Annotated in this window: 99 protein-coding genes, 5 tRNA genes, 1 rRNA gene, 2 riboswitches and 3 other annotated features (1 of these 110 running past the window's edge); of the genes, 31 read left to right on the top strand and 74 right to left on the bottom strand. The window is 44.9% G+C overall.

Translation table 11 applies throughout. From position 1 onward, the window contains the following. The 8 genes from BM243_RS07465 to BM243_RS07430 all read right to left on the bottom strand — a co-directional run. Nucleotides 1-174: ribosomal RNA gene (locus BM243_RS07465) — 16S ribosomal RNA — on the bottom strand; the annotation flags it as partial. Between the two features lie 421 nt (nt 175-595). Next, on the bottom strand, nt 596-3,094 hold the full coding sequence (locus tag BM243_RS07460) for an ATP-binding cassette domain-containing protein (RefSeq protein WP_242943525.1): 2,499 nt from the start codon (nt 3,092-3,094) through the stop codon (nt 596-598). 90 nt (nt 3,095-3,184) lie between these two features. Next, complete coding sequence (gene pulA / locus BM243_RS07455; protein ID WP_207646175.1) at nt 3,185-6,274, bottom strand: type I pullulanase; 3,090 nt, start codon at nt 6,272-6,274, stop codon at nt 3,185-3,187. A gap of 144 nt (nt 6,275-6,418) precedes the next feature. Continuing rightward, nucleotides 6,419-7,516 carry a 6-phosphofructokinase gene (locus BM243_RS07450; RefSeq protein WP_074911748.1) on the bottom strand — a complete coding sequence of 366 codons (1,098 nt, stop codon included), beginning with the start codon at nt 7,514-7,516 and terminating at the stop codon, nt 6,419-6,421. A 113-nt stretch (nt 7,517-7,629) separates the two neighbouring features. Continuing rightward, nucleotides 7,630-9,000 carry a UDP-N-acetylmuramoyl-L-alanine--D-glutamate ligase gene (gene murD / locus BM243_RS07445; protein WP_074911747.1) on the bottom strand — a complete coding sequence of 457 codons (1,371 nt, stop codon included), beginning with the start codon at nt 8,998-9,000 and terminating at the stop codon, nt 7,630-7,632. Nucleotides 9,001-9,002: 2 nt separating this feature from the next. Further along, on the bottom strand, nt 9,003-9,710 hold the full coding sequence (locus BM243_RS07440) for a DUF624 domain-containing protein (RefSeq protein ID WP_074911746.1): 708 nt from the start codon (nt 9,708-9,710) through the stop codon (nt 9,003-9,005). 119 nt (nt 9,711-9,829) lie between these two features. Next, nucleotides 9,830-11,221, bottom strand: a complete 1,392-nt coding sequence (locus tag BM243_RS07435; RefSeq protein WP_074911745.1) for a glycine--tRNA ligase — start codon at nt 11,219-11,221, stop codon at nt 9,830-9,832. A gap of 44 nt (nt 11,222-11,265) precedes the next feature. Beyond that, nucleotides 11,266-11,432 (bottom strand) — a binding site (T-box leader). Between the two features lie 14 nt (nt 11,433-11,446). Further along, nucleotides 11,447-11,521: transfer RNA gene (locus BM243_RS07430), tRNA-Asn, on the bottom strand. 220 nt (nt 11,522-11,741) lie between these two features. Further along, nucleotides 11,742-11,993: a binding site (T-box leader), on the top strand. Between the two features lie 44 nt (nt 11,994-12,037). Here BM243_RS07430 and asnA point away from each other — a divergent pair. Further along, nucleotides 12,038-13,021 (top strand): aspartate--ammonia ligase, encoded by a 984-nt coding sequence (gene asnA, locus BM243_RS07425; RefSeq protein ID WP_074911744.1) that lies wholly within the window; start codon nt 12,038-12,040, stop codon nt 13,019-13,021. 68 nt (nt 13,022-13,089) lie between these two features. Here the strand turns inward: asnA and lysS are convergent, their stop codons facing one another. The 13 genes from lysS to BM243_RS07365 all read right to left on the bottom strand — a co-directional run bounded on the left by lysS (nt 13,090) and on the right by BM243_RS07365 (nt 26,561). Beyond that, complete coding sequence (gene lysS, locus BM243_RS07420; RefSeq protein WP_074911743.1) at nt 13,090-14,598, bottom strand: lysine--tRNA ligase; 1,509 nt, start codon at nt 14,596-14,598, stop codon at nt 13,090-13,092. 4 nt (nt 14,599-14,602) lie between these two features. After that, the gene (gene greA / locus BM243_RS07415) at nt 14,603-15,091 is read right to left on the bottom strand and encodes a transcription elongation factor GreA (RefSeq protein WP_074911742.1); all 489 of its coding nucleotides are present in this window, start codon (nt 15,089-15,091) and stop codon (nt 14,603-14,605) included. A gap of 66 nt (nt 15,092-15,157) precedes the next feature. Further along, on the bottom strand, nt 15,158-16,129 hold the full coding sequence (gene dusB, locus BM243_RS07410) for a tRNA dihydrouridine synthase DusB (protein ID WP_074911765.1): 972 nt from the start codon (nt 16,127-16,129) through the stop codon (nt 15,158-15,160). After that, nucleotides 16,113-16,892 carry a type III pantothenate kinase gene (locus BM243_RS07405; RefSeq protein WP_031574747.1) on the bottom strand — a complete coding sequence of 260 codons (780 nt, stop codon included), beginning with the start codon at nt 16,890-16,892 and terminating at the stop codon, nt 16,113-16,115. The genes dusB and BM243_RS07405 overlap by 17 nt, the downstream gene beginning before the upstream one ends. A gap of 196 nt (nt 16,893-17,088) precedes the next feature. Beyond that, complete coding sequence (locus BM243_RS07400) at nt 17,089-17,574, bottom strand: YbjQ family protein (protein WP_177213481.1); 486 nt, start codon at nt 17,572-17,574, stop codon at nt 17,089-17,091. Between the two features lie 52 nt (nt 17,575-17,626). After that, nucleotides 17,627-18,808: a cation:proton antiporter gene (locus tag BM243_RS07395; protein ID WP_074911740.1), complete on the bottom strand. Its 1,182-nt coding sequence runs from the start codon at nt 18,806-18,808 to the stop codon at nt 17,627-17,629. A 55-nt stretch (nt 18,809-18,863) separates the two neighbouring features. Then, a riboswitch (Fluoride riboswitch) is annotated at nt 18,864-18,939 on the bottom strand. A 31-nt stretch (nt 18,940-18,970) separates the two neighbouring features. Further along, a complete protein-coding gene (locus tag BM243_RS07390; RefSeq protein ID WP_074911739.1) occupies nt 18,971-20,068 on the bottom strand; it encodes a phosphotransferase enzyme family protein in 1,098 nt (365 codons plus the stop codon). Then, nucleotides 20,065-20,988 carry a nucleotidyltransferase family protein gene (locus tag BM243_RS07385; RefSeq protein WP_074911738.1) on the bottom strand — a complete coding sequence of 308 codons (924 nt, stop codon included), beginning with the start codon at nt 20,986-20,988 and terminating at the stop codon, nt 20,065-20,067. Before BM243_RS07385 ends, BM243_RS07390 begins: the two co-directional genes overlap by 4 nt. Nucleotides 20,989-20,999: 11 nt before the next feature. Further along, nucleotides 21,000-21,161: a DUF6903 family protein gene (locus BM243_RS15245; RefSeq protein WP_177213480.1), complete on the bottom strand. Its 162-nt coding sequence runs from the start codon at nt 21,159-21,161 to the stop codon at nt 21,000-21,002. Beyond that, nucleotides 21,151-23,328, bottom strand: coding sequence for a 1,3-beta-galactosyl-N-acetylhexosamine phosphorylase (gene gnpA / locus BM243_RS07380; RefSeq protein WP_074911737.1), 2,178 nt, complete (start codon nt 23,326-23,328; stop codon nt 21,151-21,153). Before gnpA ends, BM243_RS15245 begins: the two co-directional genes overlap by 11 nt. A gap of 1 nt (nt 23,329) precedes the next feature. Beyond that, nucleotides 23,330-24,199 (bottom strand): carbohydrate ABC transporter permease, encoded by an 870-nt coding sequence (locus BM243_RS07375; RefSeq protein WP_074911736.1) that lies wholly within the window; start codon nt 24,197-24,199, stop codon nt 23,330-23,332. 13 nt (nt 24,200-24,212) lie between these two features. Then, complete coding sequence (locus BM243_RS07370) at nt 24,213-25,103, bottom strand: carbohydrate ABC transporter permease (protein WP_074911735.1); 891 nt, start codon at nt 25,101-25,103, stop codon at nt 24,213-24,215. Between the two features lie 72 nt (nt 25,104-25,175). Continuing rightward, nucleotides 25,176-26,561: a carbohydrate ABC transporter substrate-binding protein gene (locus tag BM243_RS07365; RefSeq protein ID WP_074911734.1), complete on the bottom strand. Its 1,386-nt coding sequence runs from the start codon at nt 26,559-26,561 to the stop codon at nt 25,176-25,178. A gap of 173 nt (nt 26,562-26,734) precedes the next feature. Between BM243_RS07365 and BM243_RS07360 the strand changes: the two genes are divergently transcribed. Continuing rightward, entirely contained in the window at nt 26,735-27,601 is an 867-nt protein-coding gene (locus BM243_RS07360) for an AraC family transcriptional regulator (RefSeq protein ID WP_074911733.1), read from the top strand. A gap of 34 nt (nt 27,602-27,635) precedes the next feature. Here BM243_RS07360 and BM243_RS07355 read toward each other — a convergent pair whose 3' ends face one another. The 9 genes from BM243_RS07355 to BM243_RS07315 form a co-directional block, all read right to left on the bottom strand. Further along, nucleotides 27,636-29,303, bottom strand: coding sequence for a formate--tetrahydrofolate ligase (locus tag BM243_RS07355; RefSeq protein WP_074911764.1), 1,668 nt, complete (start codon nt 29,301-29,303; stop codon nt 27,636-27,638). Between the two features lie 31 nt (nt 29,304-29,334). Continuing rightward, entirely contained in the window at nt 29,335-29,685 is a 351-nt protein-coding gene (locus BM243_RS07350; protein WP_431602442.1) for a thioesterase family protein, read from the bottom strand. A gap of 192 nt (nt 29,686-29,877) precedes the next feature. Next, nucleotides 29,878-31,818: an ATP-dependent zinc metalloprotease FtsH gene (gene ftsH, locus BM243_RS07345; RefSeq protein ID WP_074911731.1), complete on the bottom strand. Its 1,941-nt coding sequence runs from the start codon at nt 31,816-31,818 to the stop codon at nt 29,878-29,880. Between the two features lie 130 nt (nt 31,819-31,948). Continuing rightward, complete coding sequence (hpt, locus tag BM243_RS07340; protein ID WP_074911730.1) at nt 31,949-32,491, bottom strand: hypoxanthine phosphoribosyltransferase; 543 nt, start codon at nt 32,489-32,491, stop codon at nt 31,949-31,951. Further along, nucleotides 32,488-33,867 (bottom strand): tRNA lysidine(34) synthetase TilS, encoded by a 1,380-nt coding sequence (tilS, locus tag BM243_RS07335; protein WP_074911729.1) that lies wholly within the window; start codon nt 33,865-33,867, stop codon nt 32,488-32,490. Before tilS ends, hpt begins: the two co-directional genes overlap by 4 nt. Nucleotides 33,868-33,975: 108 nt before the next feature. Then, nucleotides 33,976-34,167 (bottom strand): hypothetical protein, encoded by a 192-nt coding sequence (locus tag BM243_RS07330; RefSeq protein ID WP_074911728.1) that lies wholly within the window; start codon nt 34,165-34,167, stop codon nt 33,976-33,978. 139 nt (nt 34,168-34,306) lie between these two features. After that, entirely contained in the window at nt 34,307-36,049 is a 1,743-nt protein-coding gene (arsA, locus tag BM243_RS07325) for an arsenical pump-driving ATPase (RefSeq protein ID WP_074911727.1), read from the bottom strand. Nucleotides 36,050-36,058: 9 nt separating this feature from the next. Further along, nucleotides 36,059-36,415, bottom strand: coding sequence for an arsenite efflux transporter metallochaperone ArsD (gene arsD, locus BM243_RS07320; protein ID WP_074911726.1), 357 nt, complete (start codon nt 36,413-36,415; stop codon nt 36,059-36,061). Between the two features lies 1 nt (nt 36,416). Then, complete coding sequence (locus BM243_RS07315; protein WP_431602441.1) at nt 36,417-36,794, bottom strand: ArsR/SmtB family transcription factor; 378 nt, start codon at nt 36,792-36,794, stop codon at nt 36,417-36,419. A 155-nt stretch (nt 36,795-36,949) separates the two neighbouring features. Here BM243_RS07315 and BM243_RS07310 point away from each other — a divergent pair. Further along, a tRNA-Pro gene (locus tag BM243_RS07310) sits at nt 36,950-37,025 on the top strand. A 125-nt stretch (nt 37,026-37,150) separates the two neighbouring features. Here BM243_RS07310 and zupT read toward each other — a convergent pair. Continuing rightward, the gene (gene zupT, locus BM243_RS07305) at nt 37,151-37,975 is read right to left on the bottom strand and encodes a zinc transporter ZupT (RefSeq protein WP_074911724.1); all 825 of its coding nucleotides are present in this window, start codon (nt 37,973-37,975) and stop codon (nt 37,151-37,153) included. Between the two features lie 143 nt (nt 37,976-38,118). Beyond that, nucleotides 38,119-39,033 (bottom strand): helix-turn-helix domain-containing protein, encoded by a 915-nt coding sequence (locus BM243_RS07300; RefSeq protein ID WP_177213479.1) that lies wholly within the window; start codon nt 39,031-39,033, stop codon nt 38,119-38,121. Between the two features lie 179 nt (nt 39,034-39,212). Here BM243_RS07300 and BM243_RS07295 point away from each other — a divergent pair, with 179 nt between their 5' ends. The 9 genes from BM243_RS07295 to BM243_RS07255 all read left to right on the top strand — a co-directional run bounded on the left by BM243_RS07295 (nt 39,213) and on the right by BM243_RS07255 (nt 47,657). After that, the gene (locus tag BM243_RS07295; RefSeq protein ID WP_074911722.1) at nt 39,213-39,863 is read left to right on the top strand and encodes a cobalamin B12-binding domain-containing protein; all 651 of its coding nucleotides are present in this window, start codon (nt 39,213-39,215) and stop codon (nt 39,861-39,863) included. Next, a complete protein-coding gene (locus tag BM243_RS07290; protein ID WP_074911721.1) occupies nt 39,860-41,020 on the top strand; it encodes an ABC transporter permease in 1,161 nt (386 codons plus the stop codon). Before BM243_RS07295 ends, BM243_RS07290 begins: the two co-directional genes overlap by 4 nt. Beyond that, nucleotides 41,013-41,696, top strand: a complete 684-nt coding sequence (locus BM243_RS07285) for an ABC transporter ATP-binding protein (RefSeq protein WP_074911720.1) — start codon at nt 41,013-41,015, stop codon at nt 41,694-41,696. Before BM243_RS07290 ends, BM243_RS07285 begins: the two co-directional genes overlap by 8 nt. A 26-nt stretch (nt 41,697-41,722) precedes the next feature. Beyond that, a complete protein-coding gene (locus BM243_RS07280; protein ID WP_074911719.1) occupies nt 41,723-43,102 on the top strand; it encodes a deoxyribodipyrimidine photo-lyase in 1,380 nt (459 codons plus the stop codon). Beyond that, nucleotides 43,095-43,763, top strand: coding sequence for a hypothetical protein (locus BM243_RS07275; protein WP_074911718.1), 669 nt, complete (start codon nt 43,095-43,097; stop codon nt 43,761-43,763). Before BM243_RS07280 ends, BM243_RS07275 begins: the two co-directional genes overlap by 8 nt. Nucleotides 43,764-43,856: 93 nt before the next feature. Then, nucleotides 43,857-44,261: a DUF2177 family protein gene (locus tag BM243_RS07270; protein WP_074911717.1), complete on the top strand. Its 405-nt coding sequence runs from the start codon at nt 43,857-43,859 to the stop codon at nt 44,259-44,261. 20 nt (nt 44,262-44,281) lie between these two features. After that, the gene (locus BM243_RS07265; protein ID WP_074911716.1) at nt 44,282-46,081 is read left to right on the top strand and encodes a DAK2 domain-containing protein; all 1,800 of its coding nucleotides are present in this window, start codon (nt 44,282-44,284) and stop codon (nt 46,079-46,081) included. After that, nucleotides 46,078-46,854: a DUF1295 domain-containing protein gene (locus BM243_RS07260; protein ID WP_074911715.1), complete on the top strand. Its 777-nt coding sequence runs from the start codon at nt 46,078-46,080 to the stop codon at nt 46,852-46,854. Before BM243_RS07265 ends, BM243_RS07260 begins: the two co-directional genes overlap by 4 nt. Nucleotides 46,855-46,985: 131 nt before the next feature. Beyond that, nucleotides 46,986-47,657 carry a TraX family protein gene (locus BM243_RS07255; RefSeq protein WP_242943524.1) on the top strand — a complete coding sequence of 224 codons (672 nt, stop codon included), beginning with the start codon at nt 46,986-46,988 and terminating at the stop codon, nt 47,655-47,657. 58 nt (nt 47,658-47,715) lie between these two features. On the opposite strand, the gene BM243_RS07250 is transcribed toward BM243_RS07255, so the two are convergent. From BM243_RS07250 to fabG, 10 genes are all read right to left on the bottom strand, one after another. Next, the gene (locus tag BM243_RS07250) at nt 47,716-48,333 is read right to left on the bottom strand and encodes a TetR/AcrR family transcriptional regulator (protein ID WP_031574823.1); all 618 of its coding nucleotides are present in this window, start codon (nt 48,331-48,333) and stop codon (nt 47,716-47,718) included. 115 nt (nt 48,334-48,448) lie between these two features. Then, complete coding sequence (locus BM243_RS07245) at nt 48,449-49,267, bottom strand: alpha/beta fold hydrolase (protein ID WP_074911713.1); 819 nt, start codon at nt 49,265-49,267, stop codon at nt 48,449-48,451. Between the two features lie 8 nt (nt 49,268-49,275). Beyond that, nucleotides 49,276-50,589 (bottom strand): acetyl-CoA hydrolase/transferase family protein, encoded by a 1,314-nt coding sequence (locus tag BM243_RS07240; RefSeq protein ID WP_074911712.1) that lies wholly within the window; start codon nt 50,587-50,589, stop codon nt 49,276-49,278. 184 nt (nt 50,590-50,773) lie between these two features. Continuing rightward, a complete protein-coding gene (locus BM243_RS07235) occupies nt 50,774-52,045 on the bottom strand; it encodes an ABC transporter substrate-binding protein (RefSeq protein ID WP_074911711.1) in 1,272 nt (423 codons plus the stop codon). Nucleotides 52,046-52,187: 142 nt separating this feature from the next. Beyond that, the gene (locus BM243_RS07230; RefSeq protein WP_074911710.1) at nt 52,188-52,913 is read right to left on the bottom strand and encodes an ABC transporter ATP-binding protein; all 726 of its coding nucleotides are present in this window, start codon (nt 52,911-52,913) and stop codon (nt 52,188-52,190) included. 1 nt (nt 52,914) lies between these two features. Next, complete coding sequence (locus BM243_RS07225) at nt 52,915-53,706, bottom strand: ABC transporter ATP-binding protein (protein WP_207646173.1); 792 nt, start codon at nt 53,704-53,706, stop codon at nt 52,915-52,917. Continuing rightward, on the bottom strand, nt 53,699-54,724 hold the full coding sequence (locus BM243_RS07220) for a branched-chain amino acid ABC transporter permease (RefSeq protein WP_074911763.1): 1,026 nt from the start codon (nt 54,722-54,724) through the stop codon (nt 53,699-53,701). The genes BM243_RS07225 and BM243_RS07220 overlap by 8 nt, the downstream gene beginning before the upstream one ends. A 10-nt stretch (nt 54,725-54,734) precedes the next feature. Further along, a complete protein-coding gene (locus tag BM243_RS07215) occupies nt 54,735-55,610 on the bottom strand; it encodes a branched-chain amino acid ABC transporter permease (protein WP_031574840.1) in 876 nt (291 codons plus the stop codon). Continuing rightward, nucleotides 55,611-56,630, bottom strand: coding sequence for a 3-oxoacyl-ACP synthase (locus BM243_RS07210; RefSeq protein ID WP_074911709.1), 1,020 nt, complete (start codon nt 56,628-56,630; stop codon nt 55,611-55,613). It lies immediately after the preceding gene. A gap of 11 nt (nt 56,631-56,641) precedes the next feature. Then, the gene (gene fabG / locus BM243_RS07205) at nt 56,642-57,361 is read right to left on the bottom strand and encodes a 3-oxoacyl-ACP reductase FabG (RefSeq protein ID WP_074911708.1); all 720 of its coding nucleotides are present in this window, start codon (nt 57,359-57,361) and stop codon (nt 56,642-56,644) included. Nucleotides 57,362-58,130: 769 nt separating this feature from the next. Between fabG and BM243_RS07200 the strand changes: the two genes are divergently transcribed. The 6 genes from BM243_RS07200 (at nt 58,131) to BM243_RS07175 (ending at nt 63,022) form a co-directional block, all read left to right on the top strand. Continuing rightward, entirely contained in the window at nt 58,131-58,547 is a 417-nt protein-coding gene (locus BM243_RS07200) for a MaoC family dehydratase (protein WP_031574846.1), read from the top strand. Between the two features lie 9 nt (nt 58,548-58,556). Further along, nucleotides 58,557-59,696 carry an acyl-CoA dehydrogenase gene (locus BM243_RS07195; protein ID WP_074911707.1) on the top strand — a complete coding sequence of 380 codons (1,140 nt, stop codon included), beginning with the start codon at nt 58,557-58,559 and terminating at the stop codon, nt 59,694-59,696. Nucleotides 59,697-59,708: 12 nt separating this feature from the next. Further along, complete coding sequence (locus BM243_RS07190) at nt 59,709-60,497, top strand: electron transfer flavoprotein subunit beta/FixA family protein (protein ID WP_074911706.1); 789 nt, start codon at nt 59,709-59,711, stop codon at nt 60,495-60,497. Between the two features lie 11 nt (nt 60,498-60,508). Continuing rightward, nucleotides 60,509-61,534, top strand: a complete 1,026-nt coding sequence (locus BM243_RS07185; protein WP_074911705.1) for an electron transfer flavoprotein subunit alpha/FixB family protein — start codon at nt 60,509-60,511, stop codon at nt 61,532-61,534. 122 nt (nt 61,535-61,656) lie between these two features. Continuing rightward, nucleotides 61,657-62,697 (top strand): alpha/beta hydrolase, encoded by a 1,041-nt coding sequence (locus BM243_RS07180; protein ID WP_074911704.1) that lies wholly within the window; start codon nt 61,657-61,659, stop codon nt 62,695-62,697. A gap of 103 nt (nt 62,698-62,800) precedes the next feature. Beyond that, nucleotides 62,801-63,022, top strand: a complete 222-nt coding sequence (locus BM243_RS07175) for a hypothetical protein (RefSeq protein ID WP_074911703.1) — start codon at nt 62,801-62,803, stop codon at nt 63,020-63,022. A gap of 60 nt (nt 63,023-63,082) precedes the next feature. Here BM243_RS07175 and BM243_RS07170 read toward each other — a convergent pair whose 3' ends face one another. The 18 genes from BM243_RS07170 to BM243_RS07085 all read right to left on the bottom strand — a co-directional run bounded on the left by BM243_RS07170 (nt 63,083) and on the right by BM243_RS07085 (nt 79,449). Further along, a complete protein-coding gene (locus BM243_RS07170) occupies nt 63,083-63,553 on the bottom strand; it encodes a GNAT family N-acetyltransferase (protein WP_074911702.1) in 471 nt (156 codons plus the stop codon). A 71-nt stretch (nt 63,554-63,624) separates the two neighbouring features. After that, the gene (locus BM243_RS07165; RefSeq protein ID WP_074911701.1) at nt 63,625-65,073 is read right to left on the bottom strand and encodes a TrkH family potassium uptake protein; all 1,449 of its coding nucleotides are present in this window, start codon (nt 65,071-65,073) and stop codon (nt 63,625-63,627) included. Next, entirely contained in the window at nt 65,024-66,430 is a 1,407-nt protein-coding gene (gene trkA, locus BM243_RS07160; RefSeq protein ID WP_074911700.1) for a Trk system potassium transporter TrkA, read from the bottom strand. Before trkA ends, BM243_RS07165 begins: the two co-directional genes overlap by 50 nt. Before the next feature lie 122 nt (nt 66,431-66,552). Continuing rightward, complete coding sequence (locus tag BM243_RS07155; protein WP_074911699.1) at nt 66,553-67,023, bottom strand: GyrI-like domain-containing protein; 471 nt, start codon at nt 67,021-67,023, stop codon at nt 66,553-66,555. 122 nt (nt 67,024-67,145) lie between these two features. After that, nucleotides 67,146-67,221 (bottom strand) — tRNA-Met (locus BM243_RS07150). Between the two features lie 13 nt (nt 67,222-67,234). Then, nucleotides 67,235-67,321: transfer RNA gene (locus BM243_RS07145), tRNA-Leu, on the bottom strand. Nucleotides 67,322-67,334: 13 nt separating this feature from the next. Beyond that, a tRNA-Met gene (locus BM243_RS07140) sits at nt 67,335-67,411 on the bottom strand. A gap of 139 nt (nt 67,412-67,550) precedes the next feature. Further along, complete coding sequence (locus BM243_RS07135; RefSeq protein WP_074911698.1) at nt 67,551-67,958, bottom strand: S1 domain-containing RNA-binding protein; 408 nt, start codon at nt 67,956-67,958, stop codon at nt 67,551-67,553. A 49-nt stretch (nt 67,959-68,007) separates the two neighbouring features. Then, complete coding sequence (locus BM243_RS07130) at nt 68,008-68,283, bottom strand: FtsB family cell division protein (RefSeq protein ID WP_074911697.1); 276 nt, start codon at nt 68,281-68,283, stop codon at nt 68,008-68,010. Nucleotides 68,284-68,312: 29 nt separating this feature from the next. After that, entirely contained in the window at nt 68,313-68,582 is a 270-nt protein-coding gene (locus BM243_RS07125) for an RNA-binding S4 domain-containing protein (protein WP_031574875.1), read from the bottom strand. 184 nt (nt 68,583-68,766) lie between these two features. Continuing rightward, entirely contained in the window at nt 68,767-69,081 is a 315-nt protein-coding gene (locus BM243_RS07120; RefSeq protein WP_031574878.1) for an HU family DNA-binding protein, read from the bottom strand. Nucleotides 69,082-69,172: 91 nt separating this feature from the next. Then, a complete protein-coding gene (gene mazG, locus BM243_RS07115; RefSeq protein ID WP_074911696.1) occupies nt 69,173-70,618 on the bottom strand; it encodes a bifunctional methyltransferase/pyrophosphohydrolase YabN in 1,446 nt (481 codons plus the stop codon). A 100-nt stretch (nt 70,619-70,718) separates the two neighbouring features. Further along, complete coding sequence (locus tag BM243_RS07110; RefSeq protein WP_074911761.1) at nt 70,719-71,735, bottom strand: peptidyl-prolyl cis-trans isomerase; 1,017 nt, start codon at nt 71,733-71,735, stop codon at nt 70,719-70,721. A 116-nt stretch (nt 71,736-71,851) separates the two neighbouring features. Continuing rightward, nucleotides 71,852-75,367: a transcription-repair coupling factor gene (mfd, locus tag BM243_RS07105; protein ID WP_074911760.1), complete on the bottom strand. Its 3,516-nt coding sequence runs from the start codon at nt 75,365-75,367 to the stop codon at nt 71,852-71,854. A 9-nt stretch (nt 75,368-75,376) separates the two neighbouring features. Continuing rightward, nucleotides 75,377-75,943 carry an aminoacyl-tRNA hydrolase gene (gene pth / locus BM243_RS07100; RefSeq protein ID WP_074911695.1) on the bottom strand — a complete coding sequence of 189 codons (567 nt, stop codon included), beginning with the start codon at nt 75,941-75,943 and terminating at the stop codon, nt 75,377-75,379. 171 nt (nt 75,944-76,114) lie between these two features. Beyond that, nucleotides 76,115-77,326, bottom strand: a complete 1,212-nt coding sequence (locus BM243_RS07095) for a S1C family serine protease (protein WP_074911694.1) — start codon at nt 77,324-77,326, stop codon at nt 76,115-76,117. A gap of 11 nt (nt 77,327-77,337) precedes the next feature. Further along, nucleotides 77,338-78,747: a sensor histidine kinase gene (locus tag BM243_RS07090; RefSeq protein ID WP_074911693.1), complete on the bottom strand. Its 1,410-nt coding sequence runs from the start codon at nt 78,745-78,747 to the stop codon at nt 77,338-77,340. Nucleotides 78,748-78,762: 15 nt separating this feature from the next. Then, nucleotides 78,763-79,449 (bottom strand): response regulator transcription factor, encoded by a 687-nt coding sequence (locus BM243_RS07085; protein ID WP_031574897.1) that lies wholly within the window; start codon nt 79,447-79,449, stop codon nt 78,763-78,765. Between the two features lie 300 nt (nt 79,450-79,749). Between BM243_RS07085 and BM243_RS07080 the strand changes: the two genes are divergently transcribed. The 3 genes from BM243_RS07080 to BM243_RS07070 are packed head-to-tail and all read left to right on the top strand — an operon-like array spanning nt 79,750 to nt 82,979. Continuing rightward, nucleotides 79,750-80,682 (top strand): ABC transporter ATP-binding protein, encoded by a 933-nt coding sequence (locus BM243_RS07080; RefSeq protein WP_177213478.1) that lies wholly within the window; start codon nt 79,750-79,752, stop codon nt 80,680-80,682. A 10-nt stretch (nt 80,683-80,692) separates the two neighbouring features. Continuing rightward, nucleotides 80,693-81,829 (top strand): ABC transporter permease, encoded by a 1,137-nt coding sequence (locus tag BM243_RS07075; protein WP_074911692.1) that lies wholly within the window; start codon nt 80,693-80,695, stop codon nt 81,827-81,829. Then, nucleotides 81,816-82,979: an ABC transporter permease gene (locus tag BM243_RS07070; RefSeq protein WP_074911691.1), complete on the top strand. Its 1,164-nt coding sequence runs from the start codon at nt 81,816-81,818 to the stop codon at nt 82,977-82,979. Before BM243_RS07075 ends, BM243_RS07070 begins: the two co-directional genes overlap by 14 nt. Before the next feature lie 457 nt (nt 82,980-83,436). Here BM243_RS07070 and BM243_RS15240 read toward each other — a convergent pair whose 3' ends face one another. The 3 genes from BM243_RS15240 to BM243_RS07050 all read right to left on the bottom strand — a co-directional run bounded on the left by BM243_RS15240 (nt 83,437) and on the right by BM243_RS07050 (nt 86,034). After that, complete coding sequence (locus BM243_RS15240) at nt 83,437-83,676, bottom strand: DUF6431 domain-containing protein (RefSeq protein WP_177213477.1); 240 nt, start codon at nt 83,674-83,676, stop codon at nt 83,437-83,439. A gap of 479 nt (nt 83,677-84,155) precedes the next feature. After that, complete coding sequence (locus BM243_RS07060; RefSeq protein WP_074911690.1) at nt 84,156-85,184, bottom strand: PIN domain-containing protein; 1,029 nt, start codon at nt 85,182-85,184, stop codon at nt 84,156-84,158. Between the two features lie 571 nt (nt 85,185-85,755). Further along, complete coding sequence (locus tag BM243_RS07050; RefSeq protein WP_074911688.1) at nt 85,756-86,034, bottom strand: thermonuclease family protein; 279 nt, start codon at nt 86,032-86,034, stop codon at nt 85,756-85,758. A 384-nt stretch (nt 86,035-86,418) separates the two neighbouring features. On the opposite strand from BM243_RS07050, the gene BM243_RS15040 reads away from it, so the two are divergent. Next, nucleotides 86,419-86,577: a helix-turn-helix domain-containing protein gene (locus BM243_RS15040; protein ID WP_083422675.1), complete on the top strand. Its 159-nt coding sequence runs from the start codon at nt 86,419-86,421 to the stop codon at nt 86,575-86,577. A gap of 151 nt (nt 86,578-86,728) precedes the next feature. Here the strand turns inward: BM243_RS15040 and BM243_RS07040 are convergent, their stop codons facing one another. The 3 genes from BM243_RS07040 to spoVG all read right to left on the bottom strand — a co-directional run bounded on the left by BM243_RS07040 (nt 86,729) and on the right by spoVG (nt 89,647). Next, complete coding sequence (locus BM243_RS07040; RefSeq protein ID WP_074911687.1) at nt 86,729-87,685, bottom strand: ribose-phosphate diphosphokinase; 957 nt, start codon at nt 87,683-87,685, stop codon at nt 86,729-86,731. Between the two features lie 12 nt (nt 87,686-87,697). Next, nucleotides 87,698-89,071 carry a bifunctional UDP-N-acetylglucosamine diphosphorylase/glucosamine-1-phosphate N-acetyltransferase GlmU gene (glmU, locus tag BM243_RS07035; RefSeq protein ID WP_074911686.1) on the bottom strand — a complete coding sequence of 458 codons (1,374 nt, stop codon included), beginning with the start codon at nt 89,069-89,071 and terminating at the stop codon, nt 87,698-87,700. 279 nt (nt 89,072-89,350) lie between these two features. After that, nucleotides 89,351-89,647, bottom strand: a complete 297-nt coding sequence (gene spoVG / locus BM243_RS07030) for a septation regulator SpoVG (protein ID WP_074911685.1) — start codon at nt 89,645-89,647, stop codon at nt 89,351-89,353. 348 nt (nt 89,648-89,995) lie between these two features. Here spoVG and BM243_RS07025 point away from each other — a divergent pair, with 348 nt between their 5' ends. Together BM243_RS07025 and BM243_RS07020 are read left to right on the top strand one after the other, a co-directional pair. Beyond that, complete coding sequence (locus BM243_RS07025; RefSeq protein WP_074911684.1) at nt 89,996-90,814, top strand: Cof-type HAD-IIB family hydrolase; 819 nt, start codon at nt 89,996-89,998, stop codon at nt 90,812-90,814. A 58-nt stretch (nt 90,815-90,872) separates the two neighbouring features. Then, complete coding sequence (locus BM243_RS07020) at nt 90,873-91,241, top strand: VOC family protein (RefSeq protein WP_074911683.1); 369 nt, start codon at nt 90,873-90,875, stop codon at nt 91,239-91,241. Nucleotides 91,242-91,320: 79 nt separating this feature from the next. On the opposite strand, the gene BM243_RS07015 is transcribed toward BM243_RS07020, so the two are convergent. Further along, the gene (locus BM243_RS07015; RefSeq protein ID WP_074911682.1) at nt 91,321-93,735 is read right to left on the bottom strand and encodes a glycoside hydrolase family 2 protein; all 2,415 of its coding nucleotides are present in this window, start codon (nt 93,733-93,735) and stop codon (nt 91,321-91,323) included. A gap of 95 nt (nt 93,736-93,830) precedes the next feature. Then, the gene (locus BM243_RS07010) at nt 93,831-94,826 is read right to left on the bottom strand and encodes an AraC family transcriptional regulator (RefSeq protein WP_242943523.1); all 996 of its coding nucleotides are present in this window, start codon (nt 94,824-94,826) and stop codon (nt 93,831-93,833) included. Between the two features lie 185 nt (nt 94,827-95,011). Here BM243_RS07010 and uxuA point away from each other — a divergent pair, with 185 nt between their 5' ends. Further along, on the top strand, nt 95,012-96,055 hold the full coding sequence (uxuA, locus tag BM243_RS07005; protein ID WP_074911681.1) for a mannonate dehydratase: 1,044 nt from the start codon (nt 95,012-95,014) through the stop codon (nt 96,053-96,055). 71 nt (nt 96,056-96,126) lie between these two features. Here uxuA and purR read toward each other — a convergent pair whose 3' ends face one another. Beyond that, nucleotides 96,127-96,939, bottom strand: a complete 813-nt coding sequence (gene purR / locus BM243_RS07000; RefSeq protein ID WP_074911680.1) for a pur operon repressor — start codon at nt 96,937-96,939, stop codon at nt 96,127-96,129. A gap of 193 nt (nt 96,940-97,132) precedes the next feature. Between purR and murC the strand changes: the two genes are divergently transcribed. The 4 genes from murC (at nt 97,133) to BM243_RS06975 (ending at nt 101,811) form a co-directional block, all read left to right on the top strand. Next, nucleotides 97,133-98,521 carry a UDP-N-acetylmuramate--L-alanine ligase gene (gene murC / locus BM243_RS06995; protein ID WP_074911679.1) on the top strand — a complete coding sequence of 463 codons (1,389 nt, stop codon included), beginning with the start codon at nt 97,133-97,135 and terminating at the stop codon, nt 98,519-98,521. A gap of 19 nt (nt 98,522-98,540) precedes the next feature. Then, on the top strand, nt 98,541-99,074 hold the full coding sequence (locus BM243_RS06990) for a GNAT family N-acetyltransferase (protein ID WP_074911678.1): 534 nt from the start codon (nt 98,541-98,543) through the stop codon (nt 99,072-99,074). A gap of 82 nt (nt 99,075-99,156) precedes the next feature. Continuing rightward, nucleotides 99,157-99,366: a binding site (T-box leader), on the top strand. Between the two features lie 63 nt (nt 99,367-99,429). Next, nucleotides 99,430-100,815, top strand: coding sequence for an asparagine--tRNA ligase (gene asnS, locus BM243_RS06980; RefSeq protein ID WP_074911676.1), 1,386 nt, complete (start codon nt 99,430-99,432; stop codon nt 100,813-100,815). Between the two features lie 123 nt (nt 100,816-100,938). Further along, nucleotides 100,939-101,811, top strand: coding sequence for a universal stress protein (locus BM243_RS06975; protein WP_074911675.1), 873 nt, complete (start codon nt 100,939-100,941; stop codon nt 101,809-101,811). Nucleotides 101,812-101,874: 63 nt separating this feature from the next. Here BM243_RS06975 and BM243_RS06970 read toward each other — a convergent pair whose 3' ends face one another. Beyond that, a complete protein-coding gene (locus tag BM243_RS06970; protein ID WP_074911674.1) occupies nt 101,875-102,948 on the bottom strand; it encodes a M24 family metallopeptidase in 1,074 nt (357 codons plus the stop codon). A 36-nt stretch (nt 102,949-102,984) separates the two neighbouring features. Continuing rightward, nucleotides 102,985-104,430 carry a leucyl aminopeptidase gene (locus BM243_RS06965; RefSeq protein WP_074911673.1) on the bottom strand — a complete coding sequence of 482 codons (1,446 nt, stop codon included), beginning with the start codon at nt 104,428-104,430 and terminating at the stop codon, nt 102,985-102,987. A 220-nt stretch (nt 104,431-104,650) separates the two neighbouring features. On the opposite strand from BM243_RS06965, the gene BM243_RS06960 reads away from it, so the two are divergent. Together BM243_RS06960 and thiT are read left to right on the top strand one after the other, a co-directional pair. Further along, on the top strand, nt 104,651-105,499 hold the full coding sequence (locus tag BM243_RS06960; RefSeq protein ID WP_074911672.1) for a DegV family protein: 849 nt from the start codon (nt 104,651-104,653) through the stop codon (nt 105,497-105,499). Nucleotides 105,500-105,538: 39 nt separating this feature from the next. Continuing rightward, a riboswitch (TPP riboswitch) is annotated at nt 105,539-105,642 on the top strand. A 74-nt stretch (nt 105,643-105,716) separates the two neighbouring features. After that, nucleotides 105,717-106,400, top strand: a complete 684-nt coding sequence (gene thiT / locus BM243_RS06955) for an energy-coupled thiamine transporter ThiT (RefSeq protein WP_074911671.1) — start codon at nt 105,717-105,719, stop codon at nt 106,398-106,400. Nucleotides 106,401-106,486: 86 nt separating this feature from the next. Here the strand turns inward: thiT and BM243_RS06950 are convergent, their stop codons facing one another. The 3 genes in view from BM243_RS06950 to rsmA are tightly spaced (at most 10 nt apart) and all read right to left on the bottom strand, a layout consistent with a single transcriptional unit that may run on beyond the window. Further along, nucleotides 106,487-107,377: an Mrp/NBP35 family ATP-binding protein gene (locus tag BM243_RS06950; RefSeq protein WP_074911670.1), complete on the bottom strand. Its 891-nt coding sequence runs from the start codon at nt 107,375-107,377 to the stop codon at nt 106,487-106,489. A gap of 10 nt (nt 107,378-107,387) precedes the next feature. Then, complete coding sequence (locus BM243_RS06945) at nt 107,388-108,212, bottom strand: YhfM domain-containing protein (protein WP_074911669.1); 825 nt, start codon at nt 108,210-108,212, stop codon at nt 107,388-107,390. Next, a protein-coding gene (rsmA, locus tag BM243_RS06940; RefSeq protein ID WP_074911668.1) for a 16S rRNA (adenine(1518)-N(6)/adenine(1519)-N(6))-dimethyltransferase RsmA crosses the window boundary here: on the bottom strand, nt 108,209-108,586 show its end. The gene runs 453 nt beyond the window's last position; 378 of the gene's 831 nt are visible here — the last part of the coding sequence; its start codon lies beyond the right edge, outside the window; the stop codon is at nt 108,209-108,211. Before rsmA ends, BM243_RS06945 begins: the two co-directional genes overlap by 4 nt.

Below are 108,586 nucleotides of genomic sequence, written 5' to 3'. Positions count from 1 at the left end.
TAATCTTCCTTTCGGAAGGCTATCCCCCACTTTGAGGCAGGTTACCCACGTGTTACTCACCCGTCCGCCGCTAAGAACGCTTCTATGTAAACATATCCGCATTCTCCGCTCGACTTGCATGTGTTAGGCACGCCGCCAGCGTTCGTCCTGAGCCAGGATCAAACTCTCAATTTAAAAGTTTGAACTAGCTATTCATTACACTAGCTTCTGAACTTCATTTTCATGAAGTTCGCACTTTCTTTTCAGAAAGTGGTTTTTTTTGATTTCTCAAAAAGAATTACTTTGGTTTTTTACCTATATTCTGTTTAATTTTCAAAGAACTGTTTCAGCTCCTCAAAGGCCTCTCAATAAAAGAAGCACTTGGAAAGCGCTGACTTAGATATATTACCATAAGTAAAAAATGATTACAATGGCAAATTCAATAATTTTCCACAAAAACGGGCTCGGTTTCTGATTTGTCCACAGCCTCAAGAGCAATATTCTGTGGATTTTCTTTTCTTCTTTGTGGATGATTTACTTTCCATAGAAGAAAAGTCCGGATATTCCTTGATTCTTCCACAAGGTTTCCCGGACTTTCCACAATGTTCTTTTGATGTTACAGATATTTCCCTGTGACAGATTTCGGGTTCACTTTGATTTCCTTTGGTGTTCCTTCTGCCAAAATGTTGCCGCCATTTATGCCACCTTCAGGTCCCAGATCAATGATCCAGTCACAAGCTTCCATCACTTGGGTATTGTGCTCTACAAGAACCACTGTATTTCCTGCATCCACCATTTTTTCCAGAAGAAGCAGAAAATGCTCCACATCTTTCATGTGCAGGCCCACGGTGGGTTCGTCGATGAGATAGAGATTGTTGGCGCTTTTCTGCTCTAAGAGCTCCTTCGCAAGTTTCAGTCTTTGACCCTCACCTCCGGACAATGTGGTGAGTGTCTGCCCCAGCTCCAGGTATCCAAGTCCCACATCTTCCAGAAGAGACAGAATCTTTTTCATGGGTCTGATTTTTTGAAAGAGGATGTAGGCTTCCTCCACAGGAAGCTTCAGCACATCGTGAATGCTTCGCCCTTCATACTCCACAGAGAGCACATGGTCCTGAAACTGCTTGCCGCCGCACTCAGGACATACAATCTCTATGTTTTCAAAAAACAGCATATTGCTTTCTATATAACCAAGCCCTTCACAGCGTTCACATCTGCCCCCCTTGGTATTGAATGAAAAATCATTGGCCTTCAGCCCTTTCTCCTTGGCATCCTGAAGACTCGAAAAGAGCTTGCGCACTTCGCTGAAGATGCCTGAAAAAGTCGCCACATTAGAGCGCTTCATTCTGGTGAGGGGAGACTGCTCCACTAAAATGATCCGATCCATTTCTTTCGTGCCACGGACGATGTTCTCCTTGGCATCCGAGGCAGAGTCCCCTTGCCCCAGGACTTCAAACACCAGAGTGGACTTCCCTGAACCTGAAACACCCGTGATGGCTGTCATGACTCCTTTCGGAATCTTCACATGGATGCCCTTCAAATTGAACTTGGTTGCGTTCTCTATTTCCAGGTAGCCCTTACTATGTTCTCTGTACCTTTTTTCTTTAAATCCACTGAGGTCTCTCAGATACCCCCCAGTTAAGGAATCTCTGTTTTCTTTCAGCTCCTCCACTGTACCTGCTGCCACAACTTCTCCGCCCTGATTTCCAGCAAGAGGACCCATGTCTACAATGTGTTCTGCTTCCCTCATCACATCCATATCATGTTCAATGGCAATGACTGTATTTCCATGGTCTCTCACACCTTTGAGAATATGGATGATTCCTTCTGTATCCTTTGGATGCAGACCCATGGTGGGTTCATCCATGAGATAGATGATTCCGCTGATGGTGGCATCCAGTATAGAGGCTAGTTTCATCCTCTGGGCTTCTCCGCCTGAAAGCGTCATGGTCTGACGTTCCATCTGGAGATACCCGATGCCCGCATGCAGAAGTCTTCTTATTTTTGTTTCCATATCCAAAAGAAATACTTCCACCATATTCTTCCTGGAATCCGCAATGGTTTCTTTGATCTTCGTTATCCACTGATAGAGCTCTTCCAGAGAATAGGAGGAGATCTCTGTGATGGTTTTCCCTTCCACAGTCACCGCAGATGAACGGGCATTCAGTTTGTTTCCATTACACAGTTCACACGTTCCCCGTTCAAAAAACTGTTCCAGCTGCGGGGTCACCGTTCCTTTATCCTGTAGTCTTCTCCAAAGGGTCGTCAGAATCCCCTCAAATCTTCCGTCGGCAACCTTCTTTGGCAGGGGAATGTCTTTATAGAACCCTTTGGCTTCTTCACTCTCTGCACCATGAAAGAGAAGGATCTTTTCCCCTTCGCTGTACTCAGACACAGGTCTGTTCCCTGTAGGCTGTTCTCCATAGTAACGGAAAGCGGCGTTGACCGAGTTCACCTGATACTCCTTATAGCCATGATCCCAGTAGGTGACGGCGCCTTCTTCCAGAGAAAGCTCCTCATGGATGACCCCTCGATGATGGATTTTCAGCACTTCCCCCAGCCCCTGGCATTTCGGGCAGGCTCCTTCCCTTGTATTATATGAGAAATGGCTCCTGGTGAACTTTTCCATTTTCTTTCCGCAAAGAGGACAGTCCATATAGACCGTAAATCCTCCAGATACCTTAACCAGCCTCTCCTCTGCTTCCGAAGAATCTATCTCACTTCCGCAGTGAGGACAGTTCCTCCTATGAAGCTTTTCGAAGATCATTCGAAGATCTGTATAGAGATTGGTCACAGTACCCACGGTGGATCTTGGATTTTTATGATAGGCATCTTGGGACACCCGAATGGCGGGAGAAGCGTTCAAGATCTCTTCCACCTTAGGTTTCTTGATTCCCTGATACCCCATGGCCTCCAGATATTGCCTCTGACATTCCTGGTAGATCACATCCATGGCCAGGGTGCTTTTCCCCGAACCTGAGACACCCGTGAACACAATCAGCTTATTCTTTGGAAGGTCCAGATGAATGCCCTTGAGATTTCCCTCTGTGGCATTTCGGATCTTCATTACATTTTGAGGTTCCACGCTGCTCTCCCCTTTACTTCTTATTTTTTCCATTGTACCGTCTTCTTTCCTCACTGAAAAGGAAAACTAGAGAAGGATCTGGTTCTTTTCCCCGATTCCTCTCTAGTCTTTCTCTCTGTTCTTCTATGCTGCCTTTTTCAGGTTTTTCTTTCTCTCCAGAAGCATCACTGCAATAAGTCCAGCACCTAGGAAAAGCGCTGCCCACAGATACATCGGATTACCTGATTCGTCCCCTTCGGGAACAGGGTTGCTGTTTCCCGCACTTTTTGAAAGCACAAGCAGTGTTCTGCCTGGAACTTCAACTTCTTCTTTTTCTGTCCGAAGCACCTCGGTGCCTGCATTCTCACCATCCACATAAACTTCGTAGGTTCCCTCAGGCAGAGCATAGTTTCTCACTTCCGCATTGGCGTTCATGAGCACCAGAATTTCACTGAAGGAATCCCCCACAGCTTCTCCTTCTATCTTGTATCCCACCATATTCCTGTCAGGCATTTCCAGGAAGGAAAGATTCGCTCTCACCATTTCTGCTTCAGCCATACGGAAGGCGGGGTGCTCTTTTCTGAATGCAATGAGACCCTTCATGTATTCCACATTCTCCTGATATTCCGCCTTTCTTGCCCAGACAAAGCGGTTGATCTCATCTGGTGCATTATAGCTGTTATGATTGCCATCCTTGGTTCTTAAAAACTCACTTCCTGCATGAAGGAAGGGGATTCCCTGAGAGGTCATAACCATGGCATTGGCCATGCGATGCATCTTCTGCCGCTCTTCTTCACTTTCGTCAGGATTGGAGATGGCCAGTTTGTCCCAAAGAGTCAGATTGTCATGGGCTTCCACGTAAGTGATGGTCTGACTGGGTTCCTTCGCCCAGAACCCTTTGGAGTACTTCACGTTCTGATAATCCACCCCAGGATGGTCAATGGAAGCCACAACACCAAACTTTATACTTTCTTCCAAAGCTTCCCCACCATTCACAAATCCTCGGTCTTCATCGGTGAATACATGGCCTTTGATCCCATCACGGATGTCATCAGAAAACGCCGCAATGCCCTCCATTCTCCAGGTGTTTCTCTTTAAAGCCTTTTCCTTGTCAGGTAGAGGGGAGTCCCCCCCAGTCCATCCTTCTCCATAAATGAGAATCGTCGGATCCACTTCGTTCAGGGCTTCTCTTACGGCTTTCATGGTTTCTATATCATGAAGCGCCATAAGATCAAACCGGAACCCATCCACTTTGTATTCCGTTGCCCAGTACACCACGGAGTCCACAATATACTTTCTCATCATGGACCGTTCGGATGCCGTCTCATTCCCAGTTCCGCTGCCGTTGGAAAAGCTTCCGTCCTCATTCATTCGGTAATAGTATCCAGGAACGATCTTTGAGAAGTCGGAATCCCCTGACGCTCCGGTGTGGTTGTAGACCACATCCATCACCACACGGATGTCCTTTTCATGGAGCGCTGCCACCATTTCTTTGAACTCCCTGATTCTCACTTCTCCCTCATAAGGGTTGGTGGAGTAGGATCCTTCTGGCACATTGAAATGCTGGGGGTCATATCCCCAGTTGAAGTTATTCTCCGCAAGCTTTGTCTCATCAATACTTCTGAAGTCAAAAGATGGCAGAAGATGAAGGTGGGTAATGCCCAGCTCCACCAGATGATCCAGCCCTGTTGATACGCCACCTGGTCCTTTGGTTCCGTTTTCCGTAAGGCCCAAGAACTTTCCTTTATGCTCGATACCCGAATCCTCCGAAATTGACAGGTCCCGGACATGAAGCTCGTAGATCACAGCATCTGTATACTCTTTATACTCCGGCTTTTCTGTCTCCTGAAATCCTTCCGGATTGGTACGGGCAAGGTCGATGACCATGGCTCTTTGGCCATTGACGCCCACGGCTCTTGCATAGGGATCCACCGCTTCCTGTGTGAGCCCAAGATTTTCAACAGAGTAGGTGTAATAAATGCCATCCAGGTCTCCGGAAACCACAGTTTCGTATACGCCCTGTTCTTTCTTCTCCATTGTTACCTGGTCAAAAGCCTCCACCGTATCCCCTTTCTGGAAGAGATTCAGTGTCACATTGGAAGCTGTTGGCGCCCAGAGCCTGAAGATGGTTTGTTCCTTCTCATGCAGCGCACCCAGTTCTCCATCATAATGATAGGCTTTTTCAAAGGCACTGGTAGAGAATACACCGCTCATAAGAATCTCTTTTTCTCCATAGCCTTCTTTCACCACCTGATAGGATTTACCTAGTTCCAGTGGCTCTTTCAGCAGAATCTCAAAGGAGCTCGACGTCTCCGGTCTGCCTCCTTCGCTGAAATAGATGGCTTCAATTTCCAGCTCTTCTTCTCCAGATACAATTTTGAGACCTTCCTCCCTGTCATGGAGAAGCGTCATAGGTACAGACAGGTTCACTTTGATCTTGTTTACCGTGGTAGGCTCTGATTTCAGGATTTTTGGGGAAAGATCCACCTCTTCCAATGCATAATAAAGGGTTGCGTCTTTCTCCAGAAGATACAGGTTAAGGACCCCTTCCTTTGCTTTTGAGAGCGGAATAAACCGGTCCATGTCCACATCCTTGGCTTCCCATTCCCCTTTACGGATAATGATGCCAAGCTCTTCTGCATCTCCAGAGACCACTGGAATCTCAGCTACAGCTCCATACTCATCCGTGGATGTAAATTCATAGGCTGCACCTTCTCCACCTTTTGGCCAGATCCATAGGTTCCAACCCTCATAGTTCTCATCAAACCTTCTGTAGTGAACCTTCAGGGTCAGTTCTCCTGGAAGGGCAGGAGTTTCAATTTCTTTCACAGGTTCTTCTGTATAAATCGTCTCGTCCCCTTCCACCAGCCAGATCTCAGCTTCATTCCCGGAGACTTCCATAAACCGGTCCTTGTCCACATCCTTCTCTTCCCAGTTCTCTTTTCGCACAATGAATCCGAAGGATCCGGAATCGCTGCTCTTTGTCACTTCTAGGATCTTTCCGAAGTCATCTTCCCCCGTGAAATCCAGCTGCTCTCCCTGCCCCCCTTGGGCCCACAGCCATAGATTCCAGCCCTCATAATCCTGGTTCTTTCTCTGATAGTGGACGGTAAGCTTCACTTCATTGTCCGCTCTTGTATCCATCACATCTCCCAGCGAAAGTATCGGGGACAGCAGCAGTAACATCAGAAGAAGCATGCTGGTCCTTCTGAGCATCTTATTTTTTCTCATCATTTTCCCTTCCTTTTCTTATGATTCTTTCTAAAACAGTTTAAAAAAATTATATCATGCAAACGTGTGCACAACAAGGAAACGTTTGCATGACGGCATTAAAAAGACTCCGCTGTAAAGCGAAGTCTTTTGCGTTCTATTATAAAATTAGTCTCCGAAAGCGATGCCGATGGCTTTTGCCATTTCAACCAGCTCACCGTTTGGATTCACATTCTTGGACTTTCTGCCAATAACATTCTCCAGGGAATCATAGGACATGGTGTCTCCCCTCAGGGTTACCATATTACCAAACTTTCCTTCCACTGCGAGTTTTACTGCAGCTACACCATAACGTGTGGAGAGGATTCTGTCAGAAGAAGATGGGCTTCCACCTCTTTGCAGATGTCCCAGAATGGTAGCTCTTGCTTCATTGCCACAGATTTTTTCTAGGTCATGAGCAACCTTCAGGCCAATACCACCCAGTCTGATTGGGTCTGGTGAGTCTGCAATGACTTCACGTACCACCACTTCGCCATCAATAGGCTTTGCTCCTTCTCCAACCACAATGACAGAGAAGTTCTTGCCCTGTTTCTTTCTTTCTTCAATCTTTTCAGCAACCTTATGGATATCATAAGGAATTTCAGGCAGAAGAATCGCATCTGCACCACCAGCAATACCTGCATGAAGCGCAATCCATCCAGCGTATCTTCCCATGACTTCCAGAACCATGATTCTGTGATGGGACATGGCTGTGGTATGGAGTCTGTCCAGTGCTTCTGTCGCTACACCCACCGCAGTATTGAAACCGAAGGTTGTGTCAGTGGATGCCAGGTCGTTGTCGATGGTCTTTGGAATGGCAATGACCTTCACACCTTTTCTTGCAAAATCTCTTGCAGAGGTCAGTGTACCGTCTCCACCTATGATAAACATCACATCGATATCCAGCTTCTTCAGGTTCTCAACCCCAACATCTGAAACATCCTTGTACACCATCTCACCATTCTCTTCCACCAGATAATGGAACAGATTGTCCTTATTGGAGCTGTAGAGCATGGTGCCGCCCTTGTGAAGAAGACCTGAAATGGAGTCCCCATCCAGTTTCACCCAGTCATTCTCATAAAGACCCTTATACCCGTTACGGATCCCGATGACTTCCCATCCATACTGGCTGATGGCTGTTTTGGTGACCGCTCTGATGACCGGATTCAGTCCTGGGCAGTCCCCACCACCCGTCATAATTCCAATTCTTTTAATGTTCGTTTTCATAAGATTTACCCTCCTGCTTGCCAAACGGCAAATTAGTACCCGATTCTTTTGTTGCTGTGTCCTTTACAATTCTACCCCAAAGTTGCCATTGTTACAATTATCACGACAGATTTTTAGAAATTGTTCACGAGTTCTACAAACCGGTCTCCGCGGACTTCAAAGTTCTTGAACGCATCAAAACTTGCACAAGCCGGAGAGAGCAGCGAAAAGTCCCCCGGTTCGCTGATTTCCTTCAGTTTCAGCACTGCATCCTCAAAGTTCTCCGCAAAGAACAGCGGGATCTTGACACCATTGTTCTTTTCAGCCTCCATAAATGCCTGATGGATTTTCTCTTTTGTGGCCCCCACCAGTACTGCCGCTTTCACATACAAAGGCGCTTTTTCTGCTAAGGGCGAAAAGTCCAGCTGTTTGTCGTAACCGCCCAAAATAAGATTCACTTTCTTTTCAAAAGATGAGATGGTGGCCAGAGTTCTTGTGGGGCTGGAGGCAATGGAGTCGTTGTAGTATCTGACACCATTCAGTTCCCTGATAAACTGGCATCGGTGTTTTACCCCTTCAAACCTTTCTGCCACTTCTTTCATCACTGGTACAGGCACCCATTTTTCCACCGCCAGGAATGCCGCCAGGAAATTCTCCGCATTATGGACGCCCTTCACCTTCATCTCGGAGAGGCTAACCACAGGCTCATGATGAAGATACAAAATGCCGTCTTCGAAATACGCATCCGTGTTCTTCTCTCTGCTGGAGAACGTCCTCATCTCCCCTGCTGCCAGTGGTTTAAAACTGCGGGTCACTTCATTGTCCTCATTGAGAATGAGCAGGTCTCCTTTTTTCTGGAATCTGAAGATGTTCTTCTTAGCTTCTGCATACTCTTCCATATCCTTATGGACATCCAGATGATTTGGCGTCAGGTTCGTGACAATGGCAGTTTCTGGAGAAACGCTCATGGTCATGAGCTGGAAGCTTGACAGCTCCAGCACCACAAAATCCTGTTCGGTGATTTCCTCCACCTTTGTGAAGAGAGGCGTTCCAATGTTCCCGCCTACATAAACGGAGTGCCCTGCGGCTTTTAAAAGCTCTCCCACTACAGTAGTCGTGGTGGTCTTCCCGTCACTTCCTGTGATGCCGATGGTTCTTCCTTTGGTGTATTTCAGAAATTCTTCCATTTCTGAGGTCACCACTGCTCCTTCTTTTTCTGCTTCCAGAAGGGCCGGATGGTCCGGTCTCATTCCGGGGGTTTTGAAGATCACATGAAGACCTGTGAGATGGTTAAGATAGTCCTCTCCCAGATGGAGCATCACCTGATCTTTCATTTCTCTCACAAGGGGTGACAGATTCTCCAATGGACTTCTATCAAATCCATAAACTCTGGCCCCCATCTTCAGGAGAAATTCCATGAGAGGGACATTACTGACCCCAAGACCTACAACCCCAACTTTTTTGTCTCTGATAAAGTTTTTGAATGCACTAAAATCCTTTTTCATAACTACTTCCTTGTTTTTTTATTCGCTTCCTGTTTCTCTGAAAAATCACGGTCTTTCTGATGTTTGTAAAGAACCCTTTGCGCATGAGCAGCTAGAGAGAACCCAATGATCAGAGGAAAAATAAGAAGCCTTCCAAAATAGATACTGACAAATAAGATGAGAAGCGCTGCCGCGCCTCTTAATGCGCTCTGAAAGAGCTTCTTGCTCATCTCCTTCAAATGATCCTTCAGTGTGCCCTTTTCCTCCGCTATGAGCGGTACCAGCCCAAGTAGAAACATCAGGACAAAAACCAACAGTATGTCCACAGCTCTTCTCATAGCGCTTTGGTCTATGATGCTGAAAAAGAGACTGTTGTAGAGCATGAACGCTGTGAAAAAAGAGCCCAGTGTTCCAAGCACCATGGTTTTTTTGAACTGCTTTCTATACCCTTCGAAAAACCGTTTATAAATGCTTCTCTTGTCTTCTCCTGTTCCTCTTAATGCCACATAAAGCGCCGTATAGGCAGGGTATAGCGGAATCATCACCACTGCCATGAGAAGATAGTAGACGGCCAGATTATCCGGTTCTGCAAACAAAAGAAAAACCAGTATATGGATATTCACAAGAATAAACAGCGCATTGCCCATGATGCCATCATAGACCTGATCCACAGATTTCTTCACCTGAGAAAGAGCAAGCTCCTGATCCCGTTCTTTTTTATTGTCCTTCATGTTTCCTCCTGTACTTCCTGTATTCAACTATTATTCTACAGTCTTTTACTGAAACTGCAAATTATTTCAGTCATGAAAAAAAGAAGAGGGCAGTGGTTGCCTTCTTCTCCTTTTTGCGGTTAAAATACCAGTTTCTTCTCAATATAGTCAATGAGATCAAAGACGGACAGACGGATCTGCTCCATGGTGTCTCTGTCTCTTACGGTCACGGTCTGATCTTCCAGAGTATCAAAGTCGATGGTGATGCAGTAGGGTGTACCGATCTCATCTTGTCTTCTGTATCTCTTTCCAATACTTCCCGCATCGTCATACTCACACTGGAAATGCTTGGACAGCTGTGCATAGACTTCCATGGCTTTCTCAGAAAGCTTCTTTGAAAGAGGCAGAATTGCTGCTTTTACCGGTGCGATGGCAGGATGGAACTTCAGAACGGTTCTTACATCTCCGCCTTCCAGCTCTTCCTCTTCATAAGCGTCGGACAAGAAGGAAAGGAACAGTCTGTCCACACCTACAGAGGGTTCTACACAGTAAGGCACATACTTTTCATTGGTCACAGGATCCATATACATCATATCGGTCTTTGCATGGGTGGCATGCTGCATGAGATCATAATCCGTTCTGTCTGCAATGCCCCAAAGCTCTCCCCATCCGAAGGGGAATCTGTATTCGATGTCTGCGGTGCCTACACTGTAGAAGGAAAGCTCCTCCGGTGCATGATCTCTCATTCTGAGGTTTTCTTCGGTGAGCCCCAGATCCGTCAAAAACTCCATGCAGTACTTCTTCCAGAATGCAAACCACTCCAGATCAGTACCAGGCTTACAGAAGAACTCCAGCTCCATCTGCTCGAACTCTCTGGTTCTGAAGATGAAGTTACCAGGGGTGATCTCATTTCTGAAGGACTTACCGATCTGTCCAATACCAAATGGCACTTTCTTACGGGTTGTTCTTGCGATGTTCTTGAAATTCACAAAAATACCTTGAGCTGTTTCAGGACGAAGATAAATTTCTGTCTTGGATTCATCGGTGATACCAAGATAGGTTTTGAACATCAGATTGAACTTTCTGATGTCTGTGAAGTTTTTCTTCCCGCACTTTGGACACACAATGCCGTGCTCGTCTATGTAAGCTTTCAGCTCCGCTTCTGTCTTTCCATCTGCAGAAGCATACTCTACGCCCTGCTCTGTCATGTGGTCTTCCACCAGCTTGTCTGCTCTAAAACGAGCCTTACACTCTTTACAGTCCATAAGCGGATCGGAGAAGCTGTCCACATGTCCAGAAGCTTTCCATACCTCAGGGTTCATGAGAATCGCTGAATCCAGTCCCACATTATAGGGGCTTTCCTGGATGAATCTCTTCCACCAGGCCTTCTTGATGTTGTTCTTCAGTTCTACCCCCAAAGGACCATAGTCCCAGGAGTTCGAAAGTCCTCCGTACAGTTCAGAGCCAGGGTAGACAAATCCTCTTCCCTTGCTGAGTGCTACAATTTTATCCATTGTTTTTTCCATGGTGATTCCTCCTTGAAATTAAATTTTGAAACCAAAAAGAGCTTATACCGTGAAGGGACGGATAATTCCGCGGTTCCACCCTTCTTGGCATAAGCCCTGCTCTTACAAACACATTCTGCTCCAAAGCGCCCTTCTTCCTTCTGACTTGAATCCTTGCACCCACCGGATTCTCTCTAAAAGTTCAGAAAGGAATACTCCTCTTTCTCATCACAGATATTTAGATAAAAAAAATGGCTCCGCGAAGAGGACTCGAACCTCCAACCTATCGGTTAACAGCCGAGTGCTCCACCATTGAGCTATCGCGGAACGTCATTACAAAGACTATTATACCAAGCCCAAAAAATAATGCAAGGCTTTATTTTAAAAATTTTCAAGGAGTTTCTTTCTCCAGATTTCCAGCCGAACTTTCCTTCAGGATGATTTTCTCTCCACAAAAGAAGTGCATTATACCCCATGAGAGAGGGTTGTGATTCCACAAAATGAAAATTATGCTTGACTCTTCTCTCAAAATTCCTATAATAAATATAAACAAGTGTTGATGAGACGAGTACACGATTGAAAAAGTTCAGAGAGCCGGGGAAAGGTGTGAGCCCGGTCTTCAGGAGATCAGTGGAAAAACAGCTCGGAGCTGCCGGAAGAAATCTTAGTAGACCCGGCCGGGACTTCCCGTTACAGAAGTCGGATATCGGCGTTTACCATGCCCGTATCTTAAAAGTGAGCTGAAGCAATTTAGCTAAACTGGGTGGTACCGCGGAAGACCTTTCCTTTCGTCCCAATTGTAGGGATGGAAAGGAATTTTTTATTTTACGGGAGGAAACCACCATGTACCAAAGCACACTGACCATCAAAGAAACCCAGAAAGCCATCAAGCTCATCAAGGTCTTTTTTGAGCGGGAGCTCTCAGAGCGTCTTCATCTGACTCGCGTCTCCGCACCACTGTTTATCGAAAAAGGGAACGGTCTGAATGACGATCTGAACGGCATCGAGCGCCCTGTCTCTTTTGATATCCTTCATACTGGAAAAGAAGTGGAGATTGTACAGTCCCTGGCCAAATGGAAAAGAAAAGCCCTCATGGACTATGAGTTCACTTTAGGAGAAGGCCTCTATACCAACATGAACGCCATCCGGCGCGATGAAACCTTAGACGCCATCCACAGCATCTATGTGGACCAGTGGGACTGGGAAAAAATCATCGGAGAAGGAGAGAGAACCCTGGATACCCTAAAAGATACGGTTTCCATCATCTACTCCATCTTTAAGGACGCAGAAATACTGCTCTACAAGACCTATCCCCATCTGAAGCCACAGCTGCCTGATTCTCTTTCCTTCATCACTTCAGAAGAGCTTCTGCAAAAATATCCAGATCTTACATCCAAGGAACGGGAGCGGGCTTACGCAAAAGAAACAGGAGCATTTTTTCTCATTGGCATTGGAGACCTTCTCTCCAGTGGAAAGCGTCATGACGGAAGAGCTCCGGACTATGATGACTGGTCTCTAAACGGAGATCTTATCTTCTACAACGAAGTGCATGACGATGCTCTGGAGCTGTCTTCCATGGGCATCCGTGTCGATAGAAAAGCCCTTCTTTATCAGCTGGAAGCAGCAAAAAAAGAAGACCGCAAAGAACTCACCTACCATAGTCTCCTTCTGGAAGGAAAACTTCCCCAGACCATCGGCGGTGGCATCGGGCAGTCTCGAATCTGTCAGTTCCTCTTAAGAAAATATCACATTGGTGAAGTGCAGAGCAGCATCTGGCCAGAGGATATGAGGCTGGATCTTATGAAACAGAACATCCATCTTCTATAAGTTTCAGTGCAAATCAAAACCGGAAGCCTTCCTTGTTAGGGAAATAAGCTTCCGGTTATTTTTAAATCCTAATCCTGTGGCTTCATGGTTGGGAAGAGTATGATGTCTCTGATGGAATGGGCATCCGTCAGGAACATGATGATTCTGTCCACACCGATTCCAAGTCCACCTGTTGGAGGCATACCTGTCTCTAGGGCGCTCATGAACTCTTCATCGATCATGTAAGCTTCATCGTCTCCCAGTTCTCTTTCCTTGGCCTGCTGGCTGAAACGCTCTCTCTGAACAATAGGGTCATTCAGCTCTGAGTAGGCATTACAGATCTCACGTCCAAAGATGAATCCTTCGAAACGTTCGGTATACTCTGCATTTCCTCTCTTCTTCTTGGTCAGCGGAGAAATCTCTACTGGATAGTCACAGATGAAGGTCGGCTGAATGAGCTTGTCCTCACAGAATCTTTCAAACATGGCATTTAAGACATCTCCCTTGGAGGTGTGCTTGATGTCATACTTGAAGTCATCCTGCATGTGGAACTTCTTCGCCGCCTCATGGGCTTCTTCTAAGGTAATGGTGTTGAAGTCAATACCGGTTTCTTCCTTGACAATGTCTGCCATGGTGACTCTTCTCCATGGTGGGGTCAGGTCGATTTCTGTTCCTTCATAGTTGACCTTCATGGAACCATTGACCTTCATGGCAACAGAAGACACCAGATCCTCTGTGAGATCCATCATATCATTATAATCGCTGTAAGCTTCATAAAGCTCAATCATGGTAAACTCTGGATTGTGCTTGTAGTCAATTCCTTCATTTCTGAAGTTCTTGCCCATATCATACACCTTCTCAAATCCACCGACGATGAGTCTCTTAAGATAAAGCTCTGTGGCGATTCTTAAGTACATGTCGATGTCCAGCGCATTGTGGTGGGTGACGAAAGGTCTTGCAGCAGCACCACCGGCGATGGGGGAGAGAATTGGTGTTTCCACCTCCAGATATCCTCGGTCATCCAGGTAATTTCTGATGGCAGAAATGATTCTGGTTCTCTTGATCATCTTTTCCTTCACATCAGGATTCACAATAAGATCCACTTCTCTTTGTCTGTATCTGATATCCGGATCCACAAGGCCATGCCACTTGTCTGGCAGCGGCTTCAGCGCCTTGGAAATGAGCTCAAAGCTCTTGACTTCCAGGGACACTTCTCCAGTCTTTGTGATAAATACATTTCCTTCTACACTGATCCAGTCCCCAAGATCAAGAGTCTTGAAGAACTTCAGCTTTTCTTCTCCCACGTTGTCCAGCTTCACATAAAGCTGCAGCTTTCCTTCACGGTCGTGGATATCGGAGAACCCTGCTTTTCCCTGTACTCTCTTTCTCATGAGTCTTCCGGCGGTCTTGATATGAACACCTTCCAGGGTCTCATGGTTTTCCTTGATTTCCTTGGAACTGTGGGTCACTTCCACCTTATACACATCAAAAGGATCTTTACCTTCCTCCTGTAGCGCCTTCAGCTTCTCGCGTCTTTGCAGCTCCTGCTCTGACAGCTTCTCTTCCTGTTCTATGATCTGGTTCTCTTCGTTTGTCAAAATTCTACACCTGCTCTCTTCCGATTTCTAAAATCTTAAACTTGCTCATGCCATTGGGCACCTGGACCACCACTTCATCATCCACTTTATGTCCAAGAAGGGCGCTGCCCACTGGAGACTCATTGGAAATTTTGAAGTTCATGGGATCTGCTTCTGTGGATCCAACAATGGAATAGGTCACTTCCTCTTCAAAGTCATAGTCATAAACAGTCACTCTTGAACCAATGCCCACCACATCAGAGGAGATATCGCTCTCATCGATGACTGATGCATTGCGGAGTGTATTTTCCAGCTGAACAATCTTTCCTTCCACGAAAGCCTGTTCATTCTTTGCTTCATCGTATTCGGAGTTTTCGCTGAGATCCCCATAACCCAGGGCTACCTTGATCTTTTCAGTGATTTCTTTACGTTTCACTGTCTTTAGATATTCCAGCTCGCTCTCAAGCTTTTTGACCCCTTCATAGGTCATGATAAATTTCTTTGCTTCGCTCATTTTAAATCCCCTTCTGTTATATTTGATTTTCTATTATAGTGACATTCCCCTTCCCTGTCAATGATTTTAGCCATTTTGGAGAAGCTCGTCTTTGTAGGTTGCAAGGAGTTCCAGCACCTTTATAGGGTCGGTCTCCTGATTGATAGCATTCTTCACTTCCGTATTTCTTGGCAGTCCTTTCACATACCATCCGATATGTTTTCTCATCTCACGGACTGCTTTGTGCTCCCCTTCATAGGATAAAGTATTTTTATAGTGGAGCATCAGAATATCCATTCTTTCTTTAAATCCTGGGCGTTCATAGGGCTTACCCTCTAGCGCAGCATTGATTTCCTCAAAAATCCATGGATTCCCCAAAGCTCCTCTGGCTACCATGATGCCGTCACATCCTGTTTCAAGGACTTCTAAGGCATCTTCTCCTGTGAAGATATCTCCATTGCCGATGACAGGAATGGTGAGTGCTTCCTTGATTTTCCGGATGATTTCACGGTCAGACTCGCCGGAGTAATACTGCTCCCTGAATCTTCCGTGGACTGTGACAAGATCTGCGCCTGCGTCTTCCATCCTTTTGGCAAAGTCCAACGCTGTCTCGTCCTCCATCTTAAACCCTCTTCTGAACTTGCAGGTGACGGGTTTTGAAGTGGCTTTCTTCACCTCACGGAGTATCCCCGCCGCTTTTTCCGGATCCAGCATAAGCGCGGAACCCTCCCCGTTTTTCACAAGCTTCGGTGCAGGACATCCCATGTTGATGTCAAGAAGGACGATGTCCTCATTTTCATCCAATACTCTGGCTGTCTCTGCCATGATGTCCTTCTCGCTGCCAAAAAGCTGCACTGCGATGGGTTTTTCCTTAGGTGAGATCCTCAGAAGCTCTTTTGTGTTCTGGCTTCCGTAATGAAGCGCTTTGGCACTGACCATCTCTGAGTATACCATAGAACAGCCCATGGATATGGCGATTTCCCGGAAAGAAATATCTGTGACGCCTGCCATAGGCGCCAGAAAGACTTTACTCTCAAGGATCTTATTTCTTATTTTTATCATAGATCAGTTTCAACCCTTCCAGGGTAAGATTAGGTTCCAGGGCATCGATACAGTCGGTGCTCTGTTTCATGAGTCTGGAGAATCCTCCGGTGGCCACCACAAATGGCTCCTCTTCTCCATCTTCCATCATTTCGATCTTCATGAGCTTTACCAGACGCTCCACAAGGCCGATATACCCGTGTACAAGACCGGACTGCATGGAAACCACAGTATTCTTTCCAATGACCTTTTCAGGCTTCAGAAGCTCAATACGGGGCAGCTTTGCTGCTTTCTCAAAGAGAGCATCTGCGGAAATCTTGATGCCTGGAGAGATAATTCCTCCTGCATAGGTTCCATCTTTTTTCACGGAGCAGAACGTGGTTGCTGTACCAAAATCAATGATGATGAGACTCTTTTTGTATTTTGCGGAAGCGGCTACAGCGTTTACTATTCTGTCTGCTCCTACTTCCTTCGGATTGTCTGTTTTCACATTGATGCCTGTTTTCACGCCAGCGCCCACCACAATCGGTGTCACTTTGAACACCTTGCGCACCATATTCTCTAACGAGTACATGACATTCGGCACAACAGAGGAGATGATGACTCCTTCTATGGCACTGGGTTCCAGATTGTTCAGCCGAAAAAGGCTGATGACATCAATGGAGATTTCATCGGATGTTTTCATGCTGTTGGTGGATAGTCTGAAATCAGAAATAATCTTTTTACCGTCATGGACACCCATGACGATGTTGGTATTTCCTACGTCAATTAACAGGATCATAAGACAACTCCCCATGTAATTTTAAAAGCAGCTGAAAAGCTGCTTTTCCCAAACTTGTTTATGGCAATAATATTTTTAACACTATAATTATAGTAAAAAACGCCTTTTTGTCAAGCTCATTTGCATCTTTTCTCTTGATTCACAAGGAGACACTCCTACGCAAAGCTCTATTTTTCAGAGGTTGAATCACAGCAAATCACAAGATTCTTTTACTATGTTTTGATACATACTCTTCTGTTGCAGGAACTAGATGCACAATCGTTCCATTGGCGATTACACCAACTCTGTTTCCCGAAAACTCTGTGTAGTCAAAATCTACTCCAATTACTGCATTGCCTCCACGAATCACCGCTTGCGCTTTCAGCTGCATAAATGCAGCTTTTTTGGCATCCTGAAGCTTTCTTTCGAATCCAGTTGACCTCAATCCAAAAAAGTCAGCAAAATCGCCACTGAACTCTGAGAAAAAACCCGTTCCCAAGACTACTTCAGATGTAACAATATCGACATACTCTTCCACTAAAAAGCCGTCAATATGATTTGTTGTTGTGAGAATAACTTGTTCAGCTTTCTCCATGATGATTTCTGTCGCACAGTGGCTACAGTACTCCTTATTTAATATAATCCTATAATCATCTGTCAGATCACTGATTTCTTTTTTGCAAGAACTACATATAATACTCAAACTATTCATCTCCAATGCGTTTATTACTATTATGTACTATAGTATCATATTTTCACTTAGATCTTACTAAGAGCCTTTTATAGCTCCGATCCACAAGAATCGCTCCTAAAGGTGCTGTGAGCACAATGGAGACCACAGCCACCGTCAGGATGATTTCACCCGATGGGAGCCCCATGGCAAGAGGCAGCCCTCCAATGGCTGCTTGAACTGTAGCCTTGGGAAGATACGCCATGGCCGAGAAGGCCCTTTCCTTCCTTGTGAGCGGTGTTTTCAGAAGACTGAGGAATACCCCTAGAATTCTAAAAAGAAGCGCCAGAAGGACCAGAAGGACCGCTGGCAGACCTGCAGTGAGCACAAGGCTCAAGTTGACAGAGGCGCCCACAAGGACAAAGAGCAGAAGCTCCGCTGCTACCCAAAGCTTGGAAAACTTCCCTGAAAGCCTCTTTGCCACCTCATACTTCTTTTCCTGAAGCAAGATCCCCATGGCCATGACAGCTAAAAGTCCCGAGAATCCAACGATTCCCTGGAGCATCTCTTCCAAAGAGACCAGAAGAAAGGCCATAGAAAGGATCACCAGAACCTTACCGGTATCTCTTATATGGAACCGCGTAAATACCCATGAAAGAAACAGTCCCACGAAACCTCCCGTAACGACACCTAAAACAATCGCCACCGGAATACTGAGAAACTCACCTAGATGCATTTCTCCCGTGAGGGCAAATCCAGTGAAAGCGGTGAAAAGAACAATGACAAAGACATCATCCACAGAGGCCCCCGCCATGATCATCTGAGGGATCTTCTGATCTCTTCCGTATCCGTTCTCCATCAGCTTCAGCATCCTTGGCACAATCACCGCCGGAGATACCGCAGCCACCACCGTGCCTAGGATCAGCGCATCCAGGATACCCAGCCCCAAAAACTTCGGTGCCAGAAGCGTCACGCCTAAGATTTCAAATACTGCAGGGACAAAGCAGAGAAGCATTGCGGGTCTTCCCACCTTTCTCAGATCCTTAAGATCCAAGTTGAGTCCTGCCCTAGTGAGTATGATGATGAGTGCGATCTTTCTCAGTTCAGAAGAAATTCCAAGGATGCTCCCATCAATGTAATTCAGCATATACGGTCCAAGAAGCACCCCTGTCAGCAACATGCCAAGGAGCTTCGGAAGACCAAGCTTCTCAAAAACATTACCAAGAAACATCCCCAGAAGAAAGATCAGCGCCAAAGAAAATAACATAATACACTCTCCATTCTTAAGTAAGGGCATAAAAAAAGCCAATGCCCCTACGATTTTCGTCGTAGAAGTCATCAGCATACTTGCGGTTTTGGCAGTTTTTGCCATGGAAGCACTTCATTTCCAGAAGTCTATCTTAGTACACTTCATTCCATAGAGTCAAGGCTATTTTCTGTATTTCCTTATTATTTCAATCATCTGCTGATACTCCCGCTCCATATCAGAAACAAGCTTCATCTGATTTCGGGCTCTGTGAAGATTATGCTCCGGATAGGAGATCTTATAGTAGATGTCTCCCTCCAGATAATCCTTCAGAAATCTCATGCCACATTCATAGGTCATGATTTTCGCTGCAAAAGGCAGATATTCAATCTCAAGGTCCGTCAGAAACTCTCCCTGGCTGAAGTAGCCACGTACATAGGCTTCAAAAAGCGACAGGTCAAAATGCACCTTGCTGAGATCTATCTCATCCTCCAAGGCTGTGGTGGCTCCAGACCGGATGGCATCTCCAAAATCATAAAGAGACACCCCTGGCATCACGGTATCAAGGTCCACAAGGCACACTGCTTCTCTGGTCTCATCATCAATCATGACATTGTTGTATTTCGTGTCATTATGGGTCACACGCACCGGAAGTCTTCCTTCCCGAAGAAGTCCGTTGATGATCTTCGTGTCCTTCTCTCTCTCCAGAAAAAACTCAATCTCCTCCGCACACTCTACTGCGCGGTTTACCGGATTCTCCAGCACGGTATGCTGGAAGTCCAAAAATCGCTTTTCTGTGTTGTGAAAATCTTTGATGGTCTCATGGAGTGTCTGTCCATCAAACTCCCCAAGAAGCTTCTGAAACTTTCCTAGGGCCTGACCGGATTTATAGAAATCCTCTGGCCCCCCCACAATTTCGTAGGACCTCGCTCCTTCAATGAAGCGATAACATCTGTAGAACTCTCCTTCATAAAATACATGGTGAGCTCCTTCTTTTGTATGGACCACTTGGAGCACTTCTTTATCCACATCTCCACCGGCTTTTTCCACACATTCTTTCAGATACTCTGTGACTTTTACAATATTGTCCATGAGCGCCACAGGATCCTTGAATATGGAGCGGTTGATCCTCTGGAGAATATAGCGTTTTTCCTGGTCTTTATCCATATGAACACTGACGCGATAGGTATCATTGATGTGCCCTTTTCCGTATCGGATGATTTCTTTGATTTCTCCTCCCTCCGAAAATGGAAGAAAAATCTTCTTTAGTTCCTCTCTCATACTTCCTCCCACAAATTTCGGGGATACTGCCCCTTTTGGACTTTCTCAAGAAGTCCTTCTGCTACATATTGTTTGTCTTCAGAGTAGGTCATCCCCAGCCAGGTCTCCTTGCTTTCTCTCACAAGAACCTCCAGCTCTTTCCCATTCACCAGGGCCTGTATGGCTTCCGGAAGAAGAAACTCTTTTTTCAGTTCTTGTCCTGAGGTTTTCAGAAACGCTGCGAACTCTTTCTCCAGCTGGCTGAAAATGGTCGGATGAAATCCCCATACATTCATGGAAACCGGCTGGCTGGGAAGCACTTTCAGATCCGCCCATTCCTGGGAACAGATTTCTTCTCCTTCATAGGAAAGATCCTTGATCTCCCGCACATGAAGAAGCATGCCGTCTTCTTTGGCAGTAACCAGTCCCCGGGATACACTGCCGAACCTGCTCATGGTTTTCTCCAGCTCATAAGCAACCAGCGCCCCTTGCTTCTCATTCAGGGTATCCAGAATCCTGGACATCTTCTCGAAGGTTTCTTCTCCGTAAAAATCATCCGCATTGATGACCATAAAGGGGCCGCTGATTTCGTGGCGTGCCGCATATACCGCCTGTCCTGTTCCCCAAGGTTTTTTTCGTTCTGAAGACAGAACAGCCCCATCGGTCCCCTCAGGCACATCTTCTTTCTCCTGATAGGCATAGGCAATCTTCCCATAAGGTTTCATTTTGTCCGCAAAAGCTTCTTCAAAGAGATGCTGATTCTCCTTGCGGATCATCAGCACAACTTTTGTGAATCCATGTCTGAACGCATCAAACATGGAGTACTCCAGAATGCACTCTCCGGACGGACCTACAGGAGTCAGCTGCTTCAGGCCGCCAAACCTTGAGCCCATGCCCGCAGCCATAACCAGCAGCGTTTTTTCTCTCTTTTGTCTGTTCATCCTTCTCCTCCTTAGCGTTGTGCCGCGTTATAAAGATAAAGATCGCCAAGAAGAAGGCCAAGGCCGAGGATCATGATCCCCAGACCTCCCGGCCCTTGTGTTCTATGACCTGCAAAGAGGAGTACCAGTCCTGCCAGGAAAACTCCTGTCATAAGAATCGTCTTACTCTTCATTTTTCTCCATCTCCATCCATCTGATTTCCTGAGGCGCTAAAACCGTCATGGTCTTTCTGCCCTTTTCATCATAGACTGCAGTTTTTTGCTCTGAATCTGTGTTGTTCACCAGAGCATATCTTCCAATCTCCGGATATCCATGCACTTCCACATAAATATTCTCGGCAAAAAGCTTATGGAGCTCTTCTTCCTTATGGGCCGCATAATACATGCACCTGTGAAGGAGCCTTGCATTCTCAAAATTGAAGGGAAGTCCTGCAATATAGATGCCTCTTCCTTTCCCGAAGTCATGGGCGGAAAGCTCCACCTGACCGTCATGGTAGCTGAGAATCTCGGTGTCTTTGCCTAAAGCATAAATATTTTTCATGCCTTCACCAAAGTCCAGTGGGGATTCTATCCCCTCTGTGATGAAATGCTTCTCCTTGGCTGTGTGGAAGTATTTGTCTGTGCTGAGACTGAAGCCCAGCTCTTTGTCCACGCCAAGAATGTCTGCCAGCTGGAAGTATCGGCCGCCATGATGCACCGCAGAAGGTTCTCCCACCCCGATGAATCCACCGCCTTCGTAGACCCATCTTCTGATGGTGGTGACAAGCTTCTCATCGAGCCACTCCTCTCCACCAGAAAATGCAGTCCCTGCATCCCCTGCATTGAGAAGCACATCCACATCCTGTGGCACGCCATTGGTTTTCACATCTTCGAAAGACAGGAAGGATACTTCCACGCTGTCTCCACTTAAGGCTTCCAAAATACCCAAGTAGGAATAGATCTGCTTGTACCACAGTGCATGGGCTACCATATGGGTCTGCCAGGACCTGAGGGTACCCCAGGAATTAAGCACCGCTACTTTGAGGCCTGTGTATGGTTTTTTTCCTTTAATGTTGTCGTAGATTTCTCTGAATTCATCTGTGACCTTTTCGATATAATCCACAAAGCTCGGGAACTGATAGGCAAGAGAAAGGTATCCGCCGTATCCGATCCGGTCCACAGGCTTTCTCATGATGGCACGTCTGGCCATTCTCCAGTTTTCTTTCGCCTCGATGGTAGGGTCATTGCCTTCTCTGAACGTATCCGGGAAGAAGTAAGGAAGGAATCTGCCCTCCGTATACTTTACCCCGGGAATTTCTGAAATCATCCGAAGGGTTGCGCCTCCACCTACGGAACCGACCACAGCATCCAAGCCAATTTCCGGGAAGTACTTGCCGTAGGGCTCTGTGCCGATCCAGTTGTCTCCCAGGAACATCATGGCTTCTTTTCCGTGCCTGTGCACCTCATCCACCAGTTTTTTCGCCTGCTTCGCCACATAAGCGCTCTGGAAGTCAATGAAATCCAGATACTCCTTTGTGGGCACACGGAAAGCTGTATTATAGTATCCCTTGTCCACAATATGCTCTGGGCGCAGTCTGTAGCCTTTTTCCTTGGCAAAGGCTTCTAAAGCATCTACAGAAACGCTGGCGCTGTATCCAAACCAGTCCACAAACTTCTCTTTTCCAAGATCATTGAACACCAAAGTGAAATGATAGAAGAAGGTGGTGAATCTTACAACGTCTGTCCTTGGATTCTCTTTCATCCACTGGCTCATATAGCTATGGATATATTCATTGGAGTGCTTCTTTCTCACATCAAAGGGAATATCATGCTCTTTGTCTCCCCAGTTGTTGGTGATATGGTTGTACATCTGGGTGGGATCCCAGATGGCTTTCACCAGGAAAGACACGGTGTACTCATGGTAAGGTGCGATGTCTTTTAACACCACTTCATCACTTTCAGTCCATACCTCCCAGTTCTCCACAGGCACCACGGTGCCCAGTGTCCGGTCCATGACCTCCCAGTAGATCTTTGGGTCATGATCGTAATCCGGCATCACCTGCTGGCGGAAATATCCGTCCATAAAAGAAATGCGGAGAGTGGTGTCCACCGCTAAAGTATGGCGGCTCATAAGATAAAGAGACTGGGTCTCCTCCATATGGTTTCTTGAAAAATCATTATGTCCTCTGCTGACAAAATAAGTGGTATAGATTTTGGCATCCAGGCTTTTCAGGTCTTCCGATAGCTTTGTGCCGTCACTGTCTCTGATGGCATCTGCGCCCCAGCGCTCCATCATTTCCTTGGTTTCTTCTAAAAACCCCGTTTCACTTGGCAAGGTCACGCGACCTTTAGTTTTACTCATATTATCCTTTCACTCCTCCAACAGTCATTCCTTCAGTTAGTTTCTTTTGTACAAGCACATAGAGAATCAAGGTCGGCAGCATCACCAGCACAAGACCGGCATACATTGGACCATAGTTAGCCGCGCCTCTTTGAGACTGCATCAGATTGATGAGCCCCACCGGCAGCGTTTTGGTGCTGCTGGGCATCAGCGTCAGGGCGATGATGTATTCATTCCAGAATGCCAGGAAGTTGAAGAGAATCACTGTGATGATGCTGGGTTTCGCCATGGGAATCATAATGGAAACCATAGTTTTGAAATGGCTGGCTCCATCCACACTGGCCGCTTCTTCAAACTCTTTGGGAATGGTTCTGAAATAATTGGACAGAAGATATACGGTAAAAGGGATGGCTGTGGCCGCATACACAAGGGCCAGCACAAACCTGTTGTCCAAAAAGAATCCTCTGTCAAAGCGTCCCCGAAGCGCGATGTCCCAGTCGAGGAGCATCAGAAAAATCGGTACGACGATGTAGTTCACGTTGACGAAAATTCCAGCCTGGAAAATACCCGAAAGAATTTTACGTCCTTTAAATTCAAATCTTGCGAGAGCATAGGCACAGGGAATAGAGACCAGAAGAAGAATTCCGATGGCCAGTGCCGTCACCACAATGGAGTTTGTGAAGTACTCTCCCATATTGGCAATCTCCACTGCTTCTTTAAAGTTCTCCCAGCGGATGGCCTTGGGCAAGCTCCAGGGATTTCCGTAAAACTCCTGATTGTCCTTGACGGAAGCCATAAAAACCCAGAGAACCGGAACGATGATGCTGACAGCAAGAGCAATCAGCGCACTATAGATGAAGAGCTTATACAGATTGATTTTGTTCTTTTTCATCCGATCCTCCTATTTAATACTGGTACTGTTCCCGTTTCGTCAGCTTGTTCACCAGCAGTGACAAGAGGAACGAAAAGAGGAAGATCACCACACCAATGGACATACCATATCCGTAACTGGAATTGGTATACGCCTGGTTGTACATATAATTTAAAATTACATTGGAAGCACCATCAGGTCCTCCGGAAGTCATCACCTTCACAAAGAGAAAACTCAGATTGATGGAGCTGATGACATAAAAAGTCAGGGTTGTCCTTACCGTATCCCACACAAGGGGCAAAGTGATACTGAAAAACTGCTTCACTTTTCCAGCACCTTCAATATCCGCTGCTTCGTAAAGATGGACCGGGATGCTGCTCATACTGGCCATGTACATGACCATGTAATAGCCCACTGCCTGCCAGATCATGGCCACAATGATGGCATAGAGCACAATTTTCTGATTGCCCAGCCACTGGATGTTCTGAAATCCCTCTCCCTGAATGCTTCTTAAAAGACCATTGAGAAGACCCATACTGGGGTCATAGATGGCTGAGAAGATGGAGGAAATCACCACCACGGACAGGATATTCGGTATATAGAACACGATTCTGAAGAAGTTCTGCCCTTTAATCTTTTCGCGCACAAGAATAGAGGCGAAGATCATGGCTACAGAAAGCGTCACCATAGTGACAAGGACAATGATCATCAGGGTGTTCTGCAGTGACCGTATAAAATTGGTGTCTTTTGTGAGAAGAAGAAAATTATTCAGTCCTACGAAGGTCTTGTTTCTCGAGAGACCTCCCCATTTGTATAAAGACATGATGAAGACATTCAGCGTAGGATACGCCATAAATACAAGAACAAGAATCAAGGCCGGCGCAATGCAGGCAGCGATGAATCTTTTCTTTGCTCTGTCTTTCATTCATATCACTCCTTTCAAAAATGAACGGTGGAAGAGTTTTCTTCCACCGTAATCATCCGTAAAATCAACTCATTAGTTGTTCATTGCAGCACTGATTTTGGTCACTGCATCCACAACTTCCTGATGCCATGTATCCACTGTCTTGTCTCCTGTGGCTACAGAATTGATGGTGCCAAAGAGAATTCCGGTGCTGCTTACAAGATCTACACCTTCCACTGCTGGTGCAGACTGGAACCCGCCCATGGCTGCCTTTGCTCCATCGTCATATACAGAATAGTAAAGCTTGTTTGGATCTTCATCCGTCATAAAGGAAGAAGCTGTCGTCACAGGCATAACTGCACCGGACTTCTCATAGATGATCTTTGCTGCTTCATCTGAGTACATATAAGCAATGAACTCTTTGGCAAGATCTGCTTCCTTGGCTCCTTCAGGAATGTACATCTGTTCAAAGAATGTATAGGAGTAACGGTCTCCGCCCTTTTCCACTGCTGGCAGTGCGGTGAATCCCCACTCGAAGCCTTCTGCTCTTGGTGCTTTTTCCATTTCTCCAGGCAGCCAGGTACCGTTTGGAATAAACAGAGCTTTGTTGTCAAGAATCAGCTGCTGGTTCTTGGTAAATCCTTCATTGTTTGCCTGAGCCACTGTGTCAGGATGATTGTAGGAAACAAGTTCACCAACGATGGCGAACACTTCTTTCATGGTATCGCTGTTCCAGGTCTCCACATCAAAGGTCATAGCCTTGTTGAAGAAGTCAGCACCACCTACCTCATTGACCAGTGCATAGAAGAAGGCATCAAAGTATCCTGTGGTAGGATAGGTGAACAGGGAGCTACCATTGGCTTTTGCAGTCTCATTCAGCGCAAAAAGCTCTTCAAAGGTTTCTGGAAGGTCATAGGTCTTTCCTTCGCCCACCAGGCCGCTGTTATAGAACAGTCCTGTTGGTCCATAGAAAAGCGGTGCCAGATAAGTCTTTCCATCCCCATAAGGATTGGTGATTAAAGTATCGGTAAAGCCTGGGATGATTTTTTCAGAAACGGTAACCTCTTCTCCAGGAACCTTCATGGAGAGCACATCTGTGATATCCATGACAGCATTCTCTTTGATGAGGGTTTCTGTCATCATGCCTTCACGGCCTACGGAGATATACATAAGGTCTGGCACATTCATGGCCTGGATCTGAGGTCTCAGAACATCTTCGATGTTCTTCTCCAGTGTCAGTTCTACGGTAACACCTGGATTGTTTTCTTCAAACTTCTCTGCAACGGCCATCCAATGCTCTTTTCCGTATCCTCCGTCAAGACCCGCAATTTTCAGGGTTCTTTCTTCTGTTTCCTCAGGAGTTTCTGCTGGTGTTTCTGGACCTCCTGGAGTGACAGGATCATCTTCAGCTTTCTGACCGCAGGCTGAAAGGCCAACGACCAGGGTAATGGACATAAGAAGTGCTAAAATTTTCTTCATGGGACCCTCCTAGTTAATCATTGCTCTACGCAACTTGTTATCTTTAGTATAAATTTCGGTAAACGTTTTTAGTATCATTATCTTGTGATGAATTGTCATTATATTGCTATATCAGAAAATTTGTTTATAATGAGGTAAAAGGATTACATTCTAAGTGGAAAGGAGCGCTCATCTTGTCCAATATCGTCTATAAAATCATCAACCACAACAATGAACGGATTTCCGCCAGCCTCATCTATGTCTCAAAGGCCCGTTATGAGAAAGACTGGCATTCCACCATGCACAGCCATCCTTTCACAGAGCTCTTTTATGTGGTGAAGGGATCCGGGAACTTTCTCATTGAAGACAAAACCTTCCACGTGGTGGAGGATGACCTGGTCATTGTCAATGCCAATGTGGTCCATACGGAGTCTTCCAAGGATGCAAACCCTCTGGAATATATCGTGCTGGGCATAGACGGACTTTCCTTGTCTCTTTACGAAACGGGGCGTCCACAGGAAGACAGCTTCTACAGTTTCCACAATTACCGAAAACACCGGGAAGAAATCCTCACTGTATTTCAATCCCTCATCAGTGAAGTGGAAAAGAAGGAAGACGCTTATGAAGTCATCTGTCAGAACTACCTGAATATCCTGCTCCTCAATCTGGTCCGAAGAACCAAATCCGCCTTGAGGCTGGCTCCTCAAAAGAATACCACCAAGGAATGCACCTATATCAAAAACTACATTGATATCCACTATTCAGAGCCCATCACCCTGGATACCTTAGCCAATGAAACCTATCTGGACAAGTATTATCTGGTCCATGTGTTCAAAAAACATTTCGATACCACACCCATCCATTATCTCATAGATAAAAGAATTGAGGAATCCAAACATCTCCTGGAAACCACCCATCATACGGTTTCCCAGATTTCAAACATTGTAGGTTTCAATTCCCAGTCCTATTTCACTCAAACCTTCCGGAAGAAGATGGGGTGCACTCCGGCTGAATACAGAAAAAGAGAGCGAAAATCTTCCTTCCATTCAAAAGAGCGGTGATTCCTAAAAATCACCGCTCTTACTGTCTTGCCGCTTAGAACAGACCTACAATATTTCCTTCTTCATCAATGTCCATGAGATTTGCCGCAGGTACCTTTGGCAGGCCCGGCATGGTCATGATGTCTCCGGTGAGGCATACGATAAAGCCCGCACCATTACTGAGCTTCACTTCATTCACCTTCACTTCGAAGTTCTTTGGTGCACCCAGAAGCTTCGGATTATCGGACAAAGAGTACTGGGTCTTGGCCATGCAGATGGGCTTCTTATGGAGTCCCATGGCTTCAATCTCTTTAATGGTTTTCTCAGCCTGTGCGCTGTACGCCACAGAGCTTCCACCATAAATCTCCTTGACGATGGTCTCTATTTTTTCTTTGATGGATTTGTCCACATCATACAGTGGTTTATAGGTTCCGGATTTCTCAGCAACTTCCACAACTTTATGCGCAAGAGCTTCTCCGCCTTCTCCACCCTTTTCCCACACTTCTGTAAGAGCCACATTCACGTGGATGTTGTTGAGGAACTCTTCAATGAACTGCAGCTCCTCTACGGAATCGGACATGAAGCGGTTGATGGCAACCACAGGCTCCAGATTGAACTTTCTGATGTTCTCGATCTGCTTCTCCAGGTTCACAATACCCTTTTTCAGCGCATCCACATTTGGTGTGGAAAGATCTGCTTTCAGAACACCTCCATGATGTTTCAGGGCTCTTACCGTGGCTACAATGACCACAGCACTTGGGTTCAGTCCGCCAAATCTGCACTTGATGTCCAGGAACTTCTCTGCACCAAGGTCCGCCCCAAATCCAGCTTCTGTTACCACATAGTCCCCAAGCTTCAATGCCGTCTGGGTAGCTAAGATGCTGTTGCAGCCATGAGCAATGTTTGCAAAAGGTCCGCCATGGATGATGGCCGGTGTGTTCTCAAGTGTCTGAACAAGGTTTGGCATGATGGCATCTTTCATGAGAAGCGCCATGGCTCCCTGAACCTTCAGGTCTTTGGCAAATACAGGTTCTCCCTGCAGATTGTATCCGATCATGATCTCGCCCATTCTTTCTTTCAGGTCTTCCAAAGAAGTGGCAAGACATAGAATGGCCATGACTTCAGAAGCAACGGTGATCATAAATCCGTCTTCTCTTGGGAATCCGTTTGGCTTTCCGCCAAGTCCTACATTCACCTGTCTTAAGGATCTGTCATTCATATCCATGACTCTCTTGAAGAGAATTCTTCGGATATCCAGATTCAGCGCATTTCCCTGATGAATATGGTTGTCGATGGCTGCTGCCAAGAGGTTGTTCGTTGTCGTAATGGCGTGCATGTCTCCTGTGAAATGAAGATTGATGTCTTCCATCGGAACAACCTGGCTGTATCCGCCACCTGCTGCTCCACCCTTTACGCCAAAAACAGGACCTAAAGATGGCTCACGCAGCGCAATGACTGTCTTCTTGCCGATTCTGTTCAGCGCCTGGCCAAGTCCTACGGTCACGGTAGATTTTCCTTCCCCTGCCGGAGTTGGATTGATGGCTGTGACAAGAATCAGCTTGGCATCTTCCTTGTCCTTGTTTCTCTTTAACACCTCAAGAGAAATCTTGGCTTTATACTTGCCATAAAAGTCCAGGTCATCCTCAGAAAGACCTATCTTCCCTGCCACATCTCTGATGTGGAGCATGGTGGATTCTTGAGCGATTTGAATATCGGTTTTCAACAATATGTACCTCCCAGTTCTATATATTAATTTAAGAGTTATGCAATTTATCCATGAACTTCTGCCGGTTCACAAGAACTCTCTCATGATGCGCTTCTCCCAGAAGATGTTCCTTTTCAAAAGCCAGGAGATGAAACTTCACTTTCTTCCCTGAAACCTCCGTGATCTTTACCTTCAGCAGCACTTCTGCACCAACAAGGCTTGCTCTCAAGTGTTTCATTTCCATGGAAATGCCCACCGTTGTCTCTTCCGAAGATAGATATGGAATGAGGGATTCCTTCGCCCCATACTCCATGAAAGCAATGAGTCCAGGTGTGCCGTATACAGGCAGATCTCCGGATCCTAACACCTCAGCGGTGTCTTTTTCTTCTACTGATCGTATGAATTCCTTTTCCAGTCCAATGAGTTTTTCGATGACAATTCCCCTCCAATCTATTTAATTATAGCATCCCTTCTCCATTCCCGAAACATGGAAAGGTGAAGTTTCTGTAATCATTTACATCTCTTCCCAAAAGAAAAGGCAGCTTCACTGCCTTTTCTAACTGTTCTGTTTCAGTTTGAACTACACCTGTTTCTAAGCCTCTGTCAGAGGATTGCCAGAAAAGTCATCTTCTTTGGCATCTTCTTTAGAGGTCTCTTTCTCAACTTTTTTTACAGAGTCATCCTTCTTCTCCAAAGGCAGCTCCGCATGGGTGCGTTTGGTGATGTTCCCTGTGGTGAAGAGTTCTTCAAATTCTTCTGCTTCAATCTTCTCAAATTCCAGAAGTTTTTCAGCAAGCAGATGGAGCTTGTCGATGTTCTCCTTCAGAATCTCTTCTGCTCTCTTATAAGCTGTATCCACCAGCTCTTTCACTTCGTCGTCAATGAGCTCTCCCATCTTCTCAGAGAAGTTCTTGGACTTGGAGAAATCACGTCCAAGGAACACTTCCTGATCCTCTCCAAAAGAAATGGTGCCCACCTTTTCACTCATACCATATTCAGTGACCATGGCTCTTGCGATTCTGGAAACGCGGTCGATGTCATTTTTGGCTCCTGTGGAAATATCCTTCAGAACCAGGGACTCCGCCACACGTCCACCCAAAAGCGCAACCATGCTGTCCAGCATTCTGGATTTACTCATATAAGAACGGTCTTCCGTCGGCATATGCATGGTGTATCCGCCTGCCATCCCTCTTGGAATGATGCTGATCTGATGCACTGGATCCATATTGGGAAGCACTCTGCCAATGATGGCATGTCCTGCCTCATGATACGCAGTGAGTCTTCTTTCGTGGTCTGAAACCACTCTGGATTTCTTTTCTGTTCCAGCGATGACCCTGGTGATGGCTTCATCCAGTTCACGCATGGTGATGAACTTTTTATTGGCACGCACAGCAAGAAGTGCCGCTTCATTGGTTAGATTCTCTAGATCCGCCCCTGTAAATCCGCTGGTCATTTTCGCCAGAACTTCCAGGTTCACATCTTCTCCAAGAGGCTTCTTGCGTACATGAACCTTGAGGATCTCTTCTCTGCCCTTGGCATCGGGATACCCAACCGCAATCTGTCTGTCAAAACGGCCTGGTCTAAGGAGGGCATTGTCAAGAATGTCCGGTCTGTTGGTGGCTGCCACCATGATGATGCCTTCATTGATACCAAAGCCATCCATCTCTACCAGAAGCTGGTTCAGCGTCTGTTCTCTTTCATCATGACCTCCGCCAAGACCTGCGCCTCTTTTTCTGCCCACAGCATCAATTTCATCGATGAAGATGATACAAGGTGCATTTTTCTTAGCCTGTTCAAACATGTCACGCACTCGGGAAGCACCGACACCCACAAACATTTCAACAAAGTCTGAACCTGAAATACTGAAGAACGGTACCCCAGCTTCTCCGGCTGCTGCCTTTGCAAGAAGGGTTTTACCGGTTCCAGGAGGTCCTACCAAAAGGATGCCTTTAGGAATTCTAGCGCCAACTTCAAGATACTTCTTAGGGTTTCTTAAAAACTCCACCACTTCCTGAAGCTCATATTTTTCTTCTTCTGCACCAGCCACATCTTTAAATGTGACGGTTTTATTGTCGGGGTTTGCCATTTTAGCTCTGCTCTTGCCAAAATTCATGGCATTCCGGTTGCTGGAGCCCATATTCTGGTTCTGCTTGTTCATAAAGAAGATGAAGAACACCACACCACCCAATAGAAGCAGCGGTGTAATCACCGTCCAGATGGAGAAATCAGATCTTGGGGCGTACCGTTCCACAACGGCCTCGTTATTGTTCTCATTTAAAAACTGAGCCAGTCTCTCTGGTGCGGCTACTGTTGTGAAAATGGTGTCATCGGTCATTACGCCACGGATGGTCATTCCATCAGAAGCGACATTGATCTCTTTTACCTTATTTTCAGAATAAGCCGTGGTGAACTCATTGAATGATATGGAATTTTTTTGCGCATCCAAATCGCTGAAATAGATCATAGCAATGACAAGCAGCATGATCACAGCGATGAAGCTGAAAAGATTTGGTCCTCTTTTAGTCGTATTCATCGTATTATCAGGTAAACTGAATTACCCGCTCCTTTCCTCTGTTACTTAGTATTATGAAGCAGAAGCCTCAATTAAATTGTATGCTACTTATTATACTCCATAAACCTTAAACTTAACATTATTTTTTTACCTATTTTTTGTAAACTTCATCCTTGAGAGAAGCTACATATGGAAGATTTCTGTACTTTTCCGCATAGTCGATGCCGTAGCCGATGATAAACTCATCGGGCACTTCAAATCCTACATAGGTCACAGGGATATCTCTTACTCTTCTTTCCTTTTTATTGAGCAGACACACGATGTCCGTTCCTGCTGCTTTTCTTGCTTTCAGATATTCTACAAGGTAGCTAAGGGTGAGCCCCGTATCTATGATATCTTCTACGATGAGGATGTGTTTTCCGGTGACATCTTCATCCAGATCCTTGATGATCTTCACGACACCTGAGCTTTCCGCACCAGAGCCATAGCTGGATACTTCCATGAACTCAATATTGCAGGGTATGGTGATTTCTTTCATAAGGTCTGTCATAAACACCACAGAGCCCTTGAGAATCCCCACAAGAACAAGTTCCTTGCCTTCATAGTCTTTACTGATTTTCGCCCCCAGTTCTTTACATTTTTCTGCCAGTTCTTCCCGGCTGATCAGAATATCCTTCACATCATTTGCAATCATTTCATTTCCTCCTCAAATATCCCGATTTCCAGGATTCTCTCTGTTTTCTCTCGTACTTTATAATCTTCGCTGATCATCATGTGACCGATGTAGATGATGTCTTTATCATACTGGAACACCAGAAGCTCTTCCCGGTCCTCCCTACTGACCTTTCTGTCAATGAGAATGTTCTTCAGCTTCCGGTATCCATTCATGCCGAAAGGCCTCATCCGGTCCCCTTCATCTCTGTGTCTCACAAGGATTTCTCCACGGATGAGATCTCCATTGAAGAACCGGAGCTGTTTGTCTTTTTTCATTTCTTCCCGTTCAATATAACGGAGTGTGATTTTTTGGCCTTTCACATGATAGGTTCCTGGTATACTCAGCACTTCGTGCAGCATAGTATTTTCCCTTTCTGTCTGTTCTTTTTTTATTTCAATCAGAAGGTCTCCATAGTCATTTCTTCCCTGTACTCCTTCTTTGATATCCAGTTTCTTTCCCGTCTCCTTCATAAACAGCTGAAGAAGATCTCTGATATGAACCTCTTCAATATCCCTGAGATTTCCTTTGACCTTTTGGACTGCGTCCATAAGAAGCCTGGAGGAAATAGCATAAGGAAGATCCTTCACCTCTTTAGAAAGCCGAACCTTCTCACCAGCTCCATGGAAGAAAAGCTCTTTTGCCTTCTCCACTTCCCCTTCGATGAACTTCAGATCTTCCACAAGAAGCCCTGTCATCCTGGAGATGCTTTCTGAAACGTCTGCATTGAAGTGCTTTTCAAGATAAGGCAGCACTTCATTTCTCATCCGGTTTCTCTGATACTCCACTTCATCATTGGTATGGTCATGACGGTATGAAATCTGATTCTTTTCAAGATACGCCAAAAGTTCGCTCTTCTTATAGGAAAGCAGTGGTCTCACATAACGGCCACGAAGGGAAGATATCCCCGTAAGGCCTTTTAATCCCGTGCCTCTCATAAGATTCAGAAGAACCGTCTCCACCTGATCATCCAGATGATGGGCCGTGGCACATTTTGAAAATCCCTCTTCCTTCATAACTTCCTCAAAGAAGGCATACCGGAGTGTTCTTCCGGCCATTTCAAAGGAAATTTTCTCCGCTTTCGCATAGGCGCCCACATCTACTTTTCTGGAGTAAAATGGAACTTTTTTTTCTTCGCAAAAACTTCTGCAGAAAGCCTCATCGGTATCCGCATTCTCTCTAAATCCATGATTGAGATGTACAGCTCCTAGGCTTAATCTAAAAGACTCTCTCAGTTCCAGAAGAAGGCTTAAAAGTGCGACAGAATCTATCCCACCCGAAAAGGCAACAAGTATCCTGTCTCCTTGTCCAATGATTTCTTCTTTCATGAGTGTATCCCGAAATTTATTTAACAGCATTTCATACTCCCAAGGACTTATTTTGCTACTCTTACTAGTTTACCTTCTTTTTTCTTTCATATCAATTGAAAAGGCAAGGATTTCTCCCTGCCTCTCTTTCTCAGTTCATCAAAAAATATCTTCCGGCAGATTGAGATCCACCACTGTGTCCGCTTTCTGGGACGGATCCTCGTGGATGTCTTTCATGCCCCGCATGGTGTTCAGAGATTTACAGCTCTGACATTCATAGCCTCCCTCTACAGGAATGAAATAAGTGATTTTTTCACAGTTCACGCAATATGCATCTTTTGCTTCCAACATGATCACCATCCCCTTTCCAGTCTATTTGTACCTCTATTATACAAACATCATCTGTGACTCACATGAAGACTTTAGAAAAAAACTGTGAACATTATGAATTCCGGGCACACCCTATCCTACATACCGTTTGCTGGAGCTGCTAAGAAATCAGACTTAAGAGCGATTCACCTTTTAGCTCCTCTTTACTCCAGGGTATCATGACAAAACGTCCTTTCATTTCCTCATAAACCAAGTTCGCCCATTTTCGTTCCTCTTTCTGTTTTTCTCTGACAAAAAGGGAAGGATCGGAAAGCTGCTGCAGCGTCTGATTGAGAATCCAGCTGTCCACATGGATTCCTGCTCTACTGAGGTCTTCTTTCAGCCTCTTCGCTTCATAGAAAGGAGTGGGTTCAGGAAGTGATACAATGAACACTTTGGTCTCTTCCTTATTCCTGAGTCTTGGCAGAAGTGTTCTCACCGCTTCCGGAATATCCCCTTGGCTTCTTTCCACTTCTTTATGGTAACTTTCTGTGCTGTCCAAAAGGAGCAAAGTATGCCCCGTTGGTGCAGTATCAATAATCAGAAGCTCTTCGCCGCTTCCATGAACGATCTCTGCAAACTTCCTGAAAATGGCAATCTCTTGCGTACAGGGACTTCGAAGGTCTTCTTCTATATATGCAAGATCTTCTTCAGAAGCACCTTCCGCTTTTTTCAGGACCTCTTCTTTATAGTGTCTAAGTTCCTGTTCCTCATCAATAAAGGATACTTTCAGATTTTCCGATTCATGAACCGTTTCCGTCAGATGGTTTGCTGGATCTGTTGTTGTCAGATGCACCTTCACTCCCTTTTCCGCAAAGAACATCGCCATGGCCGAGGCGATGGTGGTTTTTCCAACGCCTCCTTTCCCCATGGTAAAGAGAACTCTAGTACCGTCTTTCTGGATTTCTTCCAGCAACTGCTGGAAATCCATAGAAGAATGAGCTTCATATTCTTCGTTCACATATCTTCCTGAAGTGCTTGTAAGCATTCTTCTGATGTTTTCTACAGAATCCATGGCATACGACCTTAGGGGAATATAGAACGTCTCAATACTCTCAAGTTCTTCTGGTCTCTCATTCAAAGCTTTCTCCTGCTTGATCTTCATCATTTCCAGGACTCCTTGAGGATTTTCTTCTGTGATGATGCCATTGACGAGAAGAAGCTGATTTCTAACACCAAGCTCCTTCAGCTCTTTCGATGCTCGGGAAGCTTCTTGAAGAGGAGATCTGTCTGGCCTTGTCACCAGCACCATCCTCGTCTTTTTCTTGTCCTTTAATACTTCTACTGCTTCTTTATAGACCTCTCTGCTTTCTGTGAGCCCTGACAGCTGCCCCAGGCAGGAGGCTCCTGAGGTATTCTGATCCAGAAAACTGGTCCAGGCAGAGGGCAGTTCCAGCATTCTGAGTGTATGACCCGTGGGTGCTGTATCAAATAAAATATGATCAAACTCCTCCTGAATCATTTTATCTGCTAGTAGTGTAGTGAACTCATTAAAAGCTGCCACTTCCACGGTGCAGGATCCTGAAAGCTGCTCCTCCATATTCTGTATGGCTACCTCCGGTAAGATGCCCCGGTATGGAGCCACTACAGATTCCTTGTACTTTTCCGCAGAAACAATCGGATCGAGATTCATCAGGTACAGATTTTTCACACTCTCAACTTCTGTCTTCTCATTGGAAGCTTTCAGCTCAAAAAGGTCCTGAAGATTTGAAGCGGGATCCGTACTTACCAGAAGAACCTTCTTTCCCATCTCTGCCAAAGCCACCGCTGAAGCTGAAGCAGCCGAAGTTTTTCCCACTCCCCCCTTACCCGTGAAAAAAACATACTGATAAGACTGCAGATCTTTCGGATTGTATATGCTCATAACGTCACCCTACAGGGTCAGCAGCTTGTCATTGCTGCCTTCAAGTTCTTCTGTTTGAAGTCCGGTCCATGTGGAAAGCTCCTCTGTGCTTGGATACTCTCCTGTCTTCACAATCTTTCCATTCATGAGTGTAACGGGAAGCACGCTCATTCCTTTTTCCTTCATGAGCTCCGTCAAACCTGGATTCTTCGCAAACTCCATGGGATGCATAGAGAGATTGTAACGTCTTGCTCCAAATCCTTTTTTATTCAGGCCCCGGATCACGGTGGTGATTCTTAGAAGCTCCGGATCCACGGAGGGACCACAGACGCCAGATTCACAGCACAATGCTTTTTCATAGATTTTGATTTCGCAGTTTTCACTCATATTAAACAATCCTTTCTTCATTCATAAACAGCAGCACATTGTCTTTCAGAGACTCGCAATTATAGTTTTTCACTCTATATTCTTGAAGCCTCTTCCGATCCTCCTCATATATCTTCTCCCCTTTCAGAGATTCAATCATAGAGGAAATAAACGGGTAGGATTTCAAAGTCTCCTTCTTCAACCTGTAGTAACTGTACTTGGCGTCCTTCCTGTAATCTGTCACCAGAGCTTCATTCAGCTTAGCCAAGTGCCTCGAAACATTGGACTGGCTCATGGAAAGGATCCCTTCCAGTTCGCAGGCACACAGTTCTCCGTCTGACAAGAGATGTAATATTCTCAACCGGTTTTGGTCTCCCAAAGCTTTAGTGATCTTTAACACATCCAGATTCTTTCGCCTCCTTCATATTATCATATTCAAATATAATCATATGACAAAGCGCGTAGGATGGCAACCTTTCTTCAAAATTCTCGTGGAGATTCCTTCACAATCCCTTGAATGTTTTTATCCCTTAGGCTATAATTAGTAATGTTCATCGGGGTGTAGCGCAGATGGTAGCGTGCTAGACTGGGGGTCTAGAGGTCGCAAGTTCAAGTCTTGTCACTCCGACCATAAGAGCTTTTTCCATAATATTGGGAGAAAGCTCTTTTTTCTTGCGTTTCATTAGATTCATTGAATAAAAAAGAACCAGACGCCTTCATTTTGAAATGAAGAAATCCGGTTCTTTCTTTAAAAATCTAAGCGCCTCCAAACATCACAAGGCTTGCTGCCATGACCATCATGCCAGAGATAAGGCCATAAATGGCAATATGGTGTTCCCCATATTTCTCAGCTGTGGGCAGCAGCTCATCAAGAGAGATATAGACCATGATCCCTGCCACAATGGCAAAGACAATACCAAACATGGATTCCGAAAGATAATTCCTCAGCAGAAAATAACCGATGATGGCACCTACAGGCTCAGAAAGCCCTGACAGAAAAGAGTACTTGAATGCCCTTCTTCTGCTGCCAGTGGCATGATAAATGGGCACAGATACTGCAATCCCTTCTGGGATGTTATGGATGGCAATGGCCACGGCAATACTGATTCCCATGGCCGGGTCTTCCAGGGCACCAATAAAAGTGGCGAGCCCTTCCGGAAAATTATGGATGGCTATGGCCAGAGCCGAAAACATCCCCATTCTCATAAGACTATGGTTTTCTCTGGCTTTCTTTGCCTCTTCGAGATCTTCAATATCTCTCATTTCGTGAGGATTCTCGGCCTTTGGCACCAGTTTGTCGATGAGGGCGATGATAAAGATCCCTCCAAAAAATGCCAAGGTAGTATAAAGATACCCTTTCTCAGATCCGTGAACAGCCTGCAGAGAATCTTTTGCTTTTACGAAAATCTCAATCATAGAGACATAAATCATGACTCCTGCAGAAAAACCAAGAGCCGCGGACAAGAATTTTTTGTTGGTCTGTTTCGTATAAAAGGCCATAAGGCTTCCTACACCCGTTGCTAGACCTGCAAATACTGTGAGCATAAAAGCAAACAGTATACTGCTTACGTCATATTCCACATAGATCACCTCATTATTTAGATACTTTTCATCTAGTGTACCAAAAGTAGCTCTCCATTTATAGTCAAATGATGTAAAAAGGCAGATTCCTTCGCTGATGGAAGGAGTCTGCCTTTTAAACCTTTATTATAGAAGCTTTAGCCTTATATCCTCTTCAGATTCTTCTCCACTTCTTCCACGGTCTGGCAGTATAAATCTGCTCCCGTTTCTGTAGCCACATTCCCAATATTGAGAAAAGCTCTTCCGCCAATAATAATGGTGGGAGTCTTGGTCCCAAACTTCTGTTTAATGACATCGATCAGGAGCTTTGCCGAATCAATATGATAGGGCATGGTGACGGAAAGAATGATGGCATAAGGCTTTTTGTCCTTGATGGCCTGGACGATATTGTCCGTAGGAATCATATTACCAAGATACATGACATTGTGTCCATTGGACTCGAGAAGATCTCCTACCATTTTCAGACCGATATGATGCTGCTCCGCTCCTGGTGTCAGAAGAAGGATCGGTCTTTCTCCATCTCCTTCCTGAAACTTTCTTCTTTTCACCAGTGCCATATTCTCCAATGAGATCTCTGCTATAAAATGCTCTTTCCAGATGGGCATTTCACCTTTCTCCCAGAGTTCTCCTGTTTCTTTTAGAGAACGCTCAATGTAGTCATGATAGATAACTTTGGATGGGACGCCTTTTTTCAGCAGATGGAGAAGAATCTTCCGGACCATCTTCTTATCCCCTTCCATGAGACTTTTCATATAAAGCTCATAGGGATAATCTTTTGTATCCTCGGCTCCTTTGCTTTCCACTTCTTTTTTTACCAGCTGGTCATCCCTGCCTAGAAGATAATCCACCGATACTTTATAAAGGTCGGCAATTTCCGATACCTTACTGAGATCCGGAACTCTTGTGCCATTCTCGTAGTTCGCGATGGTGGTCTGTCCGATGCCCAAAGCAGCTGCGGCATCCTTCTGGGTCATGCCGTACTTTTTTCTTAGATCTTTAATACGAGATGAAAACTCTTTGCTCATGCTTTCTGGTACACCGAAACCCTTGTGTACCAACCCTCCTTTCTGTTTGTTCCAACACACAATACGTGTTAATTATTGCATTCTTTCTTATTTAATTACATTAAATCACGTTTTGTGATAGACTGCAAGTTATTCAATTCAATTGTTTGCAATATTTCATTACGTGGTATATTATTGTTGTAAGAAATAACTAATTGAACAAGAGGTGTGTTATGAATCAGCATTTAGAAGAATTTACCCATCTACTGGAACAAGAGAACAGAAATGAAGCCCTGCACTATATCCTAACCCTTCTAAAGCAGGGAACCTTCAGTCTTATGGAAGTTTATGAAGAGATCCTTGCTCCCTCCTTAAATACAATGAAGAGTACAGGAAACGAAGAGCAGGATATTTGGAAAGAACATGTCAGAACCTCCATCATCCGCACCATTGTAGAAAACTGCTTCCCCTATGTAATGAAAGAACGGGAAGAAAAATACGGTGTCACCAGTCATAAAACGGTAGCTGTGGTTTGTCCTCAGGACGAACATCACGAACTGGGTGCAAGAATGATCACAGACTACTTCACCATGCTTGGCTACAACGCAGTCTTTGTGGGCAGCAACACTCCGAAGGAAGTCTTTGTGGCTGGACTGAAATCCCAAAAACTGGACTACATCGCTTTAAGCATCACCAATCCCTATCACCTGGTTTCTGCAAGAAACACCATCGCAAAGATCCGGGAAGCAAGTAAAGAGACCAAAATCATCGCAGGAGGCTACGCCATCTCAAAACTTGGCGAGAAGAGAGAAAGCCTTGGTGCAGACTATTATATGACAACATTCCATGATATTATTTCCATCTCTGGAGGGGACATAAAATGAAACTAGCATTTCAAATCGCAACCCGATTTTTAAAATCCAGTAAAGGACAGACCATACTTATTGCCCTTGGCATCGCCATTGGTGTTTCCGTTCAGATTTTCATCGGATCCCTGATCCAGGGTCTTCAGAAATCTCTGGTGGATACCACCATCGGCAACCAGCCTCAAATCACCTTAACCTCGAATAATGAAGAAAAACTCATCGCAGATTATGATGAAATCGTCGAAAGAATTTCTGAGAATGAGGAAGAAGTCATCAATCTCTCCGTGGCTGCAGACGGTCCCGCACTGATTTCAAAAGATGACGAGACCTACAGCATCCTGCTTCGAGGTTTCAACATTGAAGATGCGGACAAAATCTTCAACATCAAAGAAAGCCTTGTGGATGGTACTCTCCCTGAAAATGAAGGCGAAGTGCTCATCGGTGTGGATCTTAAAGAAGAGGCCGGCATCTCCATCGGAGATGAGATTGAGCTTCTGGCAAACTTTGGCGATACAGCCACCGTTACCGTCACCGGATTCTTCAACTTAGGGGTCGCTTCCTTAAACAAGTCCTGGACCATTACAAATCTTGAAACGGCTCAGAATATCTTCTCCTATGACGATCAGGTCACCAGCATCAACATGCAGCTGAAAGATGTCTTTCTAGCAGATACGGTAGCTGATTCCATCAACGAGAGAGAAACCTCCGAGACCTTAGTAGTAGATAACTGGAAAGCTCAGAATGAAGAGCTTTTAAGCGGTCTCAACGGCCAAAGTGTATCCAGCATTATGATCCAAGTCTTCGTCATGATCTCTGTGCTTCTTGGTATTGCAAGTATCCTGGCCATCACTGTGGTGCAGAAATCCAAGCAGATCGGTATCCTGAAAGCCATGGGTATTAAAGATAAAGACTCCAGTCTCATTTTTCTCTTCCAGGGTCTCCTTCTGGGGGTACTTGGCGCAATACTGGGTGTAGCTCTGGGTCTTCTTCTGGCCTTCACCTTCACGAAGTTTGCTCTGAATCCTGATGGAACCCCTGTAGTTCCACTGTTTATCGACCCCATCTTCATTACATTCTCAGCAGTGATCGCTGTGGCAGCCTCTGTCATCGCCGCCCTTATCCCTGCAAGAACTTCCAGTAAATTAAGTCCAATTGAGGTGATCAGAAATGCTTAATAATGTGATTGAACTAAGAAATATCAACAAAATATACGGCGCTGCAGTGAAGACCCAGGTGCTCCATGATGTGAGCCTTGAGATCAGAGAAGGGACTTTCAACTCCATCATCGGACAATCCGGTTCTGGAAAAAGCACCTTGCTGAATATTGTCGGTACACTGGATAAACCCTCCAATGGAGAAGTGTACATCGGTGGAAAAAGGACAGACCAGATGAACAAGGAAGAGCTGGCGGTTCTTCGAAATGAGACCATGGGATTCATTTTCCAGTTCCACTACCTGCTCCCGGAATTCACTGCTTTTGAAAATGTGCTGATGCCCTATAAGATCCTGCATGGGAAAGTGACAAAGGAAGCGGAAGACCGAGCCAACGAACTGATGAACCTTGTAGGCCTTGAAAAAGTAAAGAACAACCTGGCCACCAACATGTCAGGTGGGCAGCAGCAGAGAACAGCCATTGCAAGGGCCCTCATGAACAATCCCAAGATCATTCTTGCAGATGAGCCCACAGGAAATCTTGATTCTGACACCACGGAAACCATCTATAATCTGTTAAGAGACATCAACAAGAAATTTAACACTACCTTTGTGATCATCACCCATGATCGAAGAATTGCAGAAAAAGCAGACCGTATCATCGAAATCAAAGACGGACGCATTGGTATGGACGTCTAACACAAAAAAGGAAAGGAAGAATGTTCATGATAGAAAAGGAGCGGATAAAACACCTCAATCACATCAAAGAATCAGAAGGTGACTATGTGCTGTACTGGATGCAGGCATCACAGAGGCTACATTACAACCACGCCTTCCAGTATGCTCTCTTGGAATCAGAGCGTCTTTCTCTTCCACTGGTGGTTTACTTTGGCCTCATGGACCATTTTCCCGATGCAGCCCTTCGCCACTATCAGTTCATGGTGGAAGGACTTCTGGAAGTGAAAAGTGCACTGTCCAAAAAAGGGATCCGCTTTGTGGTGGTCCATAACTCTCCTGAGATAGGTGCACGGAAGCTTTCTGAGAACGCTGCAGTTCTTGTGACAGACAGAGGATATCTTCGGATTGAGCGGGACTTTAGAAACCGGATCAAAGAGAAGGTTTCTTGTCCTTTCATTCAAGTGGAGACCAATGTGGTGGTACCTGTGGATACAGTTTCCCAGAAAGAAGAGTATGCCGCTGCAACCATTCGAAGAAAAATCGAGCGCCTGCTTCCAGAGTTCACACATCCCATGGAGCTTGGGCCTTATGAGGTTCCCATGTATTCGGATGCATTGCCCGTAGAGGAAATGCTCTTTGAGAATCTAGCCGAAATCCTGCATGATCTGGATCTGGACCGGGGAGTTTTGCCTGTCTCTCACTATTTTCGGGGTGGATACTCTGAAGCTAAGAAGCATCTCAAGAAATTCCTGGAGGAAAAATATTCTAATTTTGCTTCTTTAAGAAATGATCCTGCTGTCGATGTCGCATCGAACCTTTCTCCCTACCTTCACTTCGGTCAGATTTCTCCCCTGGAGATCTATCTTTCACTACCTCTGGATCTTTCAGAAAACAGAGCCTCTATGGTGGATGAACTCATTGTAAGGAGGGAGCTCGCCATGAATTTTGTGGAGCATAATCCCCAATATGACACCTTCGGGTCCATCTCTTCCTTTGCAAGGGACACGCTTCTCATCCACAAGAATGATCCTCGGTCTTATCTTTACACAAAGAAGGAGCTGGAAGAGTCTAAAACCCACGATCCTTACTGGAATGCAGCTCAAAGTGAACTGGTGTTAAAAGGAAAAATGCATGGCTATATGAGGATGTACTGGGGGAAAAAAGTAATCGAATGGACCGCATCTCCAGAAGAAGCCTATGACATTCTTGTATATCTCAACAACAGATACAGTCTGGATGGCCGGGACCCCAATGGCTATGCAGGAATCGCCTGGTGCTTTGGAAAACACGACCGTGCATGGAAAGAGCGTGAGATCTTTGGAAAGGTGCGGTATATGAACGACAAAGGCCTTGAGAGGAAATTCAGTATCGGTACGTATGTGAAAAATGTGGATGCGCTGAAACAGGGAGAGGATTCGAATGGATAAAATCAATGTCATCGTTCATGAAAAAGCGCTTCTCGGTATCACAGAGCGTGATTATGAACTTCATAAAACGAAACTTTCTTCGGAAGGATTAGAGGGCATCTCGATTCTTGTCCTGAAGAAAAGTGATAAAGCACTGCCCCCCTTTGTTCTGGGTGCCCCTCAGAACTTCAAAGATGTCTATTTTTCACCATTTACTGTGCTGGAGGATCCACTGAAGCTTTGGGACCTTAAAAGAAGGCTCCTTGCTTACCAGTGGATGAAAAGTGTTCCACTGCCCCACCGTCAGAGCCTTTTTGAAAGCTGGTACATCCTGAAGTTTCTTTGTCAGGAGCTTAAGAATGTAGACGCAAGGCAGCTGGGACGTGACATTGCCGCTCTTCAGTCTGACGCCGGAGTCGAGACTCTGGAAAGGTACCGTCTGAAGATCCTGTCCCTTCTCCAATATCCTTCCACTCCGGAGAAAATCCGTGGAAGTCTTTGGAAAAACTACACCAATCAGCTGAAGAAGACCCAACACCCTCTTCCTGAGATCAACGATCCTAAAGATGGTGTCTTTGAAGAAACCTTGGTCCATGAACTTCATCTTCTGGAAGAAGAAGCCATAAAAAAGCATATTTTCTTTGGCACATCTCCGGTCCTCTATGAGAAAAAAAGCTCGTAAAATCAGTCCAAGCTTGAAAATATAATAGATTGTTCAACCTTAGCGCCCATGAATCAAGTACAATAATAGTAACAATAGACAGGAGGTATCATCATGCAGTTTTTAAAAGTCTATGCCCTGACCTTAGTCATTTTCTTTCTAGTGGACATCGTCTGGCTGGGTGTCATTTCCAAAAAGCTCTATAAAGAGTATCTTGGTCATCTCATGGCACCAAATGTCAACTGGGCCGCAGCACTGGTCTTTTATTTTCTCTTCATTGCAGGACTTGTTTTCTTTGTCATTATGCCTGCCATCGAAAAAGGAGATCTCATGTACGCCATCACCGTTGGTGCCTTCTTTGGACTCATCACCTACGGCACTTATGATCTTACCAATCTAGCCACCTTAAGAGACTGGCCACTGAACATCACCATCATCGATCTTGTCTGGGGTACCTTCCTAAACGCTGCAACCTCAGGCATCACCTACTTTGTAGCCACCAGCCTTTTAAAAATGTAACAGTCAAAGGAGAAATCTTTATGAGTATTCAGTATCTGGACAGCGAAAAACTTTACTATTCTTTTCTCTCCGGGGCTCAGGAAGTCATCCGGAACAAAAGAATCCTAAATGAAATCAATGTGTTTCCCGTCTCTGATGGAGACACAGGAAGCAACCTCGCCCACACGATGCATTCTATTCTTCAGGAAGCCCAGATGAAACCCACTGTGAAAGACACCATGAACTCCATCGCGGATGCAGCCCTTACCGGTGCCCGTGGAAACTCTGGTATCATCATGGCTCAGTACATCAACGGGATTTTCATGAGCCTTCCCAAAGAAGAATCCATCACCATGTCCGGATTCTCAGAAATGGTCAACGGTGCCGTTCCTCATGCTTATCATGCCATTGCGAATCCCGTGGAAGGCACCATCATTACGGTGATCAAGGATTGGGCTTCGGCCATTCACCGGTACAAAGACCATGCAAAAGACTTTCATGAGCTCCTTTCTTCTTCCGTCAACGATGCCATGACTTCTCTAAAACATACACCGGAGAAACTGAAGGTATTAGAAGACGCAAAGGTCGTGGATTCAGGAGCCAAGGGATTTGTGTACTTTCTCGAAGGGTTTGCCTCTTTCTTAAGTACAGGACTCTTCAAATCCGATCAGAATCTTTCTCAGGAGACCATAGATTTCACAGAGTATCCTGGTCATGACCATGACGAGATCCACGAAAGATACTGCACGGAAGCGCTGATCTCTGGTGAAAATCTTGACTTGGATGCACTTCGGGAAGAGCTCTCTTTTCTTGGAGATTCTCTCATCGTTGCAGGGAATCCCAATAAAGTGAAGATCCACATTCACACCAATTCTCCAGTGGATTTCTTCCAAAAACTGAAAACAAAAGGGACCATACTGCAGCAGAAAGCCGATGATATGATCCGTCAGAATGAAGCGGCCTATAAGAGAAAATATCCCATCGCACTGGTCACCGACTCCATCGCGGATCTTCCTCTTTCCTATCTGGATGAGGAGCAGGTTCATATGCTGCCCCTGAACCTTGTGTTTGAAGGGACAACTTATCTGGACAAAGTCACCATGACACCAGATGTGTTCTATCCTCTGCTGGATGGAGCCACTGAATATCCAAAATCAGCTCAGCCCAATCCAAAGACTGTGGAAGCCTTTTTAGGCAGTATCGCCGCACATTATGACGAAATCCTTGTGATTACAGTGGCAAAAGTTCAGAGCGGCACCCACAATGTTTTTGAAAAGGCGGCCGAAAAACTGAAAAAAGAAGGCAAGAAAATCTATGTGGTGGATTCCAAGCAGAACTCCGCCGCCGAGGGTCTTCTTGTGATGAAAGCTTCAGAACTGATCAAAGAAGGAAAGCCCTTTGAAAAGATCGTCGAGACCATCGAAGCTTTACGGGATCAAACAAAAATCCTCGTCAGCGTCAACACCTTGAAGTATATGGTGCGATCCGGCAGACTCAGTAAAGTCACAGGATTTGCCGGAAAGATGATGAATCTTAAACCTGTGGTGTCTCTGGACGCGGAAGGAAAAGGTTCCATCGCCGCCAAGGCTTTCAGTGAAAAAGCAAACACACAGAAAATCATAGACATTATGAAAAATGATCATAAAGAAAGCGCAATCACACGCTACAGTATTGTCCACGCCAACGACGAAAAGCGGGCTTTGGCCATGAAGGCCAAATGTCAGGAGTATTTGGGATTTGAACCCCTATACATCATGAACATATCTACCATTGTAGGCATGAGTGCCGGTGTAGGTTCTGTAGCTTTATCATACATGCGCGAGAAAGGAGATCTTCTATGAATCCATATGTAGGCACAGCATTGATGCTGTTGGTATTTTTTACTTTACTCTTTATTCTTGCACAGTACCTGGAGAACAACGCCATCGTAGACAGTTTCTGGGGTCCTTCATTTCTTTTGATTGCACTTTTTACCCTGATCACCGCAGAAAATCCAGGACTTCGTCAGAATCTCTTAACCGCAGTCGTGGCCCTTTGGTCCCTTCGGCTCTTTTATTACATCACCCTCCGAAACTGGAACAAGCCTGAGGATTACCGCTATGTAAACATGAGAAAAAGATGGGGAACCAAACTGCCAAGGCTGAAGGCCTACGCCAATGTATTCCTTCTTCAGGGAGTCCTTTCCTACCTGGTAGGTCTTCCTCTTATCAGAGGAAACAGCTCTGATGTCTCTTCTCTGAGTCTTTTGAACTATGTAGGGATTGCCCTCTTCGCCATCGGATTTTTCTTCGAGGCCGTGGGGGATGCTCAGCTGAAAAACTTCAAAAAAGATCCTGGGAATAAAGGCAAACTCATGACCACCGGGCTCTGGTCTCTGACCAGACACCCGAATTATTTTGGGGAATCCGCCATGTGGTTCGGTTTCTACCTGATTTCCTACTCAGGTCTGAAAGATCTCCCCTTTGTCTTCAGCCCCGTCCTCATGACCCTTCTTCTCCTCTTTGTTTCTGGAGTTCCACTTCTGGAAAAGAAATATAAAGACAGAGAAGACTTTAAAGCCTATGCCAGAAGAACCAGCAAGTTCTTCCCTTTGCCCCCAAAAAAAGTGTCCTAAAGCTAACGACAGCCATAGGCTAGAAACCTATGGCTGTTTTATTATTTGCTTTCTGTTAGATTGCATTCATCACAAAGATTCTATTTCAGTAGGCGTAAGAAACCTCTATAATAAGAAGTGGAGGTGGAATGATGAAACTGCTAAATTCCATGCATTTGAAACTGATTGCCCTGATCACCATGATCATTGACCATACAGGCGCTATATTCTTTAGTGGACAAGACCTCTATCGGATCATCGGCCGTCTTGCATTTCCCATATACTGTTTTCTTCTGGTGGAGGGCTTCTTTCACACAAAGAGCAGAGAAAAGTATGCAGCAAGGCTTTTCATTTTCGCCCTGATCTCAGAGCTCCCCTTTGATTATGCGTTCTTCGGCGGTCTGAATGGCAGCCATCAGAATATATTCTTTACTCTGTTTCTTGGGCTTTCGGGAATTTGGATATCAGAAAATTTCCGTCATAAAAATCCTCTGGTTTCTATAGCGGGCTTTGTTGGGGCCGCAGCTTTGGCGTCACTTCTCAACACCGACTACACCATTCTCGGCATTCTCTATATTCTCATTTTCTACTTTGCAAGGAGCATGCCTCATGGTCTGAAAGAGCTCTATATACTGCTGGCAATCGGTACTGCAACCTCTTTCCTCTCAGGTTCTATTCAGATGTACGCCATTTTCGCTGTGATTCCAATCATGCTCTATAATGGTAAACCAGGCCTAAGAAGCAGACTGGTCCAATACGGATTCTATGCGGCTTATCCTGTACATCTTATGATTCTTTACCTGATACAAATTTCTATGAACTGAAATCTCTATAAAGAAAAGGAGAAGGATCCATTCTATTAATAAATCCTTCTCCTTATTTCTAATTCTTGGATTTCTTATTGAGGAACATGCCTGCTTCCAGGATATCCATGACTTTTTCTACTACTTCATCCAGATTGTCATCCTTGTCTTCATCGAACATGACATACTTCAGCCCAATGAAGTTTGAAACCCCCATGAGGAAATAGCTGAGGATTGTAGTGTCCACATCCACAACTTCTCCTTTTTCCTGGGCTTTCACAAGACCTGTGGCATATCGTCCCGCGAAGTCCTCATAGTACTCAATAAACAGTGTCTTATCGATATAGAGTGACTCCCAGATGATATTGTAGACATGTTTATGGTCTCTGATATACACCAAAAACGCCTTCAGACCTATTTTTTCCGCTTCGAATCTGGTATGGCTTGGCTTGATATCCAAAGCAATGGCTTTTCTGATATCATGGCTGTAACTTAAAAGCAGAAATTTATACAGACTGTACTTGTCCTTAAAATAAATATAGAAGGTGCCCAGAGCAATATTGGCTTCGTTGGTAATATCGATGATGGAAGTTGCATGATAGCCCTTCTCAAAAAACAGCTCCTCCGCCGCACGGACGATATTATCTAAAGTCTTCTGTCCTCTTTTGGTTTTTGGTAAATTTACAAACTCTTCCAATGTATCTCCTAACTGCCAGTCTTACTCTTCGGCTCTTTGACTGGTCTCTTCAAATTATATCATTTCGATTTTATCACAACAGGAACAATTATGAAACACTATCATTCTCAAAAGATTATAGTACTGTCATTTCTAAATCGGAAGCATTGATATAACCTAGAGTCAGTGCGGTAAAAAGTGCTGGTCTTTCATACATGGATCCGTGCCCTGTCTTTGGCAGCATCACATAATCAGAGTTCACAAGAAGCTTGTGAAGGGCTTCCTGTTCCTCTTTCGGTGTGATGAAGTCATTCTCGCTGCTCACAATGAGTGTTCTGGTTCTGACATCTTTCAGATCTTCCGTCACATCGTGGGTCTCTGCGCTTCTTGTCAGGCGCACCATGGAGTCCATGAAATTCTTGTCACTGAAGACTGTCGCCGTAAGAAGCTTTTTCCGGTTCTCCATCCATTCCCTGTTCCGGTTGTAGAATTCAGGGGAATAAATGACAGGAATGGTTGTGAGATAGTAATCCAGTGCATTGTCTCTGCTTAAGTTCCACGCATCTCCGATGTCCTTCAGCCAAGGGCTGGTTCTGTGGGAAGTGTTGAACAGCACAAGTCTGTCTACCAATGACTCATATTTTGTGATGAACCTTAAAGCAACTTCCCCGCCATAGGAGATTCCTAAGAGGTTCACTCTTTCATAGTTCAGCTCTTTTATGAGTGCATGAAGCACTTCCACTTGAAGATCCTGGGTGTACTCTTCTACTACTTTATCGGACTGTCCCTGATCCAGAAAATCCAAAAGGATCAATCTGTTGTTTGCGCTGAAGGCTTCTTTGAAGATGCCCCAGCTTTTTGTGGACATCATGATGCCATTAAGGAGAATCAGGGGTTTTCCTTCACCATGGGTTTCATAATATACGTTTTTCCCCTGAAATTCAAAATATGCCATTTTTTCACCTACTTATCAAAAATCAGGCCCAGCTCATGTGCTTCCTTGAGGATTTCGTCTCTGAAATCAGGGTGTGCAATGGCAATGAGTCTTTCGATTCTTTCGCGGACATTGGTACCACGCAGATGAGCGATGCCATATTCTGTGACGACCATATCCACATCGTTTCTGGAAAGGGTCACAATGGCTCCTGGCTTCAGGAATGGCACGATCTTGGACTTCTCTTCTCTTTCACCAGTTACTGGATTTTTCACCATGGCTGTGGAATAAAGGGCAATGAAGCTTCGGCCATTCTTGGCATTCTGAGCCCCTACGGCAGTGTCCGACTGTCCACCTGTACCAGAAAACTGGATATGTCCAATGGACTCCGAGCACACTTGGCCGGTGAGATCCACTTCCAAGGCGGTGTTGATGGAAACCATGTTGTCATTGAGTCCAATGACGGCAGGATCATTGACATACTTTCCGTTGAGGATCATGACAGAAGGATTGTTGTTGATGAAGTCGTACAGCTTCTGATTGCCCAGGGCAAAGGTTGCCACATGCTTGCCTTTATGAAGGGTCTTCTTCTTCCCTGTCACCGCACCACATTCAATAAGATCCACCATCCCAGAAGTCATCATCTCCGTATGGATTCCAAGATCTTTCTTTCCCTTCAGGGCAGATGCCACAGCGTTGGGGATACCGCCGATGCCCAGCTGCAGCGTATCACCATCGTGGATGAGATCTGCAATATAAGCACCGATTTTCAGATCTTTCTCATTGGGTATTGTATCTGGCAGTGAAGGCACTTTATAATCCGCTTCAATGAAATAATCGATATCTGTATAATGAATCTCCACATCTCCAAAGGTTCTTGGATAATTGGGGTTGATCTCCAGAATCACAATGCCTGCATTCTCAATCATCTGGGACTCATAGGTGTTGGAAGTGGATAGAGAGATGAATCCATGCTCATCGGGCATGGAAGCGGTACCGACAAAAATATCAGGCTTCACATGGTCCAGTCTCTTCCATCCCGCCAGATGAAGATGATTTGGAATAAAAGATACATTTCCATTTTTGAATGCTCTACGTAGAGGTGGAGAGAAGAACCATCCGTCGATGTTGAATGCATCCACATATTCTTCTTTCAGAAATTCCCCACTGGCCATGGAAAGACAGTTGGTGATGGTGACATTCTTCACTCTGTCTGCGATGGTGTGGATGCTGTTCATAATAAGCTGCGCTTCTCCCGCACCAAGACCGGTGACTACATTCATATCAGATTGGATCATAGCAAGTGCCTGTTCCAGGCTGATGACTTTTTCTTTATAGGACATAATTAGGCGCCTCCTGATTTATTTTTTAAAAAAGGGCAGGTCTTCACCTGCCCTTTAAGACCACTATGTATTCCCTTTGATACAGGTTTCCTATTACTAGAATAGGATATTTTTAACTTTGATGATAGGGGATTTTAAAATGTTTGCATCGTATAGGAAATCATATCGTCTGTGTGACTTTACTCTATTTTCCTAGAAGGGAATCCATGGACTGAAGTCCGTCTACTGGTACCCAGCCTGGTGCATTTTCTACCAGACCAACCTTGGACAAGTTCATTTCCTGTGTACCTGCTCTCAGACCGTCTGCATAGTTGATTTCTCCACCAAATGGGTTCTTGATTGGAGCGCTTTCCAGTGCATCCATATACTTGTCCCATGTAACAGTTCCTTCTACTCTCTTGAGACCTTCGACGAAGAAGTGTCCAGCGATCCATCCAGTCATGGCATATACGTTTGTGGCGTAGTCTGGAGCCCATTCAGCAAATGCTGCCAGGCTGTCTGCATTTTCAACCAGGTCAACCCAACCAAGTCCGTATACATCAAACTTGCCGTTGATTTCGTTGATGACAGCTTCAGAGATGACTGGGGATACATTCACGTAGGTTGTGATAACGTCTTTGTTTACGTTCTGAGCAGCCAGTTCCTTTACAATGGTAGGAATGGTTGCCTGAATAGCAGCACCGATGACGAAGTCCACATTAGCGTTCTTGATGGAAGTCACTGCGGAGGAAACGTCTGTTGCACCCGCAGCTACCTGCTCAGCAACAACTTCAATGTTCAGTTCCTTAGCCTTTGCTTCAACACCAGCAAATAGATCCTTACCAGCGTCGTCGTTGGTGTAGATCACACCAATCTTCTTCGCTTCGAAGTCACCTACTGCTCTAGCTACCATGATCTGACCTTCAGTCTGGTAGATTGGCTGTACTGGGAAAATACCTCTGTCTTTGCCTTCAGCCTTGTCATTGTAAAGCTGACCGATACCTGTTGCAAAATAAACTGCAGGAATTCCGTATTCCTTTACGTCTTCGATGGTAGCACCAACTACTGGTGTTCCGAAGTGTCCAACAAGAGCAAAGATCTTATCATCTTCTACCAGTGTGGAAAGAGCAGCCTTACCCTTCACTGGATCAAATTCATCGTCGATGTGCTTGAACTCGATCTTTCTTCCATCTACTCCGCCTTCTTCATTGATCATCTTGAAGTAAGCTTCGATACCTGCGTTGAATGGTACACCAACAGGAGCATAGTTACCGGATGTGGCAGCAGAGTTACCAACGATGATTCTATCATCGAATACACCCTGTGCGGCTTCTTCCTCTTCTGGAGTCTCAGTTCCTGGAGTCTCAGTTCCTGGAGTCTCAGTTCCTGGGGTTTCTGGGGTCTCTTCCTTTGCGCCACAAGCTGCAAAAGATGCAACTATTGCTAGGGATGCCAGCATAGCAACGATTTTTTTCATGTAGTGTTCCTCCTTAAATTACAATGATGATTCATTGTTTTAAACTTAATAATGGTAACTTAGGTTGGTATGTTGTGTTGTTTAGGGTCTGGTATGTTGTATGTTGTTTTATTTAAGTACAGAAGTACCTTAAATATAAAGATTAGTGTTTGCCCAGATAGGCTTCCACAAGTTTAGGATCATTGGCAAGATCGCTGGCTTTCCCATGAGTGTTCACAAGGCCCAGCTCAATGACATACCCGTAATCTGCAATTTTCAGTGTCTGTGCAGCATTCTGCTCCACGATGATGACAGTGGTTCCCTCTTCTTTGATCTCCTTCACGATTTTCATGATGTCCTGCACAATAAGGGGTGCAAGACCTAGGGAAGGTTCATCCAGAAGAAGCACTTTCGGACTGCTCATAAGAGCTCTGCCGATGGCCAGCATCTGCTGTTCTCCTCCGGATAAAGTGGAGGATACTTGGCTCTTTCTTTCCTTCAGCACTGGGAAGTATCTGTATACTCTGTCAAAATTCCTCTGGATGGTTGCTTTGTCCTTTACAGTAAAAGCACCAGCTTTCAGGTTTTCTTCAACAGTAAGATCTCTAAATACCGCTCTTCCCTCAGGCGACATGGAAATACCAAGTCTTGCGATCTTTTCAGGCTCCATCTTCGTGATGTCCTGCCCATAGAGCTCTATGGATCCACCTTCACTTTCGATGATTCCGGATATTTTCTTGAGAGTCGTGGTCTTCCCTGCTCCATTGGCTCCGAGAATCGCCACTACATCTCCCTCATATACCGTAAGGTCAATGCCTTTCAGTGCTTGAATGGCACCATAGCTCACTTTGAGATTTTTGATCTGTAATGCTATTTTCTTATCACTCATACTACTCCACTCCTAAATATGCTGACTGGACAGCAGGATTTTGCTGTATCTCCTTAGGGGTGCCAATGGTCAGGAGTTTTCCGAAGTTGATGGCGCAAATGCGGTCACAGATATCCATCACAAGTCTCATATCATGTTCCACCAGAAGGATGGCACAGTTGAATTCATCTCTGATCTTCTTGATCAGTTTAGCAAGTTCCAGGGTTTCGCTGTCATTAAGTCCTGCAGCAGGTTCATCGAGAATGATGAGTTTAGGCCTTGCCATAAGAGTTCTCGCCATCTCGACCTTCTTCAGGATTCCGTATGGCTGACCTCCGACGAGCATGTCCTTTCTGTCGAGAATACCTAAGTTCTCAAGGATTTTTTCAGCCTCTTCCCTGTACTGCTTCTCTTCTTTTCTCGCCTTTGGCAGTCTCAGCGCCTGGGAGAATGTATTCGCCTTGAAGTCGATATGACCTCCGATGAGCACATTGTCGATGATGCTGAGCTCTCTGATGAGCTCTACATTCTGGAAGGTTCTGACCAGTCCCAGCTTAATGATTTCATGTACAGGCTTTGTCGTCAGTTCTGTGACCTGATCGCCGTGCCCTTTAAACAGGATTTCTCCTGTATTCGGCTTATAGAACTGTGTGATGCAGTTGAACACTGTGGTCTTTCCTGCTCCATTAGGTCCAATCAGCCCAAAGATTTCTTTTTCTTTGATATCGAAAGAAAGATTGTCAACAGCTTTCAGTCCGCCAAAGGCAATGGAAAGTCCCTCGACATTCAGTACACGGTTCTCCATTTTACTCATCTTTCTTTCCTCCTTTTTTCAGTTTTCCGAAGAGCTTCTTGATGTCATAACCAATCCCTACCAGTCCGTTCGGATAGAAGATGATGACCACGATGATCAGAAGGCCATTCAGTACGTAGGACAGATTCTCAAAATAAGGAATCTGCTTCAGGAAGAGGTCTGGTACAGCAAAGACGATGAATGCGCCAAGTACTGTTCCGTAGATAGACCTTAAACCGCCTATGATAATGATGGCCAGGAAGTCCAAGGAAAGCTTCAAAATCCAGGTGCTTGGATAGGAGAATTTGATGAAGTGCACATAGAGCACTCCTGCAATACTCGCAAATACAGTAGCCAGTGCGAATGCGATGAGTCTGTGGGTAAGAAGATTCACACCCATGGCCTGAGCTGCTGCTTCAGAACCTCTCATGGCATTCAAAGCACGTCCAAGCTTTCCGTTCATCATGTTATAAGTAAGGATCATCACGATAACCAGGACTATAACAATGAAGTAATACGTCGTAGTTCGATCCAACTCAAATCCATCAAATCCAGGTATGAATCCTAAGAGAGTTGGGTAATTTGCTGACTTACCACTGAATCCGCCAGTGAATGGCACCAGCTCTTCAAAGGTCTTTCTGAGAACCTCTGAAACAGCCAGGGTTGCGATGGCTAAGTACAGTCCTTCAATCTTCAGAGATACCAGTCCTACCAGTATTCCGAGAAGTGTAGGAATCAGCACCGCCAGGATAAACGCCGCTTCAAAAGGGAGTTCCAGATCTATGGTCAGGTAAGCAGAGATATAGGAAGCCAGTCCCATAAATCCAGCAGTACCTAGAGAGATCAGTCCGGACCATCCCAGAAGGATATTGAGCCCAAGAGCTGCAATGGCATAAATGAGTGTCCCACCGATGGTGGTGATGTATCCATTCTTCAGGACTCCTGCTTCCGCCAGAGGTGGAACCAGGGCCAGGACAGCACCAAATAGAATCAGGCCTAGAATCGGATATTTCTTTAAAATGTTTTTCTCTTTCGTCATACTCTTCATCCTACACCTTCTTCACAATCTTCTTCCCGATGAGTCCATATGGTCTGAAGACAATGAACACCAGGATCAGAATATAGAGAATCTGTCCGCCCCAAACAGAGGACACATAAAACAGCAAGAGGTTTCTTACGATACCCATGATATACGCACCTATAACAGGTCCGTGGAAAGTCTGGAATCCGCCAAGAACACAGGCAACTAGGGCTGTGATCTGCACTTCATCCATGAGATTCAGTGTAACTGAGGTCATCGGCGCGGTCATGACACCAGCTATGACACCCAGAACTCCCGCAACTCCCCAGGCAGCCATGGTAACGTTCTTTGTAGGAACCCCCATGAGCCTTGCCACATATTCATTGGAAGCTGTGGTTCTGATGGCAAGTCCCCATTTTGTCTTCTGCAGGATATAAAACATCAGAAGCATGATGGCCAGGCCTAAGGCAATGTTGAACAATCCGTTATAGGAGATGGATGCTCCAAGGAAGGATAGATCTCCTGATTCAATGAGTCTTGGCAGTCTTAGCGGATCCACCCCAAAGAAGATGGGTGCAAGTCCAAGGACAATCATGATGAGGCCTAACGTTATAATCTGCTTTGCCACCGGAGACACATTTTTCGTATGTCTTAAAATCAGCACATCGATGAGGAATCCCATGAGAATAGCACTTAAGATTCCACCGATGACCGCCAGCCATAACGGCAGTCCGAACTTATTGAAAAGGAAGGTCACCACAAAGGTATTGAACATGGCCACAGCTCCCTGTGCAAAGTTCGTGGTATAGGAGGTTCTGTAGATGATGATGATACCTAACGCAGCAAGTGCATAGATGCTTCCTGTTTCCAAACTTCTAAGAATAATTTGTATGAAAGTACTCAATTAGCTTTCACCCCATTTAATGACATTGGCAGCCCACACATAGCCGATCCCTGCCGCAACCATGCTTACAACGCTTCCGTCCTGAACCTTTCCTTCCTGGAGAGCCAGGTGCAGAGACAAAATCTGATCCACCTGTCCGATATGTCCATAATCTTCCAGATAGATGGACTGGTCTTCCGTAAGCCCCAGTTCATTCAGCATGGCCACGTGGCCGGATCTCTTCATATGAAGAATTGCCAGATAGTCAATATCCTTTCTTTCAAGATCTGATTTTCTTAATGATTCGTCGATGCATTTGTACCAGTTGGGCATTGACACCTCATTCAGTCTGTCTTTCATTTTCTTGGCGTCCATAAGCCGAAGACTCTTATAGGCCTCGTCTCTGTTTTCTGGAGTGATCGGATTGCAAGTGCCTCCAATCTCCACTCCGGCAGTTCGGGCTAAAGATCCATCTGCAATGATGTGGGACCCCAGAAGAAGATTCTTGCCATAATTTTTCTTGAGGATGATGGCTCCGCCACCTGCTCCCAGATTGAACATCATAGACATGTTTTTGTCGCTGTAATCTACAAAGTCTCCATTTCTGTATCCGCCTGCAATGAGGATGGTGTTGATGGAGTCATCGTTCATGAGCATATCCTTTGCAATCTTCATGGTAGACACAGTGGTGCAGCATCTGTTGGCAAGATCTATGCCCCAGGCATTCACTGCGCCGATTCTGTCCTGGATATACAGCGCTGATGTCGTCAATGGATACTCTTTCCATTCTTCTCCTACGCAGAGAATCACATCAATATCCAGAGGATCGGTGCCAGTATTTTTCAGTGCATCCAGCGCTGCCAGCGCACCCATTTCCTGTGTACCGTCCTGTGCTCCAGGGATCGGTTTCTTTCTGATGCCAAGTTTGTCCACCACAGCCTCTTCAGACCAGACACCCATGGTTTTCTCAGAGATTTCCTTCCCTGTCATAAAGGATTCTGGAATATAGATCCCAGTTCCTACAATTCCTACATTCGTCATGCTAAACCTCCTTACAGTCTCATGCCTCCGTTGACAGACAGATTGTGACCTGTTACGTAAGAAGATTCATCTGAAGCCAGGAACAGTGCAGCATTTGCAATTTCCTCAGGCTGAGCCAGTCTTCCAAGCATGGTCTGTGCAGCAAATTTGTCCAGAAGATCCTGTGGAACAGTCTTCAGGATATCTGTCATGGTGTAGCCAGGAGAGATGGCATTGACTCTGACCTGTGCACCCTTCATAGCAAACTCCTTTGCCCAGGTCTTTGTCATTCCAATGACACCTGCTTTTGTTGCAGCATAGTTTGCCTGTCCGATGTTTCCGAATTCTCCTACAACAGAAGAAATGTTGATGATGGAACCCTTGCCGTTTGCCTGCATCTGCGGTCCTACGTGTCTTGTGAGGTTGAATACACCCTTCAGATTCACGTCTATCACCAGATCCCACATCTCGTCGGTCATCTTTCTTGTGAGGGCATCTCTTGTGATTCCTGCGTTGTTCACAAGAATATCAATCTTACCATATTTTTCAGTGACGTACTCTACAAATGCCTTACAAGCTTCACCGTCTGCAACATTCAGCTTGTACCCTTCCACATTTGGATTCTCATAGGCCAGATCGCCCATGTCCGCTGCAATGACCTTTGCGCCTTCACGCACAAAAAGCTCTGCCATCGCCTGTCCAAGTCCACGAGCACCACCAGTAATTACTGCAACTTTGTCCTGTAATCTCATTTTTCTACCTCCATTATTTCACCTATTTCATATCGTTATATTTGACCCATCACTGTGCATAAACAGAGAATCAAATACCAAGATATGAAACATGAATCAATCTTCATGTTCAGAATAAATGATAAGGTTTGCAAAGTCAATCAATTTAACAAAACAAAGACATAATTAATTATCCGTTTAAAAATAGTGAACAGTTCTAGAATTTCTTTAATAAAATAAGCTTTTATCTGATAAATCGTTGATTTATATGTAAACAAATGAAAAGGTTGTCATTTGCGATTCTCCTGATTTGATATTTTATTATCATAAATTGTAATGTATTAATACACATTTTTAACCTTGAAAGCCATGTTGTTTTCGTGTTTCCAGCACATGCAATCATCCGCAAGGAGTATACAGATCCTAGGGAATAAATGGTATTTATTGTGATGATATTGCCAACGTTCCGATGTTCGTCCATGAACTGCATTCTTTTTGTTATTTCATCTACAAGTTAATTTTTGTCAGGATTGACAGAAATGTTCGCTTTCACCATAGAGCACACCAACAACATCCTGTATAATGAAAATGGTTGTATCAATTTCAGAAAGGCTTGTTTCCTTGTTTTCAGGTTCAAAAATCCACACTCGTTAAATTAATAACATAATTTTCACCAAATCTATTGTTTTTTTCAAACGATGGCATATAATAGAATTAAACATGAAAGGTTCATCATGTTAAACAATTACATGAGAATCATTCGTTATTAAATTATCATATGGAGGTTATTATGAAAGGAAAAACCATTCACGATATGAGAATTGGTGATCAGGAATCCTACGAAAGAACCGTCACAGAAACAGATGTTGTTCTATTTGGCGGTATTTCCGGTGATCTGAATCCCGCACATTTCAATGAATCCTATGCGAAAGAAACCATGTTCAAGGGAAGAATTGTCCATGGCATGCTCACCGCCTCTTATTTTTCTACCGTTCTTGGCACCCTTCTTCCAGGACCTGGCACCATTTATCTTGGACAGGACTTGAAATTCACGAAGCCAGTGCGGTTTCAGGATACCATTAAGGCTGTGGTGACAGTATCAGAGATCCTGGAAGAGAAAAACATCGTCAAACTGGACACCATTGCATACAACCAGCATGGAGACGTTGTGGTGAAAGGCACCGCTACCGTCATGCCACCAAAATAGGAGGACCATATGAATTTTGAACTAAACAAGAAACAAGCCCTATCCCTGAAATTATTCAAAGAATTCTCCCTGAATGAAGTGAAACCCTTGGCTCAGGAAGTTGATGAGCTGGAGCGGTTCCCTGTGGAAACTGTAGAGAAAATGGCAAAAATAGGAATGCTGGGCATACCAGTACCGGAGAATTATGGGGGCTCCGGTGGTGACAACCTGACCTATATCATGGCCGTGGAAGAGCTTTCCAAGCATTGCGCCACCACAGGCGTCATTGTATCCGCTCACACCTCTTTGGCCTGTGCTCCTCTTCTGGCCTTCGGTACAGAAGAGCAAAAAGAAAAATATCTGCTTCCTTTGGCTTCCGGTGATAAACTTGGCGCATTTGGCCTTACAGAACCCAATGCAGGTTCCGATGCAGCCATGCAGCAGACCACCGCAGTGCGGGAAGGAGATTTCTATAGAATCAACGGCTCTAAGATATTCATCACCAATGGCGGATATGCGGATACCTTCATCGTCTTTGCCATGACCGACAAGCAAAAAGGAACCCGAGGCATCTCTGCCTTCATTGTAGAAAAAGGCATGGAAGGTTTTTCCATCGGAAAGACAGAACATAAACTGGGCATCAAAGGAAGCTCCACCACTGAGCTGATTTTTACAGATCTCATGCTGCCTGCCGAGAACCTTTTGGGACAAGAAGGAAAAGGATTCGGCATCGCCATGAAGACTCTGGATGGTGGTAGAATCGGTATCGCAGCGCAGGCTCTGGGTATCGCCCAGGGTGCCCTGGATGAAGCCATCAAGTACATCAAAGAACGTAAACAGTTCGGAAAACCCCTTTCTGCTTTCCAGAACTCACAGTTCCAGATCGCAGACCTTCAGACAAAAATTGATGCTGCAAGACTTCTTACCTACCGTGCTGCGGTTCTGAAGGACGAAGGGAAGCCTTATTCCACAGAAGCTGCCATGGCAAAGCTTTACGCCTCTGATATTTCTATGGAGAGCACAAGAATCTCCCTTCAGCTTCTGGGCGGTTACGGTTATACCAGAGAATATCCTCTGGAAAGAATGTTCCGTGACGCGAAAATCACTGAGATCTACGAAGGCACATCTGAAGTTCAGAAGATGGTCATCGCAGCATCTTTACTGAAGTAAAGGAGAGAAATGATGAATATTGTAGTACTTTTAAAGCAAGTTCCAGATACCACAGAAATGAAGATAGACAAGGAAAAGGGCACGCTCATCAGAACCGGCGTCCCCACCATCACCAATCCAGATGATCTGGCAGGTCTTGAAGCAGCCCTTCAGATCAAGGACAGACAAGGCGCTAAAGTGACTTGCGTCACCATGGGACCTCCACAGGCAGAATCTATGCTGAGAGAACTTTACGCCCTCGGCGCGGATGAGTGTGTGCTCATCAGTGATGGAAAGTTTGGCGGTGCAGACACCTGGGCAACTTCCAATACCTTGGGCGCCTACCTTGCTACGATTCCTTATGATCTAATTATCGCAGGCAGACAGGCCATCGATGGCGACACCGCCCAGGTAGGTCCTCAAACCGCCGAAAAGCTGAACCTGCCACAGATTACCTATGTGGATGAGATTCTCACCATCTCAGAAGAGAAGATCAGAGTACGCAAAGCGCTGGAAAACCGATATGAAATCCTGGAGTCTGAGATGCCTTGCCTCATCACCACACTCAGTTCCATCGCCAAACCACGCTATATGCATGTACGTGAAATCATGAAGGCTTTTGATAAACCGGTGACGGTCATCACCAATGAGCATTTGAATCTGGAACAGAAAGACATCGGCCTCAAGGGCTCCCCCACAAAAGTAAAGAAGACCTTCACCAAAGAAGTCCATAAAAATTCAGATGTGCTGACTTTAGAGCCAAAACTGGCAGCGGCGAAAATTCTGGACGTGCTTCTTGAGAACCAGTTTATCGGAAAGTAGGAGGAAGTAGAATGAACATACAGGACTATAAAGATCTTTATGTATTCATCGAACATGAAGAGAATAAAATACACGAAGCAAGTTTAGAGCTTCTCGGAGAAGCCAGGAGACTGAAAGAAGACAGACCATCCCTCAACTATCAGGTGGTTGCCGTTCTTCTCGGAGAAGTGAGTGAGGATCTTCTTTCAGAGCTTGCCGCCCGGGGTGCAGATGAGACCGTATATCTCCACCATAAAAAACTGAATGAATACAGTACACTCCAGTATACCCATCTTCTCCATCAGATGATTGAGGCAAGAAAACCCGATATCTTCCTGATTCCTGCAACGGTTTTAGGCAGAGACCTGGCACCGAGACTTGCTGCCAGATGTGATACAGGTCTTACAGCAGATGCAACAAAGCTGGAGTTTGATCCAGAAAATCCAGACTCCTCCCTCCTTTATGTCACAAGACCAGCCTTTGGCGGAAATCTCTTTGGCACCATCATCAATGAGACCAAAAGACCTCAGATGACCACCATTAGACCTGGCGTCATGGATAAAATGCAGAGGAATCCCGCTCTCACCGGAAAAGTGTCCATGCAGGATGTAAGCCTTGATGGACTGAAAGATCCTGTGAGCATTCTGGAAGTGTTGAAGAAGGACCACATGGCCGTGGACATTGCCAAGGCAGATATCCTCATCTCAGGCGGAAGAGGCGTTGGCGACAGATTCGACCTTCTGCGGGAATGTGCGGATATGATTGGCGCTGAAGTGGCAGGTTCCAGAGCTGCTGTAGATGAAGGACGAATTGAAAAGGACTACCAGGTAGGACAGACCGGAAAAACTGTAAAACCTAAAGTCTATATTGCCTGCGGCATTTCTGGCGCTGTACAGCACCTGGCAGGTATGGAGAAATCAGACTACATCATCGCCATCAATAAAGATCCGGATGCGCCGATCTTCCAAGTAGCAAACATCGGACTTGTCGGAAATGCGTTGGAAATCCTTCCGCTCCTCACAAAAGAAATCAGAAACTATCGGGAAAGGCCTTCATAGGCCTTTTCTTTCCTTTGCAGAAGTGTTTCACTGCATGCTCTTTTTTCCGTAACTGTTTACAAAACTGTCGCACTTGCGATAGAATACCCATAAATAACCCATGAAAGGACGGTTTAGCAGTAATGAAGACTTATCCAAAGAAAGACATTCAGACTACAAGACTAAAAATCTCCTACCTGGAAGCAGGAAATTTTGAGAAAGAACCACTCCTTCTTCTCCATGGAAACACCTCTTCCAGTCTCTTTTATGTGCCTACCGTGGAGATTCTGGAAGAGCATTTCCATATTTACGCTCCAGACTTACGAGGCTATGGCCATACAGAGAAGCTTCCCATTGATTCCACCCAGGGGATGAAAACCTGGTCTGAAGACATCCGAAGCTTTGTGGATGCTCTCTCCATCAAAAACCCCCATATCATCGGCTGGTCCATGGGCGGCGGGGTTGCCATGCAGTATACGCTGGACTATGCGGATGAAGTAAGAAGTCTTGGTCTGATCAACCCATTGTCCCCTTACGGATTCTCTGGCACAAAAGATGCAGAGGGAACCATCACCACAGCATCCCATGCTGGCACCGGCGGTGGCTTTGTGAATCCGCAGTTTGTAGAAAATCTCAGAACGAAAAATAAGGATCTTAATGACCCCACTTCCGCTCCAAATGTATTGAAGGGTCTCTTCGCTCCCACCTTTACCCTGTCAGAAGAAATGAAGGATACCTTTGTGGACTCCATGTTTCTCATGGAGATTGGGGAAGGGTTCTATCCTGGCAGTTCTCAGCCCGCCCCAGAGTGGCCCTTCTTAGGTCCTGGCACAACAGGCATCGGCAACACTATGAGCCCAAAATATGTCAACTTGTCCAGCATCAAAAACCTGCCCGTAAAACCCCCTGTAATCTGGTTTAGAGGCGTTCAGGATAAGATTGTCTCTGATCAGTCCTACAGTGATGTGGGATTCCTTGGGCAGCTGGGCATTCTGCCAGGCTGGCCTGGACTAGAGGTCTATCCTCCACAGCCTATGGTTTCCCAGACAAGAAGCGTCTTTGAGGAGTATCAGAAAAATGGCGGCCGCTTTGTAGAGGCTGTATTTGAAAACTCGGGTCACAGCCCTCAGATTGAGGAACCGGAGAAATTCGTCACAGCATACCTCACATTTTTAGGAAAATAGTTTATTTTTTAGAATACTCCACGGGCGTATATGATATACTGATTTTTGAAGAAAAAATGCATCCTCCACTTATGGAACCTGATGCTTATGAAAGAGGTATATAATGGAACTGAAAGAAATTCTAAGAGCCATGCTCTTTATCACCGCTGCTGTTTCCTTCGGCATCTCTATTCTCAGCTTTTTCACGTACATGAAACTGAAAAAGGTACCGAAGAAAGAACGAAATCTCATGGAGTTTCAGAAGGTGAACCAGTATGTGAAACTGGGCCAGGTCTCCCTGGGCATTGCCACCACAGCTCTTTTAGCAGCTCTTTGGCTGTCATAATCAAACAATAAAAAAGAACGTAGTAAGGATTTCGTCCTGCTGCGTTCTTTTTCTATCTTCTTAATAGAGGTCTTTTTTTAGTTTTTTCTCCATGGGCACAAAGGAAATGCCATAAATCTCCTGGACCTCCTCTTTCAACGTAAAACCCAGGGCTTCATAAAAGGGCACTGAAGACAGCGTGGCATTGAGCCTGATGACTTCTCCCTCCTCCATCCGGCTTATCAGAATCTCCTCATAGAAAGTATAGAGGGCTTTCCCAATGCCTTTACCTCTTCTTTTTACGTAGAGATGCGTAAGAAAGAACCCTTCTGCACAAAGAACGCCAACAAGATCCAGTTCCTCATCAAAGGCCCCCAGAAAAACAGTCTTCTCATCGGACAGAATTTGCAGAAAAGCATCTCTGGTCTGCATGTTCAGAAAGCTGTCCACGGCACGTTGAGAAAGTCCTCTTGACTCCGTTTGAAGAAACACTTCACGAATCAGAAGAAGCGCTTTCTCCACTTCATGACCATGAAGCAATCTCACGTTCATCGATACCTACCTCCAAAAAGTTCAAAAGCAGGCTCTTTTCATAAAGCCTGCCTGAAATGCGATTTGATTCATCAGCTCTCCTTGGTCCATGACTTGGGCACAAGAAGCGCAATGATGGTGAAATGCTCCAGTCTGCCCAAAAGCATCACCAAAGAGAGAAATATTTTTGTAAAGTCCGAGTAGTGTGCAAAGGTCAGTGTAGGTCCCACAGAACCAAACCCAGGGCCGATGTTATTCAGCGTTGCAGCCACCGCTGACATAGAACTCTCCATGGTGCCTCCTTCGAGAGAAACCACAAGAGATCCTACAACGAAAATCACCAGGTGTATGGCTGTGAAACTGTTGATCCTCGCAATGATCTCATTGGAGACAATTTTGCCGCCCACCTTGATGGGAATCAGTGCCCGAGGATGAAAAATCTTTGACACCTCTCTTTTGATGAGTTTCAGAACAATCATAATTCGGATGACTTTCATTCCCCCGGCGGTAGATCCAGCAGATCCTCCCACAAACATCAGGAAAAAGAGAATCATTTTGCTGAAGGTGGGCCATAAGTCAAAGTCCACTGTGCTGAATCCTGTGGTGGTCATGATGGATGAAACCTGGAAAAAAGATTCCCGGAGCCTCACCAGAGCATCTCCACCAAAGGTCATAAAAAGATTCCATGCAATCAGCACCACGGAACTTCCCACAAAAAAGAGATACAGCCGAAGCTCACGGTCCTGAAGAAAGTCTTTGTATTTCTTTCGGAAGAACAGGAAGTACAGCGAGAAATTCACGCCGGACAGCACCATGAAGATGCCTGTCACCACCTGAACATAAGGGCTGTAGCTTGCCAGACTGTCATTTCTCGGACCGAAACCTCCCGTACCCACTGTACCGAAGGTAATGACAAAGGCGTCCAGAAGAGTTACCCCTCCGAGTAGTAGAAACAGCACCTGCATCGCAGTCAGAAGAATATAGGAGACATAAAGAACCCTTGCAGTATCTTTCATACGGGGCACAATTTTCCCTGCCACTGGCCCTGGGGACTCCGCTTTGAAAATCTGGAGGCTTCCCACGCCAAGGGCTGGAAGAATCGCCAGGGTAAACACTAGGATCCCCATTCCACCGATCCAGTGGGTCATGGAGCGCCAGAAGAGGATGCCTTTATCGAGGCCATCCACATTGGCAATGACAGACGCCCCTGTAGTGGTAAATCCAGAGACGATTTCAAACACGGCATCAATATAAGTGGGGACACTGCCCGATGTCCATAAAGGGATGGCACCGAACAGGGAGATCATTACCCATCCCAAGGCAACAATGACGATGCCGTCCTTTGCCCGGATATGATGATCATTTTTTCGTCTTAACTTTGCCATGAGGATACCGAGTATCACCATGACCACAATGGTCCAGATGAAGGGATGATGAGCATCCCCGCCATAAGCATAAGAAATAAAGATAGAAGGGGACATGAGAAGGGCTTCAATCAGCAGAATACTCCCTAGCACCTTTATCACGATTCCATAGTTCACTAAATAGTCCTCTCTTTCCTGGAATAAACAGTTTCTTTAAGTTCTCTGTGTCCTCCGCCAAGGAGAAGACAACGATCCGGTCATTGGGATGAATCACAGAGGACCCCTTAGGAATAATCACTTCACCATTGTGCACAATGGCACCAATGATGAGCCCCTTGGGCAGGTGCAGATCCTTCAGCGGTTTCCCCAGGTACGGCATATCCGGTGTCGCAATGATCTCTGTCACTTCTCCATCCCCCCCCAGGAGCAGAGAAACAGAAAGGACTTTTCCACCACGCACAAACTTCAGAATATTGGATGTAGTGATGTTCACAGGATTCAGCGCTGCGTCAATATCCAGTTTATCGATGATTTTGGTATAATTTCTTCGGCTCACCTTCGCGATGCATTTTTTAACACCATACTGTTTTGCCATAAGAGCCATGAGAAGATTCTGCTCGTCATACCCGGTGGAGCCGATGAACGCATCCATCTGGTCAATGTTCTCTTCCTCCAGTATGTTCACATCCGTTCCATCCCCATGAATGATCAGCACGTGCTCCAACGTTTCCGCAAGTTTCAGCGCACGGACTCTGTCCTGCTCAATGAGGGTAACACCAACACGGGCTTTCGAAAGCTCTTTTGCCAGGTAGTATCCCACATTACCGCCACCGATGATCATCACATTATCCACATGAGTGTCCGGAGTGATCAGTTTATGCTTTTTGCTGAGCTTCAGAAGATCCTCTTCTTTTCCAATAATATGGACCACATCATCCGCTGCAATCTCTGTATTTCCGTTTGGAATGATCAGTTCGCCCTCTCTTGAAATCGCTGTGATGATGAGCTTGTCAAAATCTTCCAGCTCAAAAAGTTTTTTGCCAACAAAAGTGCTCTTATAGGAGCACTTGAAATCAATCATCTTCACGCGGCCATCTGCAAAATCACCGGAATAGAACATGATATTTTTAAGCAGATACTTTGAAATGGACGTTGCAGTGGCAAGATCCGGATTCATGATAAGATCTATCCCCAGTTCATGACGTACGAAAGTAAGCTGCTCTGTATATTCCGGATTTCTGATTCTTGCAATGGTCTGATTACAGCCCAGCTTTTTTGCAAAGGTGCAGATGACCGCATTGGTCTCATCATTCTCTGTACAGGCAACAATAATATCATATTCCTCTATATTCATTTCCTTCAGCATGGTGATGCTGATTCCGCTGGCCACAACGGTCAGTACATCCAAATGCTCATTGATCTTCTCAATGACTTTTGCATCACTGTCTACCAGAGTAACATCCATATTTTCTACGGTCATAGCTTCAGCAAGCTTTACGCCAAGCTTACCCGCGCCTACGATCATTACTTTCATAACTCCTCCAATAACGTTTATTAGAGATATTGTAACATAAGAATGGAGAAAACATTCAAAAAATACCGATCATTTTCGTGACCGGTATTTTCGATTCTTAAATAATATGAATCTACTATGTTTTATTCTATAGGAAGCTCAATTCTTGTCAATAAATCTTCTGCACTCTTTACATCCATGGGAGAGTTATAGTAGATCTCATAAGCCATCCCCTTCGCCTTGTACCCATGGAGACTGATATATGCATTCATTTCATCATAAACTGCATTCATTTTCTCATAGTTACCTTTGTACATGCAGGACACCATTTTCCCCTGAACGATCTCGGAAGGGCACAAATCTCCTTCACCAGGTAGCACATCTTCTACAGGAAAACCAATCTCCACATCCAAATGCTCCATATCCAGATTATAGTAGCAGACAAAAGGGGGCCCCGCGGGGTTCACATCCATCTCTTTCAAAAACAGCATAATTCTCTCATAGGTTTCACCGATGAGCTGTGGAAGCTTACTTAGGGAAGAAATTGTTCGGACACTCATGACAGGCTGAAAGTGCTGCTCTCTTACTTCGATGGCATAGCGTGTTTCTGTCATTATAATCCCTCCTATATGAATCGGATATAGTTTATCACAAAATCTTTTCTCTTTCGTGAAGATTCTGTCAAGAAGTGTTCATAACATGAAAAAACAGCCTAACACCGTTAGACTGTAATTAATGGTAGCGGGGGCAGGACTTGAACCTGCGACCTTCGGGTTATGAGCCCGACGAGCTGCCAACTGCTCCACCCCGCGATATTCAATAACTTGGTGCTGAAGACCGGAATCGAACCGGTACGGTGTCGCCACCGCAGGATTTTAAGTCCTGTGCGTCTGCCAGTTTCGCCACTCCAGCGTATAAATAAAAATGGTAGCGGAAATAGGACTTGAACCTACGACCCTTCGGGTATGAACCGAATGCTCTAGCCAGCTGAGCTATTCCGCCACATTTGATGCCGCCTTATCTTCGCGACAAAATTAATTATATAGCATGGTAAATGCCTTGTCAACAGCAAAAGTAAAAAATAATGCCCAGAAATCTGGGCATTAAAGCGTCTTCAGCGAAATGTATTGAGAGCCATCACTTAGCTTCTTCTGCTCTTTGTTCTGACTTCCTGTTTCTTTTTGTAATCAGACATCACTTCTTCACTTTCCTTCATGAATTTGGACATGATGTCTTCAAAATTATTGGAAGCCGGCTTCTTTTTTTCAGGCGCACTCCACTCCACCTCAGCTGGTCTGCTGCTTCTCTTAGGAGCAATCTGGACACCCTGTTTGATGGATAAGCTGATTTTGCCGTTATCATCAATTCCTAAAACTTTGACCTGTACCTTGTCGCCTTCTTTGATAAATTCTTTGATATCCTTCACGTAGGTGTCAGCCACCTCGGATATGTGCACGAGCCCGGTTTTACCGCTCAGATCAATAAAAGCGCCAAAGTTCGTGATATTTACGACAGTTCCTTCTACAATGTTTCCTACCTCTAAGGTCATGTTAATAAGAATCCTCCTTAAAATTAAAAAAATATATGTACAAACCCGATCAGTTGCCTGACGAGTCAATTACCGGTACTTCTCCTGGTCTTAAAAGACCAAGTCTCGTTCTGGCACTCCTTATAGTATAATCTTCAGTGCCTATGCTGTCCACTATATTTGCCAGTTTTTCATTCTCTTCCATGACCTTTTCCAGCTTAACGGATTCTTCTTTCATATTTTCCCTGATATGTGCCATCATCACCTGCTGTTTATACACAGTCAAGGAGATGACCCCCACAAAAAGGATCAGAAGCAATCTGATTAGAACTTTCCCCCACCTCATGGCAATCCTCCTAGCGTCGGAAAGGATTTTTACTCCTCTTCGTCTGTATCTTCTTCCCCTTCCAGGATTTCGTACATCTTGGAAGCATCGTCTTTTCTTACATGTTCTGCAATGTTCAGGATCTTTGCTTTGATGCTCTTATCCTTATACGCAATTTCAATGATGTCTCCTTCTTTGACCTCTGTGCCTGCTTTTGCAATCTTGCCGTTGATGGATACTCTTTTTCCATCACAGGCTTCCTTTGCCACAGTCCTTCTTTTTATAATTCTGGATACCTTCAGATATTTATCTAGTCTCAATATGATCACCTCTGTCGTCACAATGCTTGAAATATTTTTATAAGTTCATCCATTGTGTATATTATATATTTTGATGGAACTAATGTGAAGCAAAACTTTGATATTTCAGTAACTTAGACCACTATATAGAATAAAAAAAATAAGAGGGCAGAAGAAATTCTTCTACCCTTCCTATCATGACTACTTATTTCTTCTTCTTAGGAGCAGCCTTCTTCTTCTTAGGAACTACGTTTACTTTTTCCTTGAAGTCTTTACCAGGCTTGAAAACTGGAACCTTGGATGCAGGAATCTTAATCTCTTCCTTGGTTCTTGGGTTTCTTCCAACTCTTTCTTTTCTTTCTCTTACTTCGAAGGTACCAAATCCAACGAGTTGAACTTTTTCACCCTTCTCAAGAGTTCCTACCACAGTGTCAAGAAAAGCCTTCAGGAAAGCCTCAGAGTCTTTCTTGGTAAAACTGGTAGATTCAGCCAATGCAGCGATTAATTCAGCTTTGTTCACAATAAATTCCTCCTTAATATTGTTTAATAATGGAATCTACTGTTATTATTCTACAGAAAACTCTGAAACCCTTTATTTTAAAGCGTTTTTTTTAGAATTTTTCTTCTTTTTTTGCTTTTTCCCAGTATTCATCCAATTCTTTCAGCGGAAGATCCTGAAAGACCCTCTGATCAGCCTCTAGGAGCTCCTCCATCCGGGTAATTCTTCTAATGAACTTATCGGATGTTTCATTGATGGTGATTTCAGGATCCGCCTGAAGGAACCTTGAAAGATTCACCACCGCAAACAGAAGATCTCCCAGTTCTTTTTTCACATGTTTCTCATCCTGATCCTTCAATGCCTGTCTGATTTCGAGAAGCTCTTCCTCCACTTTCAGGAACACATCTTTGATGTCATCCCAGTCAAATCCGTATTTCCGTGCTTTTTTCTGAATTTTTTCAGCTCTGGACAGGCCTGGGTAATATTTCGATATAGCCCGGAGGGAATCACTTAAAGTCTCCTCCCCTTTTTCTTTCTTCTTCAAGGCCTCCCACTGGATCAGCACCTCATCTGAAGTCATATCCCTGTCTTTCTGGAACACATGGGGATGACGGTAGATCATTTTTTCAGAAACCACCTTCACCACTTCGTGAACGTTGAACTCTCCTTCCTCTTCTGAGATGGCACTGTGGAGCAGCACCTGCAGCATCACATCTCCAAGCTCTTCCCGGAGCGCATCAAAGTCTTCAAGATCAATGGCTTCTAAAGCCTCATAACTCTCCTCAATGAGATAGGGCTTCAAGGACTCATGGGTCTGCTCTTTGTCCCAGGGACATCCATTATCCTTATCCCGTAACCTCTTCACAATGTTCATGAAGTCATAGAAGCTGTATTTTCCTTCCATGGGCGGCACATAGACACTGGTGAGATCATCTGCATCCCTTTGGCGGTCCAGCTCATACAGAGGGATCCTTCTGATGACTTCCTCCTCCGTGCCCGCAGCACGGATATAGAAGATTTCATCCTCATCATTCAAAAATGCATTCAGAGCAATCTTTACTCTGCTGGCAATATAGGGAGAAAACACCTGAGTGATGAGCGTTCCTTTGTGATAGTCCGGCACCTCATCTTCAATCCCCAGAGCATCCACAATACGGAATCCATTGATGGGATCCACTTCCAAAGCTTCAAAAACTGCATCCACAAAGCTCACTGCTGGATGGATTTTATAGGGAATGCCTTTCTCCTTGCATTTTTCTATAAGGAGAAGGACAGACTTCTCCGCCACCAGCGGATGTCCTGGAACCCCATAGACAAAGGTTTCCTTCTCCCCTTTACTGCTCAGAAGGTCTGCTATGGTGCTGTACACCTCATCAAAAGTCTCCGATTTTTCGTAGACTGAATCAAACGCTTCATAGGAAATCCCTTCCTCCACCAGATAAGAGACCGTGGGATGTTTTTCTGTTCTCAGAAATACCTCATTGCTTTTCAGCGCTTTTAACGCGCCCAGAGTCAGTGCATCGCTCTGTCCTGGCCCAAGACCAACAATATGAATCATAATTTCACCTCAACTACTATACTTAGCTATATTATAGCACAGCCCGGGGAGTGGACTGAAAAAGAAAAAACCCGGGATTTCTCCCGGGCACAAAATCTCATTAACGGATTTTATCCTCATACACTTTGACGTTCAGCTCTTTCTTCCATTCTTCCATGGTGGAAAGGTACTTCTCGCTCTTCTTGTTTGCAGTGAGTGTGGAAGTGATGCTTTCCTTCACATCCTCCAATGGCTTCTGCACTTCTTCTGCTTGAATACCATCCACTTTGATGATATGGTATCCTGCTGTGGACTTCACAACATCAGAGATTTCATCTTCCTTCAGCTTCTTCACATGGTCCATGAAATCAGCATAAAGCTCTGTGTTCTCATAGCCATAGTATCCAAGAAGTCCGCCGGCCTCTGCAGAAAGGTCTTTTCCGTATTCTTCTGCCATCTCAGCAAAATCTTTGCCGTCTTCCTTGATGAGCTTCAGGACTTCTTCGCCCTTAGCTTTAGCTTCATCATCATTACCGAAGTAAATATGATAGATATTAGCACCTGCTGGTGTCACATAGTTCTTCTTGTTGTCTTCATAGTATTTTTCGATGTCTTCGTCAGAGACGGTCACATCTGCCATGATGCTCTCATAATACTTGCTTCTGACAATGTCTTCCTGTACAAAAGTCTTATAGGTCTCTTCATTGAATCCAGCTTCTTCCAGAGCTGCCAGATACTTTTCATCATCGCCATAGGTCTTCTTCACCTGGTCAATTCTTTCTGTCACTGCCTTGGTGATCTCTTCTGTATCAGTCTCCATACCGGATTCTGCAATCTTCTTGTCCAGAATTCTCATCTCCACAAGACTGTTCAGAATGTCCACCTTCAGATCCTTGATGACCTGCTTTCCTTCTTCCTGTTCGAGAATTTCTTCTCCATACTGTACCTTCAGGCTGTCGATGTAGGACTTTGCTTCTGTATCCACATCTTTCTGAGTGATCTCCACATCTCCTACTTTTGCAAGGACAGTGGCATCAATGGATTCCTGTGTTTCCTCCACAAGGCCGCATCCCGCTAGGACTGCAGTCAATACGGAAGCCGCAAGGACCGTAACTACTTTTTTCTTTAAAGTGATCAAGTTTTTTCCCTCTCTTTTACTCTCGATTTCAGTTCCAGACTCATCATATCTTTTCTTTGTTACAATGGTGTGACACATTTCATAATTATATAGTCTTTAAGCCACTTTTGCAACTTTTAGAGCGCACTGAGCTCTTTCATCATTTTTGTCAGGAACATGATGGTTTCATCCCGGTCTTTTTCCAGGTTTTTCACTGAAAAACCGGGGGTGCTTCGGATAAATTCCACACGTTTGCTGTATTTTTTCATCAGATGTGATACTTTTTCTTCTGTGAGCTTTTCAGAGCTGACAAAAGTCACCAGGATATCTTTCATGCGGTCCTTGAGTTCAAGAACCCCTGCTCTATTGGCATAGAACTTCAGACGGGCGATATCCATGAGATTGTAGAGTGAATCCGGAATGTCGCTGAACCTGTCCAGCAGCTCTTCCTTGATGTCTTCATAGTCTTCCTCACTCTCCATGGATGCAATTCTTTTGTAGACTTCGATCTTATGCATCTCATCGCTGATATAGCTGGAAGGTATATAGGCATCCACACGGATGTCGATGGTGGTATCGACTTTTTCCTCTTGAATCTCCCCTGTGAGCATTTTTATGGCGGTATCCAGCATTTTCACATAAAGATCATATCCTACCACAGACATCTGACCATGCTGGGCTTTCCCCATAAGATTGCCCGCGCCTCTGATCTCCAGATCCCGCATGGCAATTTTAAAGCCGGACCCAAGTTCTGTGAAATCCTTCAGCGCTCTTAGCCTCTTTTCCGCAATCTCTGTAAGCACCTTGTCCTTCTTATAGGTCAGATAGGCATAAGCGATTCTGTTGGTTCTGCCTACTCTTCCACGGAGCTGGTAAAGCTGGGAAAGTCCGAGCTTATCCGCATGGTCCACAATGATGGTATTGACGTTCTGAATGTCCATTCCTGTTTCAATGATGGTGGTGCTGATGAGGACATCGGTATGTCCGTCCATGAAATTCTTCATGGCATTCTCCAGCTCTCTTTCATTCATCTGACCATGAGCCACATCAAATATCACTTCAGGAACAAGCTTCTGAAGATAACTGTGCATCACATGAATGTCATCCACTCTGTTGTGGACAAAGTACACTTGTCCGCTTCTGGCCTTTTCTCTTAAGATGGCATCACGGACCAGCTGCTCATTAAACTCCACCACATACGTCTGAATGGGATACCGTTCTTCCGGAGGTGTTTCAATCGATGAGATGTCCCGGATTCCGGATAAAGACATATGAAGCGTTCTTGGGATTGGTGTTGCAGATAAAGTTAAAACGTCCACATTTTTCTTGGCGGATTTCAATTTTTCCTTATGGGCTACACCAAACCTCTGCTCCTCATCCACAATGAGAAGCCCCAGATCTTTAAACTGCAGATCTTTTGAAAGGATCTTATGGGTTCCGATGATGATGTCCACATTTCCTTCCTTTACCCGCCGCATGGTTTCCTTCTGTTCTTTTGGACCCCTGAACCTGGAGATCATATCAATCTTAATGGGGAATCCCTTAAAACGATTCCTAAAAGAGTGATAATGCTGCTCCGCAAGGATGGTGGTAGGGACCAGCACCGCCACCTGTTTTGAGTCCATCACCGCTTTAAACGCAGCTCTCATGGCCACTTCTGTTTTTCCATAACCTACGTCTCCACAAAGAAGACGGTCCATGACCCGCTCCCGTTCCATATCTCTTTTGATTTCCTCTGAGGAGCGCAGCTGATCTTCTGTCTCATCATAGGCAAACTCATCCTCAAACTGTCTTTGCCATTCGGTGTCTGGTGTGAATGGATAGCCTTTGACCTTTTCCCGCTCTGCATAGAGCTTCACCAGGTCCTCCGCAATCTCATCCACCGAGCGTTTTACCTTGGCCTTGGCTTTGCTCCACTCCTGACCGCCCAGCTTGTTGATTTTTGGCTGTTTCCCTTCCGTACCGATGTAGCGCTGGATCATATCCAGCTGCTCCACAGGAATGAAGAGCTTGTCGTTCTTGTCATAGGAGATTTCTATGTAGTCCCGGACAAGACCCGAGGACTCCAACTGCTTGATGCCAAGAAAAACGCCAATACCATGATTCACATGAACCACGTAATCGCCCTTTCTCAGCTCAGTGAAGCTTTGGATCTTTGAAAGACCTTTGCCCTTTTTCGGAGATTTCCGTTTCTTTCTTTTGGCTTCGCCAAAGACTTCCTTGTCCGAAATCAGAGAAAGCCTGATATCTGGAAACTCAAATCCACGGAGCTGGTTTCCGAAGGTTATGATAACATCAGAATAATCCAGGGTGCTTAAAGTATCCTTATAGACAGACTCAATGTCCTTGTCTCTCAATATATCTACAAGTCTTTCTCCTCTAGGTCTTGTACCCGCAAGGATCACCACTTTGTATCCTCTTCGTTTTCTGTCTTTGATGTCATCAATGAGAAGATCCAGCTGTCCCTGATAATTGTAGATGGTAATCTGATTGAAGTTCACAAGGCTTCTTGGGGGCAAAAAACGCTCCGTCTTCTGGAACTGGTTCAGTGTGATTACATCTTTATTTTTCAGGGTCTCCAGCAGCAGATCTTTCTCCAGCATGAGGCTGCCTTGGGAAGGCATGATCTCTCCACGGTGAAGAAATGCATCATAATCCTCCTGAAACTCCTGATAAACAGACTCCAGCTTTCCTAAAGAATGGGCTGTATCATCCACAATGATTTTGGCCTCTCCCATGAAATCAAAAAAGCTGGAGGGCTTTTCAAAAAAGAAGGGCAAATAGGCATCGATGTTTTCAAAGAACACGCCTTCCTTGAGGTATTCCAGATTGCTCGACACATGACCCTTCAGCTTTTCAAAGGCTTCGTTGTCATATCCCTTGCGCTTCTTCTTATCCTTCAGGATGTCCTGAAACTCTTTTTCAATACGCTCCGCGCCTTCTTTCATCCGCTCCTCTGTGAGAATGAGCTCTTTTGCTGGGAAGATCTCAAAGGATGGCACCTGCTCGATGCTTCTCTGGTTTTCCGGATGAAAGGTTCTGATGGAATCAATCTCATCTCCAAAAAGCTCCACACGGTAGGGCTGGGCGCTGTCAGGTGGGAAGACATCCAGGATGCCCCCCCTCAGTGCATATTCTCCTTTGCCTTCCACAAGCTCCACTCTAACATATCCGGCGCTTTGAAGTTTTTTGCCTACTTCTTTGAGATTGATCTCCATCCCCTTTTCCAGGGAAAAGTGATAGGCTCTGAAATACTCATACGGCGCATACTTTGCAGTCAGCGCATCAATGGTGGTGACAACGATTTTCTTCTTGCCGTTCTGCAGGGCTTTCATGACCTTTAAACGCTCCCACCGGAGGTCTCCCGAAATGGCATCGATGTTATAAAACACCAGATCCTTTGCCGGGAAATAATACACCTCATTCTCATATAGAAGAAGATCTTCATAAAGATTCTTCGCATCCATATCCTTGGATGTGAAGATGAAAATGCTGTCTTTTTCTTTTCCGAAGAGTGTAGAAATAAGGTATGCCCTTGCAGACTCTGATACACCAAATACGCCTACTGGGAACTTCTTCTCTTTGATGCTTTTACGGAGCTCTTTGAACGAACCATCCTCATAAAGCCTCTGTCTTAGTCCTTCTAATCTCACATCATTCACCTACTCCGCTCTAAACCCGTTATACTCACTGATGGCTGAATCGATCCCATGATCGAGGATCGCATGCACTGCATCCACTGCTGCAGAGATGGTTTTCTCCATCTTCTCTTCTTCCTCCTCCTGGAACTTTCCGAGCACATGATGGACTAGATCATGCTTCGGGGCCCCAACGCCCACTTTAATTCTGGGGAAGTCTTCTGAAGCCAGGTGAAGGATGGTGCTTTTGATGCCATTGTGCCCACCTGCACTTCCTTTTTTACGGATTCTCAGTTTCCCTACATCAAGGCTCACATCATCAAAAATCACCAGTACTTCTTCATTGGGAATCTTATAAAAATCGGCCGCTTCCACGATGCTCTCCCCAGAGAGATTCATAAAAGTCTGCGGTTTCAGAAGAATCACTTTCTTTGTGCCAATTCTTCCTTCTGCCACCTTGCCTCTGAATTTATTTTTATCAAACTGAACATTCAGCTTCTTTGCCAGTTCATCCAGGACCATAAATCCTGCATTGTGTCTGGTCTTCTCATATTCTTTTCCTGGATTGCCTAGGCCAACGATCAAGTGCATCACCCAGCTCCTCCTTTATCACGCTAAAAAACGGTTCTTTTTCATATCCTATACATTATACTATTTTATCCACTTTTTGTTTACAAAAACCTTACTCCAGGAATCTGAGGTTCTACATTGAACACCTGCAGCAGTCAGGTTCATAAAAAAAAAGAGAACTTCACGTCCTCTTTAGTCCACACTGGTCCCGTATAGGGTGGCTTCCACTTCAATGATTTCTGAAACCCTCCTGAAACGAATTTTTACAACATCCCCCACTTTTCTGGTTTTGATGTACTCTTCTATGGTGGTGCTGGTTTCGATGGGCAGATTGTCTATGCTTAGAATGATGTCGGTAGGTCTTAGACCCGCACGGTCAGCAGTGCCTTCTGGTGCGATTCTCTGCACATAGAATCCGCTCTCTTCTCCTTCCACTTCAGGGATCAGATCTCCATAGACCCCAATGAAGGGAACCAGGTCTTCTCCTGAATTGATAAGGGACCTTGCAATATTTCTTGCCTCATTGGCCGTGATGGCTGCGCCAAGACCGCTTCTTGATGAGCTGGAAAGCCTCAAGCTGTTGAAGCCCACCACTTCTCCGTTCATATTAAGAAGCACTCCTCCGCTGTTGCCCGGCGTTACTTTGGCATCTGTTTCGATGCCGAACACCTTCACATCCCGGTTGTCATAAGAGAGGATGGGATACGCTTTATTCACCGTGGACACCACCCCAAAGGTCAATGTCCCCCGATCACTGTCTCCGAAGGGATTGCCCATGGCGATGACCGACTGGGCCACTTTCACTGTACTGGAATCGGAAAACTTCGGCGGTCTTAAACCTAACCCTTCTACTTGAAGCACAGCCAGCCCGGAAGCGGTATCTCTCCCGACAACCTCAGCCTGATAGATTCTGTCATTGTCACGGTCTGTTCTGATAAAAATTTCTGAATCCGTGAGACTTGTCACATCATAGGGCACAAGTATGTACCCTTCAGAGTTTATCACAACGCCGGTATAGACGCCCTCATAACTGTCTCCGTAGAAGAGCTCCGGATTAGTGGCTACACCCACCAGAGAAAGGGACACATCCTTATAGATCTCCCGGATCCGGGTTCGGTCGTAAAAGGCATTCCCGAAATTATCCAGAGACTTCCGGATCATCTGGGAAAAGTTGCTGTTGTCATCAATGACCGGAGGATTCTCCTGAATTTTTCTGGACACATAGGTTGCTGTGGTCACTGAGGTCACAATGACCACAATGAACAGCGTAATCAGTTGGAAGGCTCCATTCTTGATTCTTGATTTCTGGTCCAAACGGTAACGGATCTCTCCAGATTTCGCATGGTCCTTCTGTCCGTTATTCTCTATTTTATTGTCTCTGTCCAGACTGTTTTTATCTTCCATGTTCTACACTCCTAGGTCATACTGAGGGTAAACGTGAACTGAACCCCTTGCGGTTTGTTCTCCACCCAGATATCTTCACCAAACTGCGTGATGATGTTTCTAACAATAGGAAGTCCAAGTCCTGTGGATACTTTATTGGTCCTGGATTTATCCCCTTTGTAGAATCGGTCCCAGATATTTTTGATATCGTGGTCCGGAATGGCGTTTCCATCATTATACACACTGACAAGAACCTTCTTTCCTTTGGTTCTGGTCTGTACTCTGATGTTCCCGTTATCCGGGCAATGCTTGATGGAGTTATCGATGAGGTTCGTCATGACTTGGATGAGGCGGTCTCTATCCCCTGCGGCATAAAGGTGGTCTCCCTCCAAGGTGACATTCACTTTAAGCGCTTTATCATCAATCTTTGTTTCAAACCGGGTGATGCACACCTTCACAATCTCATTGATGTCCAGCTCAGTCAGCTTGAAGGAGAATTTTCCCGATTCCATGGCAGAAAGATCAAGCAGATCATTCACAAGACGTGTGAGCCTCTGGATCTCATCATAGACAATCTTCAGGTAATACTTCTCCTTGTCCATGGGGATGATCCCATCCAGAATCCCTGCGATGAACCCACGGATAGATGTGATGGGAGAGCGCAGCTCATGGGATATATTGGACAGGAAGTCACGACGGTTCTTGTCCGTTTCCTCGAGAGACTCCGCCATGGAGTTGAAAGACTCTGAAAGCTGGCCGATTTCATCAGAAGAAGTCACAAGAACTCTTTGCGTCACTTCACCCTTCGAAATCTTCCTGGCGATGGTGTTCAGTTCTGCCAGAGGCCTGAACAGCATCCTTTGGGCAAGATAATAAATGAATATAATCGACAAAATCACAGCAAGCGCTGTGATACTCCAAATTCTGAGATAGATTTCACGTAGAGGTGCCTCTATGGACTGCAGGGGTGTGTACACCACAATCGCTCCCTGATAAACGCCATTGTTCTGAATGGGCTTGATATAAAGAGACATCTCCTCTTTCGTGATGGGGTTCATCTCCCCATTGATTTCAATAGAATTGCCCTCTACCAGCCGGTCCCTGTCAGGAAAACTGAATCTTGTGAACATGAGACTTTCATAAGCCTCGTTGGTCACGAAGAAAATATACCCGGAAGCGTCCACCAGGAGAATATCCCCTTTTTCAACACCTTTCACGAGAGACAGGTTTCGCATGAGCTCCGTATCATCTATTTCCTTATTAAGATATAAAGGGACACTGGAGGAGGCAAGAATTGCTGTCTCCTCCAGGTCCGCCCTGTTCTTTTCCAGAAAATAACTTTGGAACCATAGTGAAAGAACAACAGCTATCAGAACATACCCTACAGTTACAACCATGGCAAAGGTTGCAACGAGTTTTGTTACAAGAGAACTGTTTTTCATAGTTATTACTCCCTACTATTTGACTTCGAACTTATAGCCAACGCCCCATACGGTCTCCAGCTGCCAGTTCGGTCCGCCATGAAGCTTCTCACGAAGACGCTTGATGTGCACGTCCACTGTTCTGGAATCTCCTGGATAGTCATATCCCCATACTTCACAGAGAAGCTGCTCTCTGGTGAATACACGGTTCTTGTTGGAAGCCAGGTGATAAAGAAGTTCAAACTCCTTCGGTGGCATTTTTACATCCTGGCCTTTATAGACCACATTGTAGGAATTGACATCGATGTTCAGTTCTGGGAAATTGAGCACTTCTTTTCCGCCGCCGTCTGTGTTGAATCTTCTCATGACTGCTTTTACTCTGGCCACAACTTCCTTTGGCTCAAAAGGCTTCACCATATAGTCATCCGCTCCCAGTTCAAGGCCCAGAACCTTGTCAAAGGTATCTCCCTTTGCTGTGAGCATGATGACAGGCGTGTCATAGTCTTTTCTGATCCATTTGAGAACATCCACACCATCTATATAAGGCAGCATGATATCCAGAAGCACCAGATCCGGTTTGTAATCCACAAACACTTCCTGGGCTGCTTTTCCATCTGCTGCTACACGGATATCATATCCTGAGCTTTGGAGATACATTTTAAGGACTTCGCTGATGTTTTCATCGTCATCGACTACCAGAATTTTACCAATTTTACCTTCCATGTTACATTCCCCTTTCTCGTTTAGATTCAGCTCATGTGAATCAATCTATCTCTATGATAGTATAAAAACGGCTTAAAATCTCGCTCTTCATAATTATTTCATGTTATCCCCCTGATTATTAACAGATTATACTTATTCTAATGTATTAACATTCAAAGGGCATCCTTTATCACTGTCATGAACATCCGGTTCATGAGGATATCCATATTCTGATTTTTACATATTTTCACCTCATTTTAATGTGGAATACACATGAATACGATATAATAGTTGAAAAATTAACATACTGAGGTGAGCCTAATGATAATTGAAGTGTCCAATCTGAAAAAAAGCTATGGTCCTCTCGTGGCAGTGAACAACCTCTCTTTTCATATTGAAGAAGGCGAAGTCTTTGGACTTCTCGGCCCCAATGGCAGTGGAAAAACAACAGCCATCAACTGTATGCTGTCTCTACTGGACTTTGAGGAAGGGAGCATCCGGATTTTTGGCAAGGAGATGCAGCCCGATGCTTATGATCTCAAAAAGGACATCGGCGTTGTCATGCAGGAAGTGGCCGTTTTCCATGAGCTCACGGTGTACGAGAATATCGATTACTTCTGCGGTCTTTATGTCTCGGACAAATTAGAAAGAAAAAAACTGGTGGAAGAGGCACTGGACTTCACAGGACTTCAGGAGTTCAGAAAGTTTTTGCCAAAAAAGCTTTCCGGAGGACTTCTCCGCAGACTGAACATCGCCTGCGGTATTGCCCATAAGCCAAAGCTCATTTTTCTCGATGAACCCACCGTGGCTGTAGACCCTCAAAGCAGAAACAGTATTCTGGAAGGGATTTTGAAACTGAACAAGGAAGGCTCCACCATCGTCTACACCTCCCACTATATGGAGGAGGTGGAAACCATCTGTTCCAGAATCATGATCATCGATAAAGGAGAAGCCATTGCTACAGGTACCAAGGAAGAGCTGAAATCCATGATCCATCTGGGCAGTAAAATATCCTTTGACGCCTCCACCATCGAGGAGGCTCAGCTGGAAAAGCTTGCCTCTCTTCCCCACGTGACAGAAGTGAAGAAAAACGGAACCTTTGTGACCCTTAGAGCCTCTGAGGAAAATGGAACACTTGAGAGCATTCTGGCATTTTTAAAAGCGGAGCAGATCCCCTACAACAATATCCATTCAGAGATGCCCACTCTAAACGACGTGTTCCTGGAAATCACCGGAAAAGAACTCCGGGATTGAGGTGATGAAAATGTTTATGCATGTTTATAAATACAGGCTGAAAAAGCTTCTCCGGACAAAGGAGATGATTTTCTGGACCCTTGCCTTCCCCATTCTCCTCTCTGTGTTTTTCCATCTGGCTTTCCAGAACCTGGACCGCGCAGAAGCCTTTGACCCCATCGCCACCGCTGTGGTGGCAGATGCAGCCTATCAGGAAAACAGCTTCTTTCAAGAGGTGCTAAAGGAAGTTTCCAGCGGCCAAGAGCCCCTTTTGACATACCGCGAGGTAACCTTGGAAGAAGCGGAAGAGCTCCTTGGAAGTGGAGACATCTACGGTTATTTTCTGGTGGGAGATCCCATCGCCATGACCGTAAAAACCTCCGGCCTCTCCCAGAATATCCTGCGTCTTTTCCTGGACCAGGTGAACCAGCGCTTCTCGATGATCAAAAGCGTCTCTATGATTAACCCTGAATCCATGGAGAGCTTCGTGAAAGCTTTGGGGGAGTCCGTGACCTATACCATTGAAAAAGAAAAGAGCACAGCGCCACCCAGCCAGATCCTCAATTACTTCTATTCCCTTATCGCCATGGCTTGTATGTACGGCGCATTCTTCGGCAGCGATGAAATCACAGACATCGAAGCAAACATCAGCATGCGAGCAGCAAGAATCCAGGTGGCTCCTGTACACAAGCTGAAGGCTTTTGCGGCCAGCTCACTGGCATCCTACACTGTGCTTCTTGTGAACACCTCCATTCTCCTTCTGTTTCTTGCCTATGTCCTTGGCATCGACTTTGGAGATCGGGCTTTTTACATTGTGCTCACAGCCTATGCAGGCACCCTCACAGGCATCACTTTTGGCTCCTTCATCAGCAGCCTGGTGAAGAAAAACGAGAACATGAAAGCTGCAGTCATTGTGGCTGTGACCATGGGGGGCTCTTTCCTGGCTGGTATGATGTACGCTCAGATGAAGTACATTGTTTATGATAAAGCCCCGGTGCTTGCCTACCTGAACCCAGTAAACCTCATCACGGATTCTTTCTACTCTCTCTACTATTTCACAGACATGGGCAGATACTTCCAGAACCTCGCACTTCTTGTTGTGATGACCATCGTCTTTGGACTGGGCACTTATCTATCTTTAAGGAGGCGCCGCTATGCAAGTATTTAACGTCAGCATGAAAGTATTAAAGAGAAATGCGCCTTCCATCCTCATCTATCTTGGAATCTTCCTGGGTCTTTCCCTGCTCTTTGCCTCAAACTCCTCAGAGCAGGAAGCAGAGTATGCTTCCTTTGAAACGGTGAAAACTCCAGTGGCTCTCTTCCTGGAAGAGGATACCCCTCTGACAAGGAGTTTTGAAGAGTATCTACAGGAGAATGCCTATCTGGTAACAGTGAAAGATGAGGAAAAAACTCTGGCAGATGCCCTGTATTTCCGCATTGTCACCTACGTCATCAGAATCCCGGAAGGGTTCACGGATAGTTTTCTAAATGGAGAACCTCTCCCCATTGTAAAAGAGACACTGCCCGATGCCATCACCAACATCTACACGGATCTTTCCATAGAGAATTTTTTCAACACCGCAAGAGTCTATCGAGAAAGCCTGCCGGATGCCTCTCTTCCGGAAGTGCTGGAAAAGACAGTATCCACCCTTTCTGTGAAAACACCCGTAAAGGTGGAAACCTATGGTGGAGAAAAGCCCAGCAGCTATACGAGATTCTACTATAACTACATGTCCTATTCCATGGTGTCGATCCTGGTGCTAGGCACCAGCATCATCATGCTTCTTTGGAGAGATCTCCCTCTACGAAGGCGCACAGAAATCTCTCCTTTGAAAAAGTCTTCCATACAGCTCCAGAAAGTGCTGTCCTTAGGGGTCTTTACGCTGCTGACCTTTATGCTTCTCAATGTTTTTTACTTTCTGGTGAACAGAAATGCGGTACTGGATGACAAAACACTGCTGCACATGGGTAATTCCTTCATCCTGGCCTTCACTTCCATGGGGATGAGCTTTCTTGTAGGTACCCTGCTGAAAAGCAGAAACGCCATCACGGCTGTCAGCAATGTGGTTTCTCTGGGGCCTTCATTCATCAGTGGTGTATTTGTGCCTCAGGCGCTTCTTGGAGAAGGGGTGCTCACCTTGGCAAGGGTCACACCAACCTACTATTATGTCACAGCCAATGAGCTCATCGCCACTCTTGGTTCCACCATGAATCCGGACATTTATATCCATATGCTGGTTCTGGCAGCCTTTGGTGTTTTGTTCTTTCTTCTGGCTTTCTACTTTGGTCAGAGACATAAAATCGCCCGATCGGTCTAGAAAATTTATACTACAAGCCCCTGCGGCACAAGAGTGATATGCTCCTTTTAAGAGAGACAGTGAAAAAGAAAAACACTGTTCATCATGAAGGGAGCATTTATTATGGCACACACAACAAAGGCATCGCCAGAAGAATAAGTAATGCTCGTATAGAAGTACTTGGAGGGAGAGATATCTTCAACAGAAGCAAGTGAGATTGCAAGAGTAGATTATGCATCCTTTAGGGACTGGGTATGTATCCACAGATTATTATTTACCAGTATTCGGACGAGCCTCTTCAGCCAACCTGAAGACTTGTCCACAAAGAAATATATCCTTGAGAGTATGGATCTGGGAAGAGTGGACATATCAATCCCAGCAGCCTTCTTGAGCACGGTATATACACCAATCAAACCACCCACCAGAGCGTCCGCTCTGTGATAGAACCAGCTTCTAATTTTGTGGATGGTGGATTCTTCTAGGGGAACCTCCTGAGTATCCTTCTCGATGATCTTCTCCAGGATCTCAGCTGCATGTATTTATAAGGAACTAGGATATCAGGTAATTCGTGGTGGATCTTCCTGCAAACGTTGTTAGGACATCTCATTCTTCGAACAACAAGGGTTTGTCTACTTCCAGTAGCTTCTATCGAGTACCGCCTTCTAGACCCTATTATTTCAAGTTCTCCCATACAGATTGGGCATACACTTTTCTCCATACTCCTAACCAAAAACACTCTTTTCACTATTCCATTCAAATTTAAAGTTTGTTATAATTACGATGCTATTAAGTTAGTAAGGGACTCTTCCAAACACTCTGGGTAACATGAGGTGGAAGGGTCTCTTTCTATTTCTCCTTAAGTATTCTTAAGGACAGTGCATTCGTCTATTAACGGACAAACAACTCCGTCATATTTATGTCATTTCACGAGAGCAAAAACACCATTCTCTTTGCATAAAGCGTTTCTCATCTTAATTTTCGAACAAAAAAGCGACCAAGATTATACGCTTAATCGCTCTAATTGGGTTTGGTTTACTCTTATGTATTAAGTTGGACTTCTAATCCTATTCATGTCTTCCTCCTGTGTTTGGCATACAAAAAGACGATAGAGGTTTATTTCTATCGTCTTTTTATTCAAATATATTTGAACGTTCTAGTCTCACAATCAATAAATATAACAATTAAAACCCTTCAGAACTAATGATTAAAGTACTCGTTTAGTGCATCCATTCTGTCCACTTCTGATTCTTCCCTAGCACTTTCTTCTTGAATCATTTTTTCCGCATACAACTTTTGAGCTACACAATAAATAGGACTATCTAATTTTTTTTTGATTTCAAAATTTCCTAATAATTCAGTATAAAACTCTTCTACATCAGAATCAAATAAAATACATCCAACCTGGTTATTATCTTCAACACAATTACATAGTTGCTCTATTTGGTCATCTGTCCAACCAGAATACTTTCTCAGCATTGCGATAATTCCGTGTGTTTCTTGGAAATTATGACTTTCTTTTAAAGCACTTATTAATTCTTGTTTTTTTACTTCCGTTTCTAATTTAATATTTTCAGTATGCTCATTTAGAAAACCAACCAAAGAAGAATAAAAGTAAACATCTCCATGCTTCTTAAATTTCCATTCATTTTTTAAAAATGGATTGAATGTTCTTTCATCAATTATAGATCTGTAATCTTTATCTGAACTTATAATATAAATATCCTCATTATCAGGTACATTCTTCAGTAAACATTCCCAATTAATTGCATCTCCATATTTATTATCTTTACCAGGAGGATTACCTTTTTTGTATCGCATATATGCTAATTCAACAATATCATGGCATTCAATAAGATTATCCTCATTAAAAAAAGCTTGTATAGTCAGATCTGCTGGAAGTTCATTTTTTATGATGTCTGCATCTATTTTATTTTTCCACGCCTTGTATTTTTGGATAATACTTTTCATTTCATTACAAAAAAAATGATATTCCTCATATCCTTTTGCGAACGCAGGGAACTGAGGTGCTTTAATTGTAAAATCACCAAGTGCACTCTTTATCTTATTTTCTCTATTTCTAATAATTTCATCATATACTTGTCTAGTTAATATCAAATTTATACTGTCACCAATATATGATTTTAATTTTTCAAATTGCGATAAATCATTATCAGTAAAGTGATACAATGACAACCATATATTTGTATCAATAAACAAATTTTTCATTTTAAATCATCTCCAATATACATTTTACCTTTACCATACTTATTCCATTAATGAAAAAAACTAATCAATAAATCATATACTAGTGTATCTTTAGATAATATCTTAATAATTTTTATTAACTTAATCCGCCTTATGTAATTATACCGTATTTGTAAGTAATATAACAGATAGAAATACAAAAATCTTGTAAATACTCTCTTTAGCTGACTTTCTCCATTAACTGCGTAAGAATTGTTATTTTTGAAATTAGGTTCATTTTATGAAGTTATCTTTTCCACTTGGACATCAGAATCAATCTTTTCTGATTTACCTCCATAACCTTTATATTCTATGAGTATAAGGTGATAGTCAGAGTTTTCTTCTTGTATATAGTAGATTTTGCGTCAGGTCGATTGTGGCCTCCTCCTCTATTCTTTGTAAAATAATATATAAGAACCTTATCTATCTCTGAACTTAGAGCATCTTGTTCTAACTTGTTATTAAGTCCGTATGATTTCAGCCATGAGTTACCTAAGCCTGCTGTAGCTGGTTCTATGGATTTTTCCATCTCAAATATATCCTCTTCATAATATTAGAAATCCGCACCTTTTGTAGTACTTTCTGGATTAATATTCCAAAGTCCCTTCTCATTTTCTCTTGCTTCTCTGGCAAACTCTATGAATGTTTCTGCGTACTTTGAATCTGGTTGGGATGTATAAGGCTGGCCATAACTTTCCAGGAGCAGATGAGCATTGAACATATACTTTGTGATGGTTTCCTTCGTGATTTCCTTTATATTGTTGCCGGCTTCTTTTCCATAGGGTTCTGTTGTGGTTGAGGATTCTGGAGTGTTTACACCGATGATCCTCATTTTTTCTCCATCGTTAATTCAAAAGCATCTCTATCTACTACTCTTAGAATAGTCGCTCTCAAGAAATCTCCGTTATTGGTTTCTTCAGAAATCGATTCTTGAGGTTTTTTGATTTTCCAGTACATCAAACATGTAAATACTTCTGATGAAGAATTTTCTTCACTACGGCCTTTGCTGCATCTAAAATCTCATTCTTGTTGCTAGCTTTGTAGATGAAGACGGATACGACGATGAAAATAATTGCGATTATAGTCCGAATATCGATTTACACTGAATATTGACCCTTTTTTGACGTTGTAAGTTGTTCCTTCACAAGATGATATTATCCTTAGAATGTTGCTATTAGCATTCTAAGGAGGACAAGCAGGTGAAGGAAATTCAAGATTGGTATCAGTCAAAAGAATGTACTATAAGGGGATATCTAAGAAACAGATCTCAAGAGAACTGAAGGTGTCAAAGAATACGGTTAAAAGACTCTTGTACTGCAGAAACCTCGGTATCCTAACGCCATTTGAGAAGCATGAACTGGATATGGCAGCATAAGAAAAACCGCAAATCATAGGATGTCGAACCAACCTAAATTTGCGGAAATCCAGTGCGCAAGCACTCTAAATACTTTTATTTTATTTCACTGCCCTCTTGACGGATAGCAGATCAGAGCAAGGGGCTTTTTCTATGGTTCAAAATTAAATTCTTAGTCAAACAGTTTCGACAGTGGCACATCGTCGGTGATTCTCTTGATGGCCTCTGCAAACAGTGGAGCCACAGACAAACAGGTGAACTTTTCCATGTCATCTCTCTTAGGCTGTGCGATGGTATCCAGCATCACCAGTTCCTTGATGGCACTCTGGTTGATTCTGTCAATGGCAGGTCCGGAAAGAACCCCATGGGTGCAGGCAGCATATACTTCCACAGCGCCAAGGTCCATCAGCGCATTGGCGGCATTGGAGATGGTTCCAGCGGTATCAATCATATCGTCAATGAGGATACAGGTTTTGCCCTTGATATCTCCAATGATGTTCATGATTTCAGATACATTGGCCTTTGGTCTTCTCTTGTCGATGATGGCCATAGGTGCATGAAGTCTTTCTGCTAGTTTTCTCGTTCTTGTAACAGACCCCAGGTCTGGGGATACGATGACCACATCAGGATTCTCCATGAATCCTTTCTTGATGAAGTAATCTGCGATGATTGGCATACCCAGAAGGTGATCCAGCGGAATATTGAAATACCCTTGAATCTGTGCCGCATGAAGGTCCATGGTCAGCACCCGGTCTGCACCTGCGGTGGTCAAAAGGTCTGCAACTAGCTTTGCGGTAATTGGATCTCTGGACTTTGCCTTACGGTCCTGTCTTGCATAACCGTAGTAAGGAACCACTGCATTGATTCTACCTGCAGATGCTCTCTTGAAGGCATCAATCATGATGAGAAGTTCCATGAGATTGTCATTCACAGGATTGTTGGTGGACTGAACGATAAATACATCGCATCCTCGAACGGTTTCATTGGTCTCCACGAAAATCTCACCATCGGAGAAAGTGCCTACCTTGTTGTCTCCAAGTTTTACCCCCAGGATATCTGCAATCTGCTTGGCAAGCTCTGGATGGGAGCTCCCTGCAAACACCTTGAAATTGCTGTACTGCTTTAACATTCTTTTATCCTCCTAATATTTACCGCTTTCTTTTCTTTTCTGAACCCAGCCTTCTTTATTGACCTGTTTTGCTCTTCCGATGCCAAGGCCTTCCTTTGGGACATCCTCTGTGATGGTGGAACCCGCTGCTGTAAAAGCACCTTCATGCACGGTCACAGGAGCCACCAGGTTTGTGTTGCATCCGATAAACGCATGGTCTTCCACCACGGTCTTGTATTTGTTCTTGCCGTCATAGTTCACCACAACGGTACCACAGCCAAAGTTCACATGCTCTCCTACCTCTGCATCACCAATATAGGTCAGGTGGGAAATCTTCGTTCCGTTGCCGATGGTGGATTTCTTGATCTCCACAAAATCTCCGACCTTGACGTGCTCTCCTATGACGGAATCCGGTCTGATATAAGCGAATGGTCCTACTGTAGTTTTCTTTCCGACTTTAGAACACAGGATCACGGAAGAGGCAATGGTCACCTCATCTTCAATCACTGAATCCTCAATGCGGTTGTTTGGATGAAGAAGAACCCCTTTGCCAAGGATGGTCTTCCCTTCCAGTGTATTGTTCGGATAAATGATGGTGTCATTTCCGATGACGACATCCGCACCAATGTAGGTTGTCAGGGGATCGATGAGAGTTACCCCGTTTTCCATGTGGAACTCATTGATTCTCTTTCTTAGGATGGCTTCTGCTTCTGCAAGCTGAGCTCTGGAGTTCACGCCTCGAGTTTCATCAAACTCTGTGATGACCGCGCCAACTTTCAGATTCTTTCCTTTCATGATCTCAATGACATCTGTCAGGTAGTATTCCCCTTGGGCATTGTCATTCTTAAGAAGTAGAAGAGCCTCCTGAAGCGCCTTGGCATCAAAAAGATACATGCCTGCATTGATTTCTTTAAGCTTCAGCTCTTCCTCACTGCAGTCCTTATGCTCAATGATCTTCTCCACGTCATTTCCTGAACGCTGGATTCTACCGTAGCCTGATGGATTCTCAATCACCGACGTCAGAAGGGTTGCGCTGTAGCCTCCCTCTTCGTGGCTCTTCAGCATTTCCTTTACCGTCTCTTCCCGAACCAGTGGCGCATCTCCTGTGAATATGGCAACGGTTCCTTCTTTATCCTGAAGAAAGTCCTTTGCGCACAGCACAGCATGTCCTGTACCAAGCTGCTCTTCCTGAACAGAGTAGCTCACATTTCTAGAGGAGGTTTTATCCATCACCTGCTCTTTGCTTCTGCCAACAATGACATTGACATCCTCAAATCCTGCATTCCTCATGATGTCAATCACGTGATTGACCATTTCCTTGCCGCAGACCTTATGAAGAACTTTCGAAGTCTCAGACTTCATTCTTTTCCCTTCACCAGCAGCAAGGATAAGTGCATATTTACCCATACTTCACCTCTTATTATATTCACCGACATGACAATGAGCTTTTGGCAGATTATACCAAAAGCCATACATTTTCTATTTTATTATAGAGTAGGTTCGTGTTTATTTCAACCAATCTCAGGGCATTCCACAAGAAGCACAGCATAAATGCATTAGTAGTCAAAAATAATGGCAATCCCTTCAAAAAAGTAAGGAAATAGATACAATCACCTATGAATTATCAATAAGATCCCGAAGGAACAGAGAAAACGAAAAATAACCCCGCAGGGTTATTTTCAAAGGTTAATCGATGGCAATGGGTTCATCCACGATGGGCTCCTCTTCCAGTCTTACCTTCTCATACTCTTTAAGAATGGAGGACTGAAGAGCTTCTCTTGTTTGTGTGTTGATGGGATGAGCGATATCCTTAAATTCTCCATCAGGTGTCTTTCTCGATGGCATAGCGATAAAGAGACCGTTCTGGCCTTCGATGACTTTGATGTCATGGACCACAAACTCGTTGTCAAAGGTGACTGAGACAATGGCTTTCATTTTGCCGTCCGCAGCGATTTTTCTGATTCGTACATCTGTAATGTTCATAAAGAACCTCCTTCGTTTGTCTTTTTCTTTACTGTCCTTGAAATCCGTTTTTGAATATTCAGAATTTAAGGATTATACCTCATTATAAACTGTAATGGATTACACACGCAACAGGAAAATGAAAATTGCGAAAATTATAGAAAAGCCATGACACTTGGGGGTATTTCATTTCCAATCTCATGATTTCCCTGTCTTTTTTTGCGTTTTTTCTAACAAACATTACTATAATAACAGATTCTCAGCTAGGTGCCTCTTTTTTGCTAAGTTATCAGACACCACAATTCCCATTTCACCCCGAAATCTTGTACAATAGACCCATACCACAATATATTTCAGGAGATTTCAAGCATGAATAAGATAAAACTCATATGCATCGATGTGGACGGAACGCTCTACAACGATGATAAAAATATCCCAGAAGAAAATATCAGAGCGATTCAGAAAGCCCATGAGGAAGGCATTCAGATCGCCATCACCACCGGAAGAATGTTCAATTACGGGAAGCTCTATGGCAGCCTTCTTGGGATTCCCACTCTCACCATCGCTTCCAATGGGGCTTTTGTGAAGTACAACGATCAGATTTTGAACCATCAGAGCATTTCCTCAACAGATCTTCCATTTTTGACATCTGCAGTGAAAGACTCGGGTCTTTTTGCCCATTATAACGCTTGGAACACACTTCTTTGCGAGGGAGACCTGGGCGATGGCAATGGGTATGTGAAAGCCAACGGACTGCTGCCAGACGGAGACCGGATTGAAATGATTGTCACAGAAGATCTGGAAAAGTCCCTGAGAGACACAGGAAACATCTTAAAAGCCATCGTCTTTTCAAAAGGGGATCAGGAAGCCCTCCTGAAACTTCGAAAAGTCTTTGAAAACCATCCAACGCTGCAGACGGTGTCCTCATCCAAGCACAACCTGGAAATCTTTAGAAAAGATGTGAGTAAGGCTGTGGGCATTGAGAAGCTCATGGAGCATCTTGGCATCCGTCAGGAGGAAGTCATGGCCATTGGAGATGAGGAAAATGATCTGCCCATGATTTCCTTTGCCGGTCTTGGCATTGCCATGGGAAATGCCTCCCAGGCCGTAAAAGAAGCTGCATCATACATTACAGCCACCAACAATGAGGCTGGTGTGGCAAAAGCCATTGAGAAATTTTGTCTATAAGAGTTTTTACTGAAGAAACACATTAAAGGATAAAAATAAATAAAAAGGAGCTTCTGCTATGGCCTATCTATGGACCACCATCCACGTGATCAATCTGAAAGAATCCATGTCATTCTATGAAAAAGTTCTAGGGCTAAAACCTGAACGGGAGTTTTCGCCCTCACCACACATGCACATTGCCTTCCTTGGAAATGGAGAGACCAAGATCGAGCTCATTGAAGCTTCTGATGCACCTTCTCCAAACTATGGACAGGACTTATCCTTGGGTTTTTCCGTGTCCTCTGTAGAAGAAATGATCCATTTTCTTGAAAAAGAAGGGATTCCTATTCTATCCGGACCTCTTTCTCCCAATCCCGGTATCCGGTTTCTCTACATTCTGGATCCCAACGGGCTGAAGATTCAGCTGGTGGAGCAGCTGGACAGCTAGTCCAATTGTTTCTGCCTGTTCTATTTCCCCCATCAAAATCAAAAGGACTCCTTAACCCTAAGGAATCCTTTTTTTGTGTCTATAACTTACTTACCATCTTATGCTCGATGGTAAATTCAATCTCCCGATCTCCATAGTGCTCCGTATGAAGAAAGACTTTGCCATGATTTCCTGAGCCCTTGGTTCTGACGTAGAAAGCGCCCTGCCCACCCGAAAGGGAGAAGAGCTTCGGTCCAAGAATCTCCACAGCTCCTTCTGTTTTAAGAAGGACAGGTTCACTGGAATAAGAAAGCACATCTTCATGCTCGTCCAGAAGCTGTATGGAAATCATGGCCACATCGTAGGTTTCTTCCACTGTAAGAATATTTTTCTGTGGTTCAACAACCATTCTATGCTCTCTTCTTTGCCCTCTTGTGACAGTCTTCACCTCTTCACCGTCTTTATATCCCTTAAAGGTATAGGTAAGTCCTTCCTGCCCCCATCCTGCATAGTACTTACTGAAAAGCCTCACTGCATCTTCCATGCTCAACTTGTATTTTAGAAGGATCATCCCCATGGTTGCCTTGTCGAAGAGGGGAAGATTGAGCCCGTGGACTGCGGCGGATTTTAAAACCTTTTTGACTCTTTCTGCATCCCTTCTTGAAAACCTCTCCTCTTCTTCGAGAAGTCCGCCAATGAAGTCCTCCATGACAATGGGCGTATGCTTCAGCCCCTGGCCTTTTTGCTTCTCGTACTTTTTTACAAACTTCCCATTCTTATAAAGCTCCACATAGTCACAGTTGGTGAATGCATACACCCTGCCCAAGCTGCCGCCATCATGATCCCCAATATTCATGGAGGAGGAAACCATGAGAACCGGTTCATCCTCTTTCTGACTGCTGTAGACATAGGCTGCCAGCTTCTTTTGTCGGAACGCATCCAGAACGCCATGATGACAGATCCGATCTCCGCTGCCAAAATCACCATGGGTGTTGTAGTCTGTCATGCACCATCCGATGGCCCCGGAAATCTTGGTGCTCTCCATCATCACCGAAAGGACTTTACTGTGGCGCAGCGCATGAGATACCCGTCTGTCCTCAGGATCACTGCTTTTAGTCGGAAACATATGCCCATTGAATTCTGTCACAAGATAAGGCGCTTTACGGGGGAGAACTTCTGTGGGATCACTGAGACCTCTGTTCTCTCCGCTGTGGATAAAGTCATTATAGGTGTAGACATCCTCCAGAAGCTCGCTCTTCTGGAAATTCCTGACGCCACCGGTGGGTCTCGTCTCATCATAAAGGTGGGCGATCTTGTTCATTTCTGTGTAAAAGGTGGTGTCATCCTGGGATTCATTGATCCTGACGCCCCAGATAACGATGGATGGATGATTCCTGTCTCTTTTGATCATTTTTTTTAGATTATACTTGCTGATTTCCTTGAACTGCTCATCTCCTATGTGCTGCCATCCTGGAATCTCTTCAAACACAAGGAGCCCCAATCTGTCGCAGGCATCCAGGAACCATTTGGACTGAGGGTAATGGGAGGTTCTCACCAGATGGACACCAAGGTCCTTCTTCAGAATCTCTGCATCCAGCTCCTGCATGGATTTGGGCATGGCGTATCCCACATAGGGATAGCTCTGATGCCGGTTCAAGCCTCTTAATTTCAGCTTTTCTCCATTGAGATAGAATCCATCTTCTTTAAAAAGCGCCTCGCGGAATCCAATCTTCACAATCCTTTCATCTAAAAGCTCTCCCTCTTCTCCCAGAAGGGACACCTGCACAAGATAAAGCTTCGGAGTGTCCAAGGACCAAAGAGACGCATTTTTCACCTTCAGCGTGTGTCTCATTTTCTGATTTTCCACAGTTCTGATTCCTGAGCTCATGGCCTCTCCCAAGCTTCTTTTCTCTTCGTCCTCGAAGAGCTTGTAGACAAGAGTGCCTTTATGGTTTCCAGAAAGCCTGGTCTCAATGATGAGATCCTTCTCCTCTTTCAGCACCTGCTGACCGAAAGCAAAAACATCCTCAATGAAATAGTTTGGAAGCACATGAAGATGAACTTCTCTATAAATACCGCCAAAGGTCAGGAAATCCACCACATTGCCAAAGGGTGGTATATATGGAAGCTCTCTGGAGTCCACCAGAACCTCGATGGTGTTTTTTTCTCCAAACCGAAGCTCCCCGGAGATTTCTTTTGCAAAAGGCACAAAAGGACTTTCGCTGTGGAAGCTTCTCTTCCCATTGATGTAGATCACCGCCATATTGGCGACTCCTTCGAACTCCAGAAAGATTTTCTTTCCCATGAACTGCTCCGGAACGTCTACGGTTTTCTCATAAAGATAAACTCCCTGATAGGAATGCTCGTCAAAATAATGAAGGGGCAGCATTTTCACTGTATGGGGTATATCCACGTTTTCTTTCTCCAGTTTTTCTTTCTCCACCTGGAAATTCTGCTCATTTCTGATTTCACCATAAAATGTCCATCCTTCATTGAGATGAAACAGCTCTCTCATATAATATCCTCCCTGTCGTTCCTTGTCTTCAGTGAAGCAACACCCACTGAATTTTTCATTGGTTTCACTTTTTTTGTAAAACAAAGGACCCTTCGTCAGAAAGAGAGCCCTTTATTGTCCTCCACAGTGCCCAGGAGTCCTATATTCTCACGATCTGCCATCACAGAAAGGAACTCCTTGGGTGTGATCCCATATTCATTTTTGAAAGCCCTGAAAAAATTGGAGTAATCGCCAAACCCGCAGTTCTCATAAACGGAGGTGATGGGCTGGCCTTCCAGGATGAGCCCCTTGGCTTTAATAAGCCTTTTCTGCACCACATATCGGTACAGTGTTGTTCCTGTGTACTTTTTGAACTCTCTGGAAAGATGATACTTGCTGATATAGAAATGGGAAGCCAGATCATCCATGGAAATCTCTTCCTCCAGATGTTCATTGATATAACTGATCACAGAATCAATGAGCTGATTTTTTTTGATCTGAGGCGGAAGTGTCTCCTCTTCCTCAAAGGACATACGGTTCAGTTCCACCATCAGTTCCATAAGAAGCGCCTTCGGCAGCAGATCCTCTCCAAACCCCCGATGGGTTTCCTCCGCATGGAGCTTATCCAGAATCCCTCTTAGCAGCTGCTGGTTTTCCATACTCATGCGAAGAAGCGTTTTCTTGTTCTTGTCCAGAAAACATCTTGTTAGATCCGTCTTTCGGCTGGACAAGGATTTCAGATACTCTTTGTTGATCCAGAGCACATACCGCTCATAGTTCTTTTCTGTTTCTCCGATGACTGCCTGATGAAGCTCTTTATGATTCACAAGAATGATATCCCCGGGAAACAGATGGTAGTTGCGCCCTTCAATCTGGTACTCCACCTCACCGCTGACAAAATAATACACCTCGAAAAAATCATGATGGTGCAGAGAGACATTTTTGAACTGCTTGTGCTTATAGTAAAAAAGCTCATAGTCCGTTCGCTCCATATGTTGTCTTGTGGAATAATCATTGTTTCTCTTCGCCATGATTTTAACTCCCTTATCGTAGTACTTCCATCTTAATCTATAATGAGCAATATTTGCAAGTCCCATAGCAAGTATCATCATCTTCAGAAAACTCCTTTTTGTGGTACTATGGAAGAAAGAAAGCGATTTCTTATGGAATTCATGTTTGTGAACAAAGCTTAAACAGTTTGTAAATCCTCCTTGGAATTTACAGGGTTCTTTGTTTCAGACAGACAGGCATTTGACAGAATGGCCCCATAAATAATAATGTACAGGAGTTGAATGGAATGAAATTATCTTTCCGATGGTACGGAGAAGACGATCCAGTGAAGATCGGCTACATCCGACAAATCCCCAATATGTATAGCGTTGTGACCGCCGTGTATGACGTTCCCGTAGGCGAAGTATGGTCTGTGGAAAGCATCGAAAAACTCAAAAAGACCACAGAAGACAATGGTCTTCACTTTGACGTCATCGAGAGCGTACCTGTTCACGAGGACATCAAACTGGGACTTCCCACCCGTGAGAAGTTCATCGAAAACTACAAAGAAAACATCAGAAGACTCGGCAACGCAGGCGTTAAGGTAATCTGCTACAACTTTATGCCGATATTCGACTGGACAAGAACTCAGCTGGATTATGTTCTTCCAGATGGTTCCACCGCTCTCGTGTATTTCAAGAAGCAGCTGGAAAAAATGGATCCGCTTACTGGTGAGCTTTCTCTCCCAGGATGGGATGCAAGCTACACCAAGAAGGATCTCAACGACCTCTTCGAAAAATACAAGAGTGTGGATGAAGAGAAGCTCTTCGAAAACCTGGAGTATTTCCTGAAGGCGATCATTCCTGTAGCAGAAGAGGCGGGGGTCAAAATGGCCATCCATCCGGATGATCCACCATACTCCATCTTCGGACTGCCAAGAATCATCACCGGTGAAGAAAACCTGGACCGCTTCCTGAAACTTGTGGACAGCGAATACAATGGACTCACCTTCTGTACTGGATCCTTCGGTTCCAGCAACAAAAATGATGTTGTGGCTATGGTAGACAAGTATGCGGCCATGGGCAGAATCCACTTCATGCACATCCGTAACGTAAAGCTCTATGAAGACGACAGCTTTGAAGAAAGTGCCCATTATTCCCCATGCGGATCCCTGGATATCGTCGCCATCATGAAGGCCCTTCATAAGAACGGTTTCGATGGCTATCTGAGACCAGACCATGGAAGAATGATCTGGGGCGAAACCGGACGTCCAGGCTATGGACTCTACGACAGAGCACTGGGTGCCTCTTATATGACAGGCATCTGGGAAACCCTTGATAAACTGAAGTAATTTCTAAAAACCCTTCCCATACAAAAGGAGCATTCCACCCGGAATGCTCCTTTTCATTTTCAATGTTTCAATTATGGCCTTTTGGATGCTTCTACGCTGATGTTACCTTCTTCATCCACACCTCTGTAATCTACTAAAGAAACATACCCCGTAGGCATCTTCTTCACCACTTCCTTGTTGTCCACGAGAACGCCTATGCCCACCAGTTCTGAGTCGAACTCATTTAAGAGATCAGAGATGCCATGGACGGTGCCCCCAGCTCTCAGGAAGTCGTCAATGAAAAGACACTTGGAGGAGGACTTCAATGTTCTCTTGGCAAGTCCCATGTTTCCAAGCCTTCCTGTGGTTCCGGACACATAGTTGATGGTGACGCTGGTTCCTTCTGTCACTTTGGAGTTCTTTCTTGCCACGATAAGCGGTACGCCTAAGTACCGAGCTACTTCATAGGCAAGAGGGATTCCCTTTGTTTCCACGGTGATTACATAGTCTGCCTTCACTTTGGCAAACTTAGAGGCCAGGATGATGCCTGCCTTGTGCACAATGGCAGGGTCCAGCATGATGTCCGTGATGTAAAGAAAATTACCAGGAACAATCCTTGATTTATCCCTCAGAGTCTCACAGATGGACTCTTGAAAGGCCTCTTCCTCTTCTTTGCTCATTCGGGCCAGATAACGGACTCCACCAGTTGCCCCGGCAATGGTTTCTACTTTACCCATTTCCATGGCTTCCAGAATCTCACGGATCACAAGAATATCCTCACTGATGGTAGATTTCGCAGCATTGAGCATTTCTGAAAAATAATTGAGACTCATAATTTTATTGGGATTTTCGATTAGAATCTTGGTGATTGCACTGATTCGGCTGTTCCTCGAATACTTCTGCATGAACGGACCTCCTACTTAACTATTCTCATTCTATATTTTAGCTTAAAATCGAATGTTTTTCAACACATACAACACGAATATTCGTATCAATACCGGGTGTTTTTTTAATATTCTTCACTTCATTCCGATTAAAAAGCACTTTCTGGCTCCACTTTTTTGGTATATGATAGGTAAGGAAGGAAGTGTAGAAAAAATGTTGTTTGATTTAAAAGAATATGAGAATAAGAAGGTTCATTTTATCGGAATCGGCGGAGTCAGCATGAGCGGTCTTGCAGCCATCCTTCTGAACAATCAGGTAAAGGTCACGGGCTCTGATTTTAAAGAATCCAAAAACACAGAGAAACTGAAAGAAAGAGGCGCCATTATTTTTTATGGCCATCATAAAGAAAACATCACAGACCAGGACATCGTCGTCTATACAGCTGCCATACGGGAGGACAACGAGGAGCTGAAAGAAGCACGGGCCAAAGGCATCAAAACCTATGACCGGGCAGAGTTCTTAGGTCATCTCATCAAGAACTTCACCAATTCCATCGCGGTGACCGGAACCCATGGAAAGACCTCCACCACCTCCATGCTCTCCGCCATTTCCCTGGCGGATGAAAAAGATCCCACCATTCTAGTGGGGGCAAATCTTCCACTCATTGGTGGAAACTACCGCATTGGAGACAGTGATTTCTTTATTACGGAGGCCTGCGAGTATAAAGCATCCTTCATGCAGTTCCCAGGAAAAGTTGCCCTGATCCTCAATGTGGAAGCAGATCACCTGGATTACTACAGAGATCTTCAGCACATCTTGGATACTTTTAAAGAATATATCACCGTCATGCCTAAAGGAGGAACCGTTGTTGCCAACGCCGATGATCCGAACATGGACTACATCCTTCAGGATGCTGAAGTAGAAGTCCTTACCTTCGGGATTCATAAAGGCAGACTGAAAGCTGAAAACATCCAGTTTGATGAGATGGGAAGAGCTTCCTTTGACGTGGTCCTTGAAGGAATACTTCTTTTGCCCATCCATCTGAAGGTCCCAGGTGAGTTCAACATCTATAATGCACTCGGTGCCATTGGCGCGTCCCTTTCTTCGGGAATCTCTATGGAAGGGATCAAAAAAGGACTGGAAGGGTATGAAGGGGTAGATAAAAGATTCCAGCACCTCTACACCAAGAACGGCATCATCGTTCTGGATGATTACGCCCATCATCCTGGGGAGATCAAAAACGCCCTGGATACTGTGCTGAAGATGAAGCACAATAAAATCCACGTGGTGTTCCAGTCCCATACCTACACCAGAACAAAAGCTCTGTTCCAGGAGTTCTCGGAGTGCTTTGATGACATGGATACGCTTCTCCTTCTGCCGATCTTTGCAGCAAGGGAACCAGATACTGGCCTTGTCTCCTCCGAAGAGCTGGGAGATGCCATCCGAGCGAGAAAAACGGTGAAAACCATCAATGTAAAAGAGTTTGACGAAGCAGCGAGGCACCTGAAAGAAGTTGCCGAGCCAGGGGACATCATCCTCACCATGGGGGCCGGTGAGTCTGTAAAAGTGGCAGAAGCTCTGGAACCCTTACTTCTTGACTAACAAGATATCGGAGGTGCGTATGATGAAGATTCATTGCCGAAGGCTGGAACTTGAAGAATCCGGACGCATCCGGGAAATCAACGCTTCCCAATATATCAGGCGTGCCTACCGGGAAGTGGATGGAATCCGGCAGCTGGTGGATATAAGTTATCAGGATCCTGATTTTCCGGAAGGTTTTGAAAATCATCTGGAAAGACTTCAGAACACCATAAAATCCGGTGGTTTTGCCTGTGGCGCTTTTCACGAGGATGGCACTTTGGTTGGATTCATCACAGTGGATCCGGAAGTTTTCGGCTCCACTTCAAGATATGTATTATTGGATCAGCTTTTCATTTCTCTCCCCCACCGGGGAAAAGGAATCGGCACCATGCTCCTTCATCATGCGAAAGAGGCTGCATCCTCTTGGGGCGCAGAAAAACTCTATATCTGCGCAGGATCCGCCGAGGAAACCATTGCCTACTATTTCGCCCAAGGTGCCGTGGAAGCATCAGAAATCAATCCGGTGCTCTATGAAAATGATCCCCGGGATTTCCAGCTGGAGCTTTCTCTTTAGTCAGACACCTCCGGGCCGAATACAACGCCAGAGCTTTTCACCCCTTGTCAGTCAAGGGGTTTTGTTATATACTTAGGAAAGCACAAATGCGAAGATGGGAAGAGTACAAAAGGAAACCTCTTGTAGAGAGCCGGGAATGGTGGAAGCCTGGCAGTAAGGACCTTTTCGAAAAACGACCCGTAGCATCCCTTTGGAAGGAAGAGTACAGAGGGACGGACCTGCCGTTATCGGATAAAGTTGACAGGGCACAGCTCTGTAAATTGGGTGGTACCGCGAGATCCTCGTCCCTTTGTGGAGACGATGGTCTTTTTTTATATACAAAAACAAAACAAAGAAAATAAAGGAGTGAAGTCCCATGGTAAAAGTAAAAGAACTTTATAGAAATGCACAGGACTATGAAGGTCAGTCTGTCCGTCTCAGCGGCTGGATCCGAACCTCCAGAGTGTCCAAATCTTTTGGTTTTATTGAACTGAATGATGGAGGATTCTTTAAGAACGCACAGATTGTTTTTGACGAGTCTCTGGAGAACTTTCAGGAAGTAGCCAAATACCACATTGCCACCGCCATCACTGTGGAGGGTACCGTTGTGTATACCCCTGACGCAAAGCAGCCTTTTGAAATCAAGGCCAGCGAGATCCTTCTGGAGGGAGCTTCTTCCTCGGATTTCCCACTGCAGAAAAAGCGTCACACCTTCGAATACTTAAGAACCATCGCCCATTTAAGACCAAGAGGAAACACCTACTCTGCTGTATTTAGAGTCAGAAGCCTGGCTGCCTTTGCCATCCACAAATTCTTCCAGGAAAGAGGGTTTGTCTATGTGCACACCCCCATCATCACAGGAAGCGATGCAGAAGGTGCTGGAGAAATGTTCCATGTATCCACATTGGATCCAAAGAACCCTCCTCTGACCGAAGCTGGAGACGTGGACTATACCGAAGACTTCTTCGGAAAGATGGCAAACCTTACAGTATCCGGCCAGCTGAACGCTGAAGCCTATGCCATGGCCTTTAAGGATGTCTATACCTTCGGACCTACCTTCCGTGCAGAAAACTCCAACACCGCAAGACATGCTGCAGAGTTCTGGATGATCGAACCTGAGATCGCCTTTGCGGATCTTAAGGACAACATGAAGCTTGCAGAGGATATGCTGAAATATGTCATCTCCTATGTCATGGAAGAAGCGCCAGAAGAAATGGCTTTCTTCAACCAGTTTGTGGATAAGACCCTTCTGGAGAGACTGAACTTTATTGTAAACTCAGAATTCAAAAGAGTGACCTACACCGAAGCCGTGGAGCTTCTGGAAAAGTCCGGCAAGAAATTTGAATATCCTGTCAAGTGGGGCAGCGATCTTCAGACTGAGCACGAAAGATATCTCACAGAAGAGATCTTCAAAATGCCAATCTTTGTCACCGACTATCCAAAGGAAATCAAAGCCTTCTACATGAGACAGAATGAAGATGGAAAAACTGTAGCCGCCATGGACTGCCTCGTTCCTGGCGTTGGTGAAATCATCGGTGGTTCCCAGAGAGAGGAACGCATGGATGTCCTGATGGATCGAATCAAGGAGCTGGGTCTACATGAGGAGGATTACTGGTGGTATCTGGAGCTCAGAAAATATGGCGGCACAAAGCATGCTGGTTATGGACTGGGCTTTGAACGCCTCATCATGTACATCACCGGCATGACAAACATCCGAGATGTCATCCCCTTCCCAAGAACCACAGGAAATGCAGAATTCTAAGAAGAGCCTTCGGGCTCTTTTTCTTTCGCTTTTCAATTCTAAATTTTCCGTTAAATTGTCTTAATTTTCAATATATTAGTGGTAAAATAGAAGTAACAACCATAGACAAAGGGGGACATACTGATGTTTAAAAATCTACTTGTCATCAAAGAACAGCTTCCTTATGACCATCACGTACTTCAGTTTGCAAAGTCTCTGAAATTTCTGGGTGCAGAGGAGATTACCCTTGCCAGCCATCTGCTTCCCCATCCAGAAAAGAGACATGATAAATATGATCCGGAGGTGGTCACAAAGGATCTGGAAGAGCTGAAAGAAATGGGCTATACCTTGGAATCCATGGACCTCGAAGGACTTCCCGTAGAAAAAGTTCACGACCTTGTAGAGTATATGGAGCCCTATGACTCCCTCATCCTTGCTGGCGCAAAAGTGTCTTCAATCGGTAAGAGGATTTTTGATTCAGAGTTTGCTTACGAACTCATTCAGATGCCAAGTAAACCCATCCTTCTGGTCAGAGTGAAAGAAGAAGAGGACGGAAGTTTCACCTCCATCCCACAGGATGGCTTGAACGAAATGAGCCACGTGCTCTTCCCCACTGACTTTTCAGAAAATGCCTACCATGCATTCACCTATCTGGAGAAAATGGTGGAGAAAGGCCTGAAAAAAGTCACTCTGATGCACATTCAGGATATCGCAAAAATCAGCCCTTATCTGGACTATCGGATCATTGAATTCAACCAGATTGATCGGGACCGGCTGGATGCTTTACGAAAACGCTTGGAAGAAAAAGGCGACGTGGAAGTGGATGTAGTCCTTGAAATCGGCAGACCTTTTAGAGAAATCAGCCGTGCCATCGATGAAAAGCACTTTGATCTGGTTATCTTAGGAAGACAGGGCAAAGGCATCATGATGGACCTATTCATCGGCAGCAACAGCAACAACCTGGCAAGACGTGCAAAAACCTCCGTGCTCCTCATTCCAAGAGCGGATGAAAAGTAGCATCTGGCCGTATAAAAATTCAAAGGATCCGGTGAACTCTTCACCGGATCCTTTTACTGTCATTTATTTCAAATAGAGTTCTTTGGGATAGCTGTTCAGTACTTCGCAGCCATCTTCTGTCACTAGGACAAGATCCTCAATACGGACACCAAACTTCCCTTCCAAATAAATCCCTGGTTCCACAGAGAAAATCATCCCTGGTTCCAGAAGGCTGTCATTGGCTGAGGATACATCTCCTGTTTCATGGACCTCAATGCCAATGGAATGGCCTGTACGGTGGGTAAAATAAGGTCCATATCCTTTCTCCTCGATGACACTTCGGGCAGCTCTGTCAATGTCACTGAATCTTGCGCCCGGTTTCACCAAAGAGATGGCTTTCTTATTGGCTTCCAGCACCGTTTCAAAGACTTCTTTCTCTTTTTCTCCCGCTTCCCCAAAGAAAATGGTTCTGGTCATATCCGAGCAGTAATTGTTTTTTCTGCATCCGATGTCAAGAATCACCGCATCCCCATGCTTCAGAAGTCTTCCTCCGTTCTCATGATGCGGATTGGCGCCATTTTTATCAAAAGCGATGATGGGTGTGAAAGAAAACCCTTCTGCGCCAAGATCAAAATAGATCTTCTTCAAAAGGTCTTCCGCTTCCAGCTCGGACATATTCTCTTCTAAGGATTCGATGAGCATATGCATGGCTTCATCATTGAGTTTGGAGGCTGCTCTCATGAGCTTCTTCTCCTCCTCATCTTTAACTGCTCTGATTTGATCTAGCAGAATGGATGAGTTCTCTACATCACTGGTACCCATGGTTTTCATGAGGCCAATGAGAAATCCCGATGGCCAGTTCTTGTCCACTCCGGTGGTCTTCCCCTTCTCCAAATGCTCTGATAACATACCGATGGCATCAGAGGTATCCTTCAGCCATACAAAATCAAGCTCCTCTGATTCCTTTTCCGGAAACAGTTCATTGATGAAAAGACAAGGTTTTCCCTCTTCCTTCACCAGGAGGACCAGGAGTCTTTCTCCTGCCTCAATCCATCTGCCGGTGAGATAGAAGATGGACGCTGCATCTGTCACCAGCACCTGGGACAGGGTATGCTCTTTCATCTTTCCTCTCAACGCTTCCAGTCTGTTCTGATACATGAAATCACCTCCAAATATTCTCCGTAAAGATCCGACTTAGCAGCCGCCTTTGTTCTCACCCTTCACATAGTAGTAGAGTGTCTTCACAGGCATACCCGTTGCTCCCTTAGGCAGGTATCCTCTGGCACTTTCAATGTCTGAGGTGCCTGCGATGTCCAGATGCACCCATGGCTTCCCTTCTACGAACTCTTCGATGAAGGCTGCCGCTGTGCTGGCTCCACCCCATCTTCCACCGGTGTTCTTCAGATCTCCACGGTCTCCTTTGATGAGATTTTTATACTCTTTGGACAGTGGAAGCTGCCAAAGGGGTTCTCCCGCTTCCTTTGCTGCTGTCTTGATTTTATCAAGAAGCTCCTCATTGTTGGTGAAGGCACCCGTATTGAATGCTCCCAGCGCAACCACGCAAGCTCCGGTCAGCGTCGCCACATCCACAACTTCTACTACATTTTCATGCGTGATGGCATAGTATACAGCATCCGCCAGGGTCAGTCTTCCTTCGGCATCTGTACTGTGGATCTCAATGGTCTTCCCCAGCATACTGCCCACAACATCTCCAGGCACATAGGCATCCCCAGAAATCACATTGTCTGTGGCAAGAACCACCGCAGTGACATTCTTTTCCAGCTTGTTCAGTGCGATGGCCTTCATGGCACCGATCACCGCACCGGAACCACCCATATCCCCATTCATGGTATACATGGAAGGACCTGGCTTGATGGAGTAACCGCCTGTATCAAAGGTGACACCTTTGCCTACAAGGCCCAGTGGCGCTTCATCCTGGCCACCCTTGTAGCGCATGATGATTCCTCTTGGTTCATTGGTGGAACCTTTGGCAACGGCCAGGAATGCTTTCATATTGAGAGCCTCGCAGGCTGCTCTGTCTAAGATCTCCACTTCCACACCAAGGGGCTCCAAAGCCTCCTTTGCTCTTTTGGCCAGTTCTACTGGAGTCAGGGTGATGGCAGGCTCATTGATGAGATTCCTTGTGAGGAACACACCATCCATGAGATGCTCCATTTCCTTTAATCCTGGCAGCACCTTCTCTTCCTTTCCTTCCAAGAGTCCAAAGGAGACTTCCTCCAGATGGAACTCCTGCTTCTTGGAAAGATATTTGTCAAATCTGTATTCTGCATGGTAAAGACCTTCCGCAAAAGCTTTGGTGGACTTTTTATAGCACAGCTTCGCATGTTTCTTCAGTGATACAGAAGCTTTCTTCACTTTCAGCTTGGACAGCTCCTTTGCTCCCTTAAAAGCTGCAAGTCTCAGAATCTCTTCGTCAACCTTTTCTTCTTCTCCCAGTCCCAGGAACACCAGAGTTTTATCATCAGAAAGATTCACATAACTGTAAACCTCCCCTTCTTCTCCCTTGAAAAGATTCTTTCCCTTCAACTGGTCTACGATGTCTCCATAGGCATCTGAAGCCAGGTCCTTAGAAACCAGAATCAGTTCTGCATCATATTGATTTCCGATGGTTATTTTCATGTATTGTACCCCTTTCAAATTTGATTTCTATTCTCTATTTTACAATAAGCGCATGAGAAAAAGTATCAAAAACTGAAAAACTGCTCATGGAATACAAATCTCTGTACTTCAAAGCACTTTTCCTGTGAGGTTTTTTCCCTTGCTGTTCACGGCTTCTTCATTGATTGGGATGGTTTCAGGTGTTATACTTTAGGAAAAGAACATTCTTTTGGAGGAAACTATGCAAAAAATCGCAATATTTACAGACAGCGCTTGTGACCTGACCGATGCGGAACTGAACGAATACGGCATCCGGTTCCTTCCGCTACAGATTATTTATAATGACAGTTCCTACAGAGACCGCGTGGAGATCAGTGCCGATGAAGTGTATGGCAATTTGGAAAAAGAAGTGCCAAAAACCAGCCTGCCCACGGGCACAGATATTGACGCCCTTTTCCTGGAGCTTAAGAAAGAAGGCTATACCCATGCCATTGGCGTCATGATCTCCGGGGGTCTTTCCGGTACTGCAAATTCTGTAAAACTCATGGCGGAGGAGTATCCAGAAATTGAAACTTATATATACGACACCAAAAATCTGTCCATCTCAGAAGGGATCATGGCATTGAAGGCTGCTAAAATGGTCAAAGACGGCCTCTCCTTTGAGGAAATCAAAGAAGCTCTGCCAGAGGAGAAAAAGAGCGTGGACACCTACTACTGCCTGGCCACCTTGGAGTATCTCATAAAAGGCGGAAGAATCGGCAAGGTTTCCGGGACCATCGGACAGATGCTGAACATCAAGCCCATCATTTATGTCAACGAAGAAGGCGTCTACGTAACCTTAGATAAAGCAAGGGGAACCAAGCAGGCTTACATGAAGCTTGTGAGCATCCTGAAAGAAAACCTTGAGAAGACCAAGTGTAAAGTTTATGTCATGCATGGCGGCGCGAAAAAAGAAGCCCAGGACATGGTGGAGAGAATCAAGGACCTTCCTGGCATTCTGTCCCTGGAGTTCAGACAGATTTCTCCTGCCCTTGGTGTGCATACAGGACGTGGACTCATCGGTATCGCTGTGGAGCGAATATTCGGTTAGGTCACTTCTTGACAAATAATAACAGTAATACTACAATAGAGCCATGGCTAGGGGTGCTTTCAACAAGCTGAGAGACAATATCATTGTCAACCCTGTTACCTGATCTGGTTAGTACCAGCGTAGGGAAGCGGATAAACGAATGTTTTAACTGCCTTACCCTAAAAAGTAAGGCAGTTTTTGTTTTTATCCTAGCCTTCGAAAAAAAGGAGGTATAATCATGTCCAATCTGCTCGAAAGCGTAAAAGAAGCGCTTCAGTCCCTTGTCACAAATCCCACGTCCATCGGTGCCCTGGTGATTCTTTTCGCCCTCATCGTCTTTGTGATGGTGGTGAAAAAGGTGAAACTGACTCCACTGCTCATGGCTCAGATCAGTCTTTCTGTGGCCATTTGCGCGGTGCTGAACGCATTCCCTCTCTTCAAGATGCCCCAGGGAGGAAGTGTAACTCTGGCTTCAACTCTTCCCATCGTCATCATGGCCTTTGCCCATGGTCCTGAAGTGGGAATGCTCACAGGATTTCTTTTTGGTGTCGTGAACCTTTTCCTGGGGCCTTACATCATTCATCCGCTGCAGACACTCCTTGACTATCCGCTGCCCTTCATGCTGGTTGGTGCTTCCGGATACTTCAAGCAGCGACACCTTGGAAGCATTGCGGGGCAGGTGCTGAGACTTCTCATGCATGTGCTGTCCGGCGTCATTTTCTTTGCTTCCTATGCCCCAGCTGGCCAGCAGGAGGGCCTCGGACTTTGGCTCTACTCCATCAGCTACAACGGAAGCTTCGTTCTTCTGGAAACAGTGATTCTTCTCGTCATCATCACGGTACTACCCTGGGAGAGATTCATGAAAACCTTGGGGAGCCGGAGGCAATTCACGCTGAAGAAACCTGAGACCCATGCACTATAGACCGTTACCTTTGGGAGCCTCGAGCTCCCTTTTTTTGTTCTTAAAAAGAAAAGACCATCCGGATTTTCTCCAGATGGTCTTTTCTTCTATAGGAATGGAATGGTCTTTTTCTTCACTGCTTTATTTCTTGCATATATTTCCTGCTCATCATTTCGGAACGCTTCCATGATGACGTCATACTCTGGATTTGTTGCAGCGAATCTTTCCGCCTGACCTGCCTCCAGATGCTCACTGAAATCAGGGTTTATGGGAAGCTCCGCAAGAAGGGGAAGTCCCATTTTTTCCGCCTGGCTTTCTGCGGTGTTTCTTGTGAACACATTCATCTTTTCCCCACAGTGGTTGCACTTGATGTAGGACAGGTTCTGAATCACTCCCTTTACAGGAATCTCCAGTTTCTCTGCCATGTTCACCACTTTCTGCACAATCATGGAAACCATGTTCTGTGGAGTGGACACCATGACAAGGTAATCCACAGGGAACTGCTCCATGATGGTCATGGCTACATCTCCGGTTCCTGGCGGCATATCAATGAGAAGATAATCCAGTTCACCCCAGTCCGTATCTGTGAAGAGCTGCATGAGGACATTGCCAAGCACTGGACCTTTCCATAGAAGAGGTTCCTCCTCTTCTATCATAAAGTTCATGGAAATGGTCTTGATGCCTAGACCTGTTTCCACTGGAACAAACTTGAACACATTCTCCACATCTGTAGGTGCATATCCAGTTCTTTCCTTCTCCAGACCAAAAAATCTTGGCATGGATGGACCTGTGATGTCTCCGTCCAAGACGCCCACCTTATAGCCAAGCTTTCTCAGCTGAACTGCAAGCACTCCTGTGACGGTGGATTTTCCAACACCGCCTTTTCCGCTGATGACACCCACCACATGTTTGATCTTCCCATACTTAGGTTTGATCAAGTCACATTTCATGTCTTTGAGACATTTATTCTTTACTGCGCAAGTTGCACATTTAATCATAAGAACCTCCCTAGAATCCCTCCGGTTTAGTATCTGACAGAATCGTTTCCCATCCTGTCATTTCATTGGCATACTTTCCATAAACGTAGTACACCTTCGATGTATGGTCGCTTTCCACCTTTGTCGTCACTTCTGCTTTGTAAACGATGGTGGTATACCCTTGGGTCTTGACCTCCAAAACCACATCTGCTTTCTCTCCATGGGAAAGAATCACAGCGCCTTCTTTCAGGGCTTTCTCCCTGAAATCTTCGATGTCTCTGGAAAGCTGGTACTTTAGCGTCTCCACATCATTATAGAATTTTATGCCAATACTCTTCCCATTATACTCTTCTTTCACCATTTTGATAAGGTCCAGAAAAGACCCATAATAAATGTCCTCGAAGAACTTTGGCTTCCGGATGGCATAGAGGTTTTGAATGAGGTGGTTGTCGATACGGTCCGTCACGATGTACTTCTCATCCTCACTATAGAAATTGGCTTTCTTCTGATTGGACATACCGGCCACATAACTGTAGTACCGCACATTCCCGTCCAAATCATGGATTTCAAAGATATAGTCCGGCTCATGACTGATGATCTCATCTGCATGCTTCGCGGAAGAGAGGCTCTCATAAAGACCGTTGATGGTGCTTTTATCCGTGACGATGAACCGGAACCCCTTATCTCTTGTGCTTTGAATGATGATGGTGGAAATATCCGGGGACTTTAAGTATTCAAAATCCGTATTCTTGAACCCATACTTCACTTTCAGATCTTCCAGTCTGCCACATCCCGCAAAAAGAAGCAGTACGAGGAGCAGACTGAAAAAAACCGTCAGCCGTTTCCTCCTCTTCATTTCACTCTCTCCTTTATGACATTGGAAAGCTCTGCGAATTTCTCCACTGACAAGGTTTCCCCTCTGGCTTTCAGATCAATTCCCGCTGCCTCCAGCACCTCTTCAATGAACTCCCGGGTATATCCCATGGACTTCAGATTGTTAGAGAGGGTTTTTCTTCTCATGGTGAACACCATCCGTACGATTTTGAAGAAAAGCTCTTCATCTTTCACATAAGCTCTTGGCTTTTCAAGCTTTGTCAGACGGATTACAGTGGAATCCACTTTAGGTCTTGGCATAAAAGATTCCGGCGGTACATTACGTACAATTTTTGTATCACAATAATACTGGACCAACACCGATAAGCTGCCATAGTCTTTGGTTCCTGGCACAGC

This window comes from Proteiniclasticum ruminis, assembly GCF_900115135.1.
In the GTDB taxonomy this organism is placed as follows: domain Bacteria; phylum Bacillota; class Clostridia; order Clostridiales; family Clostridiaceae; genus Proteiniclasticum; species Proteiniclasticum ruminis_A.
This window is presented reverse-complemented; position numbering and strand designations above follow the sequence as displayed.

Excerpts from the sequence above, each read along its gene's own strand:
- BM243_RS07170 (WP_074911702.1), bottom strand. The coding sequence starts at position 63,553 with ATGAACGTGAGATTGCTTCATGGTCATGAAGTGGAGAAAGCGCTTCTT.
- glmU (WP_074911686.1), bottom strand. The coding sequence starts at position 89,071 with ATGGGTAAATATGCACTTATCCTTGCTGCTGGTGAAGGGAAAAGAATG.
- BM243_RS07240 (WP_074911712.1), bottom strand. The coding sequence starts at position 50,589 with ATGTCCTATAAAGAAAAAGTCATCAGCCTGGAACAGGCACTTGCTATG.
- uxuA (WP_074911681.1), top strand. The coding sequence starts at position 95,012 with ATGAAATTATCTTTCCGATGGTACGGAGAAGACGATCCAGTGAAGATC.
- hpt (WP_074911730.1), bottom strand. The coding sequence starts at position 32,491 with ATGATTGCAAATGATGTGAAGGATATTCTGATCAGCCGGGAAGAACTG.
- BM243_RS07375 (WP_074911736.1), bottom strand. The coding sequence starts at position 24,199 with ATGAAAAAGAACAAAATCAATCTGTATAAGCTCTTCATCTATAGTGCG.
- BM243_RS06970 (WP_074911674.1), bottom strand. The coding sequence starts at position 102,948 with ATGTATCAGAACAGACTGGAAGCGTTGAGAGGAAAGATGAAAGAGCAT.
- BM243_RS07010 (WP_242943523.1), bottom strand. The coding sequence starts at position 94,826 with ATGATGATACTTGCTATGGGACTTGCAAATATTGCTCATTATAGATTA.
- BM243_RS07050 (WP_074911688.1), bottom strand. The coding sequence starts at position 86,034 with ATGAGGATCATCGGTGTAAACACTCCAGAATCCTCAACCACAACAGAA.
- ftsH (WP_074911731.1), bottom strand. The coding sequence starts at position 31,818 with ATGAATACGACTAAAAGAGGACCAAATCTTTTCAGCTTCATCGCTGTG.
- BM243_RS07040 (WP_074911687.1), bottom strand. The coding sequence starts at position 87,685 with ATGTTAAAGCAGTACAGCAATTTCAAGGTGTTTGCAGGGAGCTCCCAT.
- BM243_RS06945 (WP_074911669.1), bottom strand. The coding sequence starts at position 108,212 with ATGAAGAGGAGGAAACGGCTGACGGTTTTTTTCAGTCTGCTCCTCGTA.
- BM243_RS07365 (WP_074911734.1), bottom strand. The coding sequence starts at position 26,561 with ATGAAGAAAATTTTAGCACTTCTTATGTCCATTACCCTGGTCGTTGGC.
- BM243_RS06950 (WP_074911670.1), bottom strand. The coding sequence starts at position 107,377 with ATGATTAAATGTGCAACTTGCGCAGTAAAGAATAAATGTCTCAAAGAC.
- fabG (WP_074911708.1), bottom strand. The coding sequence starts at position 57,361 with ATGAGATTACAGGACAAAGTTGCAGTAATTACTGGTGGTGCTCGTGGA.
- trkA (WP_074911700.1), bottom strand. The coding sequence starts at position 66,430 with ATGAAAGTAATGATCGTAGGCGCGGGTAAGCTTGGCGTAAAGCTTGCT.
- thiT (WP_074911671.1), top strand. The coding sequence starts at position 105,717 with ATGTCCAATCTGCTCGAAAGCGTAAAAGAAGCGCTTCAGTCCCTTGTC.
- pth (WP_074911695.1), bottom strand. The coding sequence starts at position 75,943 with ATGCACTTGATCGTTGGCCTAGGCAATCCAGGAAAAGAATATGAGAAG.
- BM243_RS07280 (WP_074911719.1), top strand. The coding sequence starts at position 41,723 with ATGATAGAAAAGGAGCGGATAAAACACCTCAATCACATCAAAGAATCA.
- BM243_RS07070 (WP_074911691.1), top strand. The coding sequence starts at position 81,816 with ATGCAAGTATTTAACGTCAGCATGAAAGTATTAAAGAGAAATGCGCCT.
- BM243_RS07385 (WP_074911738.1), bottom strand. The coding sequence starts at position 20,988 with ATGAACAGACAAAAGAGAGAAAAAACGCTGCTGGTTATGGCTGCGGGC.
- BM243_RS07220 (WP_074911763.1), bottom strand. The coding sequence starts at position 54,724 with ATGACGAAAGAGAAAAACATTTTAAAGAAATATCCGATTCTAGGCCTG.
- BM243_RS07225 (WP_207646173.1), bottom strand. The coding sequence starts at position 53,706 with ATGAGTAAAATGGAGAACCGTGTACTGAATGTCGAGGGACTTTCCATT.
- BM243_RS07020 (WP_074911683.1), top strand. The coding sequence starts at position 90,873 with ATGGCCTATCTATGGACCACCATCCACGTGATCAATCTGAAAGAATCC.
- purR (WP_074911680.1), bottom strand. The coding sequence starts at position 96,939 with ATGCAGAAGTATTCGAGGAACAGCCGAATCAGTGCAATCACCAAGATT.
- BM243_RS07015 (WP_074911682.1), bottom strand. The coding sequence starts at position 93,735 with ATGAGAGAGCTGTTTCATCTCAATGAAGGATGGACATTTTATGGTGAA.
- BM243_RS07130 (WP_074911697.1), bottom strand. The coding sequence starts at position 68,283 with ATGAGGTGGGGGAAAGTTCTAATCAGATTGCTTCTGATCCTTTTTGTG.
- greA (WP_074911742.1), bottom strand. The coding sequence starts at position 15,091 with ATGAGCGAAGCAAAGAAATTTATCATGACCTATGAAGGGGTCAAAAAG.
- BM243_RS07025 (WP_074911684.1), top strand. The coding sequence starts at position 89,996 with ATGAATAAGATAAAACTCATATGCATCGATGTGGACGGAACGCTCTAC.
- BM243_RS06965 (WP_074911673.1), bottom strand. The coding sequence starts at position 104,430 with ATGAAAATAACCATCGGAAATCAATATGATGCAGAACTGATTCTGGTT.
- BM243_RS07405 (WP_031574747.1), bottom strand. The coding sequence starts at position 16,892 with ATGATCCTGTTAATTGACGTAGGAAATACCAACATCGTCATGGGTGTC.
- BM243_RS06975 (WP_074911675.1), top strand. The coding sequence starts at position 100,939 with ATGTTTAAAAATCTACTTGTCATCAAAGAACAGCTTCCTTATGACCAT.
- gnpA (WP_074911737.1), bottom strand. The coding sequence starts at position 23,328 with ATGAGTAAAACTAAAGGTCGCGTGACCTTGCCAAGTGAAACGGGGTTT.
- pulA (WP_207646175.1), bottom strand. The coding sequence starts at position 6,274 with ATGATGAGAAAAAATAAGATGCTCAGAAGGACCAGCATGCTTCTTCTG.
- BM243_RS07255 (WP_242943524.1), top strand. The coding sequence starts at position 46,986 with ATGAAACTGCTAAATTCCATGCATTTGAAACTGATTGCCCTGATCACC.
- BM243_RS07210 (WP_074911709.1), bottom strand. The coding sequence starts at position 56,630 with ATGACGAATGTAGGAATTGTAGGAACTGGGATCTATATTCCAGAATCC.
- BM243_RS07185 (WP_074911705.1), top strand. The coding sequence starts at position 60,509 with ATGAACATACAGGACTATAAAGATCTTTATGTATTCATCGAACATGAA.
- BM243_RS07245 (WP_074911713.1), bottom strand. The coding sequence starts at position 49,267 with ATGGCATATTTTGAATTTCAGGGGAAAAACGTATATTATGAAACCCAT.
- BM243_RS07275 (WP_074911718.1), top strand. The coding sequence starts at position 43,095 with ATGGATAAAATCAATGTCATCGTTCATGAAAAAGCGCTTCTCGGTATC.
- BM243_RS07390 (WP_074911739.1), bottom strand. The coding sequence starts at position 20,068 with ATGAGAGAGGAACTAAAGAAGATTTTTCTTCCATTTTCGGAGGGAGGA.
- BM243_RS07095 (WP_074911694.1), bottom strand. The coding sequence starts at position 77,326 with ATGGAAGATAAAAACAGTCTGGACAGAGACAATAAAATAGAGAATAAC.
- arsD (WP_074911726.1), bottom strand. The coding sequence starts at position 36,415 with ATGAGTGAAAACTGCGAAATCAAAATCTATGAAAAAGCATTGTGCTGT.
- arsA (WP_074911727.1), bottom strand. The coding sequence starts at position 36,049 with ATGAGCATATACAATCCGAAAGATCTGCAGTCTTATCAGTATGTTTTT.
- murD (WP_074911747.1), bottom strand. The coding sequence starts at position 9,000 with ATGAAAAAGGATTTTAGTGCATTCAAAAACTTTATCAGAGACAAAAAA.
- spoVG (WP_074911685.1), bottom strand. The coding sequence starts at position 89,647 with ATGAACATTACAGATGTACGAATCAGAAAAATCGCTGCGGACGGCAAA.
- BM243_RS07230 (WP_074911710.1), bottom strand. The coding sequence starts at position 52,913 with ATGAGTGATAAGAAAATAGCATTACAGATCAAAAATCTCAAAGTGAGC.
- BM243_RS07190 (WP_074911706.1), top strand. The coding sequence starts at position 59,709 with ATGAATATTGTAGTACTTTTAAAGCAAGTTCCAGATACCACAGAAATG.
- BM243_RS07175 (WP_074911703.1), top strand. The coding sequence starts at position 62,801 with ATGGAACTGAAAGAAATTCTAAGAGCCATGCTCTTTATCACCGCTGCT.
- mazG (WP_074911696.1), bottom strand. The coding sequence starts at position 70,618 with ATGATTCATATTGTTGGTCTTGGGCCAGGACAGAGCGATGCACTGACT.
- BM243_RS07440 (WP_074911746.1), bottom strand. The coding sequence starts at position 9,710 with ATGAAGGACAATAAAAAAGAACGGGATCAGGAGCTTGCTCTTTCTCAG.
- BM243_RS07330 (WP_074911728.1), bottom strand. The coding sequence starts at position 34,167 with ATGTTGGAAGCAAAAGATGCATATTGCGTGAACTGTGAAAAAATCACT.
- tilS (WP_074911729.1), bottom strand. The coding sequence starts at position 33,867 with ATGCTGTTAAATAAATTTCGGGATACACTCATGAAAGAAGAAATCATT.
- BM243_RS07260 (WP_074911715.1), top strand. The coding sequence starts at position 46,078 with ATGAATCCATATGTAGGCACAGCATTGATGCTGTTGGTATTTTTTACT.
- BM243_RS07180 (WP_074911704.1), top strand. The coding sequence starts at position 61,657 with ATGAAGACTTATCCAAAGAAAGACATTCAGACTACAAGACTAAAAATC.
- BM243_RS07085 (WP_031574897.1), bottom strand. The coding sequence starts at position 79,449 with ATGGAAGGTAAAATTGGTAAAATTCTGGTAGTCGATGACGATGAAAAC.
- BM243_RS07155 (WP_074911699.1), bottom strand. The coding sequence starts at position 67,023 with ATGACAGAAACACGCTATGCCATCGAAGTAAGAGAGCAGCACTTTCAG.
- BM243_RS07460 (WP_242943525.1), bottom strand. The coding sequence starts at position 3,094 with ATGGAAAAAATAAGAAGTAAAGGGGAGAGCAGCGTGGAACCTCAAAAT.
- BM243_RS07285 (WP_074911720.1), top strand. The coding sequence starts at position 41,013 with ATGCTTAATAATGTGATTGAACTAAGAAATATCAACAAAATATACGGC.
- BM243_RS07080 (WP_177213478.1), top strand. The coding sequence starts at position 79,750 with ATGATAATTGAAGTGTCCAATCTGAAAAAAAGCTATGGTCCTCTCGTG.
- asnS (WP_074911676.1), top strand. The coding sequence starts at position 99,430 with ATGGTAAAAGTAAAAGAACTTTATAGAAATGCACAGGACTATGAAGGT.
- BM243_RS07270 (WP_074911717.1), top strand. The coding sequence starts at position 43,857 with ATGCAGTTTTTAAAAGTCTATGCCCTGACCTTAGTCATTTTCTTTCTA.
- BM243_RS07060 (WP_074911690.1), bottom strand. The coding sequence starts at position 85,184 with ATGAAAAATTTGTTTATTGATACAAATATATGGTTGTCATTGTATCAC.
- BM243_RS07265 (WP_074911716.1), top strand. The coding sequence starts at position 44,282 with ATGAGTATTCAGTATCTGGACAGCGAAAAACTTTACTATTCTTTTCTC.
- BM243_RS07290 (WP_074911721.1), top strand. The coding sequence starts at position 39,860 with ATGAAACTAGCATTTCAAATCGCAACCCGATTTTTAAAATCCAGTAAA.
- BM243_RS06990 (WP_074911678.1), top strand. The coding sequence starts at position 98,541 with ATGATGAAGATTCATTGCCGAAGGCTGGAACTTGAAGAATCCGGACGC.
- BM243_RS06960 (WP_074911672.1), top strand. The coding sequence starts at position 104,651 with ATGCAAAAAATCGCAATATTTACAGACAGCGCTTGTGACCTGACCGAT.
- BM243_RS07135 (WP_074911698.1), bottom strand. The coding sequence starts at position 67,958 with ATGACCTTAGAGGTAGGAAACATTGTAGAAGGAACTGTCGTAAATATC.
- BM243_RS07295 (WP_074911722.1), top strand. The coding sequence starts at position 39,213 with ATGAATCAGCATTTAGAAGAATTTACCCATCTACTGGAACAAGAGAAC.
- BM243_RS07235 (WP_074911711.1), bottom strand. The coding sequence starts at position 52,045 with ATGAAAAAAATCGTTGCTATGCTGGCATCCCTAGCAATAGTTGCATCT.
- BM243_RS07195 (WP_074911707.1), top strand. The coding sequence starts at position 58,557 with ATGAATTTTGAACTAAACAAGAAACAAGCCCTATCCCTGAAATTATTC.
- BM243_RS15240 (WP_177213477.1), bottom strand. The coding sequence starts at position 83,676 with ATGGAGAAAAGTGTATGCCCAATCTGTATGGGAGAACTTGAAATAATA.
- BM243_RS07370 (WP_074911735.1), bottom strand. The coding sequence starts at position 25,103 with ATGAAAGACAGAGCAAAGAAAAGATTCATCGCTGCCTGCATTGCGCCG.
- BM243_RS07450 (WP_074911748.1), bottom strand. The coding sequence starts at position 7,516 with ATGAAAACGAACATTAAAAGAATTGGAATTATGACGGGTGGTGGGGAC.
- murC (WP_074911679.1), top strand. The coding sequence starts at position 97,133 with ATGTTGTTTGATTTAAAAGAATATGAGAATAAGAAGGTTCATTTTATC.
- BM243_RS07090 (WP_074911693.1), bottom strand. The coding sequence starts at position 78,747 with ATGAAAAACAGTTCTCTTGTAACAAAACTCGTTGCAACCTTTGCCATG.
- BM243_RS07075 (WP_074911692.1), top strand. The coding sequence starts at position 80,693 with ATGTTTATGCATGTTTATAAATACAGGCTGAAAAAGCTTCTCCGGACA.
- asnA (WP_074911744.1), top strand. The coding sequence starts at position 12,038 with ATGTACCAAAGCACACTGACCATCAAAGAAACCCAGAAAGCCATCAAG.
- BM243_RS15245 (WP_177213480.1), bottom strand. The coding sequence starts at position 21,161 with ATGAAGAGTAAGACGATTCTTATGACAGGAGTTTTCCTGGCAGGACTG.
- BM243_RS07395 (WP_074911740.1), bottom strand. The coding sequence starts at position 18,808 with ATGTTATTTTCTTTGGCGCTGATCTTTCTTCTGGGGATGTTTCTTGGT.
- BM243_RS07200 (WP_031574846.1), top strand. The coding sequence starts at position 58,131 with ATGAAAGGAAAAACCATTCACGATATGAGAATTGGTGATCAGGAATCC.